Origin of the sequence: Morganella sp. HSTU-ASny43, assembly GCF_022819185.1 — a bacterium.
Taxonomy (GTDB): Bacteria; Pseudomonadota; Gammaproteobacteria; order Enterobacterales; family Enterobacteriaceae; genus Morganella; species Morganella morganii.
Genome location: NZ_WSPG01000007.1, coordinates 1 through 115,343 on the forward strand (window position 1 = coordinate 1; position 115,343 = coordinate 115,343).

Genomic DNA, 115,343 nt, shown 5'->3' on the forward strand with positions numbered 1-115,343 from the left:
TATTTATATATCTTACAAGAAAAATACCTAATCCAGTTAATTACCACCAGGCAGGATTTACGTTAATGTTATCAGGCCAAACACACTCTCATTCACCACAACAGACGCATGCGAGGTTAATATGCTGACACTGATACTGAGCACTTCCCTGTTTACATATGATATCTTTCCTCCCGGAGACCCGAAACTAACGCAGTCACCACAACCTGAAAAAGAATTGATAATATACCGGGAAAATACCTGCTCGCTGTCCAATCCATTTTGCTGAAATCTGATACCCGGCAGATAATATATTCATTCCTGATAAACTGAGGTAACTATGCTGACACTTTTATTAACCGGAACCTTATTATTCTCATCAGTGGATTCATTTGAGTCTTGTGATATCGTTGCACCGGAATACTGCCCGGTTATATGGGGCCATTAAAAAAATCGATCTTAAATGATGGCAGATATACACAAGTAACTTACTTTTATGAATCATGTTAAGGAGTCTTTATGCTGACACTTATTTTAAGTAGCTCACTTATGATTCACAGCTGTTTTCCAAAATATAATGCAGATGAAATACCACCAGACCTTTGGAAACCAGCAGAAATCCACTCTGTTTATGATAACTGCCCAAAGACTAAGGCTTATTGCAGCAAAATATAAAAATACAGCCGTATATTATTATCCCATACTAATGATGAGCAATCATTTTTACGCACATTAACCGTAAAGGGATAATGCGACGTTGATATACACCCACAAACTTTGCCGTTAACCCACGATGCTGTGGGTTAACGGTGAAAACTACCATATGTTCCTGACACTTCAGTCCCTCCCCTCGTGCCAGACAAAATGTATTTGTACAAGGCACGATGCTGAGTTAATATGATAAAAACACTTTTGTATGTTGTAACTAAAATGGTGATATATGCGATACGATGCAATGATTTCTCTCACCGACTGCTTTAATCAGCTGGAATCGGCACTGAATACATTATGCAAAGCTATCCGGCTGCACCCTTCCCGGACTGCTGAGGTTTACCAACTTCCTGAGATACTGAAAGGAGAGGAAAATAACACCGTCAACACCATTTCTGTCATTCCGGTCAGTGGCGAGGGTGCTGTTTCACTGGCACTGTCTCACTATCAGCGTTTGTTTATCTTCGATAATGATCAGGAAATCAGCAGCAAGTCTGCCATCCGGTTGCCTGGTGTACTGCTTATTACACTCTCCCCTGCACAACGAAAAATAATGCAGCAACAGCTTAATGAGGTTAACAGGCTGAAACAGCAACTGGCCTCAATCGTGACAGAAACCTCCGGTGTGGACAAAACACAGCGTTTTGAATTCGTACACAATCAGATAAAAGGATTGATTACACTCAATGCCTACCGGCAGATCCAGTCAGTCACCTCCCCTTCCTCAGTCCGGTTTGGCTGGGCCAATAAGCATATTATTCAGAAGGTGGATCGCGATACATTGTTATCTCAGTTGGAAGAACAATATCAGAACCCGCGCGCCATTCAGTCTCTGACGCGTGAAGAACGGCAGGTTTATCTGGCGAAAGAGATTTCCGCCTTAAAACAGGTGCCGGAAGACGCCATACTCAAAATCAAACGACCGGTAAAAGTACAGCCAATCGCCAGAGTCTGGTACAGCGAAGCGCAAAAGCAGGTGCAGTATGCCTGTGCATCGCCGCTGATTGTATTTTGTGATGAGAATGAGGAAAAACCGGTAACAGGCGTACTACCGGATTATGATGCGGAAAACATCAAAATCCGTCACAGACCGAAAGCAAAGAAATTAATTCCGGTGATATCACGACTGTATGTATATATGGAAGTAATGTAAAAACGGAGCCATCAGTGGCTCCGTTATCACGATTCCTGACTGCGGATTACTTCATGCTGCCGACCATATCTTCCGGACGTACCCATGCATCAAACTCAGCTTCTGTCAGATAACCTAACTTCATGGCAGAGGCTTTCAGGGTCAGACCTTCTTTATGGGCCTTTTTCGCAATTTCAGCGGCTTTGTCGTAACCGATGTGCGTATTCAGCGCCGTAACCAGCATCAGTGATTCATTCAGCAGTTGGCTGATCCGCTCGCGGTTCGGTTCGATTCCGACCGCACAGTGCTCATTAAAACTGCGCATACCATCAGCCAGCAGGCGGACAGATTGCAGGAAGTTGTGGATCACCATCGGACGGAACACGTTCAGTTCAAAATTACCCGATGCCCCGCCGATATTAACCGCCACATCATTACCCATTACCTGAGCACACAGCATCGTCATGGCTTCACATTGTGTCGGGTTCACTTTACCCGGCATGATAGAACTGCCCGGTTCGTTTTCCGGAATGGCAATTTCACCGATGCCGCAACGCGGACCGGATGCCAGCCAGCGGACATCATTGGCAATTTTCATCAGTGAGGCTGCCAGCCCTTTCAGTGCGCCATGGGCATGAACCAGTGCATCACAGGTAGCCAGCGCCTCAAATTTATTCGGTGCCGTCACAAACGGCTGACCGGAGAGTTCAGCAATTTTCTTCGCCACGCGAACAGCATATTCCGGATGAGTATTGAGACCGGTACCGACCGCAGTGCCCCCCAGTGCAAGCTCACTCAGATGCGGCAGGCTGTTTTCCAGATGTTTCAGGTTATATTGCAGCATTGCCGCCCAGCCGGAAATCTCCTGGCCCAGTGTCAGCGGTGTCGCATCCTGTAAGTGGGTACGGCCGATTTTCACGATATCACGGTAAGCTTCCGCTTTCGCGGCCAGAACACTGTGCAGGGATTTCAGCTCAGGGATCAGCTGTGTGCTGACCGCAATCACTGCAGCGACATGCATCGCTGTCGGGAACACGTCGTTAGAGCTCTGGCTTTTGTTCACATCATCATTCGGATGAACAATACGTTCGCCGCCGCGCTTCCCGCCGAGGATTTCACTGGCACGGTTTGCCAGCACCTCATTCATATTCATATTACTCTGTGTGCCGGAGCCGGTCTGCCAGATTGCCAGCGGAAACTCTTCCGGATGTTTACCGGCAAGCACTTCATCCGCTGCGGCGATCACCGCATCTGCCCGCTCTTTCGCCAGCAGTCCCAGATCACAGTTGACAGCTGCCGCTGCTTTTTTTGTAATGGCCAGCGCAGCAATCAGATCCGCAGGCATTTTTTCAACTGAAATACGGAAATGCTCTAAAGAGCGCTGGGTCTGAGCGCCCCATAATTTGTCCGCAGGAACATCGATAGGGCCCATTGAGTCTTTTTCAATACGCGTGGCTGCCATTAGTCTCTCCTTAGCACACAAAATAAAATGGATTTAAAATCCCGAAAGTTACAGATAGACTCTGAAAACGGGCCTATCTTGCCATACTTTCATTTCCGATTATGCGATCCGGGCGGAGTTATTGCTTTATTGTTACTATCTTATTGTTAACTGTTTAAAAAGAGAGCGTTGCTATGTTAAAAATGCAGAATCAGGTGCAATTCTATGATTGGGGAAGCCATACCGCGATGACAGAAATGTACGGTTACCCGAACCCTGACAAGCAGCCGATGGCCGAATTATGGATGGGCGCCCATCCGAAAGCCAGTTCGGTGGTGACAGACACCCGCGGCAACACCTGCTCTTTATATGATTTTATTGCCGGTGACCCGCAGTCCGCGCTCGGGGATGAAATTAACCGCCGTTTTCACCGGCTGCCGTTTCTGTTTAAAGTGCTGAGTGCTGCTCAGCCGCTGTCGGTACAGGTTCATCCGGATAAAGCCGCTGCAGAGGAAGGATTTGCCCGCGAAAACAACGCCGGGATCCCGCTGGATTCACCGGTTCGTAATTATAAGGATGATAACCATAAGCCGGAGCTGGTTTATGCCCTTACCCCATTCCGCGCAATGAATGCGTTCCGTCCGCTGGCCGATATTGCCGGACTGCTCAGTGAGGTCGCTCCGGCACATCCTGCCATTGAACGTTTTATTGCCTCGCCGTCAGAGGAGCATCTGTCTGTTCTGTTTACCCGTCTGCTCACCATGAGCGGAGACACCAAAGAGCGGGCAGTCGCTGTACTGAAATCCGCACTGAACAGCCGTCAGGGTGAACCGTGGGATACCATCCGTAAGATGACAGAGTTTTATCCTGACGATAATGGCCTTTTCACCCCGCTTCTGCTCAATGTTGTTGAATTAAAGCCCGGTGAGGCAATGTTCCTGTATGCCCGCACACCTCATGCGTATCTTGAAGGAACTGCGCTGGAAGTGATGGCTAACTCGGATAATGTGTTACGCGCCGGTCTGACACAAAAACATATTGATGTCGGTGAATTGCTGAATAACCTTGATTTTGTACCGAAACACGCAAAAAGTTTATTTATGCAGCCGGAACATATTAACAACACTGAAATTTTCCCGATTCCGGTTGATGATTTTTCTTTTTCGGTGATGAAATTGCATAATCAGGAAATGATTCTTGAGAATAACAGTGCTAATATTCTTTTTTGTGTGGAAGGTCATGCAGTTATCACTACGGAAACAGAACAATTAAGAGTTATCTCAGGTGAATCTGTTTTTCTTTCTGCTATAGAAAGAAAGTTTAAAATAGATGGTGAAGGAATCATTGCCCGCGTTTATAATGCTGTGTAAGTAACTTCTCTAATTTTCTCCGGGCAGTCCGCCATTGAACTGCCCGTTAATTTTGATACCGTGCGAAAACCTGCAAAATAAATCGCATATAAAGGATGGATTGATCTATGAAAAAGTCGTTAGTTGCTGTTGGCGTTATTGTCGCATTAGGCGCCGCATGGGGTGTAGCTTCATGGCAGACAGGTAAGAAAATTGAAGCAAACCTTGATGAGTATATCGCCAAAGCGAATAAAGCAATCAAGGACAACTACCCTGATGCACCTGTCACGCTGACCGCCAAAGATTTTTCACGCGGTATTTTCAGCTCTGATGTCAAACTGATCATCAAAGAAACGAAAAAAAGCGGTGATACCTCCGGCGAAGAACTTGTGATCCTCAATACTATCGATCACGGTCCGTTCCCGTTATCTCAGCTTAAGAGTATGGTGTTCTCGCCAAATATGGCTGCTATCCACTCTGAGCTGGAAAACAATGACATCACCAAACAAGCCTTCGAAATCACCGGCGGTAAATCCCCGGTTGCAACGGATACCCGTATCAGCTACGACCAGAGTTTCGATATTGATCTTGCTGTCAGCAAAATCAACTATAAGAAAGACGGTGAAGAGCTGGCATTCTCCGGTGCTGATCTGAACGTTAAATTCGACAAAGAATTCAAAAACGTCAAAGGTAAAGGCAGCAGCAATGAACTGACTTACCGTAAAGGCGATCGCGAAAGTATCGTGATGAAAGGCCTGTCATTTGACAGCGATGTTGCCAAATCCGGTGACAGCTACTTCTACCTGGGTGACCAGAATCTGAGCCTGAAAGAGTTAGCGGTCGTTAATTACAGCGATACCGTTTCTCTGAAAGATCTGAAACTGAACGGCACCTCCGGCAGTAAAGATAACAAACTGACTGCAGATGTTGATTACAGCCTGGGTTCACTGAGCTACCGTGATATCGATCTCGGCGCTATCAGCCTGAAAGGTTCTCTGAAAGATCTGGATGCCACTTCCGCGAATACGCTGATGGCATCTGTTGAAGAGTACACCAAACTGTCTGAGTCTATGTACACCGAAGATTTCGACGATGCGAAAATGGAAGCACTGGATGAGAAAATGAAATCCAATGCACTGGGTCTGTTCAAGTACAGCCCGTCCTTCGCTATCGCACCTCTGAGCTGGAAAAACAGCGGCGGTGAGTCAAAAGTTAACCTGAACGTGACCTTCAACGCACTGAACGAAGAGAGCTTTAAAGCACTGGAACACGCAGGCAGCTTTGAGAAAGTTCTGCCGGTTCTGGTGAAAGAGTTCGGGTTCAATATGGATCTGTCCAAACCGATGCTGACTGATTTCGTTGCAGTTGCCATGCAGTCACAGGGTATGGGCGCGAAAGAAGCCAAAGAACAGGGTGAACAGGGTGTTGCTCAGATGGCCAGCATGGGTGCCATGATGGAAATCGTGAAAGTGACCGATAAAGCGATCACCATGGATCTGAAATACAGCAACAACAACATCGATTTCAACGGTAAAAAATTCACCGTTGCTGAATTCCTGGAAAAATATGACCAGTACGGCGCACTGAGCGATAACAGCGGCGACGACGAAGGTTACGAGGAAGAAGCAATCGAAATGGATCCTAACGGTGATGTTACTGAAGACGTGACTATCGGTGAAGAACCGGCTGCTGACGTTGCGGCTCCTGCTGCTCAGTAATTTCACACTGTTATTATCTGTTGATCAGACAAAAGCCAGTCGTCAGACTGGCTTTTTATCATCTGAGGAATACCACAATGATTAACCGCTCACTTCCCCTGACCGACCTGCACCGCCATCTCGATGGTAATATCCGCCTGTCCACCATTCTGGATCTGGCCCGTCAGCACAATTTGCCGCTGCCCGCTTATGAGACTGAAACCCTGCGCCCGCATGTGCAGGTGATGAGCAATGAACCGGATCTGGTGCAGTTTCTGAGTAAGCTGGACTGGGGTGTTTCCGTGCTGGCAGACCTCGATGCCTGCCGCCGTGTGGCCGCTGAAAACGTGCAGGATGCCGTCAGTGCCGGGCTGGATTACGCCGAACTTCGCTTTTCCCCTTACTATATGGCGATGAAACACCATCTGCCCGTTGAAGGCGTGGTGGAAGCGGTACTGGATGGTGTGGCGTCCGAAGTCCGCAACAGCCCGGTACGGATTAATATGATTGGTATTCTGAGCCGGACATTCGGTACAGATGCCTGTCATGAAGAGCTGAATGCCCTGCTCGCTCACCATGAGCGGATTGTGGCACTGGATATTGCCGGTGATGAATCCGGTTATCCGGGCGATTTATTCACCGATCATTTCCGCAAAGCCCGTGACGTCAACTGGGCCATCACCGCCCATGCCGGAGAAGCCGCCGGCGCCGCCAGTATCTGGCAGGCTATCCGCAACCTGGGTGCACAGCGCATCGGTCACGGTGTGATGGCGATTGAAGACCCGGCGCTGATGGATTACCTGGCAGAGCACCGCATCGGTATGGAATCCTGCCTGACCTCGAATATTCAGACCAGCACCGTGCCGTCACTGGCCGCGCATCCGCTGAAACAGTTCCTGGCACACGGCATTGCCGCTACCATCAACACCGATGACCCGGCGGTTGAGGGTATTGAGATTGCCCATGAATACAATGTTGCTGCCCCGGCAGCCGGTCTGACACAGGCAGAAATTGAACAGGCTCAGATTAACGGGCTGGAAATAGCCTTTTTATCCGCAGAGGAAAAAGCGGCACTGAGAGAAATGGCAGCAAAACGCGGCCAGTAAGCGCCATTCCGGTAAAAAAAAGCCGTGGCATTCTTTGCCACGGCTTTTTTATGTCTTTTACCAGCACCCGGAAGCACCGCCACCACCACTGCTGCCGCCTCCGCCACCGGACGATCCGCTGCTTCCGGAACTACCGCCGGAACTGCTGCTGTAACTGCCACTATCAGAACCGGATGAATACCCGCCTCCTGTACCTGCTATGACACCGGTTAATTTCCGTATTTCCGCTTCCTGAGTAAGATATTCCGGAATTAATGTATATAACAAATAACAAATAAATAGTGAGCCAAATACATTAAGAAAAATGAGCATCATTATACTGATGAACAACGCATCAGGATCAGGATCTCCGTCTATCAGAACCCGTGTCATTATAAAAATCAGAACTGAATAAAATAATACGTTCACAGTATGGCCGAGCGGTGTCGGATAAATATACTTATACTGCAAAAATGCCGTCAGGCGTTTCTGCGCAAGGCGGATTATCCGTTCAGGCTGACGTTTTTTCTTGTTTTTGGATTTCGCGTATTCTTCTCTCAGATATTCAATATCGTTAAGAACCTGCTTTTCTATCCTTTTCTTACGGCGGGGAGAACCAATAAATAATGACCAGAGATACACCGTAATAAAGGTCAGAAGATAAATAATCGTCAGTCGTTTGAGTTTTAATGCTTCTGTTCCGGATGTCTCTGATTTGATATATTCCGGTTCATTTCCGCTGATAATATCAATGGCATCGGTCACACCCGCTTCAATTCCGGTAAAATAATGGCCTTTTTTAAATTCAGGGGTGATACGCTGACGGATAATACGGCCTGCGGAGACATCCGGCAGAATACCTTCCAGTCCATAGCCGACCTCAAAACGCAAATTACGGTCATTCACCGCCACGACCAGCAACAGTCCGTTATTCTGACCTTTGCGGCCGATCTTCCATGTATTAAACGCACGGTGCGCAAATGTCTCAATACTTTCTCCGCCGGTTGACGGCACAATAAACACCACGAACTGGCTGCCGTCATTGCGGCTCAGTTCATACTCAATGAGTTGCCGGTTAAGCTGTGTTAATTGAGAGCCGGTCAGAAGACCGGCGCTGTCAATAACCCGTTCCCGTTTCAGTTCCGGCAGAGCCTGCACATCCGCACGGGCAAAGAAACTGACAAAAAGAAGTATCAGGCATCCTGCCATAACCCTGCTCATAATTACTCCTGTGAATGTTCTTTCCCCTGCCGCGCATAGCGCGCCGCCATCACCGCACACACCATCAGCTGGATCTGATGAAACAGCATCAGCGGCAGCACCAGAATTCCCACCACGGCCGGCGGAAACATAACGTTTGCCATCGGCACGCCGTTTGCCAGGCTTTTCTTCGAACCACAGAATACAATGGTAATTTCATCGGCCTTATTAAAGCCGAGTGCCCGTGAGCCGTACACGTTGATCACCAGCACAATCGCCAGCAACCCGCACGACACCACCGCAATCTGCAGAATAGACATTGCATCAATCTTCTGCCAGATCCCCTCGGCAACCGCTTCGCTGAAAGCGACATACACCACCAGCAAAATAGAGGTGCGATCTGTTTTATTAATGATTTTTTTATTGCGATCCACCCACTTGCCAATCAGCGGACGGGAAAAATGACCGACCACAAACGGCAGCATCAGCTGCAATAAAATAGAGCGGATAGCACCCAGGGTATCCAGTTCATGCGCGCCCTGCGTTTCCATCATAAAACCGATAATGACCGGTGATAAGAACACACCAAGGATACTGGAGGCGGATGCACTGCAAATCGCCGCCGCCACATTTCCGCCCGCGACAGAGGTAAAGGCGATAGCCGATTGTACTGTCGCCGGTAAGGCACATAAGTATAAGAAACCCATGTAAATGGTCGGAGACATCCATTCCGGTACCAGGAACTGTAAACCCAGCCCCAGCAGCGGGAAGAGGATAAAAGTACTGGAGAACACCATCAGATGCAGACGCCAGTGCCCCATCCCTGTCACAATCGCTTCCCGAGAGAGTTTTGCGCCGTGGAAGAAGAACAATAACGCAATCGCGGCGGTGGTCAGATAGCGGAATCCGGTCGCCACACTGCCGGTTGCCGGAAAGAGTGACGCCAAAATAACAACCGTGATCATTATGACCAGGAACGGATCTAACCGCAGTTTCTGCCACCAGTTTGTCATGCGTTATTCACTTTTGTCTGCAATAAGAAGTAATGACTATTTGTTACAGTGTCACAGTCCGTCCGGTTTTATGCGATTCCATACCGGCCTCTATAATACGGATAACTTCTGCCCCTTCCTGCGCAGTCACCGGGTTCGGACCGTTATTGATAATCGCCTCTGCCACTTCCGCGTAATAGCGGCCATAGTGCCCGGCTTTGTTCGGATACGTTTCTGTGATCACTTCAATACCATCCGGTGACAGGCTCAGTTCCCCGTCGCGGCTGTCATGACCCCAGTTGACACCGACCGGCATCTGCCCTGCTTTCAGTGCATTTTCCTGCGGATCCAGTCCGTACTTCACATAGCTGCCTTTCATGCCGTGAACGATATACACCGGGGATTCCGCTGCCGCGACCGTGGTGGCATGCAGCACGACTTTGACATCCGGATAGTGCAGTTGCGCATGGAAATAATCCACCGCCTCAGAACCCGGACGGATCATCCCCAGGTCGGCAGTGATCGCCGTTGGTTTTCCGAAAAACTGCAGTGCCTGGTCAATCAGATGAGAACCCAGGTCATACCAGATACCACTGCCTAATGCAGCAGCTTCGCGCCAGCGCTTTTGCGGCTGCGGGCGGTAGCGGTCAAAATGGACTTCAAAATATTTGATAGCCCCGAGTTTTTTACTGTCAAACAGGGATTTGAGCGTCAGATACCCGGAGTCAAAACGGCGGTTATGATAAACAGACAGCACCAGTCCGGCGTCATCCGCCTGTTTTGCCAGGGTAAATGCCTCTTCCGATGTCAGGGTAAAGGGCTTATCCACCACCACATGTTTACCCGCAGCCAGCGCCATCCGCGCCAGCGGGAAATGGGTGTCATTCGGGGTCGGGATCACGACGAGGTCAATGGCCGGGTCAGCAAAAATATCTTCCGGTGTGGCGACAACCTGCACATCCGGATAATCCGCATGCACTTTGGCGGCATCACTGCTCGCGACTTTGGCCAGTTCCATATTGGCATTATTGACAATAAACGGCGCATGGAATGTTTTTCCGGCAAAACCGTACCCGATCAGGCCCACTTTCAGTATTTTCGTCATCACTCCCTCCGGGGGATTGTCATGTTAACGGATAAAAACATGCTTTCAGAATCTGTCATCCTCCTGAAAAGTACCACTAACTGATTCCGTGACGCAAATGCTGTGCCCGGTTTTCATCAGTTTTGCCGCTTTTTCATTCTGATACACACAGTTATCCGCGCTTTCACACAATCCCGATAACCCCGGATGCCCGGGGATTGCTATTATTCACCCCGCTTACCGGGTATCCCGGTTTTTTATGTGCTTTATTTGTATGTTTTTAAAGACTCGCTTTGGGCATTGTAATGGCTGACTACTTATTACTTTTTGTCGGGACGGTGCTGGTTAACAACTTCGTACTCGTCAAATTCTTAGGATTATGCCCCTTTATGGGGGTCTCCAAAAAACTGGAAACCGCGATTGGCATGGGGTTTGCCACCACATTTGTGATGACACTCGCCTCCGTCTGCTCGTGGCTGATGGATACCTTTATCCTGATCCCGCTGGATATTCTCTATCTGCGCACACTGAGCTTTATCCTGGTGATCGCCGTGGTGGTGCAGTTCACCGAAATGGTGGTGCGGAAAACCAGCCCGGCGCTCTACCGGCTGCTCGGGATCTTCCTGCCGTTGATCACCACCAACTGTGCGGTACTCGGTGTGGCGCTGCTGAACATAAACCTGTCGCATAATTTCCTGCAATCCGCCGTTTACGGCTTTGGTGCGGCAGCCGGTTTCTCCCTGGTGATGGTGCTGTTTGCCGCTATCCGTGAGCGGCTGGCAACGGCAGATGTGCCGGCGCCTTTCCGCGGGGCGTCTGTCGGGCTGGTCACGGCCGGTCTGATGTCTCTGGCCTTTATGGGCTTCAGTGGTCTGGTGAAATTCTGATGACAATGATTTGGATTGCCGTTGCCGTACTCAGCCTGCTGGGTCTGGCATTCGGTCTGATACTTGGTTACGCCTCCCGCCGCTTCAAAGTGGAGGAAGATCCCATTGTGGATAAAATTGATGACATTCTGCCGCAGAGTCAGTGCGGCCAGTGCGGTTTTCCCGGCTGCCGCCCGTATGCGGAATCTGTTGCCAATGGCGGCGCAATAAACCGCTGTGCCCCCGGCGGCGAGCAGGTGATGCTGAAACTGGCGGATATGCTGGGTGTGGATCCGCAGCCGCTCGACGGTGACGAGTCCGTACTCAATCCGGTGCGTAAAGTGGCCTTTATTCATGAAGACCAGTGCATCGGCTGCACCAAATGTATTCAGGCGTGCCCGGTGGATGCGATTATCGGTGCCACCCGCGCCATGCACACTGTGGTTGAAAATCTCTGCACCGGGTGTGATTTGTGTGTCGCACCCTGCCCGACAGATTGCATTGAGATGATCCCGGTCGCCGTCACCCCGCGTAACTGGAAGTGGGATTTAAACACCATTCCGGTCAGAAATATTCCGGCGGATACCGGCGGTACTCCTGTCAAACCTGTTCAGATTGAGGCGTCGTAAGTTTTATGTTCAATTTGCTCAACTTTCTGAAAAAAGACCGGGTATGGGATTTTGACGGCGGCATTCATCCGCCGGAAATGAAATTACAGTCCAGCCGGACACCGATGCGGGTGTGCCCGGTACCGGAAGAACTGATTATTCCGCTCCAGCAGCATATCGGGAACGAAGGCGATGTGCTGGTCAGCCCCGGCGACCATGTCCTGAAAGGTCAGCCGCTGACACGCGGAACCGGCCGCAGCCTGCCGGTGCACGCCTCATCATCCGGCACGGTGACTGCCGTGGAGCCTTGTGTGACCGCGCATCCGTCCGGGCTGACCGCGCCGTGCATCCGTATCCGGACTGACGGGCTGGATACCCCGTACCCGGCGGAAAAAACAACGGATTTTACCTCTCTTTCCAAAACAGAGCTGACTGACCGCATTCATCAGGCCGGGATTGCCGGTCTCGGCGGCGCAGGCTTCCCGACCGCCAGCAAGCTGAAAGGCGGCGGTGATCTTATCCGCACTCTGATTATCAATGCGGCGGAATGTGAGCCCTATATCACGGCGGATGACCGTCTGATGCAGGAACATGCCGGGGAAATTCTCACCGGTATCCGTATTCTGATGCACCTTCTTGAGCCGGAACAGGTGCTTATCGGCATTGAAGATAATAAACCGGAGGCGATTGCCGCACTGCGTGACGTTACTGCCGGGGAAAAACAGATTTTCGTGCGGGTGATCCCGACCAAGTACCCGTCCGGCGGCGCCAAACAGCTGACCAAAATTCTCACCGGCCGCGAAGTACCATCCGGCGGACGCTCTTCTGATATCGGCGTGCTGATGCAGAACGTCGGAACTGTGGTTGCCATCAAGCGCGCCATTACCGACGGCGAACCGCTGATCCAGCGCGTGGTAACAGTAACCGGCGAAGCGGTTGAATCACCGGGTAACTTCTGGACACGACTCGGTACGCCGGTCCGTTTCCTGTTGCAACAGGCCGGTTTCCGTCCTCAGCATGAACAAATGGTTGTGATGGGCGGCCCGCTGATGGGCTTTACACTGCCGGATCTCGATGTGCCGGTAGTAAAAATCTGTAACTGCATTCTTGCACCAACCACGAACGAGATGGAACCAGCTGCACCGGAAGAAGCCTGTATCCGCTGCAGTCACTGTGCGGATGCCTGTCCGGCCGGATTACTGCCGCAGCAGCTCTACTGGTTCAGTAAAGGTAATGAACACGAAAAAGCAGAACAGCACCATCTGTTTGACTGCATTGAATGCGGTGCCTGTGCCTGGGTCTGCCCGAGCAATATTCCGCTGGTGCAGTATTACCGTCAGGAAAAAGCACAGGTCATTGAGATCCGCGAAGAAGCCCAACGCGCCGCAGATGCCAAAATCCGCTTTGAAGCCAAACAGGCACGAATGGCACGGGAAAAAGAAGCCCGTGAAGCCCGCCATAAAAGCGCGGCTGTTCAGGTGGATGAGAAAGACAGTGCGGCTATCAGCGCCGCCCTTGCCCGCGTGAAAGCCAAAGACAGCAATGCAGGGATGACGATTTCTGTTAATCCGTCCGTTTTACCGGATAACAGCGCCGTGATTGCTGCCCGCGAAGTCCGTAAAGCACAGGCCCGCGCACGTCAGGCAGAAAAAGCGGCTCTCGCGGCTGAAACAACACAACCGGCGACAGAAGCAGACGCCGATCCGCGTAAAGCCGCAGTGGCTGCCGCCCTTGCCCGCGCCAAAGCGAAGAAAGTCGCTCAGGCTGCCGAAGCTCCGGCGGAAGCTGCTCAACCAGCCGCAGACGCAGAGACAGATCCGCGCAAAGCCGCTGTTGCTGCCGCCATTGCCCGTGCTAAAGCGAAAAAAGCCGCTCAGACTGCTGAAGCTCCGGCGGAAGCTGCTCAACCGGCAGCGGAAGCAGAGACAGATCCGCGCAAAGCTGCTGTTGCTGCCGCGATTGCCCGCGCCAAAGCGAAAAAAGCCGCTCAGGCCGCTGCACAACATTCTGAAGAAACCACTGATTAATGAAGCGAAATAAGCATGAAATTTAGGCCCGTTTCCTCAAACGCCCCGCACCGGCTGAAAATTGCGGGATCACCGTTTACGCATAACCGTGACAACACCTCCGCCATCATGCTGTGGGTGGTGATTGCCATGATCCCGGGAATTGCCGCGCAGCTCTGGTTTTTCGGCGCAGGTACCCTGTTTCAGATTCTGATTGCAGTTGTCACTGCGCTGGTCACCGAAAGTATTGCTGTCCGGCTGCGCAATCAGCCTGTGATGCCGTATCTGAAAGATAACTCTGCGCTGGTCACTGCAGTGCTGCTGGCTGTCAGTATTCCGCCGCTGGCGCCGTGGTGGATGATTGTTATCGGTACATTCTTTGCCGTGATTATTGCCAAGCACATATATGGCGGTCTCGGACAAAACCCGTTTAACCCGGCAATGGTCGGTTATGTGGTGCTGCTGATCTCCTTCCCGGTACAGATGACCAGTTGGCTGCCGCCGGAGAGTCTGCAAATCACCCCGGTTTCGCTCAGTGACAGTCTGCATGTGATTTTCACCGGGTTATCAGACGGTGGCCAGACACTGGAGCAGTTACGCGCCGGAGCGGATGGTATGAGCCAGGCGACTCCGCTCGACAGTTTCAAAACCGGTCTGCTGACCCGCGATATGTCCGAAATCCTGACACAACCCGTTTTACAGGGCTCTGTCGCCGGTATCGGCTGGCAGTGGGTGAATATCGGTTACCTGATCGGCGGCTGTATTCTGCTTAACCGTAAAGTGATTTCATGGCAGATCCCGGCCGCCATGCTGGTAACACTCGCGGTATTGTCAGTGATCGGATACCTGATTGATTCATCACACTTTACATCCCCGGTTATACAGCTGTTTTCCGGTGCCACCATGCTCGGGGCATTCTTTATCGCTACCGACCCGGTCACCGCTTCCACCACACCACGCGGCCGCCTGATATACGGGATACTGATCGGCCTTCTGCTGTGGATTATCCGTGTTTACGGCGGTTATCCGGATGCGGTGGCATTTGCCGTCCTGCTGGCCAATATCACCGTGCCGCTGATCGATACCTACACACAACCGCGTGTTTACGGGCACAAACGGGGGAATAAATGATTGCCACATTACGCCGTTACGGCCTGATCCTCGCCCTGTTTGCCGCCGGTACCACCGGGCTGAGCGGGTTTGTCTACACCCTGACAAAACCGGAAATTGATAAGCAGGCCGCCGCACAGCAAAAGGCACTGTTTGCCGAAATCCTGCCGGAATCGGTTTATAATAATGATGTGATTGCAGAGTGTTATCTGGTCACCGATCCTGCCCTGGGTAATGAACTGCCGCACCGGCTGTATGTTGCCCGCAAAGACGGCACACCTGTCGCCGCAGTGCTGGAGTCCACCGCACCGGACGGCTATTCCGGTAATATTCAGCTGCTGGTTGCGGCTGATTTTAACCGTACCGTGCTCGGCTCCCGCGTGACCGAACACAAAGAGACACCGGGGCTGGGTGATAAAATTGATACCCGGATTTCCGACTGGATCACCTCTCTGAGCGGCAAACACATTGAATCCGCTGATGACCCGCACTGGGCAGTGAAAAAAGACGGCGGGGATTTTGATCAGTTCACCGGTGCCACCATCACGCCGCGCGCAGTCGTCAATGCTGTCCGTGCAACAGCGGATTATATGCAGACACTGCCGCCGTTGCTGAACACCTTACCTCAATGCGGAGCAGAATAATGAGTCAGATTAAAGAGTTATTCGCCGACGGATTATGGAAAAACAACTCTGCCCTGGTTCAGGTACTGGGGCTGTGTCCGCTGCTGGCGGTTTCCTCCACGGTCACCAATGCGCTGGGTCTGGGACTGGCCACCACCCTGGTGCTGATTTGTACTAACGTGGCGGTTTCCGCACTGCGCCGCTGGATCCCGTCAGAAATCCGCATTCCTATTTATGTGATGCTGATTGCCTCCGTCGTGACTGCGGTTCAGTTACTGATTAACGCCTATGCTTTCGGCTTATATCAGTCGCTCGGTATCTTCATCCCGCTGATTGTGACCAACTGTATTGTCATCGGCCGTGCCGAAGCGTTTGCTGCCAAAAATGCCGTTTACCCTTCTGCGATTGACGGCCTGGCTATGGGGCTCGGTGCGACCGCCGCGCTGTTTGTGCTCGGTGCCATGCGTGAAATTCTCGGTAACGGCACTCTGTTTGACGGTGCGGATCTGCTGCTCGGTGACTGGGCCAAAGTGCTGCGCGTCGATGTGCTGCATCTTGACACCCCGTTCCTGCTGGCTATGCTGCCACCGGGTGCCTTTATCGGGCTTGGCTTAATGCTGGCAGGCAAGTATCTTATTGATGAGAAAATGAAAAAACGCAAAAATGCACCTGCCGCTCCGCAATATGAAACTGAAAAAGGATGCGGAAGCCATCTGGTCAAATAACTGTATAATTAAGCAGGCTCCTCTCCGGGAGGCTGCTTTTATCATGAATGAGCCAATGTCGTTATGAATAAAGAAAAACGTATTGAAATCCTGACCCGCCTGCGGGACAACAACCCGCAACCCACCACTGAACTGCTGTTTGATTCTCCGTTTGAATTACTGATCTCCGTCTTATTATCCGCCCAGGCGACAGATGTCAGTGTCAATAAAGCCACCCGTCCGCTGTATGCCGTTGCCAATACGCCGCAGGCCATTCTGGATCTGGGTGTGGACGGTGTGAAATCCTATATTAAAACCATCGGGTTATTTAATACCAAAGCAGAAAATGTGATTAAAACCTGCCGGATGCTGGTTGAGCTGCATAACGGCGAAGTGCCGGAAGACAGAGCTGCTCTTGAGGCGCTGCCGGGTGTGGGGCGCAAAACTGCCAATGTGGTGCTCAATACTGCGTTCGGCTGGCCGACCATTGCTGTTGATACCCATATTTTCCGTGTCTGTAACCGCACAAAATTTGCCCCCGGTAAAAATGTGGATGAGGTGGAACAAAAATTATTGCGGGTTGTTCCGGCAGAATTTAAAGTCGACTGCCACCATTGGTTTATACTGCACGGGCGTTATACCTGTGTTGCCCGCAAACCCCGCTGCGGTTCATGCATCATTGAGGATTTGTGTGAATTCAGCGAAAAAGTGTATCCGGAAGATTAATCTGCTGCGCTTTAAACAGAAATTGCCCTCTGTGCTTGCGGGCAGCGTAAATTCGCGTAAAAATAACCATAAATTTGCTCACCCAACCAGTACGGGAACCTATGTTTCAAGATAACCCGCTATTAGCTCAGCTAAAACAACAGCTCCACGATAAAACATTGCGTGTCGAAGGGATCGTAAAAAGTACCGATAAAGGCTACGGTTTCCTGGAAGTTGACGGACAAAAATCCTATTTTATTCCGCCGCCGCAGATGAAAAAAGTCATGCACGGCGACCGCGTCACCGCAGCTATTCACACGGTGAATAATAAAGATGTGGCTGAGCCTGAAGCGCTGATCACCCCGTTTCTGGACCGGTTTGTCGGCCGTGTGCAGCGCAAGGAAAATGATGACCGTCTCTGGATCATTCCTGATCATCCGCTGTTAAAAGATTCCATTCCCTGCCGTCCGGCAAAAGGCGTTGATCATGAGTTTCGTCAGGGTGACTGGGCAGTTGCGGAAATGCGCCGCCACCCGCTGAAAGGTGATCGCAGCTTCCACGCGGAAATCACCGGCTTTATCACCGATGCGGACGACCATTACGCGCCGTGGTGGGTGACACTGACCCGCCACCAGCACGCACTGAAAGAGCCGGAGCCGGTTGAGGTAACCATGGCGGATGATAATCTGCCGCGTACTGATCTGACCCATCTGGATTTTGTCACTATCGACAGCGCATCCACCGAAGATATGGATGATGCACTTTACATCACTACCGGTGATAACAATCAGCTTCAGCTGACTATCGCGATTGCGGACCCGACCAGCTACATCCCGGCCGGCAGCGAGCTGGACGCTATTGCCCATAAACGCGCATTTACCAACTATCTGCCGGGCTTTAATATCCCGATGCTGCCGCGTAACCTGTCTGATGACCTGTGCTCGCTGCATCCGCATGTGCGCCGCCCGGCACTGGTGTGTCAGGTCTCCGTTAATGAGGATGGCTCTCTGTCTGATGATGCCGTATTCTTCGCCGCCTGGGTTGAATCCAAAGCCAAGCTGGCTTACGACGATGTTTCCGACCTGCTGGAAGGTGTGGCTGACCGCGTGACGCCGGATGAAACTATCCGCCGTCAGATTTCCCTGTTGCAGGATATGTATCAGCGCCGCCATCACTGGCGTGAAACTCATGCGCTGGTCTTTAAAGATCGTCCTGATTACCGCTTTATCCTTGATGAAAACGGCGTAGTGACGGATATCGTGGCTGAACAGCGCCGCAGTGCCAACCGCATTGTGGAAGAAGCGATGATCACCGCCAATATCTGTGCCGCACAAGTGCTGGATAAAAAACTCGGCTTTGGTGTCTATAACGTGCACACCGGGCTGGATCCGCTGACCATCAGTCAGGCCGTTGCCCTGCTCGCCGAAAACGGTATTAACTTCAGCGCTGAAGAATTACTGACTCTCGACGGTTTCTGTCGTCTGCGCCGTGAACTGGATAATCAGCCGACACAGTTCCTCGACAGCCGTATCCGCCGCTTCCAGACCTTTGCCGAAGTCCGCATGGAAAAAGGCCCGCACTTTGGTCTGGGACTGGATGGCTATGCAACCTGGACATCCCCTATTCGTAAATACAGCGATATTGTGAACCACCGTCTGCTGAAAGCGATTATCGCCGGTCAGTCTGCGGAAAAACCAGCTGAAGCCCTGGCCGAGCACCTGGCAGAGCGCCGCCGTGCCAACCGTATGGCAGAGCGTGATGTCGGTGACTGGTTATATGCCCGTTATCTGCAGCCGTATGCCGGTACAGATACCCCGTTCCCGGCTGAGATCATTGATATCACCCGCGGTGGCGTGCGTGTCCGTCTGACAGACAACGGCGCGGTCGCCTTTATCCCCGGCACCTTTATTCACCCGGTCAAAGATGAGCTCCAGTGCAGCCAGGAAACCGGCTCAGTGCTGATTAAAGGTGAAGTACGTTACCGCCTCAATGACATCATTCCGGTGAAAATTGAGGAAGTTAAGATGGAAACCCGCAGTATTCTGGCCCGCCCACTCTGATCCGGAATCACTGACTGATAAGAACCGCCGTTTTGTATTAACGGCGGTTTTTTTATTCCTGCCACTCAGAACCCGCCGCTGTTCCTGTCATTAAATCCCGGACATTAATACCTTTATCAGCATTTAAATTTTATTTAAATCATGAGGATAGTAATTAGTAACGTGATTGCTATAGTGATGATAATCAGACATTCAGCGGGGAAATGAGATGAAGAAAATAGTAACGGCATTGCTTGTTGCTGGTGGCCTGCTGGCACTCAGCGGCTGTAAGAACCTGTCAGAGCAGGAGAAAGATACCGCAATTGGTGCTGAGTTAGGTGCTATCAGCGGCGCGATCCTGACGGATGGTTCCGGTCTGGGTACAGTGGGTGGTGCTGCCGTCGGCGGGATTATCGGCCACGAGGCCGGTCAGTGACAAAGGCGTCCGCAACGGACGCCTTATCTCTCTGTCAGCCGCCTGCCAGTTTGACTTTAAAGCCTTTCTCTTCCAGCAGTTGCTTCAGTAAATCGCGTTTATCACCCTGAATTTCAATTACACCATCTTTCAGCGCCCCGCCGCAGCCGCAGCGTTTTTTCAGATCTGCCGCCAGCTTGCTCAGTGCAGCATCATCCAAATCAATACCGGTGATCAGGCACACACCCTTACCTTTACGGCCGCTGGTCTGACGCTGAATACGGACAATACCGTCACCTTTCGGGCGTTCCGCTTTGACTTCCGGCTCATCAATACGGCCGGCATCTGTGGAATAAACCAGGCGTGAATTATTGTCCATCTTATAATACTCCCACTGAAGCATTAATCGCCTGTAATGCCGCCTGCGGGTTATCACTGCGGGTGATTGGCCGCCCGATAACCATGTAATCCACCCCGGCACTGACTGCCTGCGGTGGTGTCATGATACGCCGCTGGTCACCGGCATCACTGCCTTCAGGGCGGATCCCCGGCGTGACCAGTTTAAATTCCCGGCCCAGGGTCTCTTTCATCAGTTTCGCTTCATGAGCAGAACAGACCACACCATCCAGCCCGCAGTTCTGTGTTAATTTTGCCAGACGCAGCGCGTGCTCTGCCGGTGTGGCATCAATACCGGTTCCGGCCAGGTCGGATTGCTCCATGCTGGTCAGCACAGTTACCGCGATCAGCAGCGGCGCATCGTTACCGTACGGCAGCAGAATCTCTTTCGCTGCTGTCATCATACGTTCGCCGCCTGCCGCATGGACGTTAACCATCCACACACCCAGCTCAGCCGCTGCCCGAACCGCATGCGCCGCGGTATTCGGAATATCATGGAATTTCAGGTCAAGAAAGACCTCAAACCCGCGCTGCTGCAGTGCGCGGACACATTCCGGCCCGCAGAAGGTAAACAGCTCTTTACCGACTTTCAGACGGCACTGTGCCGGATCGATACGGTCGGCAAAAGCCAGCGCGTCATCCGGGTTGTCGTAATCGAGCGCAACAATAACAGGCGATGCGATATCTGCACGGCCTGTATGCGAAGAAAGAGATGTCATGAATGTATTACCTGTGGTTGGTGAATTAATACGGGTAAATAATTACGGGTAAATGTGACGTTGTCATTGTCCGTCCAGCCCTCTGATAGGCTTGATAGTATCCCATGACCGGCAGGACGGGCAGTGCCAGTACAGGGCGTGTGATGTAAATCCGCATTTGCCGCAGCGGTAATCCGGTTTTGTCCGGATTTGTTCGCCGACCATGTTACGCAGCAGGCCGAGACTCTCTTTGGCACGCCCTTCCTCCGCCTCTGACAGATAATATTCCATCAGACGGCAGAACAGACGCATGGTCGGATGGCGCTGCAACTGGCGGTTAACATAGGTGATCGCCATTTCCGGCCCTTCCTGCTGTTCAATAATATCCGCAAGATAGAGTTCGGCAATAGCGCCAATATTTTCATCCGAACAGTGCAGCAGGTATTCTGCCCATTCTGCCGGCTGATCAAGGTGCGTGTAGCAGGTTTCCAGCATTGGCAGTGTTTCACTGACCATTTCTTTATCCTGCTCAAACACCCGCTTGAGCACGGTAACGGCTTTGCTGTATTCCGCCCGTTCAATATGAATGCGCCCCTGCATAATCGACACCCGGGCACAGTTTTTATCCGCCCCCGCCGCTTTGGCAAGATACGCAAATGCCCCGTCAGTGTTATCGCTGCCCAGCGCCTGCAATGCCAGCTCACAATAGAAATTAGCGATATTCTCCCGCTGCCCGCTATCACCCTGTTTCAGCAGCTTTTCACCGATATCGATAGCTTTGCTCCAGTCACTGGTGGACTGATAGATCGATAACAGCGACTGGAGTGCACTTTGTCTGAAATCCGCCTCATCAATCAGCTGTAAAAACAGGACTTCCGCCCGGTCATAGACCCCGGCGGCCACATAATCGCGGCCCAGCTGTTGTGTGGCGAGGAGACGCTGGTCATAGGAGAGAGAGGCGCTTTCCATCAGCGACTGATGGATGCGGATGGCACGTTCCACTTCGCCGCGCGAACGGAACAGGTTGCCGAGTGTCAGGTGAGCTTCAAATGCAGAGCTGTCTTCTTTCAGCATGTCGAGGAACAAATCAACCGCTTTATCCTGCTGATCGGACAGCAAAAAGTTTACGCCTGCCACATAGTCGCGTGACAGGCGGTCAGCATGTTGTTGTTGATTCTGCTGCGCGCTGCGCCGCCCCATATACCAGCCGTATGCGGCAGCAATGGGCAACAGAAGAAACAACAGCTCAAGCATAATGCTTATTCCTTAGTGGTGTCCCGCAGTGCAACCGAACCGGAAGACTGCACCGTCTGGTCAGCTTCCAGACGTTTGATCCGGTGCCGGGCACGGGCCAGCGACAACCGCAGACGTAAATAAAACAGACCGCAGACAATCCAGCCCAGCACAAAACCGATACCGAACAGTACGGCCAGCAAGGTGGATACAGAATACTGTCCCTGCGCAATCAGATAATTAAATGTGACTACCTGATCGTTATTTGCGCCCAGTGTCACCGAAATGATGAAAACCACCAGTACAAGGATAAAAATCAGAAAATATTTCACCGGCGTTCCTATTATCAGGCTTGCATTCCGCGCCTGCTTCTTGCAGACGCACTAACCCCTTAAGTTACCATTTACCCCGGGGAGAATGAAAGTAATTTGTTGTGTTCCCGAGTTTTTTCCGCTTTTTTGCCGGTATCCGCACAGAATACCGGCAACGGGTTTCACGCGCCTTATAATAACATGATTTCAGGTCAGCGGCGGCGGTTGCACACCATTTTCCTTCTGTCTGTTAAGCCAGATAAAGAATATTCCGGCCAGGATTGCGTTAATAATCACAGACATAATGATATCTGACGGCCAGTGCATCCCCAGCGCCAGGCGGCTGTATTCCGCCAGAATGCCCCACAGCAGAATCACGCCCGCCAGCCCGCGGCGGCCCTGTGCGGTAAAAAACACAAAGAGTATCAGCGCCCACGCACTGGCAAACAGTGCATGACCGGATGGAAACGCATAACCGGTTTCACTTTTCCAGTGTTTCAGCAGCCAGCCGGGCACCTGATAATGATTTTTCACGGTATTTTCCAGCAGTTGTGCCCGTGCTTTCCGGGAAAGGTCATAGAACCCTTTTTCTGACACAATATGTTGCTGTGTCAGCCAGACCACATACGGGCGCGGCTCTTTAATGGTGTTTTTCATCGCCACTTTGATACCCTGTCCGGCAGCCACCACCACCAGGATCAGTGCTGCTGCACGCAGTGCCTGCTTTCTGCTGCCGCGAAACAAACGGACAAACAGAATACAAAAAATGAGTGATACGATAATGGCCAGCGGATATGCCGCGGTATCTGTCAGGTGCCACAGGCCGCGCAGCAGGTCATCATCACCTGATGGCTGCCAGCGCCAGCCGGTCAGTAATGTCACCAGCGGTACCAGCATCAGTAATATGACACCGGCGATAAAGGGTTTTGTCAGGTTTTTCATCCGGGTTGAATCATTCCGTTAAAAATAAATATTATTTTTGTCAAACTGATGTACTACTATGGTCATGTTCAGTTATTTGACCCGCAAATGGAATGTCAGTTTCATTTCCCGGGCAACGCAGATAATAACATCGCCAATACGATTATGTGCGTTTAAATAAAGATATTTATATCAATGAGTTAATAAATCATGAATAAAGAGTTGCAGTTAAAACGTGTCGCACAGGCAAAATTACCTACCCCGTTCGGGGAATTTTTGATGGTCGGATTTGAAGAAATTGCCACCGGTCACGATCACGTGGCTCTGGTGTTCGGGGACATCAGCGGTGATGAGCCGGTGTTATCCCGTGTCCATTCAGAATGTTTAACCGGTGACGCGCTGTTCAGCCTGCGCTGTGACTGTGGTTTCCAGCTGGAAGCTGCTCTGAAACAAATCTCGGAAGAAGGTCGTGGTGTATTACTGTATCACCGTCAGGAAGGCCGTAATATTGGCCTGCTGAATAAAATCCGCGCCTATGCATTACAGGATACCGGGCTGGATACTGTTGAAGCCAACCAGAAGCTGGGTTTTGCCCCGGATGAGCGCGATTTCACATTGTGCGCCGATATGTACAAACTGCTGGATGTGCACGCCATCCGCCTGCTGACCAATAACCCGGAAAAAGTCGAGATTCTGACCCAGGCCGGGATTAACATTACTGAACGCGTGCCGCTGATTGTCGGCCGTAATCCGGCTAATGCCCATTATCTGGATACCAAAGCGGAGAAAATGGGACACATGCTGTGCCAGTCTCCGGGCTGTAATCACTGATCCACCTGCAAAAGTCAGTAAAAACAGAAAAGCGCGGCAAATGCCGCGCTTTGTTTTTACCTGTCTGAATACGTTACGCCAGCATCTGCCGGATCACATAGCAGAGGATGCCGCCGTGGCGGTAATATTCCAGCTCCGTCTGTGTGTCGATACGGCACAGCGCATTCAGTTCAGTCACACGTCCGTCCGCATGTGTGATTTTCACCGGTACAATCTGTTTTGGTGTGACACTGTTCAGGCCGCCGACATCAATCAGTTCATCCCCGGTCAGCCCCAGCGTACGGCGATCGGTTCCCGCCGGAAACTCCAGCGGCAGGATCCCCATACCAATCAGGTTAGAACGGTGGATCCGCTCATAGGATTCCGTCAGCACCACTCTCACACCCAGAAGATTAGTGCCTTTCGCTGCCCAGTCACGGCTGGATCCGGAGCCGTACTCTTTTCCGGCTATCACCACCAGCGGTGTCCCTGATTCCTGATAACGCATTGCGGCATCAAAGATAGCCAGTGTTTCCCCGGACGGAATATGGCGGGTAAATCCGCCCTCCGTGCCCGGCACCATTTCATTGCGGATACGGATATTGGCAAACGTGCCGCGCACCATCACTTCATGGTTACCGCGCCGTGAGCCGTAGGAGTTAAAATCCGCCGGTTTCACGCCGTGTGCCTGTAAATAGCGCCCCGCCGGGCTGTCTGCTTTGATGTTCCCCGCCGGAGAGATATGGTCAGTGGTGACAGAATCACCGAGGATCGCCAGAATCCGCGCCTGTTTTACATCTTTGACCGGCGCCGGGGAAACCGGCATTCCCTCAAAATACGGCGGATGACGGATATAGGTGGAATCCGGCTGCCACTGGTAAGTCGGGGTATTTTCCACCGGCAGTGACTGCCACTGCTCATCACCGTCAAACACTGCCGAATACTCTTTGCGGAACATCTCTGTTTTCACTTTTTCCACTGCGGCAGCAATTGCGGCATTATCCGGCCAGATATCTTTTAACAGTACCGGCTTGCCCTGTTTGTCATAACCCAGCGGATCGGTTTCCAGATTACAGTGCAGATTGCCTGCCAGTGCATAAGCCACCACCAGCGGCGGAGAAGCCAGCCAGTTGGTTTTCACCAGCGGATGGATGCGCCCTTCAAAGTTGCGGTTGCCGGACAGCACGGCACCGACTGTCAGGTCATTCTCTTTGATGGCGGTTTCGATTTCCGCATCCAGCGGCCCGGAGTTGCCGATGCAGGTAGTACAACCATAACCGACAAGATTGAATCCCAGCTGATCCAGATACGGCGTGAATCCGGCGGCATTCAGGTAATCTGTCACCACTTTCGAACCGGGGGCCAGAGAGGTTTTCACCCACGGTTTTCGGGTCAGCCCTTTTTCAGCGGCATTTTTTGCCAGCAGACCGGCGGTCATCAGCACACCGGGGTTGGAGGTGTTGGTACAGGATGTGATAGCGGCAATCACCACGGCACCATCCTCAAGGGTAAAATCGTCGCCATGCAGAGAAACAGGCACTTTCGCCGCCGGGGACTTTTTGTTCAGTTCCAGATCAACCGCCGCCTGAAACGCGCCCGGTACCTGCGCCAGCACCACTCTGTCCTGCGGACGTTTCGGCCCGGCCAGACTGGTCTGCACATCCGCCAGATCCAGCGCCAGCCCGGAGGTAAAGCGCGGCTCATCCCCCTCGTGACGCCACAATCCCTGCGCTTTGCAGTACGTTTCCACCAGTGCGATTTCGTCATCACTACGCCCGGTCAGACGCATATAACTGAGTGTGACCTCATCCGCCGGGAAGAAACCACAGGTTGCACCGTATTCCGGTGCCATATTGGCAATCGTGGCGCGGTCAGCCAGCGGCAACTGCGCCAGACCGTCACCCCAGAATTCAACAAATTTGCCCACCACGCCGTGTTTGCGCAGCATTTGTGTCACAGTCAGTACCAGGTCAGTAGCGGTGATCCCTTCGCGCAGACGGCCGGTCAGTTTAAACCCGACCACATCCGGGATCAGCATTGACACCGGCTGTCCGAGCATCGCGGCTTCCGCTTCAATACCGCCCACGCCCCAGCCCAGCACGCCGAGGCCGTTAATCATGGTGGTGTGGGAATCTGTCCCGACCAGGGTATCCGGATAAGCATAGGTTTTACCGTCGCGGGTTTCATACCAGACTGATTTCCCGAGGTACTCGAGGTTGACCTGATGGCAGATCCCCGTTCCCGGCGGAACCACACGGAAGCGGTCAAAGGCCTGTTGTCCCCAGCGCAGAAAGCGGTAACGCTCGTTATTACGTGACATTTCAATGGCCACGTTATCAGCAAAAGCCTGCTCACTGGCATATTCATCCACCATCACCGAGTGGTCGATAACCAGATCGACCGGCGACAACGGATTGACCTTACTCTCTTCTCCGCCCAGCACGCGGATAGCCTGGCGCATCGCCGCCAGATCCACCACCGCCGGCACACCGGTAAAATCCTGCATCAGCACACGGGCGGGCCGGAAGGCAATTTCATGGTCAGCGGTGCCGGTTTTCTGCCAGTCGATCAGCGCCTGTAAATCGCGCACCTGTACGCTGTCGCCATCGAGATTACGCAACAGGTTTTCGGCCAGCACTTTCAGGGATTTGGGAAGTTTATCAAGATTGCCGAGCTGTTCCGCCAGGCGGGAGAGATGATAGATATGGTAGTGTTTTCCACCCGCTGTCAGCAGGGTTTCACACTGTTGCTTTAAGGTTAACGACATAACGCCTCCACACAGAGTGTACGGGTTAAACAGGTATCTTCCTTATTATTTTCATTATAAAGATACCATATTCCCGTAATCTTTGCGGGGGCAGCCACACAATTTGTTAATTCAATGTAACCAAAACTAACAATTTTGCAGGATAATTAATCCGGACTGTATTCTGTAATAACCCGGGTTCCCTGCCCGTCATTCTCAAATGAGATGGTATCCTGACCGCCGTTAAATAACTGCGTTACCGTCAGGTGATTATTGCCCCGCCATTTGTATTCCAGACTGACCGTATCACCATAATCTGTGAAAGACTGATCCGTGCCGGGTGTCAGTTTTTCCGTCAGATTCTTTGGCTCTCCGGTTGTGTTGCGGTAGATCCCGTAAGTTTGTACCAGATTGCTGCCTTTGTAGTAGCATTCATCCGTTGAATCATAGCTTTCCGGGTCACGCACGGTCTCTTTACAGACCGGTGCCGCCGGTACGGATGCAGATACAACCGCCGGCAACAGCCCGGCGGCAAGCAGGACAGCGCCTGTCAGTGCGGATAATTTACTCATCAGTTCCCCTGATAATAAGTATTCAGACAATCGGCAGCGGAATGTCTTTAAACATGGCTTCGATGTCTTCATTATTACGCAGCGCAATCGCTTTATCCACCACATCGCGCGTCAGATGCGGCGCGAAACGCCACATAAAATCATACATATAGGTTCTCAGGAAACTACCGCGCCGGAAACCGATTTTTGTGGTGCTGTAGCTGAATTTATCCCGCATATCGATACTGACGAGGTCTTTATCTGTCTCCGGATCGACCGCCATACTGGCAATAATCCCGATCCCGAGCCCGAGACGGACATAGGTTTTAATCACATCCGCATCTGTTGCGGTAAAGACGACTTTCGGTTTCAGCCCCTGTTTTTCAAAGGTGCTGTCCAGCTCGGAACGGCCGGTGAAACCGTGGGTATAGGTGACAATTTCATACTCCGCGATATCCGCGATAGTCAGGTCGCGCCGCTGCGCCAGCGGGTGATCACGGCGGACCACCACGGCCCGGTTCCACTGATAGCACGGCAGCATAATCAAATCGTTATACAGATGCAGGGCTTCTGTCGCGATGGCAAAATCGCTGTTGCCTTTGCAGACATCCTCGGCTATCTGTGTCGGTGTGCCCTGGTGCATATGCAGGGAAACATGCGGATAACGCTCAATAAAGCCTTTAATGACCGGCGGCAGTGCATAACGCGCCTGAGTATGGGTCGTGGCGATACTCAGGGTTCCCTGCTCCGGATACGTGTGCTCGCTGGCGACAGCCTTGATGGCATCTATTTTCGCCAGCACTTCACGGGAGATGCGGATAACAGATTCCCCGGCCGGTGTCACGTGGGTCAGATGTTTACCGCTGCGGGCAAAAATCTGCATTCCCAGCTCATCTTCCAGCATCCGGATCTGCTTACTGATACCGGGTTGTGATGTGTACAGCCCCTCGGCAGTCGAGGAGACATTCAGATTGTGATTAACCACTTCCACAATATAGCGCAGCTGCTGTAATTTCATCCGCTTATTCCTTTCCGTGCAGGTTCGGCATTGCTTACTCCTTTTTCATCTTTATTATTCCGAAAAAGAATAAGTGAGCAAATTGTTATAACGTTATTCTATTCAGTGACGATATAACAAAAAATGCACGGGCACCAGCCAAAAAATAACAGCTCAATGCCCTGATACTGCGCATTTCTCAGCAAAGCGCGGGAAATCACGGCTATTCCTTTCTTAGGCTATTTTATTTAATGCTTATAACAAAAAGCTATTAATCACTGTCTGCCGTACAATACACCGCCAGAACACTGTTTCCGGCATAAAAAAACCGGTCAGGGAAATCCTGACCGGTTTTTATTATTGTGACAACAGAACCCTATAACGACAGATTATTTGGCTTTCTCAACCCATTTGCCGTCGATATAGAATGCAGACCAGCCGGTGGCTTTGCCGTCTTTATCGGATGCCACATACTGCTGTTTGGTTTTGCGGCTCCAGCGGACAGTCGTCGGATTACCGTCCGGATCCGCCACCGGCGCTTCCGCCAGATAACGCATTTTCTCAGACAGACGATCTTTAAAGCGAACCAGTTCTGCTACCTGCGGTGCACGGGTTTCCCGTGATTTAGGGAAATTGTGCGCCGCCAGGAAGATACCGGCAGCACCATCACGCAGTACAAAGTACGCGTCTGATTTTTCGCACGGCAGTTCCGGTAACGGAACCGGATCTTCTTTCGGCGGAGCGACTTCACCGTTACGCAGAATTTTACGGGTGTTTTTACACTCGTCGTTGGTACAGCCCATGTACTTACCGAAACGCCCCATTTTCAGGTGCATCTCAGAGCCGCATTTCTCACATTCAACGACCGGGCCATCATACCCTTTAATGCGGAACTCACCTTCTTCGACTTCGTACCCTTCACATTCCGGGTTGTTACCGCAGACATGCAGTTTACGGCCGGTGTCGATCAGGTAGCTGTCCATCGCAGTGCCGCATTTCGGGCAGCGGCGGCGGGCACGCAGCGCATTGGTTTCCGCGTCATCCCCTTCAAGGATATTGAGGATTTCGTGTTCCGGAATCAGGTTGATGGTCTGCTTGCAGCGCTCTTTCGGCGGCAGAGCATAACCGGAACAGCCCAGGAATACCCCGGTGGATGCGGTACGGATCCCCATCGGGCGGGAACAGGTCGGACAGATGATCGAGGTAATGACCATCGGGTTCGTTCGCATACCGCCTTCTTCCGGCTCTTTGCCCGCGTTATCCAGCTGCTTGCTGAAATCAGCAAAGAATTCGTCCAGCACCGATTTCCACTTCGCTTCATTGTTGGCGATATGGTCGAGCTGATTTTCCATCCGTGCGGTAAAGTCGTAGTTCATCAGTTCCGCAAAGGTTTCTTCGAGACGATCGGTGACAATTTCACCCATTTTCTCAGCATAGAAACGGCGGTTTTCCACTTTCACATAACCGCGGTCCTGAATGGTGGAAATAATTGACGCATAGGTGGACGGACGACCGATACCGCGTTTTTCCAGCTCTTTAACCAGTGACGCCTCACTGAAACGCGCAGGCGGTTTAGTGAAGTGCTGTACCGGATCAATCGCTTCGCGCGTCATGACCGTGCCCGGCGCAATCGCAGGCAGCGTATTATCTTCATCATTCTTACGCAGTGCAGGCATCACTTTGGTCCAGCCGTCGAAACGCAGTGTGCGCCCTTTGGCTTTCAGTGTGAAATCACCCGCTTCTGCGGTCAGTGTGGTGGAATCGTATTTTGCCGGTGTCATCTGACACGCGACAAACTGACGCCAGATCAACTGATACAGGCGGCGCGCATCCGGCTCCATATCCTTGAGCATCTCTTCCGTTACAGCGATATCAGACGGACGGATAGCTTCGTGCGCTTCCTGGGAATTCTCTTTGTTGCTGTACAGATTCGGCGAGGCAGGCAGATACTTATCACCGAAATTCTCAGTGATATAGTCACGCGCCATTGTAATGGCATCCTGGCTCAGGTTGGTGGAATCGGTACGCATATAGGTGATGTGACCGGCTTCATAAAGACGCTGTGCCATCATCATGGTTTTCTTCACACCAAAGCTCAGGCGCGTGCTCGCGGCCTGCTGGAGTGTGGAGGTAATAAACGGTGCACCCGGCTTGCTGGAGGTCGGACGGTCTTCGCGGTCAGTAATTTTAAAGGTGGCAGCCTGTAACTTGCTGACAGCAGCATGTGCCTGTTTCTCATTGACCGCTTTAAAGGTTTTGCCGTTTTCCTGCACCACTTCCATGCGCAGCTGATCTTTTTTATCAGACAGCAGTGCGTGGATCTGCCAGTACTCTTCCGGTACAAACGCTTTGATTTCGCGCTCGCGCTCAACAATCAGACGCACCGCGACAGACTGCACACGACCGGCGGATAAACCACGGGCAATTTTCTTCCACAGTAGCGGAGACACCATGTAACCCACCACGCGATCCATAAAGCGGCGCGCCTGCTGGGCATTCACACGGTCAATATTCAGTTCGCCCGGCTGTTCAAACGCCTGACTTATCGCATTTTTGGTGATTTCATTAAATACAACCCGGCTGAAGCGGCTGTCATCACCGCCGATCACTTCCCGCAGGTGCCATGCAATGGCTTCCCCTTCGCGGTCAAGGTCCGTTGCGAGATAGATGTGTGATGCATCGGCGGCCAGGTGCTGTAATTCAGAAACAACCTTTTCTTTGCCCGGCAGAATCTGATAATCCGCTTCCCAGCCGTGGTACGGGTCAACACCCATCCGGCTGACCAGCGCTGTGCGTTCGTCTTTTTTAACTTTTTTCGTTTTATCGCCTGCAGCAGCGGGTTTACGGCTCGCTGAACCACTCGTCGGCAGATCCCGGATGTGACCGACGCTGGATTTCACCACGTAGTCTTTGCCGAGATACTTGTTAATCGTTTTGGCTTTTGCCGGGGACTCCACGATGACAAGAGCTTTACCCATAATTATCATTACCTAAATTTTCGGGGCGATTATAAAAACGCCAATTTTTGCGTTAAATACACTGCCTTTTATATTGAGGCACTTTCGTAATAGATCAACTCTTTTTATACTAATGCTTTGTTTCAACTCAAAACATCTGTCAGGAAATGATGTATTTTTAATATCGCCGTCACCGGAGTGTATTACGCAAATAGTCTTCCCGCCACGTTGCGGGGCTCTTGAAAAGTTCACACTCTACCTGATAAATAGTGATGCGCAACAAATTATTTTTCAAAGGAGTTCACAGAATGCAAAAAGAAACCATCGCCATCAGCAAACAAGAGCTGTTAGAAAAAGCCAATAAAATCATACAGGAACATGAAGATTTTCTGGAGGGTATGCAGGCTGATGATGTTGAACAGAAATCCGGCGTATTGGTTTTTAAAGGTGAATACTTTTTAGACGACCAGGGCCTGCCGACACTCAAAAGTGCGGCCGTCTTTAATATGTTTAAACATCTCGCTCACGTTCTGTCAGAACAATATCATCTGGCGGATTAACAGACGGATACCAGAATAGTCACCGGTCGGATAATAATAATCCGCAAAGAATAACGGCAGCCTGCGCTGCCGTTATTTATATTGAGACGGTTATTTCCCGACCGGGCCATTCCCGCGCTGCCACCAGCGGAGAATAAGGCGGTCAGCACTCATCATCACACTCTGGGTGATTTTATCAATAAGACGCTTACGGCGGAAATAACGCACCTGAATCACTTCATGGTCAGGAATTGCCGCGACAATTAAATCATCACTCACTGCCAGCTCATCAACCAGTCCCAGCTCTTTTGCCTGGGTGCCGTACCAGTGTTCACCGGTCGCCACTTTATCAATGTCCAGAGACGGACGGTTCTGAGAAACAAAGCTTTTGAACAGAACGTGCGTTTCATCCAGCTCCTGCTGGAATTTCTCACGGCCTTCATCGGTATTCTGCCCGATGAATGTCAGCGTGCGTTTATATTGACCGGCAGTATGCATTTCCACATCAATATCATTTTTCTTCAGCAGACGATGGATGTTAGGCACCTGTGCCACCACGCCAATCGAACCGACAATCGCAAACGGCGCGGCCACAATTTTATCCGCCACACACGCCATCATATAACCACCACTGGCCGCGACTTTATCAACCGCAATGGTAATACGGATATTTTTCTCACGCAGACGGGTCAGCTGAGCGGCTGCCAGACCATAGGCGTGAACCAGTCCGCCCGGACTTTCCAGACGCACCAGCACTTCATCCAGACCCGGCTCGGCCACGGACAGAATAATGGTGATTTCTTCACGCAGTGATTCCACCTCGTGCGCATCCAGGCTGCCTTTAAAGTCAATTACATAGATACAGGATTTGCGCAGACGGGTCTGACCGTTTTTGGCGTTGCTTTTGTCTTTTTTATCTTCGTTTTTTTGTTGTTTTTTAAACGCTTTATTCCAGACTTTCTGTTCTGCTTCGCTCATGCGGGCATGTTGCATTTCACGCTGTCTGTCGCGGTAGTTTTCACCCAGATCCGTCAGACGTAATTTACCCAGAGACTGCCCTTTACGGATGCTGAGCATGACAAAGAACACGACAATGGCAATGATTGCCAGAACAATAGTTACGGTTTCAGCAAGAAACAAACCGTATTGTGAGAGAAACTCCACCGGCACACCTTAATACTGTTAAATTGAATGGCACTATTTTAACTAAAAAATCTGATAAATGCTCAACTAGTTTTGTAACCCTTGATGGCAATCACGCCCTGAGGACGGTATGATAAAAACGGGTTCACACCCTGTCCGGGATGTGATACCCGTCCATTTGCTTTTCCGGAGTTATCACCATGCATAATAATGATGTATCCCGCTTTTCCCCGTCCTCCCCTGATGCACTGAAGAATAAAATCATCCTGATAACCGGTGCCGGTGACGGGATTGGCCGTGAAGCCGCCCTGACCTATGCCCGCTACGGTGCGGAACTGATCCTGACCGGCCGGACAGAATCCAAATTACAGGCCGTCCGTGATGAAATCACGCAGCGTTACGGGTCAGTGCCGCGTATTTATCATCAGGACTTACTGACACTGACAGAAGCGCAAAGCCGTCAGTTCGCTGCCGCGCTGGAACAGGAGATTCCGCGGCTGGATGGCGTACTGCACAACGCCGGTATTCTGGGCGTGGTCGCGCCGCTCACTGAGCAGCCGGTACAGTTATGGCAGGATGTAATGCAGGTGAATGTTAATGGTACCTTTATACTGACACAGGCACTGTTACCGCTCCTGCTGAAATCCCCGCAGAGTTCGCTGGTATTCACATCATCAAGTGTCGGCCGCGAAGGCCGTGCCGCATGGGGAGCCTATGCCGTCTCAAAATTTGCCACTGAAGGTATGATGCAGGTTCTGGCTGAGGAATATAAAGGCACAGGGCTGCGCGTCAGCTGCATTAATCCGGGCGGTACCCGCACGGCCATGCGCGCCGGCGCATTTCCGGATGAGGCATCAGAAAAACTGAAAACCCCGGCGGATATTATGCCGACCTATTTATATGTGATGTGTGATGACAGTGCCGGTAAAAACGGGATCAGCTATGATGCGCAGCCCGGACGCAAAGCCGGACCGGCGGAATAATTAAAGGCAGTAACGTCAGTGTGCCGGGGGCGTTTCATCCGTTTGCAGCGGTAAAACCCCGGCACCGAAAATTTCACCGGTTTCCTGCACAAACTCACTGAATCTCCGGCTCTCTTCTTTGTCAGTCTTATTCTCTTTATCGCTTTGCAGCAGTATCTGACGGTAACGATTAGCCATCCGCATCAGTACCGTGTGATAACGGCTGTATATTTCATATTTTTTTGTCACATCAGTCTGATGCCGGAACTCCGTCACAATATCAGTGATTTTCTCTGCATCCTCACGCAATTCCGCATCCTGAAACTGAATGTCATGCGGGCGGAAAGTATTACCGGTATCCGCATCCTGTTCCGGGGTGAGCACCGTATTATCCGGTAATAAACTGACACCGCGCGGATTGTATTCCAGGAACCGGCGGAATTCATTTTCATTCATACAGATTGTCATCATTCCTTTTTCTCCGGCAATAAATCTGTCCAGCACCGCTTTTATATCAGGTACATCGGAAGAGAACCGGCATTTAAACAGGTTATTATCGATAACGTCGGCATTACTGGTCCGCAACGGTCCCTGATAATAATGGCCGTCAAATTTAAATGTCTTTACCATGGAATTAAATTGCGGTGAATACAGCGTATCGCCGTCATGAATGGTATAGGAATAATAACGGGCACGGGAAGGATTGAGGATTCCGCCGCTGTTTCCGGGATAAGCCATAAAGGAAATCTGTTGTCCCTGCGGGGTTTCCAGCTTATTCAGACCGGATGGCAGATAAACAATGCCCTCCGCGTCATGTGCAAGGTGATAACTTTTTCCGTTTACCGTAAAAAACAGATCATCCCCGGTAATATTACTGTAGTAATACCGGCTCAGTTCAGGTGTGCCGGGCTGTGTTTCGTCATCACATCCGGGGAGCAGAAAGATGAGCGTTAACAGACCGCATCTGGTTATCGCAATAATCATCTCCTCGCAGATATATCTCTGTTTCCCGGTCATTCACCGGCGGGAAATACTGTTTTGATTATTTTAACCCACACTGCGGGTATTTGCATGACTCCTGTACAAAAAAACGCCCCGTGCGATGGCACAGGACGTTTATAAGAACAAATACAGGCTGAAATAACAGAAAATACCGGTTTTACGTAACCGGATTATTATTTACCGGTACGGCGTTTCTGTGTATTTCCGGTACCCTGACGGGTTGATGACGGACGCCCGGAATTACGTTTTGATGCGGTGGTGCCGACTTGTGAGTGACGTTTTACCGCACGGCGGATCTGATTGGCTTTGATCCGGCGTTTATCACTTTCCACAGAAACCTTGGTGGTGGTTTCCGCCGGCAGTCCCACCAGTTCGCGCAGGTAGTTGGTTTTTTCCAGGTTCAGTTCCACCCATCCGCCACGCGGCAGCGCTTTCGGCAGATCGATGTCGCCGTAACGGACACGGATCAGGCGGCTGACCTGCACACCGACCGCTTCCCACATCCGGCGGACTTCACGGTTACGACCTTCGGTCAGGGAGACATTAAACCACTGGTTGATACCTTCCCCGCCTTTGAATTTCAGCGAGCGGAATGAAGCCGGACCATCTTCCAGCTGAACACCTTTGAGCAGTTGATTGCGTTTGGCATCATCCACTTCACCGAAGACACGGACCGCATATTCACGCTCCACTTCACGGCTCGGGTGCATCAGGCGGTTTGCCAGTTCCCCGTCGGTGGTGAACAGCAGTAATCCGCTGGTATTCACATCCAGGCGACCGACGGCAATCCAGCGGGCTCCCTGAATACGCGGCAGACGATCAAAGACTGTCGGACGGCCGTCCGGGTCGTGGCGGGTACATAATTCCCCTTCCGGCTTGTAATACGCCAGAACACGACACGGGTTTTTCTGTGCATCTTTGATGCCTAAAATCCGGCCGTCGAGGCGGATTTTAGCATTCGTATTAACATCGATACGGTCACCCAGTGTGGCAGTTTTGCCGTCAATGGAGATACGGCCCGCTTCGATGTAACTTTCAATTTCGCGGCGTGAGCCATGCCCTGCATGCGCCAACACCTTTTGTAACTTTTCTGTTTTCTGGCTCATTGAGCACCCTCTGCTGTCGCCTTCACAGGCGTCATAAAAATCAACCGCAGCATTATACACAGGTTAATGCACGGCGCTAACGCATTTTACACATGTGACGCACACGGCGGTCACAGGAACGGCGTTACATCTCCGGTTCCTTCACGCACCACAACCGGCACGTCGTCAGTCAAATCGATAACCGTGGTCGGTTGCTGGCCGATATAACCGCCGTGGATCACCAGATCCACCTGCTTGCCCAGGGTATCGTTAATTTCTTCCGGATCAGATTCCGCAAAATCATTGCCCGGCAGGATCAGACTGGCTGACATCAGCGGTTCACCCATTGCAGCAAGTAAATCCATGGCAATCGGGTTTGCCGGAATACGCAGACCAATCGTTTTACGTTTTTCACTCATCAGACGGCGCGGCACTTCTTTGGTTGCCCGCAGAATAAAGGTGTAATTACCCGGTGTATTATTTTTGATTAAACGGAATACCGTGTTATCCACATGTGCATAGGTGGAGATATCCGATAAATCGCGGCACATCAGGGTAAAGTTATGATTACTGTCTATCTGACGCAGACGGCAGATCCGCTGTAACGCATCTTTATCTTCCAGGCGGCAGCCGATGGCATAGCCGGAATCGGTCGGGTAAATCACCACGCCGCCTTTGTTAAAAATCTCCACGCTCTGATTGATCAGGCGTGCCTGCGGGTTATCCGGATGGATATAAAACATCTGGCCCATGTTGTTTCCTCTGTTAATCCTTCAGTGACCAATCCTGCCAGATTGGTATTACATCACCCGGTAACCACAATTTACGGCCCAGTTCTATCCACGAACACGGCTGATGAAAATCGGATCCCTGGGAGGCTTTTAATCCGTATGTTATTGCGTATTGCGCCAGAGTCCGGCGCTCATCCGGAGCCTGCTGACACTGCGCCACTTCCATGCCATCCCCGCCGGCCTGTCTAAAGAAATCACACAGGCGCTTAAGCCACTTGGCGGATAAGCCATAGCGGCCGGGATGTGCCAGCACGGCCTGTCCGCCGGCGGCATGAATGGCCTGTACCGCGTCAGGGATATCACACCACTGCGGCGGCACATAACCGGTTTTGTTACGGGCGAGATAACGTTTGAACACTTTCGGAATCGTCGGTTCCACACCACGGGCGATCAACACCCGGGCGAAGTGTCCGCGCGTGACTTCACCGCCCTGCGCCAGCTCATTCGCCTCATCCCAGGTGCCTTCAATTCCGGCCTTTGCCAGCCGTTCACTGATAAGCATCCCGCGTGCCCGGCGCCGTTCTGACTGCTGCGCCAGTAATTCTGTCATTGCCGGATGGGTAATATCAATATTCAGCCCGACAATATGAATCTCATGATGTTCCCAAAGCGTTGATATTTCAACACCATTAATCACCGTCAGCGGTAAATTATTTGCCTGCTGATAATGATGTGCCGCCGGAAGTGCATCCGTGGTGTCGTGATCGGTAATTGCCAGCACGGTCACCTTTATCTCAACGGCTCTGTCCAGTAACTGCTCCGGTGTCAGCATGCCGTCTGACGCAGTGGTATGGCTGTGTAAATCATAGCACGACAGGTCAATACCTGTATTTTCCGGCTCCATCGCGTCTCCCTTCTGTTCTGACAATGCATTGCCAGAAGTGACTTCATAAAATTTCATCCGCATTTACGGGACGCACAGTATTCCACAAAAACCCTTGACACACCAACCACGATCTAGTTAACTAGTACATAGAACGAGTTATCTGTAATCACTGTTTATACCGAGGACATCCCATGAACATGCACAAACTGAACAATCGTTGGTGGCGCAATCTTTCCCGTCGGGCGGAATGGTTGTGCGTGCATGTCAGTTAACCGGCTGTACCAGAGCACAGTACCCGCCCCCGTGGCGGGTTTTTTTATGGCAAAAAATTCACATAGCAAGGTAATTATCATGGACAGCACGATTTTCACACAACACATCCGGACAGCTTATCCGGCTTATCAGCCCGACCCGGCGGCGGTATTCACCGCGCTTTGCGCACAGCGTCCTGCAACGCTGTTATTAGAATCCGCCGAAATCGCGTCCAGAGCAAATTTAAAAAGCATGCTGGTGCTGCACAGCGCACTGCGTATCCGCTGCACCGGACACACCGTCACCGCAGAAGCACTGACCGCCAACGGCGCTGCATTGCTGCCGGTATTGCAGGCAAGTCTGTCCGCCGGGACTATCAGCGGTAACACACTGACACTGCATTTCACTGCGCCGGCCGCCCATGCGGATGAAGATACCCGCCTGCGCGCCGCCTCGGTCTTTGATGTGCTCCGCACCCTGATGAACCTGCCGTCACAGGCAGATGACCGTCACGCGCTGTTCTGCGGCGGACTGTTCAGCTACGACCTGGTCGCGGCCTTTGAGGCACTGCCGCCGGTTGAGCGCACTAACAGCTGCCCGGATTACTGTTTTTATCTGGCGGAAACACTGCTCACCATCGACCACCAGCAGCAGACCAGTGAACTGGTTACCCTGACATTTACAGCGGATGCCGCAGAACAAACCCGCCTGACAGCACAGCATCAGCAGGTATTAACGACTCTGGCACAGCCGGTAACCGGTTCTGCGTCTGTCACACCGGTAGACATCAGCGTGACAACGTCACATTCGGATGCTGATTTCTGCACTATCGTGAATCAGTTAAAACAATCCATTGTTCAGGGTGATATCTTCCAGGTCGTGCCGTCACGCCGCTTTCAGTTACCGTGCCCATCCCCGATGGCCGCTTACCGCGAACTGAAAACCCGCAACCCGAGTCCTTACCTGTTCTTTATGCAGGATGCGGATTTCACTCTGTTCGGCGCATCACCGGAAAGCGCACTGAAATATGACCCGGCAACCCGTCAGATTGAAATCTACCCGATTGCGGGCACCCGTCCGCGCGGTCTGTCAGCAGACGGTTCGGTGGATGCGGATAAAGACAGCCGTCTGGAGCTTGATCTGCGTACGGATCAGAAAGAGCTGGCCGAACACTTCATGCTGGTCGATCTTGCCCGTAATGACCTCGCCCGTATCTGCCGTCCCGGCAGCCGTAGTGTGGCGGAACTGACCAAAGTGGATCGTTATGCGTTTGTGATGCACCTGGTGTCCCGCGTCACCGGTGAATTACGCGACGACCTCGATATTTTCCATGCTTATCAGGCGTGCATGAACATGGGCACCCTGACCGGCGCACCGAAAGTCCGTGCAATGGAACTGATTGCACAGGCCGAGAAAGTCCGTCGCGGCAGCTACGGCGGCGCGGTCGGCTATTTTCGCGGCGATACCACCTTCGATACCTGCATTGTGATCCGCTCTGCCTATGTCGAAAACGGCATTGCCACTGTGCAGGCCGGCGGCGGTGTGGTACTGGATTCCGACCCGCAGGCGGAAGCTGACGAAAACCGCAACAAAGCCCGCGCGGTGATCCGCGCCATCACCCGCGCCCATCATGCAGAGGAGACATTCTGATGGCTGATATTTTACTGCTCGATAATGTCGATTCCTTTACCTATAACCTGGCCGACCAGTTCCGTGCTCAGGGCCATCAGGTGGTGATTTACCGTAACCGGGTTCCGGCGGAGGTCATTCTGTCCGCGCTGGAAACCATGAAAAACCCGGTACTGGTGCTCTCTCCGGGACCGGGAAAACCGGCAGATGCCGGATGCCAGCCGGAAGTGCTGAGTCGTGTCAGAGGGCGTTACCCGGTGATTGGTATTTGTCTCGGTCATCAGGCGATTATTGAAGCCTACGGCGGCAAAGTCAGTCACGCCGGTGCTGTGCTCCACGGTAAAGCCAGCCAGTTGCACCACGATGAGCAATCTATGTTTTCCGGTCTGCCGAACCCGATGAAAGTGGCACGCTATCACTCACTGGCAGCGGAAATTATCCCGGAAGCCCTGACCGTGTGTGCCACCAGCGACAACATTGTGATGGCCGTCCGCCATGAGCAGGACAAAGTCTGCGGCTTACAGTTTCACCCCGAATCCGTTCTGACACCGGACGGTGCGGCCCTGCTGGCTAATACCCTTGCGTGGGCACAGGCATAACTCAACCTGAATAACAGATAAAAAAACAGATTAAGGAACAGAGAGATGCAAACATTATTTGAAAAACTTTACCGGGGTGAAACACTGACCCTGGCGGAAAGCCGGGAGTTATTTTCCGCGATTATCCGGGGAGAACTAAGTGAAACCCAGCTGGCGGCAGCGCTGATCAGCATGAAAATGCGCGGCGAGCAGCCGGATGAAATTGCCGGTGCCGCCCAGGCCTGTCTGAACAATGCCCGCGCCTTCCCGCGCCCGGACTATCGTTTCAGTGATATTGTCGGCACCGGCGGCGATGCTTCCGACAGTATCAATATCTCCACGGCCAGCGCCTTTGTGGCTGCGGCCTGCGGGATAAAAGTCGCCAAACACGGCAGCCGCAGTGTTTCGAGCAAAACCGGCTCTTCTGATTTACTGAATGCCTTCGGGATCGCGCTGGATACCCCGGCGGATGTGTCCCGCAGCGCACTGGATGATGTCGGCGTCTGCTTTCTGTTTGCCCCGCACTATCACGACGGCTTCCGTTTTGCCGCGCCGGTGCGTCAGCAGCTGAAAACCCGTACCTTATTTAATATCCTCGGGCCGCTGATCAACCCGGCCCGTCCGCCGGTCGCCCTGATCGGCGTATATAGCCCGGCACTGATCCGCCCTGTTGCTGAGACGCTGAAAGTCCTCGGCTACCAGCGTGCCGCCGTAGTACACAGCGGCGGAATGGATGAGGTTTCCCTGCACGCACCGACACAGGTTGCCGAATTGCATAACGGGGAGATCCGCGAATACCGCCTGACCACAGACGATTTCGGCCTGCCGGGTTATGACATGCAGGAATTGCGCGGCGGTACCCCGGAAGAAAACCGTCAGTTGCTGACCCGGTTATTACAGGGAGAAGGCACCGCAGCACAAAGTCACGCCGTGGCAGCCAATGTCGCCCTGCTGATGAAACTCAATGATAACGAAGACTTACAGGATAATGCTCAGCACGCGCTGGCAATGATCCGCAGTGGTAACGCCTTTGAGCGCGTCACCGCCCTGGCCGCGAGAGGATAAACCATGAAAGGCACCGTATTAGAACAGATTGTGAATGATAAACGTATCTCCCTGGTTGCGCGGAAGAAACAGGAGCCGCTGCTGAGTTTTGCGGATAATCTGCCGCTGAGTGACCGCGATTTTTATCAGGCTCTGCGCAGCGCGGAAACTGCGTTTATTCTGGAGTGCAAAAAAGCCTCTCCGTCGAAAGGGCTTATCCGTCAGGATTTTAATCTCAGTGAAATCGCCGCAGCCTATGCGCCGTATGCCACAGCAGTCTCTGTACTGACCGACGAGAAATATTTTCAGGGACAACATGACTATCTGCGGCAGGTGCGCGCGCTGATCACTCAGCCGGTGTTGTGCAAAGATTTCATTATTGATGCTTATCAGGTGTATCTCGCCCGCCACTATGGAGCAGACGCGATTCTGCTGATGCTCTCCGTCCTGAATGATGCGGATTATCACTCACTGGCGACCCTGGCTCATTCCCTCAATATGGGTGTGCTGACGGAAGTCAGTACGGAAGAAGAACTGTATCGCGCTATTGCCCTTGATGCACAGGTTATCGGTATCAATAACCGCGATCTGCGCGACCTCTCCATTGACCGCCGCCGGACAGCGGATTTTGCACCGCATATTCCGGCTGACCGCATTATTATCAGTGAATCCGGCATTACCACCCATCAGCACATCCGCGAATTGCGTCCCCATGCTGACGGATTCCTGATCGGCAGTGCCATTATGGCGCAGCCTGATCTGGACACAGCTATCCGCCGCCTGATTTACGGCGAACACAAAGTCTGCGGACTGACCCGTGCGGACGATGCCCGCGCCGCTTATGACGCCGGTGCCACCTTCGGCGGCCTGATTTTTGTCAGCAAATCGCCGCGTTATGTGGATGAAGTACAGGCAACGGAGGTGATGTGTGGTGCGCCGCTGGCGTACGTCGGCGTGTTCCGTAACCATGACCCCGCAGATATCGCTGCCATTGCCCGCCGTCTGAAACTGCATGCGGTTCAGTTACACGGTGATGAAAACGAGCACGATATCGCGCTGCTGCGTCTGCACCTTCCGGCAAAATGTGAGATCTGGAAAGCACTGGATATGTCGCACGGTGCGGATATCACCGTGCCGGACGGCGTGGTGCGGCTGGTGCTGGATAACGGCAAAGGCGGCACCGGGCAGACTTTCGACTGGCAGACTCTGCCCCCTTCACTGCCGGTGCCCTTTACCCTCGCGGGCGGGCTGAATGCGGAAAACTGTGTCTCCGCCGCCGCCTCCGGTGCTGCCGGGCTGGATTTTAACTCCGGCGCCGAATCCGCCCCCGGTATTAAAGATGCAGAAAAACTTCGTCAGATATTTAATCAATTACATCAGCAAGTTGCCTGACTACGACTGAAAAGAAAAAGGATCAGAAAACAATGAGTAAATTAAATCCCTATTTTGGTGAATTCGGCGGGCAGTTTGTGCCGCAGATTTTAATCCCGGCACTCGACCAGCTCGAAGATGCCTTTATTGCCGCTCAGGAAGACCCGGAATTTCAGCGTGAATTTACCGATCTGCTGCAAAACTATGCCGGACGCCCGACAGCCCTGACACTGTGCAAAAACCTGACTGCGGGCAGCAAAACCAAACTGTATCTGAAACGCGAAGATTTACTGCACGGCGGTGCGCATAAAACCAACCAGGTGCTCGGCCAGGCACTGCTGGCAAAACGGATGGGAAAAACGGAAATTATTGCCGAAACCGGAGCCGGTCAGCACGGCGTGGCGGCAGCACTGGCCAGTGCGCTGCTCGGCCTGAAATGCCGGGTGTATATGGGGGCAAAAGACGTGGAACGTCAGTCTCCGAATGTGTTCCGCATGCGGTTGATGGGCGCGGAAGTCATTCCGGTGCACAGCGGCTCCGCCACGCTGAAAGATGCCTGTAATGAGGCGCTGCGCGACTGGAGCGGCAATTATGACCGCGCCCACTATTTATTAGGCACCGCGGCAGGTCCGCATCCGTACCCGACCATTGTCCGCGAGTTCCAGCGTATGATCGGTGATGAGGCCCGCGCCCAGATCCTCGCCCGTGAAGGTCGTCTTCCGGATGCGGTGATCGCCTGTATCGGCGGCGGTTCAAACGCTATCGGCGCATTTGCCGGGTTTATTCCCGATGAATCCGTCGCCCTGATCGGCGTCGAACCGGCCGGACACGGTATTGAAACCGGTGAACACGGTGCGCCGCTCAAACATGGCCGCATCGGTATCTATTTCGGCATGAAATCACCGATGATGCAGACAGAAGACGGCCAAATCGAGGAATCTTACTCCATCTCCGCCGGTCTGGATTTCCCGTCTGTCGGGCCGCAGCACGCGTATCTGAATGCTATCGGCCGGGCGGATTATGTTTCCGCCACCGATGACGAGGCACTTGACGCCTTTAAAACCCTGAGCCGTCAGGAAGGGATTATCCCGGCACTGGAATCCTCCCATGCCCTGGCACACGCACTGAAAATGATCCGTGAAAATCCGGAGAAAGAACAAATTATTATCGTCAATATTTCCGGTCGCGGAGACAAAGATATTTTCACTGTTTATGACATTTTTAAAGCAAGAGGTGATTTCTGATGAGCCGGTATGAACAACTTTTTCAGCGTTTGCAGTCCCGTAATCAGGGTGCGTTTATCCCGTTTGTCACTCTGGGTGATCCGTCCGCTGAGGTTTCCCTGCAAATTATTGATGCACTGGTGGACGGTGGTGCCGACGCCCTGGAAATCGGTATTCCGTTTTCTGACCCGCTGGCAGACGGTCCGGTGATTCAGGATGCCAACCTTCGTGCCTTTGCGGCCGGTATGACCCCGGCACGCTGCTTTGAGCTGATTGCACAAATCCGTGCAAAATATCCGGAACTGCCGGTGGGATTGCTGATGTATGCCAACCTGGTTTTCCATAACGGTATCAGTCAGTTTTATGAAACAGCGGCAAAAGCCGGGGTGGATTCGGTGCTGATCGCCGATGTGCCGCTGCATGAGTCTCAGCCGTTCCGGGATGCCGCGCTGGCCAATAATATCGCACCGGTCTTTATCTGCCCGCCGGATGCGGATGATAAATTACTGGAAACACTGGCCGCCGCCGGAAAAGGCTATACCTATCTGCTCTCCCGCGCCGGGGTGACAGGAACAGAAAAGCGGGCTGAAAAGTCCCTGGCTGATCTGACGGCAAAACTGACCGCGCTGAATGCCGCACCGCCGGTTCAGGGATTCGGGATTTCTGAACCGGAACAGGTACAGGAATCACTGCGGAATGGTGCTGCAGGGGCGATTTCCGGCTCTGCTGTGGTAAAAATCATCGCCGCAAATCTGGATAATATACCGGTGATGTGTCAGAAACTGCGGGAATTTACGCAGAAAATGAAAAACGCAACGCAATTATAATTTTTCATTCCGCCCGCTGTTAACAGCGGGTTATTTTTTGTTGAGAAACATCCGGTTTTCATCAATACTGAAAAGGTCAGGCACACATTATTCTGCGATCCGTGCCGGTAATAAGGAGAACATAATGAAGTATATGAAACTGGTCACCTCATTTTTTGTTGTCATGTTTATGGCTTTCACCCTGTCCGCCTGTGCCCCGACTGCCACCAGTGAAGGTACCGGGGGGTATTTTGATGATTCCGTCATTACCACTAAAGTGAAAACAGCGTTACTGGGTGAGAAAGGCATTAAATCCACTCAAATCAGCGTGGAAACATTTAAAGGTAAAGTTCAGCTGAGCGGATTTGTCTCTTCAGAAAAAGAAGCGAACCTGGCGGTAAATACCGCGCGTAAAGTTCCGGGTGTGAAGGTTGTTATTAACTCAATGAAGTTGCGGTGACTCTGAATATCAGATTACCGGATAAAAAAACGGCGCAATAAGAATTGCGCCGTTTTTTATGGTACTGATAACGAGGATTATCAGAATTTGTAACCGACACCAAACATGAATACCCATGGATCCAGGTTAGTTTTGTAAGACTGGCTGGCACCACCGGCTTTGAAATCAACATCAGTTTTGATGTTCATCCACCAGAGGGAGGCGTTCAGCATCCAGTTCTGGTCTAATTCATAATCCAGACCTGCCTGTGCTGCCACACCCCATGAGCTGCTCATGCTCAGATCGCTTAAGCCTGCGCCTTTACCGGTATCGTTAAATCCTTCATCAAAGAAGAAGGTATAGTTAACACCCACACCTAAATACGGACGCAGTTTATCTTCCGGAGTACGGAAATAGTACTGTGCCATTAAGGTTGGCGGTAAATGTTTGGCAGAGGCAATTTCACCCGCAGCCGGAACAGAGATTTTATGCTCAAACGGCGTCGCTGCCAGTAATTCCACACCGATATTATCGGTGATCATATAACTGAAAGTTAAACCTAACTGAGTATTATTGTTCGCTTCAAAAGAACCGAAACCCAGAACATTATCAGAGCTGACGTTCGGACGTACAGTCGCAGTACCACCACGAACGATAAAATCACCGGCCTGGTGTGCCATTGAAACTGACGGTAAAACAGTTGCCAGTGCTAAACACACTGCAGAAAGCTTTTTCATTATCTATCCCATCCTAAAAAAAAGAAAAAAAACACAATAAGTACAGTTTGAAATATACAACCTTAAATCCAATTATGATCTAAGACAGATCACAACATTTAAATAAAAAACGCATTTTTCACAAAGATCTAAATTATTATTCCACGGTAGTATTTTCATTTATTGATTTATATCAAAAACATCCTTCGCTATTTTTAGCGCTATCATTATTTGTGTGCTTTATATCAATTTGTAAAATAAGATGCTTACTATTCAGCCGAATATTTTGTTTTATTATTGTTAATAATTTGTATGCTTTTAGTTCTCTGTTTCCGGATATTCCGTCTGATCACTGTATTTCTGCCGGATGAACAGGTTACAATCCCCGTCATACTGTTTTACAATTGCCTCAACGTTTTTATTTCATGCCTTACAGGAGTTGTTCCATGTCCATGCCGGTGCCGGTTCTTGCCCGCGACAGTCTTAATTTTTTCCGTAATCAGCTGTTGTCTGTCCTGATCATTTCGCTGCTCACCGCCGCTGTGACCGTCGGGCTCAATGTGCTCCTGACTTATAACTCCAACGGGCTGGCGCTTATCCGCGCCCTGGAAACCACTTACGCCACTGAAGGCTCCGGCGGCTTTCAGCGGGCGGTCGCCGCACTGACATCCGATGACCAGTGGCAAATGCTGAAAACCGGCCTCGGAACTATCTTCAGTTCCCTGCTGGGCAATGCCGTCTTTGTAACGTCCATGATTTTCCTGATCTTCAGTGCCTCACAGGGACAGCCGGTATCCGCGTTGCAGGCCATCACCGGCTCTGCAGGACGCATTCCACGCATGCTGGTGCTGCTGTTAATCTGCTCGCTGGTGATTGCCCTCGGGCTTGTTGCCATGTATCTGCCGGGATTAATTCTGGCTATGTTACTGGCGCTGGCACCGATCATTATGTTCACCGAAAAGAACAGCGTATTTACCGCCATTAAAATCAGCGGAAATATTGCCCTGAAAAATATCAGAACACTTCTGCCTGCTATTTTAATATGGTTTGCCCTGAAACAGGCATCCGTAGTGTTTCTTAGTAAACTTCCGATAGAAAATGAGCATATTTTGATGACCGTTATTCTGTTTATTAATAATGTCATCAGCGGACTGGTAATTATTTATCTGTTCCGGTTCTATCAGTTATTTACACAATCGCAATCTGCCAGCGACTATCAGTAAGGCCTGATAATGCGCACAGATAATGATATTGTCTTTTTTGTGCGCAATATGATGTGCAGACTGTTCAGGAAATAAAGGAATACGATTATGATCACTCTGCCCGTCACGCTTACTGTTCAGGATCTGGCTGACTATCAGACGTTCAGTTTCCGGCATTTTTATCAGGAGCCGGTCGGGTGGAGACGAATTCCTTATATTCTTATCTGGCTGATATTATGCGGAATGTTATTACTTATTTTCAGTACATTTTCGCCGCTGCCGGGCAAATTTGATATTTATTCTGTTTTTTACGGGCTGAGCTGCGGGTTTTTAGCACTACTGGTGTTTATTTACAGCCGTTTTGTCAAAAGCAGACGGGTTATGAAGCAGCTTTCTGTTCAGTCCGGACATTACCTCCTGCGCCAGGCAACGTTTGAACTGAATAATGACGGGATAAACCAGGTTTCTGCCCTTTACCATTCTTTTTTTGCCTGGGAATCGGTCATTGATTATGCCGAAAGCGCCACCGGGTTTTATCTTTACCACGGTAAATATGACGGTATTATTATTCCGCTGCGGGATATTCAGTCAGAGGCACAGAAGAAAGATATTTTGCACCTGCTGTCACAGAAAATAAGAAATGTGCAGATAAAAAATCAGGCCAATAAGATGGCCTGATTATCCGGTGTATCTGCGGTGGTGATTACTGTACTTTGCGTACCGCTTTTACATCCAGTTCGGTTTTATTCCACTCTTTGTCGATTTCCCCTTCGACCTCAATTTCATCCTGCGGCGTGACTTTCAGTCCGTCCCAGCGTTTCGGGGAAATTTCAGCACGGATAGTCCCGGTGCTGTCTTTAAATTCATAATGTTTGTTATCCAGCTGGCGGACAATCGTACCGCGCAGCACAACCGGTGCATCATCAGATAATTTCAGTGCATCCGCAACGGTCATTTTACGGGCATCAGGGCCGCTGAAACCGCCGTTTTGTGCCGCTGTGGTGGTTGTCACGGCTGTTGCACCGGGACCTTCAAAACCGCCGTTGGCTGCAAAAACGGAACCGGCTGATCCTGCCAGTAAAGTGGCAAGTAATGCGAGTGCAGGTAATTTTTTCATCATTTATCTCCTTTATGAGGAAGCGTCTTTGCTTCATGGACACTATTAAACCATTAAGTTCTTAACAGGATCTTAAGGGGATATCATTTTTGATTATATTTTTAATTTCAGAAAAAACAGGTGGTTATCCTGAGATATCTGAGTTAAAACTAGTATAGCGCTATTTATACGGATAAGAATTATGCGGATATTATTAATTGAAGATGACCGGTTGATTGGCGACGGGCTGAAAATCGGCCTAAGCAGGCTCGGCTTTACCCCTGACTGGTTTACCGATGGGCAAACCGGCCGGGAGGCGCTCTATGCCGCTCCTTATGATGCCGTGATCCTCGATCTCTCCCTGCCCGGCATGGACGGACTGGATATCCTGAAACAGTGGCGGTCAGAGGGGCGCGACGAACCGGTACTGATCCTGACCGCCCGTGATGCCCTTGAGCAGCGCGTCAGCGGCTTGCAACAGGGCGCAGATGATTATCTGTGCAAACCGTTTGCCCTGGCAGAAGTCGCGGCACGGTTACAGGCACTGATCCGCCGCCGCTACGGTCAGCTCTCTGAAAAACTGGTGCTCGGCGACGTGGAGATGGATCCGGTGGCGATGACCGTCACCCGCAACGGCGTACCGGTATCACTGAAAGGTAAAGAGCTGGCGCTGCTGGCACTGTTTCTGCGCAATCCGCAGAAAGTGCTGTCCCGCGCGATGATTGAAGAAAAATTGTATAACTGGGATGAAGATGTCTCCAGTAATGCCGTTGAGGTGCATATTCACCATCTGCGCCGCAAACTGGGGCGCGGATTTATCAAAACTATTCACGGTGTCGGTTATGTCGCGGGAAAAAATGATGAAGACATATAGTCTGCGCCTGCGGCTGGGCGGATTATTGCTGCTGCTCACCCTGCTGACCTGGGGTGTCGCCAGTGTGTTCGCCTGGATGCAGACCACAAAATCCATCAATGAATTATTCGATACACAACAAATGGCCTTTGCCAAACGTCTGTCAGTTTTGCCGTCCGGGCTCGAGTTCCCGCCGTCTGCGATACAGAAAACCAAAAAAATGCTCTCCGCCAACCGGGGAAAGCAGGATGACGATGCATTCGCTTTTGCTATTTTCAGTCCGTCGGGCGAGCGGGTGCTGGATGACGGCGAAAACGGCCGGAAAATTCCGTTCTCAGACAAGAAAAACGGGTTCCGGGACGGCTCGCTGACGGATGATAACGACCGCTGGCGCTTTGTGCAGCTGCCTTCCGCCGATGGCCGCTACATCATCGTGGTCGGCCAGGAGTGGGAATACCGCGAGGATATGGGGCTGACCATTATCACCGCTCAGGCGATCCCGTGGCTGGTGGCACTGCCGCTGATGCTGCTTCTGTTCCTGTGGCTGCTGACCCGCGCACTGACTCCGCTGCGCCTGCTGGCACGGCAGTTACAGCGCCGTAACCCGGCTGAGCTGACGCCGCTGGCCCCGCCGGTGCTGCCGAAAGAAGTCAGCCCGATGCTGGACGCCCTGAACGGATTATTTCTGCGTATCCGCGATCTGCGCGAGCGGGAAAGCCGCTTTACCTCTGATGCCGCTCATGAACTGCGCAGCCCGCTGGCCGCACTGAAAGTACAGACTGAAGTGATGCAGATTGCCGGGGATGACCCCGCCACCCGTGAACACGTGACCGCGAATCTGATCACCGGGATTGACCGCGCCACCCGCCTGGTGGATCAGTTACTGACCCTCTCACGGCTGGAATCACAGTCTCACCCGCAGGAATGTACAGAGCTGCGCTGGTCAACCATTATTAATGATGCCATTGCACAAACAGCTCCGGATGCGGCTGCACATCAGGTCAGCGTGATATCTGAGCTCGCCGCGCCTGAACTGACGATCCGCGGCGAACAGCTGCTGCTTACCGTCATGCTGCGCAATCTGCTGCATAATGCTATCCGCTACGGAAAAACCGGCGGCACCGTTCAGCTGACGCTGACACCGCAGCAGTTAGTGATTGAGGATGATGGTCCGGGCGTCAGTGATGCGATACTGGCCCGGCTGGGAGAACGTTTTTACCGGCCGCCGGGACAGGAAAAAACCGGCAGCGGTCTGGGATTGTCTATCGTGAAACGAATTGCGGAACTGCATCATATGACCATACAGTTCCGCCGCAGCCCGCAGGGCGGGTTTATCGCTGAAATCAGGTGGTGAGCGGTTTTTCCGCTCCTTCTGCCGCCTGTTCCATCGCCTCTTCTATCGCTTTGACACGGCTTTGCTGTTTGCTCTGAATCAGCCGGATAGCGAAATAGAGATCAGGCACAATAATCAAATCATCATCATTGCGTTTGATTTTATTTTCCGACACCCAGCGTGTCAGTTCGGTGCGCCGTCCCGCCAGGATCAGGGTAACGCCTTTGATTTTCAGCTCAGTCACCAGCTCATTCAGTGTGCTGAACACACTCATGTCATTATTGATAAAGCTGACGGTCGCATCCACCGCCACCCATCCGGGACGTTTCGGTGCGGTATTCACCACCTGTAACACCCGCTTTTTAAAGTACGCAACGTTGAAATAGGTCAGCGGCGAGTTAAAACGGTACATCAATAATCCGTCAACCTGACTAATATCCACGTTACTGTTGTTGATGGAATGGATCATCCCCTGCTCATCCACCCCCAGTAACTGGTCTGTCGGGCGGAAAACCGTGCGCAGGAACTGTACCAGTCCCAGCAGAACCGCAAACCCGATACCGTTGATCAGCCCCACCACCAGCACCGCCACCAGAGTAAACAGCGCCAGCGTGAAAGCCGATTTATTCCGTTTACGGAAAGAGAAAATCTGACGAATGCTGAACATCGACCAGGAGGAGTAAATCAGCACCACCCCGAGTGTCGCCAGCGGAATGTGTCCGAGGAAACCGGTCAGGAAAAACAGCACCAGTGCGATCAATCCGGCGGCGATCAGCGATACCATCTGTGTTTTACCACCGGTGGCATCGTTGACAGCTGTACGGCTGGTCGCGGCACTGACCGCGAACCCCTGGGATAACCCGGAAGCAATGTTGATATACCCCTGTGCCCGCAGTTCCTGATCCACATCGATGGCATAGCCGTTTTTCTCGGCAAAACTGCGCACCGTCATCATAAAGCTGACAATGCTGATCACCGCAAGGTTCAGTGACGGGATCACCAGTTCACGCAGCAGACCCGGGTCAAATGCCGGCATTTTGATATGCGGCAGCCCGTTACCGAGATTACCGACCACAGCAATCCCCATTGAGGCAAAATCCAGCTGCGCACTGACCAGTGTGGCAATCGTCATCACAATCAGCGGCCCCGGCCAGCTGCGGCGGACAGCCCGTAATAAAAACAGCGCCGCCAGGCTGGCAGCGGAGAGGATCAGCGTCGGCATATGCATAAGATGCAGATGCTCCGGCAGCGCCACCAGGCACTCAATCAGCTGGGACGGCAGTTCATCCAGCCCGAGCACATTACCTATCTGGCCGACAATAATCGTCACCGCCACGCCGTTGAGCAGCCCCTGTAAAATCGGCTGTGATAAAAAATCTGCGAATGCGGCGAGTTTGAAATGTCCGGCGATCAGACACCAGACACCCGTCATCAGCGTCATGATAATCGCCAGCTGCCACAGCGTATCCGGGTCACCTTTAGCCAGCGGAATAATCGCCGCCGCAATCACCGCACAGGTTGCCGCATCCGGCCCGACAATCAGCTGACGGGAGGAGCCGAACAGCGCATAAGTCACCATCGGCAGGATACAGGCGTAGAGACCGACAATCGCATTAATGCCCATCAGTCCCGTGTAAGCGATAGCCACCGGCAATGCCACGGCAGCAACAGAAAGCCCTGCGCGGATATCAAAGCGCAGGTTTTTGCGTTCATAGTGCAGAAAAACAGAAAGTCCCGGCATCCAGCGCAATAGTCGGTTCGACTGCATTATCGCCCCTTATAAAAATATCGTATTAAGATGTACAATTTAATTTTACTGCTAATAGTTAAACTGATTTATAACCGAACGCGGATAAAGAAGATAGTCAGACCGCGTCTTATGGTAAAATATTGCAAAATCAATTGTAATATATTTTTTTTCTTTAAAAATAAGTGACTGGATGCCACGTGCTTAAAATAAATTTAAATTTCGGACAGACTCAATTATGAAGCAACTACTCGACTTTATCCCCCTGGTTATCTTTTTTGCCATATATAAAACCGTGGATATCTATTACGCCTCCGGTGCCCTGATTGCCGCCTCTGCGATGGCGCTGGCTGTCCGCTGGTTCATGTATAAACATCTGGAGAAATCTGCCGTTATCACCTTTGTGATTGTGGCCATCTTCGGCACCCTGACCATCGTTTTCCATGATCCGCAGTTTATCAAATGGAAAGTGACCATTATTTATGCGCTGTTTGCTCTCGTGTTACTGGGCGGCCAGTTTATCTTCGGTAAGCCGCTGATTCAGAAAATGCTGGGCAAAGAACTGACCCTGCCGCCACAGGTCTGGCAGCGTCTGAATCTCGCCTGGGCTCTTTTCTTTATCGTCTGCGCGGCCGTGAACGTGTATGTCGCGTTCTGGTTATCCATGGATACCTGGATGAACTTCAAAGTGTTTGGTCTGACCGCTGTAACACTGGTATTTACCGTTGCCAGTGTGGTATATATTTACCGTCATCTGCCACGGGAAGAAGAAAAATAATAAAATCAACCGGATATCGGTTTGTTTCCGCCGGTATCCTTTTTCGTTAAACGGATGTAAGTGTTTCTCATGACTCAACAACAATGTTTACCTAACGGGGAACTGGTGCTGCGCACCTTAACCATGCCGACAGACACCAATGCCAACGGGGATATCTTCGGCGGCTGGCTGATGTCGCAAATGGATATCGGCGGCGCTATTCTGGCAAAGGAGATTGCACTCGGCCGCGTGGTGACCGTCCGCGTGGACGGCATTACCTTTCTGCGCTCTGTCGCGGTCGGTGATGTGGTCTGCTGTTATGCGCGCTGCCTGAAAACCGGGAATTCATCCATGACAGTCAAAGTTGAGGTCTGGGTGAAAAAAGTGGCTACCGATCCTATCGGTGACCGTTACCGGGCAACAGAAGCTGTCTTCAGTTATGTTGCGGTGGATGCGGATAACCGTCCCCGCCCGCTGCCCGACGGAAAACGTCATTTTCAGTTAGACAGCAGTAACAGTGATTTAAAATAATGCGTTTCATACCGGCCACTCTTCTGAGTGGCCGTTTTGTCTGCCGGAATAAACCACAGGTTCCCCGCGACACCGGCGTCCGGTAATAGTATCATTGCCGCAAACCTCTCTTTTTATTTAATCCGGAATTTTCATCGTGACCTCATTTGCTGAACTTAATGCACTTCCCGCAGAACAAATTACCAACCTGAATGAACTGGGTTATCTGACCATGACCCCGGTTCAGGCCGCCGCATTACCGGCCATTCTCGCGGGTAAAGATGTCCGTGCGCAGGCCAAAACCGGCAGCGGGAAAACCGCCGCATTCGGCCTGGGGCTGTTACAGCATATCGATGCCGGACACTTTATGACCCAGGCGCTTGTTCTGTGCCCGACCCGCGAACTGGCGGATCAGGTCGCCGGTGAACTGCGCCGCCTGGCGCGTTATCTGCCGAATATCAAAATTCTGACCTTATGCGGCGGTGTGCCGTTTGGTGCCCAGCGCGATTCACTGATCCACCCGCCGCATATTATTGTGGCCACCCCGGGCCGCCTGATTGACCATCTGAACAAAGACACGCTGCACCTTGATGCTATCCGCACACTGGTGCTGGATGAAGCTGACCGTATGCTGGATATGGGCTTTGCTGACGATATTACTGAAATCCTCTCCCGTACCCCGGAAGAACGTCAGACTCTGCTGTTTTCCGCCACCTGGCCGGATGAGATTGCAGCTGTCAGCCGCCGTTTTCAGCGCGATCCGCAAACCATCGAAATCAACAGCACCGACGAACTTCCTGCGGTTGAGCAGCAGTTTTATGAAGTTTCACGGCGTGGCAAAACTGAACTGTTACAGAAATTACTGAGCCGCGAACAACCGGCATCCTGCGTGGTATTCTGCAACACCAAGAAAGATTGCCAGGATGTGTATGAAGCCCTGGAAGGCAGCGGACAGAGTGTTTTAGTGCTGCACGGTGATATGGAACAACGCGAGCGCGACCAGACCCTGATCCGCTTTGCCAACGGCAGCAGCCGTGTGCTGGTTGCCACCGATGTGGCGTCACGCGGGCTCGATATCAAAGCCCTTGAGCTGGTGATCAACTATGAACTGGCGTGGGATCCGGAAGTGCACGTTCACCGCATCGGCCGTACCGCCCGTGCCGGTGAAAGCGGACTGGCGATCAGCCTGTGTGCACCGGAAGAAGCGGTCCGGGCAAACGCACTGGAAGAGATGCTGCATATGAAACTGAACTGGCAGCCAATCCCTGCCGGGCTGCGTATCACCCCGCTGGATGCGGCAATGGCGACACTGTGTATTGACGGCGGCAAAAAAGCCAAAATCCGTCCGGGGGACATTCTCGGCGCCATGACCGGTGATATGGGGCTGAACGGCGAAGATATCGGCAAAATCGTGATCCACCCGATGCATGCTTATGTCGCGGTGCGTCAGGGTATCGCGCAGCAGGCCCGTAAACTGCTTCAGCAGGGTAAAATCAAAGGGAAACCTGTCAGAGTCAGATTGCTGAAATAATTACAAAGGACAGCATTTCCCGTCAGCGGATGACATCTCTGTTTTATATCCGGCCGGCCTTTTCAGGCCGGCTTTATTCCACCTGCATCTCAGTATTCTGCTGAGGCATTTTCTGTTAAAGGGTCTTTGTATGGCAGCGCTGTTTAATGCTTTAGTCTCTGATTCAGTTATTTTATTTGTCGTTATCTTTATTTTATCTGTCGGCTCGGCCTATGCCGGAAAATACCTGTTCAAAAAACGTCATGGGAAAACCGAATTAGCAGATGATGAAACCAAAATTGTTCTCGGTGCCGTATTATCCCTGCTCGGCTTATTAATCGGCTTTTTACTGACGATCTCTATCGGCGGCTATAATAACCGCGAACAGATGGAAGAAAACGAAGCTATTGCTATCGGTAATGCATTCCAGCGGGCACAATTACTGTCTCCGGAAAATAACCTGCGGGCAAATACTCTGCTTAACACGTATATTGACGCACGTATTGATTTTTTTAACGGCGGCTCACAGGCAAAAAATGAAAAATGGCGGGATATCTCCCTTGAGGCTCAGTCCTCTCTCTGGAAGATCGCTGCATCTGAAGCCCGCACGGCCCCGAATCCGGTGATTGCCTCCGTACTGACCGCATTCAGTGATCTCTATGTGTCCGAAGAAAAAACCATGGCCAGCTGGCGCTATCAGATCCCGGGAGCCGCCTGGGTATTACTGATTTTATTTGCCGTCAGTGCCAATGTGCTGATCGGGTATAATATCCGCGGACTGCGCGGCAGCAATATTATGATTTTAATTCTGCCGCTGCTGACAACCATGGCTCTGTTTATGATTGCGGAAATTGATATTCCGGGTGAAGGGGTTATTCATGTAGTACCGGATAATCTGGTGAATTTACGCGCTGATCTTTTCCCAGCAGAATAAGACAGAAACAAAAAACCCGGCATTTTTATGTGCCGGGCTTTCTTTTTTTATCGGATCACTGAATAGAGGTTTTACCGTCGATCCGGAAAATAATGGTGGTCGTCATGCCTTTCTTCGGCTTTTTCTCGTAACGCCATTTACGCATTGCATTACGGACTTCACGTTCAAACATATTTTTCGGTGATGCTTCGATAATATCGATATTCTGAATACGGCCATCGGTATCGACATCAAATCTGACCCGCACCTTCCCTTCTTTACCGAGGCTGCGTGCCCGTGCCGGATAGACCGGATCAGCACGGTTCAGGGCTTTCGGGTCACCACCGCCAACATCACTTTGTCCGGCAGAAGCCACATTTCCGACCGGGCCTGCAGGGGCTTTCTGCACATTCTGCTGACCTTCCGGCGTACCACTGAACAGCGGTTTATCGGAGACCGGTGCTTTGGTTTCAACCGGTTTTACGGCTGGTTTCTCAACTTTTTTCTCTTTTTTCGGTTTTGGTTTTGGTTTTGGTTTTTTCTCAACCGGTTTCTTTTCCACCGGTTTTTCAATAACCGGCTTCACGACCGGCTCAGGTTCAGGCTCGGGTTCCGGCTCTGTTTCGGGTTCCGGTTCAGGCTGAGGTTCAGCCACAGCTGCTGCCGGTGCCGGCGCAAACGCTGCCATCTCCACCATCAGCACTTTAGGTTCGTCCTCAACCTCCTTATTCATGTTGTAGTAAATCGCTGCGGCCACAGAGGCATGCAGACAAAGAGAAATGAGAATTGGCCAGCTGATCCAGCGAAAAATAGGCATAGTCGATACAATCTTATAAGCAGCTAATAATGACAATGGTCACTAGTGTAAATGCAAATAGCAATCAATTTCAATACGAAAGACACAACCATTGTCACTTATCGTGCTGATGGTCACTTCTTAGTGGCTTAATTCAGCCTGAGCAAACAGCAGCGAACGGCGTTGTCTCGCGATATCCAGCTTGCGCAGAGCAAAAATCCGGATGTTCCGCCGGGACTGACTTTCCAGCCAGCGACGACGACGACGGGTTGCCTGCCGTAACATACGCCAACGTGCAACTTCCGGTCTGCTGTGTCTCATAACTAAACCCTTTTTTAGACTGTGTGAAAAAATAAGCTAATAATAAGGGCAATTATTATAAACTGCCTGACACAATAACCAACCGCTTTCCCGCAATATCTGCAAACACCGGCAGAAAAAAGTGGTTAAACTGACTTAAATCACAAATACAGCAGCATTACAGAAAGCTTTCTGATACATTTTCCGGTGGAGTATCAATCAGATCCTGAGCCTGTTTTGTCTGCAAACCTTATTCTTAGAGAAAGATAATACCTATGTCGACATTTTATACGCTGTTATATTGGCTGAGTATTCTTTTCTACTGGCTGCTGGTCGCCGGTATCTCTGTCCGCGTAATGTACAAACGCCGCCCGGTAACATCTACCATGACCTGGTTACTGATCATCTATATTCTGCCGTTTATCGGAATTATTGCGTATCTCGCCTTCGGTGAACTCCATCTCGGCCGCCGCCGGGTTGAGCAGGCAAAAGGAATGTGGCCGTCTGTCTCCGGCTGGGTTGAAAATCTGCGTCAGTCAAAACACATTTTCGCTACGGAAAACAGTACCCAGGCTGCTCCGCTGTTTCAGCTGATTGAGCACCGCCAGGGAATTCCCGGGGTAAAAGGTAACCAGATTCAGTTGTTTACCACCTGCGAGGACTCATTACGCCAGATTGTCAAAGATATCGATAATGCTAAACACAGCATTGATATGGTGTTTTACATCTGGAAACCGGGCGGTGATGTGGACAATGTCACCAATGCCCTGCTCGCCGCCGCCAAGCGGGGCGTAAAATGCCGGATTATGGTGGACTCCGCCGGCAGCTGGCACTTCTTCCGCCATGATTATCCGGAGATGATGCGCAATGCCGGGATCGAGTTTGTCGAAGCTCTGCCGGTAAACATTCTGCGCTTCGCCCTGCGCCGGATGGATTTGCGTCAGCACCGGAAAATCGTCACTATCGATAACTATATTTCCTACACCGGCAGTATGAATATGGTGGATCCGCGCTACTTTAAACAGGACGCCGGTGTCGGTGAATGGGTTGATATCCTTGTTCGTATGGAAGGCCCTGTCACCACCCTGTTCGGTATTATCTATGCACTGGACTGGGAAATGGAGCGCGGAGAGCGCCTGTTACCGCCGCCGCCGGACGATATTGAAATGCCGTTTGAAAAAGACAGCGGTCATACCGTCAATATTGTGGCTTCCGGTCCGGGTTACCCTGAAGAGCTGATCCAGCAATCCCTGATGACGGCTATTTTTGCCGCACAGGAGCGTCTGACCTTCACCACGCCGTATTTTGTTCCGAGCGATGACCTGATGCATGCCATCTGCACCGCTGCCATGCGTGGCGTGCGTGTTGCAATTGTGATGCCGCGCCTCAATGACTCATTCCTCGTCCGCTGGGCAAGCCGCGCGTTTTATACTGAACTGCTGGAAGCCGGTGTGGAAATCTATCTGTTCGAGGATGGTCTGCTGCACACGAAAAGTGTCCTCGTGGATGACCAGCTCAGTATGGTCGGTTCCGTAAACCTGGATATGCGCAGCCTGTGGCTCAACTTTGAAATCACCGCCGTTATCGATGATGAAAGTTTTGCCGGTGACCTGAATATTGTCCAGAATGACTATATTTCACGCGCAACCCGCCTCGATTACACTGAATGGGAAAAACGTCCGCTGACCAACCGTGTTCTTGAGCGGTTATGTTATTTCTTCAGTCCTCTGCTGTGATAAACTGACTTTCTTTATTATCCCCGCCGGTATAAAACGGCGGGGGATCACCGGAATGTAACCTGACCTATGAGTACCTCTCTTCCCCGTCGCCTCAGCGAGCAGGAAACGATTGAAATGGCCTATGACCTGTTTCTGGAACAGGCAATGGATAACCTTGACCCGGCAGACGTCCTGCTGTTTAACCTTCAGTTTGAAGAGATCGGCGGTGCTGAAATTGTACCAACCGGCAGTGACTGGTCAGAGTTTGCACCTTTTCTGGCACAAAACCCGGAATGTGCCGAAGTGGTTATCGGCCTGGCTCCGGATGAAAATGCAGATATCGATCAGATTTTTGCCCGTGTGCTGATTTCCCGGCATTTTACCGGCTCACCGGAATACGCTGTCCGCTGGCGGGAATAATCTCCCCGCCGGTCACGCGGTCAGCAGCGGCATTTTTCACGCCGGGCGATTAATGACCTTGTGATAATGTCAATTTCAGCGGAATCCTCTGCAGCCCCTGCACGTAATGCAAGATTCCATTTGCTGATAATTTTTGCATTTTCTGCCATCTCAGAATGTGCAGCCAACCGCCCTTGTGCCATCAGCCAGGACGCGACCGCAGCCCAGTCCCATAACGGGGATTGCCCGCGCAGCCGCTGCACCGGCCCCGGAAAGGTGCCCGGGCCGCGCGCACCATCTTTGAGCAACGCGATTGCCTGACGTGACATACCAGTCAGTTCCGCAATATCACTCAGGCCGACAAGAGCAGAATCCACCGATTCCACCCGTGCATTCACACCGGCTGACTCCGCATCTTCCACCGCCGTACGGATTGCACAATCCAGAGACGGTGCTTCCCGGTCAAATTCCAGATAGACTGATTTACCGTAAAAACAGAGTAATGCATCATCACAACCGCCTGCAAATAAGGCATCCTCCAGGTTCTCTGTATCTGCTGTCACACCGGACAGCGTCAGCGTAAAATTATACAGTGCCATCGTTTCCCCCTTTCCTGCTGCCCGTTTTCACTGACAGGCATCCACTTTTCGTCTGATCTGCTTTGCATGGTTTTCCGGATTCCGTGGTGTTGACCAGACGCTCATCTGATGCTGCCGGTGCTCATCATTCGGTGACCCGCACCGTAACCGGCAGAATGCATGCGAGGAATTCCCCGGCGCAATCCATACCCATCCCTGTAACAGTGCATATTCAATCGCGGACTGAATATGTTTATCCGGATGTTTCTTCATTTCCTGTACCTACTGTAGTTTATATGTTGACGTTCGTCAACACTCCGATATTAACACACCTGAAAAACCGGCTGTGCTTTTTAATAACGGAATCAGTAAGCTGCCTGCAAGGCCGCGAAGTACGCTCTGTCAGATTTTGCGGCTGGTGCGGAAAAGCAGGATGCGGAGATGAAAAAAAAGCGCCCGTACCGGGCGCTCTGTCGCAAAAATAAGATTAACGGCTTTACCGTATTTACAGCGGATCAACCTTCAGGCAGGAAACTGCATGGCGGAAACTGCCTTCCAGCAGCGGCCGGGTTCTTGCGCATTCACTGTCCGCCAGCGGGCAGCGGGTGCGGAAGACACAACCGGACGGCGGATTAATCGGTGACGGCAGTTCCCCTTCCAGCAGCTGAATTGTTTTATTCTGCTCTTTGTCCGGATCCGGCACCGGCACCGCAGACATCAGCGCTTTGGTGTACGGATGCAGCGGGTTATGATACACCTCGTCATACGTACCGAGTTCCACTGCGTGGCCGAGATACATCACCAGCACACGGTCAGAAATGTGTTTCACCACCGCCAGGTCATGAGCGATAAAAATAAGGGACAATCCCATCTCCCGCTGTAATTCCTTCAGCAGGTTCACCACCTGAGCCTGAATAGACACATCCAGCGCTGAAACCGGCTCATCACAGATAACCAGTTTCGGCTCGAGGATAAGCGCGCGGGCGATACCGATACGCTGACACTGTCCGCCGGAAAACTCATGCGGATAGCGGTTCACCAGGTTTGGCAGCAGCCCGACTTTCATCATCATGGCTTTGACTTTGTCTGTCACTTCCGTCTTACTCATTGACGGATAATAGGTGCGCAGCGGCTCCGCAATAATATCGCCGATAGTCATACGCGGGTTAAGTGATGCCAGCGGATCCTGGAAAATCATCTGGATGTCATTGCGGACATTGTGCCAGTCTTTTTCACTCATACCGCACAGGTCTTTGCCCAGCCAGGTTACCCGGCCGGCCGTGGATTTCACCAGGCCGATAATCGCGCGGGCAAACGTGGATTTCCCGCAGCCGGACTCCCCGACCACACCGAGTGTTTCCCCTTCATACAGACGGACAGTCACACCATCCACCGCTTTCAGGCTTTTTGCCGGCTGCCAGAACCATTGTTTGTTATCTCTGATGGAAAAATGGACTTTTAAATCTTCAATTTCCAGCAGAACCGGACGTTCTGAATGTGTCATTATGCCAACTCCTCTGCAGTTCTGAAGCAGGCACGCAAACGGCCCTGAGAAAATGCCTGTAACGGCGGCTCATGCCGCGCACACTCGTCTGTCGCATACTGGCAGCGCGGGCGGAACGGACAGCCTGCCGGGAGACGCAGGAGGTTCGGCGGGTTGCCGGGTATCGTGGCGAGCTCACTGTCTTCCTGCCCGTCAAGGCGCGGAACCGCTTTAAGCAGCCCGATAGAGTACGGATGCGACGGATGGTAGAACACATCACGGGCCGTGCCGTATTCCATGGTACGTCCGGCATACATCACCAACACCTTATCGCAGATACCGGCGACTACACCCAGGTCATGGGTGATCATAATAATCGCCGTATTGAACTCATTCTTCAGCTCATTGAGCAGCGTCATGATTTGCGCCTGCACCGTCACATCCAGTGCCGTGGTCGGTTCATCCGCAATCAGCAGCTTCGGCTTGCACAGCAGCGCCATCGCAATCATAACGCGCTGGCGCATCCCGCCGGAGAACTCATGAGGATACATATTCATCCGTTTGCGGGCTTCCGGCATTTTCACCGCGTCCAGCATCCGGATAGATTCCTCAAAAGCATCGTGAGAACTCAGACCTTTATGCAGCATCAGCACTTCCGTCAGCTGTTTGCTGACTTTCATGTACGGATTGAGCGAGGTCATCGGATCCTGGAAGATCATCGAAATCTCTTCCGCCCGCATTTTGTTCAGCGCTTTCTCTTTCAGATTAAGAATTTCACGCCCGTTGAACACCGCAGAGCCGCTGACCACACCATTGCGGGCCAGCAGTCCCATCAGCGCAAACGCCGTCTGTGATTTCCCGGAGCCGGATTCACCGACAATCCCGAGTGTCTCACCCGCCGCCAGCGAAAAATTAAGTTTGTTTACGGCGGTGACATCGCCGTCCGGCGTTTTGAATGTCACGTTCAGGTCGTTAACCTGTAATAACTGAGTCATTGGCGGCCTCCTCAGCGATCTTTCGGGTCAAGGGCATCACGCAGCCCGTCACCGATAAAGTTGAAACAAAACAGAGTCACCACCAGGAATGCTGCCGGGAACATCAGTAACCAGGGCGAAACTTCCATTGAGTTAGCACCGTCATTGAGCAGCGCGCCCCAGCTGCTTAACGGCTCCTGTGTACCCAGCCCGAGGAAGCTGAGGAAGGATTCAAACAGGATCATACTCGGCACCAGCAGTGAGGCGTAAACCACCACCACACCCAGCACGTTCGGGACAATATGACGCAGAATGATATTGCGGGTCGGCACACCACAGACCTTCGCCGCCTCAATAAATTCTTTGCTCTTCAGGCTCAGTGTCTGGCCGCGCACGATACGCGCCATATCCAGCCAGGAAACCATGCCGATAGCCACGAAAATCAGAAAAATATTCTGACCAAAGAAGGTCACCAGCAGGATAACAAAGAACATAAACGGGAAGGAGTTGAGGATTTCCAGCACGCGCATCATGACCGAGTCAGTTTTGCCGCCGACATAGCCGGACATCGCGCCGTACAGTGTTCCCACCAGCACAGCGACCAGCGCTGCCGCCAGTCCCACCATCAGCGAGATACGCCCGCCGATAGCCACACGCACCAGCAGATCACGGCCGGAGGAGTCGGTACCAAAATAGTGGCCGCTCTCCGTATCCGGTGCTGCGGACATCATGCCCCAGTCGGTATCGTCATAGGCGAACTCCGACAGCATCGGCATAAAAATCACAAACAGGGTAATTAAAAACAACAGACACAGACTGGTGATCGCGGCTTTGTTATGCATAAAGCGGCGGCGGGCATCCGCCCACAGGCTGCGTCCTTCGACATCAAGCTGCTCCGTGAAATTTTCCAGAGCTTCGCGGTTTTTTTCATTCGGTAACATAGCGTGCTCCGGGACTAATAACGGATTTTCGGATCGATAACGGCATACAGCACGTCAACGATACAGTTAAAGGCGATGGTCAGTGTGCCGACCAGGATGGTCAGACTCAGCACCAGAGAGTAATCGCGGTTCAGCGCGCCGTTGACAAATAACTGCCCCACGCCCGGTAAACCGAAAATCGTCTCAATCACCATTGAACCCGTGATAATCCCCACAAATGCCGGTCCCATATAAGAGACCACCGGTAACAGTGCCGGGCGCAGTGCATGCCGCCAGACAATCTTACGCATCGGCAGACCTTTCGCCCGTGCGGTACGGATAAAGTTGGAGTGCATCACCTCAATCATGGAACTGCGCATAATACGGGAGATACTGGCGATATAGGCCAGTGACAGCGCGATCATCGGCAGAATGATATTGCTGAGCTGCCCGCCGTTCCAGCCGCCGCCCGGCAGCCAGTGCAGATGGATGGCAAAGATAAGAACCAGCAGCGGCGCCACCACAAAGCTGGGAATAACCACCCCGGTCATGGCAAAGCCCATGACGGTATAGTCCCATTTGGTGTTCTGGTTCAGTGCCGCTATCACACCGGCACTCACCCCGACAATCAGCGCCAGCACAAACGCCGCCAGCCCGAGTTTTGCGGAGACCGGAAACGCGGAGGCGACCAGGTCATTCACCGAGTAATCTTTATATTTAAAGGAAGGCCCGAAGTCCCCCTTTGATAACTGAACTAAATAATCAAAATACTGAACGTGAATCGGATCATTAAGATGGTACTTGGCTTCAATATTCGCCATCACTTCCGGCGGCAATTTACGCTCACCGGTAAATGGACTGCCCGGAGCCAGACGCATCATAAAGAAAGAGATAGTAATTAACACAAAAAGCGTCGGGATCGCCTCGAGTATACGGCGAAGAATAAACTTAAACATTGCCCGTTCCTATACAGTACCCGCTTCCGGGGGTACACACTACACAGGCCGCCCTTCGCAGGGCGGCCAACCGTCGGTATTATTTTTTAATCATATATAAGTTTTTGGTGTGGAAGTGATCCAGCGGATCTTTTCCGGTATAGCCACCTACATACGGTTTCACTAAACGGGTACTGACATAGTAATAGACCGGCACGATGGCAGAGTCTTTATCCAGCCGGGCTTCCGCCTGCTGATAGATCTGCGCACGTTCCGCATCGGTTTTCACCTGAAGGGATTGTTTCATCAGCTTATCAAACTCCGCACTCTTATAATGCGGGGTGTTGGTGCTGCTGTAAGAAAGAACCATATTCAGGAATGAAGACGGTTCGTTATAATCCGCACACCATGCGGCACGGGCAACATCATAAGTCCCCTGATGGCGGGTATCGAGGAAGGTTTTCCATTCCTGGTTAACCAGCTGAACTTCTGCACCGAGGTTTTTCTTCCAGATAGACGATGCGGCGATCGCCATTTTCTTGTGCAGATCAGATGTGTTATACAGCAGGTTAAATTTCAGTGGTTTATCTTTGGTAAACCCGGCTTCTTCCAGCAGTTTGCGCGCTTTTTCGTTACGCTGCTCCTGCGTCATATTCGCGAACCACTCAGGCTCTTTGGCTGACATACCATCCGCAAACGGTGGTGTGAAACCAAATGCCGGGGTATCACCCTGTGCTTTGACTTTGTTGACCATAATGTCGCGGTCAAGGCTCAGTTTCAGGGCTTCACGGACTTTCGGGTTATCAAACGGCGCTTTTTCGTTATTGATTTCGTAGTAATAGGTACACATATACGGCGAAATGCGCAGTTCGTCAGGAATTTCTTTTTTCAGTTTCTGGAACAGTTCAATCGGCAGGTTGTTATAGGTCATGTCGATTTCACCGCTGCGGTAGCGGTTAACATCAGTAACTTCAGAGGAAATCGGCAGGAAACGGACATTATTAATAACGGTTTTTTCGTTATCCCAGTATTTCGGGTTGCGGGTCAGTTCGATTTTTTCGTTAACCACCCAGTCTTTCAGGGTGTATGCGCCGTTGCTGACATAATTGCCCGGCTGAGTCCACTTATCACCGAATTTCTCGACAGTGGCCGGATGCACCGGAGACATGGAGTTATGCGCCAGCAGTTTCGGAATATACGGCACTTCTTCAGAGAGGGTCAGTTCAAGGGTTTTATCATCCAGCGCTTTGATGCCCAGCTCTTCCGGCTTTTTCTTCCCGGCGATAACATCATCAATATTCACCACGTGAGCATACTGGAGATAACTGGCATACGGTGATGCGGTATTCGGATCAGCCAGACGGCGCCAGCTGTAAACGAAGTCCTGTGCGGTGACCGGGTCGCCGTTGGACCATTTTGCATCTTCGCGGATTTTAAACGTCCAGACTTTAAAATCTTTATTTTCCCAGGAGATTGCCGAGCCCGGCAGAATTTCACCACTTGGTCCTTCCAGGGTAATACCTTCCATCAGGTCACGGATAATATTCGCTTCCGGTACCCCTTCCACTTTATGCGGATCCAGTGACTGCGGCTCAGAGCCGTTATTGCGGATTAAATCCTGTTTATCTGCCAGCTGAACACCGGCCGGTACATCCGCAGCAAACGCCTGTGTACCAATACCCATCCCCATTGCTGCTACCACACTGAGTGCCAGCAGTGTTTTTTTCGTTGAATTAACCATCTTACATAAACTCCCCATTGACGAATGTGTTTTGCGTTTGTTGCGTTTTTATCAGGTGCTTTTCGTTTTAACTTCCGCACCTTCATTTTTTTCGCACTCTGTGAGTGCAAATTTTTTATTATTAATGTGTTTCTACCATATATAAGCGCTTAATATCCATATAATCAAGCGGGTCATTGCCGGTAATTCCGCCGACTGATGGTTTTATCAGCCGGACACTCACGCGATAATAAACAGGAATTAATGCAGAGTCCTGATCTAACTGAGTTTCTGCCTCCTGGTAAGCGGATTGACGTGTTTTTTCATCCGTTGCCAGCAAAGCACGCTGCATTGCACTGTCAAATGCAATATTCCGGTAGAAACTGGTGTTATTACTGCTGTCTGACAGAAAAATGTTCAGAAACGAGGATGGCTCATTGTAATCCGCGCACCAGGTCGCCCGGGCTACCTGATAATTTCCTTCATGGCGATTCTGATTGGAGGTTTTCCATTCCTGGTTTTTCAGCACCACTTTCGCGCCGATATTTTTCTGCCACATGGAGGCGGCGGCAATTGCCTGCTGTTTATTCTGATCGGACGTGTTATAGAGCAATTCAAAGGTCAGCGGATTTTTTTCGCTGTAACCGGCTTCTTCCAGCAGTTTGCGCCCTTTTTCATTGCGCTGTTCCTGAGTCAGGGATGCCCATTCCGGTGTGGTGAAATGCCCGCCGTTAATATAATGCGGGGTAAAACCGTAAGCGGGAATTTGTCCCTGTCCCATGATTTTATGAGTGATAATGTCGCGATCCAGCCCCAGTTTAACGGCTTCGCGTACTTTCGGGTCGGTAAACGGTGCCGCGGTATTATTTATTTCATAATAGAATGTGCATAAATACGGGGAAATCTGAACCTGCGCCGGAATATCTTTTTTCATTTTGGCGAACAGAACCGGCGGCACCGAACTGTTGGTGACATCTATTTCACCGGCGCGATAGCGGTTAATATCACTGGTTTCTGACTGGAGCGGCAGGAATGTCGCCTGTTCAATCACGGTATCTTTATCATTCCAGTATTTCGGGTTGCGTTTAAGCACCAGCCGTTCATTCACATTCCAGGCAGACAGGGTATATGCGCCGTTACCGGTAAATTTTCCGGCGGATGTCCATTTATCACCAAATTGTTCAATCGCCCCTTTCGGTACCGGCTTCAGTGCGGTATGGCTCAGCATATCCGGGAAATACGGCACCGGCTGAGTCAGCTGAACCTGAAAGGTTCTGTCATCAACCGCTTTGACGCCGAGACTTTCCGGCGGTTTTTTACCGCTGATAATGTCATCCACATTTTCGACATAGGCATAATGCAGATAGCTGCCGTAAGGTGATGCGGTTTTCGGGTCAGTCAGCCGCCGCCAGCTGTAGACAAAATCCTGTGCGGTCACCGGCGAGCCGTCACTCCACTTAGCATCCGGCCGCAGCGTGAATGTCCAGATGCGGTTATCCGGGGACGACCAGCTCTCTGCCACCCCGGGCACGATATGACCATCACCGTCAGTGGAAACCAGCCCTTCCAGCAGATTAAGAATAATGTTGGATTCCGGCACGCCTTCCACTTTATGCGGATCAAGTGATACCGGTTCAGTACCGTTATTGATAACAATAACCTGTTTTTCCGCCAGCTTTGTTCCCGGCGGAACCTGTGCCGCCCATGCGGAATAAGAGAGTGCACTCAGCAGCAGCGCCTGCGTGAGGGAAACAGCAATAGTGTGTTTTTTCATCTTCCGTCCCTTCTGAATAACACCTGTTAAATGAACAACGTGATTAAAAAATCGCAAATGCTTTATTTATAAGTGCCGTCAGCGACGGGATCAGCCTGTTTTTCGGTGCTGTTTTCCGGCCTGATGTGCATTTTCCGGGGCAGTGATTGTTTTTATCTGCAAACAGTGCCGTTCTGCCGCTGAAATAAAACATTAACCCAAGACTGCTTATGATCCGGCTGTTTTGCTCAGCCCGGATAAAAAAGTAAACATTTAATTAACAAAAAGCAATTTTTCCAGATAAAAACCCTGCCTCTATCACAGTTTTAACTGATTAAATATTAACAACCACTTAAAAAACAACTGTAAATAAAAAGAGTAAAGTGAAAAATTTCACTGAAATATCAATCTGGTGAGCACCGGAAATAATGGATTGACAGCAAATATAGTTTCTGTTGTTTATTTAACCACCTTTATCTGTTATACCCGTTTATTACTGAACGGTACGGGTTACGGTATCCGCCCATACAGCGCCATTTTTAGTGTTATTTTTTATGGGCTGATAACCCGTTGTTATATTACAGCTGTTTTTCCGCTTTTTTTGCCGGTGAAATCTCCCGGTCAGCAATTTCAGACTATGATTAATTTTGGCTATAACGAAAAGTTATAAACAAGCACGTAACAGACTTTGCAAAACAGCGCCGTTTTTTTTAACGTGTCAGTATTACAAAAAATCAATAACACCGCGTTTCAGGGGAAATATATGAAAAAAACATATCCGGCAGCGTCACTGGCTCTGCTCTTTTCCGTCTCCGCATTTGCCGCCACACCACCGAATACCTTAATTGTTGTCCAGAGCCTGGATGATATTGTCAGTCTGGATCCGGCAGAAAGTAATGAACTGTCCAGTATCCAGACCGTTCCCAGCTTATATCAGCGCCTGGTACAGCCGAACCGTGATAATCCGGAGCAGCTTGACGCTATCCTGCTGGAAGACTGGCAGGCCGATGCCACCAATAAAACCCTGACCGTCCGGATTAAAGAGAATGCAAAATTTGCCTCCGGCAACCCGGTACGCCCGGAAGATATTATCTTCTCTTACCAGCGCGCTGTGGTCATGAATAAATCGCCTGCGTTTATTCTCAATATTCTTGGCTGGAATAAAGAGAATATCGCGCAGCAGTTTGAAAAAACCGGCGACCGCACCCTGAAAATAAAATGGAGTGCGGATATCAGCCCGGATGTGGCACTGAATCTGTTGTCCACCCCGATAGCCTCAGTGGTGGACGAAAAACTGGTGACACCGAATATTAAAAATAATGACTTCGGTAATGCCTGGCTGAAAATGCATTCTGCCGGCAGCGGTGCTTATTCCCTGAAGGTCTATCAGCCAAACCAGGCGATTGTGATGGCCGCTAACCCGCATGTCTCCACCGGCGAGGCGAAAATCCCGTCCATTATTATTAAAAACGTGCCGGATCCGGCTTCCCGCCGTCTGCTGATTCAGCAGGGTGATGCGGATATTGCCCGTGAACTGGGTGCAGACCAGACTGCGGCACTGAAAAACAGCGCCGGGGTACGGGTGGAAAATATTCCGTCCGCCGAGCAGGATTATATGGCGTTCAACACCGGCAACAGCGCCAATCCGCTGCTGAAAAACCCGGCATTGTGGGAAGCGGCCCGTTATCTGGTGGATTATGAAGGCATTACCCGCGATCTACTGAAAGGCCAGTATTTTATTCATCAGAGCTTCCTGCCGGTCGGTTTACCGGGCGCGCTGGAAAATAACCCGTATAAATTTGATCCGGCCAAAGCCAAAGAGATTCTGGCAAACGCCGGGATTAAAGATGCCCATTTCACCCTCGATGTGGAAAACAAGCCACCGTATATCACTATCGCTCAGTCACTTCAGGCCAGTTTTGCTCAGGGCGGTATCAAAGTGGAATTATTACCGGCGGCGGGCAGCCAGGTCTATTCCCGTGTACGGGCACGCCAGCATCAGGCGGCCATTCGTTTCTGGATCCCGGACTATTTTGATGCCCATTCCAATGCCAGCGCCTTCGCCTTTAATGACGGCAAGAGCAGCACTGTTGCGTGGCTGAACGGCTGGGATATTCCTCAGTTATCACAAACCACGCTGAAAGCGGTCGCTGAGCCGGATAAAGCCAAACGTGCGCAAATGTATACCGCCATGCAGGAAGAATTACAGCGCAGTTCTCCGTATGTCTTTATGGCACAGGGACAAAACCAGGTGGTACTGCGTGACAATGTGAAAGGCTATCAGCAGGGACTGAACGCTGACATGGTGTATTACGACAGAGTCACCAAATAATCTGCTGATTTTCCGGTTATCACCCCGTCAGTATCGCTGACGGGGTTTGTGTGTTTTGTTTTTATTCAGGAACTGCTGTATGTCCGATATTTCCCCTGCCGGAACACTGTTTCGCCATACGCTGCGTGTGACGCTTCAGGGTATTTTTACCCTTGCGCTGACACTGCTCGGATTACTGGTGATCACCTTTGCATTGTCGGCACTCTCACCGGTTGACCGGGTATTACAGATTGTCGGCGATCACGCCAGCCATGAGACCTATGAGCAGGTACGGCTGGAGCTGGGGCTCGATCAACCCGTCTATATTCAGTTCTGGCATTATGCAGAGCGTCTGCTGCACGGCGATCTCGGCATGGCTTCCTCTATGGGACAGCCGGTGCTCGACGGCGTGCTGACCACCCTGCCCGCGACCATTGAACTGGCGACGCTCTCACTGTTGATCGGCGCTTCGCTCGGCATTCTCTGCGGCGTGTTATGCGCCCGTTATGCCGGAACACCATTTGATTTTATCATCCGCACCCTGACACTCCTCGGCAACTCAGTACCGGTTTTCTGGCTGGGACTGCTGATGCTGCTGCTGTTCTACGCCACGCTGCAATGGAGCCCCGGCCCGGGGCGGCTGGATGATATCTACCAGTATACCGTCGAGGCGAAAACCGGTTTTGTGCTGATCGACACCTGGTTGTCCGATGACCCCAGCGCATTTACCAATGCGGTGGCACACCTGATCCTGCCGGTGTCGTTACTGGCCTATTTTTGCCTGGCGGGGATCACCCGGCTGACGCGCGCCGCCTGTCTGAGTGAAATGAATAAAGAGTATGTCACGCTGGCCCGCGCCAAAGGCAATACCGACATGCAGGTACTGTTCCGTCATGTGCTGCCGAATATCCGGGGGACGCTGATCACAGTGATTGCCCTTGCCTATACAGGGATGCTGGAGGGCGCGGTACTGACCGAAACGGTCTTTTCCTGGCCCGGCATCGGCCGTTACCTGACCGCCGCCTTATTTGCCGGGGATACCACCGCCGTAATGGGCGGGACCCTGGTGATCGGTATCTGCTTTATCTTTATTAATAACGTGACAGATATGATTGTGCGTTTAACGGATCCGCGGGTGAAATCATGACATTACTGCCGAAAATCCGCCGTTCCCCGTCCGCGCTGACGGGCACCCTGATTATTCTGTTTCTGCTGCTGGTGGCGTTGTTTGCGCCGTGGCTCGCCCCTTATGACCCGGTACTGCAAAACCCGGCACAACGCCTGCTGGCACCGGATGCTCAACACTGGCTCGGAACGGACAGCTACGGACGTGATGTGCTCTCCCGCCTGATCTACGGCACCCGCCCGATGTTTGGTCTGGTTGCACTGGTCGCAGCAATCACCCTGCCCGCCGGGTTATTGATCGGCATTCTGGCCGGATTTTACGGCCGCTGGGTGGAAACGATTCTGATGCGCTTTACCGATATTGTCATGTCGATGCCGCGCCTGATCCTCGCGTTTGCCTTTGTTGCTATTCTCGGCCCGGGGCTGATTAACGGCGCACTGGCTCTCGCCCTGACCTCGTGGCCCGCCTATGCCCGCCAGGCACGCAGTGAAATCCGCCATCTGCGCAACAGTGATTATCTGGCCAGTGCGGAAATGCTGGGGATCCGTGGTCTGCGTCTGCTGTGGGGACACATTCTGCCGCTCTGTCTGCCGTCAGCTATTGTCCGGTTGGCACTGGATCTCGCCACCATTATCCTGGCGGCCGCCGGTCTGGGTTTCCTCGGGCTGGGCGCACAACCGCCGATGGCGGAATGGGGAGCCATGATTGCTGATGGTATGCAGGTTATTTTTGACCAGTGGTGGATAGCCGCCGTTCCCGGCGCGGCCATTCTGATTGCCGGTATGGCATTCAATCTTCTGGGTGATGGTTTACGGGATATTATGGAGCCGCAACATGACTGAGCCGCTTATTTGTGTCCGTAATTTGTGTGTGGATTACCCCCGCGCACAAGTGGTGAAAAATATCTCCTTTACCCTGGGGCAGGAGCGGCTGGCGCTGGTCGGGGAATCCGGTTCCGGCAAATCCATGACCGCCAGAGCGTTGATGGGCCTGGTGCGCAAACCGGGGATTGTCAGTGCGGATACACTGACATTCGGTCAGACCTCCCTGCTGTCTCTGCGGGAAAAACAGTGGGCGGCACTGCGCGGCAATGACATTGCCATGATCATGCAGGATCCGCGCTATGCGCTGAATCCGGTCAGAAATCTGTATCAGCAGATTGAAGAATCCCTGCTGCGTCATCAGACACTGAACAAATCTGATCGCCGCGACCGTGTTTTTGAAATGGCCCGTGCCGCCGGGTTATCAGAACAGGCGCTCTCCCGCTATCCGGGACAACTTTCCGGTGGTATGGGACAGCGTGCCATGATTGCGATTGGCCTGATCAACAACCCTTCGGTCTTAATTGCCGACGAGCCGACCTCCGCCCTGGATGCCCGGCTGCGCCACCAGATTCTGGAGCTGATTGTCAGCCAGTGTGAGGAGCGCCGGATGGGGCTTCTGCTGATAAGCCACGATTTGCCGCTGGTAGCGGCCCATTGTCAGCGCGTGATGGTGATGTATCAGGGTCAGCAGGTGGATGAACTGCCCGCCGCACAACTGCCGCAGGCAACACATCCTTACACCCGCACATTATGGACCTGCCGCCCGGATGCACAGACTTACGGCACCGATTTGCCGGTATTGGATCGCACCGCCCTGCAGGCGTTACTGACTCAGGAGACACATCATGCCGGAAAATAATTCAGCGCCGATTATTGAAGTTAATAATCTTTCCGTCAGCTTCGGACAGCGGCAGGTGGTTTGTCAGGCCGGTTTTCATCTCAATGCCGGAGAGACGTTCAGTCTTATCGGTGAGTCCGGCTGTGGAAAATCCACCATTTTGCGGGTGATCGCCGGATTACAGCGGGAATGGCTGGGCGGCGTGCAACTGCTGTCACAGCATATCCACCCCGGCCAGCGTTATCAGGGGGCTTTGCGCCGCAATGTGCAGATGGTCTTTCAGGATCCTTATGCGTCTCTGCATCCGTTCCATACTATTCACCGGGCGCTTTCCGAACCATTACGCATTCACCGCGAAAATGACATCGGCAACCGGGTGGCAGAGGCCATTGTATCTGTCGGGCTGCCGCCGGATGTGGCACAGCGTTATCCGCATCAGCTCTCCGGCGGACAGCGCCAGCGCATTGCTATTGCCCGTGCCCTGATGCTGCGCCCACAAATCCTGTTACTCGATGAACCAACATCCGCACTTGATATGTCTGTGCAGGCGGAAATTCTCAATCTGCTTAATCATCTGAAAACCGCCCACGGCATGACCTATCTGCTGGTCAGTCACGATGCGGATGTGGTGGCGCATATGTCAGACCGGGCGGCATTTATGGCGAACGGGAAAATTGAACGGGAATTTGATCGCGCCGCCCTGCTGCGCGGCGACCACCGGATGGAGAACTAAGAGATATAAAAACGGGGCCGATGGCCCCGTTCTGATAATAATGAACTACGTGATTATGACAATAATCCCGGGAAACTCATTTTCATGCCGGTAATGATCAGCTCAATACCTAATGACATCAGCATCAGACCCATAATACGGGTCACTACGTTGATGCCGGTTTGTCCGAGGTATTTTACCCACAGTCCCGCGGAGCGGAACAACAGCCAGCAGCAGAACGCGAATACGATGCTGGTCAGCGCCAGTCCGAAAAAGTTCTGCCAGCCCTGCCAGCGGGCACTCCAGACCACACAGGAACTGATAGCCCCCGGCCCCGCCATCAGCGGCAGCGCCAGCGGCACCACACCGATATTGTCGCGGATAGCCGTTTCCGACTGCTCCTGTTTGTTCTGCTTATCTTCCCCCAGCTTACCGCTGATCATGGACATGGCGATGAGGACAATCAGTGTCCCCCCCGCTATCCGGAAAGATTCGATGGAAATACCGAACATAATGAGGATCTTATCGCCGACCAGAAGTGATGTGCACAAAATCACGGCCACCGAAAAGTTCGCAATCATGTTGGTCTTATTGCGCACTGCGGCAGTCTGATAATTTGTCATGCTCATAAAGACCGGCAAAATACCGACCGGGTTGACTAAGGCAAATAAGCCGACAAAAAATTTTAAATAACCGGAAAAATCCAGCAAAGTGTTGCCCACAAAGGATCCTCAACCTGATGATAATACAGTGATAGCCTGCTGATAATAACAGCAGGCTATCGCCTGGGGGTTGTAATAATTATAAATGTGATTATTAACACAGACATCATACCGTTGAATGTGCAGGAAAAGGAATTGCTTTACGCAGAATATTTTCTGCTTCCGGCTGATTCGATACAGTTATATCGCCTTACTTCTGCCTGAATTTCAGACAATCATCAGTTCTTCTGTGAAATTGAAACCCGATACCATTCCCGTCACTCCGTATTGTTCCCGTTTTGACTCATGCTGAATGGTGTCAGCTTGATACATTTGTGATTTAGATCACTTTAATATTTCCCCTGAATGTTAAGCTGCTTTCATTATAGTTGAATCGATTCAACTATAATGTGAACAGAAAGACCTGACGGGCTTTTTAAGCAAATCAGCGGGCATATCTGCATTATGTTACCGGCAAAATCGATTTAGTTACCGGAAGATATCACCGCTATAATCAAATTGTATCAATCCGCTGATTTGCTTAAAAAGTTTAACAATTTATCAGGAGTGATCTGTATGGCCGTAACGAACGTTACCGAACTCAATGAATTAGTTGTCCGCGTGAAGAAAGCTCAGCGCGAGTTTGCCGGTTTCTCCCAGGAACAGGTGGATGCTATCTTCCGGGCCGCGGCACTCGCCGCAGCAGATGCCCGTATCCCGCTGGCAAAACTGGCGGTTGAAGAGTCCGGCATGGGTATTATTGAAGATAAAGTGATCAAAAACCATTTTGCTTCTGAATATATCTATAACGCCTACCGCGATGAGAAAACCTGCGGCATCTTATCGGAAGACCCGACCTTCGGCACCATCACCATCGCAGAACCTATCGGTATTATCTGCGGTATCGTCCCGACCACTAACCCGACCTCCACCGCAATTTTTAAAGCGCTGATCAGCCTGAAAACCCGTAACGGGATCATTTTCTCCCCGCATCCGCGTGCGAAAAAAGCCACCAACAGAGCAGCAGAGATTGTCCTCAACGCGGCTGTTGCCGCCGGTGCCCCGAAAGATATTATCGGCTGGATCGACGAGCCGTCAGTGGAATTGTCCAATGCCCTGATGCATCACGCTGATACCAACCTGATCCTCGCCACCGGCGGGCCGGGCATGGTGAAAGCCGCCTACAGTTCCGGTAAACCGGCCATTGGTGTGGGCGCGGGTAACACCCCTGTCGTAATTGATGAAACCGCTGATATCAAACGCGCGGTGGCCTCTATTCTGATGTCAAAAACCTTCGATAACGGCGTGATTTGTGCCTCTGAGCAATCGGTTATCGTAGTGGATGATGTGTATGAGCAGGTCAAAGAACGTTTTGAAACCCACGGCGGTTATATTCTGAAAGGCAAAGAGCTGAAAGCCGTTCAGGACATCATTCTGCTCAACGGCGGACTGAATGCGAAAATTGTCGGTCAGTCTGCGGTGAAAATTGCTGAAATGGCCGGTATCGAAGTACCTGCCTGGACCAAAATTCTTATCGGTGCGGTCTCCGTAGTGGATGAATCCGAGCCGTTTGCACACGAAAAACTCTCCCCGCTGTTAGCCATGTACCGCGGCAAAGATTTTGAAGACGCGGTGATCAAAGCGGAAAAACTGGTGGAAATGGGCGGGATCGGCCACACCTCCTGCTTATATACCGATCAGGACAACCAGCCGGAGCGCGTGAAATTCTTCGGTGAGAAGATGAAAACCGCACGTATCCTGATTAACACCCCGGCATCACAGGGTGGGATCGGCGACCTGTATAACTTCAAACTGTCTCCGTCACTGACACTGGGTTGCGGCTCCTGGGGTGGTAACTCCATTTCCGAAAACGTCGGACCGAAACATCTGATCAACACCAAAACCGTGGCAAAACGAGCTGAAAATATGTTGTGGCATAAACTTCCGAAATCTATCTATTTCCGCCGTGGTTCTCTGCCGGTTGCCCTGGAAGAGATCGCCGGTGACGGTGCAAAACGCGCCTTTATCGTGACTGACGGCTATCTGTTCAATAACGGCTATGTGGATGAAGTCACCCGTGTGCTGAAATCCTACGGTATGGAAGTGGAAATTTTCTTTGAAGTGGAAGCTGACCCGACACTTTCTGTGGTCCGCAAAGGCGCAGAGCAAATGAACAGCTTCAAACCGGACGTGATTATTGCCCTCGGCGGCGGCTCCCCGATGGATGCAGCCAAAATTATGTGGGTGATGTATGAGCATCCGGAAACCCATTTTGAGGAACTGGCACTGCGCTTTATGGATATCCGTAAACGTATCTATAAGTTCCCGAAAATGGGCGTGAAAGCAAAAATGGTTGCTATCACCACCACATCCGGTACCGGTTCTGAAGTGACTCCGTTTGCAGTTGTGACAGATGATACCACCGGCCAGAAATACCCGCTGGCGGACTATGCGCTGACCCCGGATATGGCGATTGTTGATGCCAACCTGGTGATGAACATGCCGAAATCCCTCACCGCGTTCGGCGGGCTGGATGCGGTCACTCACGCACTGGAAGCGTATGTATCCGTGCTGGCAAACGAATTCTCTGACGGCCAGGCATTACAGGCGCTGAAACTGCTGAAAGAGTTTTTACCGGCCAGCTATCACGAAGGTGCGAAGAACCCGGTTGCCCGTGAACGCGTACATAATGCCGCGACTATCGCCGGTATCGCGTTTGCCAACGCCTTCCTCGGGGTATGTCACTCCATGGCGCACAAACTGGGCTCTGAGTTCCATATTCCGCACGGTCTGGCTAATGCCCTGCTCATCTGTAACGTCATCCGTTATAACGCTACCGATAACCCGACCAAACAGACTGCGTTCAGCCAGTATGACCGTCCGCAGGCGCGCCGCCGTTACGCGGAGATTGCTGACCATCTGCAACTGAGTGCTGCCGGTGACCGTACCGCGCAGAAGATTGAAAAACTGCTGATCTGGCTGGATGAAATCAAAGCATCTCTGGGGATCCCGAAATCCATCCGTGAAGCCGGTGTGCCGGAAGCCGAATTCCTGGCAAAACTGGATAAACTGTCCGAAGATGCCTTTGATGACCAGTGTACCGGTGCAAACCCGCGTTATCCGCTGATTGCAGAATTAAAACAAATCATGCTGGATACCTATTACGGACGCACCTATGACGAATCTGTTCCTGTTGCGGCGCCAAAACCGATTGCCAAACGGAATGCTAAGAAATAATCATCAATCCGGCAAATAATAACCATAAAGCCCTCCCCGGAGGGCTTTTTTATATCCGTCTCATAATAATTATTAAATAATTGTCTTTGTATTAACAGCTGTTCACTTTTGATCATGTTTTCCGGAACAGCCGGTTTTTAATATTTCACTTAATACCCGTTACAAAACTGTGGTAACTCCCGGGGGTATTCACCGGTATTTTATCCCTGCTGACTCAAATACCGCCTCATCACTTTCCCTGCAGAAACCGTTCCGGTGTTTTTTGATATCCGGCGCAATCCGCAGCGGATATAAAAAAGCCGGACAATGACGCCCGGCACTTTTTGTATAACAGAGAGGCTTCCCTGATTTATGACCGATATTCTGCTGCTTTTACTTCGCGTATCGCTTCATTGTAATGTTTGCGGCAGACGGATACATATTTTTCATTACCGCCGATGTCAATTTGTGCACCATCTGACATAACCCGCCCCTGTCCGTCGTAACGTAAAACACGGCTGGCTTTTCGTCCGCAATAACAAATAGTTTTTAATTCAACTAATTTATCCGCCCAGGCTAATAAATAATGGCTGCCGCTGAATAACTCACCTTTAAAGTCTGTGCGTAACCCGTAACACAGAACCGGGATATCAATATCGTCGACGATACAGCAGAGCTGTTCCACCTGTGCTTTGGTCAGGAACTGGCATTCATCGATTAATACGCAGTGTACGGGTGTCTGCTGATGTTCACGGATAATAACCGAGCTGACGTCCGTCTCAGGGCCAAAGACCCGTGCATCGGCGCTCAGGCCGATACGTGAGGTGACTTTGCTCTGCTCATAGCGGTTGTCTATCTCTGCGGTAAATATCAGCGTGCGCATGCCGCGTTCATTGTAGTTATAGGATGACTGCAGTAACGCTGTCGATTTTCCCGCATTCATTGCGGAGTAATAAAAATAAAGCTGAGCCACCGGCTCTCTCCCCTTACACATTCAAGATCCGGGACAATACTAACACATTAGTGTTAAAAACAGCGCAATCTGTATTTCACACATGCCGTGATCGCATGCACAATATCCTGAGTTCATCGCACACGTAAATTCACACAGGTCATGGTTACATACCGGATATTCACTGTTGTTATCAGGTATCCTTCGCTTTATCCTGTTTTTCATTATACCGGGAGCGAAGAATAACGTTTCTTTACATAAGATAAGGTTAAATATAATTTGTATTCCCTACCACATTTATGAACAATTTTTATGAAGATGCTGAACATCAACGCATTTTCACCCCGTCCCCTTATCAAATTTAAACGAAAAGCCAAAAAGACCCTTATTATTCCTCAGAAATAATTGCTTTTAAAAAAAATGTGTTTTAACCTTACTCCGAAATTTGCTATTGCAGATTTTTAAATAGCAATCTATTATTATCTATACACCAGCCAACATTTAATTTGAGACCAGGATTATGAGTGAATCTTTGAAGCCATTTAATAATATCCGTACTCTTCGCGCTCAGGCGAGAGAATCCAGCTTAGAAGTTTTAGAAGAAATTCTGGAAAAGCTGACTTCTGTTGTTGAAGAACGCCGTCTGGAAGAATCCCAGGCTCAGGCTAAAGAAGAAGAGCGCACCCGTAAATTAGAAGAATTCCGTCAGCTGCTTGAAAAGCAGAATATCAACCCGGAAGAATTAATTCAGTCTATGGGTACAGGCAAAACAGCCCGCAAATCCAAGCGTGCTCAGCGCCCTGCCAAATACGAATATATCGATGAAAACGGTGAAAGCAAAACCTGGACCGGCCAGGGCCGTACACCAGCTGTGATCAAACAAGCTATCGATAACGAAGGTAAATCTCTGAACGATTTCTTAATCAAGTAAGTGATAATATCTGCCGGAAAAGCCCTTCTCTGAAGGGCTTTTTTATATCTGCCGGTCAGACGGACAGCAAAAAGGAGGCTTTCGCCTCCTTTTTATACTTATAACCGTTGCTGTTATTTATTTTTTTCCGTGATAAAACGACATATACCAGTCAACAAACTGCTGTACGCCGTAATTAACCGGCGTATCCGGTGAGAAACCAATCGTTTTATACAATTCGGAGGAGTCTGCACAAGTGGATAACACATCACCATCCTGCATATCCATATAGTGTTTGTCAGCTTTAATATCCAGCGCCGTTTCAATCGCCTGAATAAAATCACCCAGCCGGGTCGGCTGACCGTTACCGACATTATAAATTTTGTACGGCGCAGAGCTGGCTGACTTCAGCCCTTCTTCCACCGTCCAGTCATTATTTACCGCCGGAACCACATCCACCAGACGCACCACCGCTTCCGCAATATCACCGACATAGGTGAAATCGCGCACCATATTGCCGTGGTTATACACATCGATCGGTTTTCCGTCCAGCATGGCTTTCACAAACTTAAATAACGCCATATCCGGACGACCCCACGGGCCGTAGACGGTGAAGAACCGCAGACCGGTTGTCGGCAGATGATAAAGATGTGAATAACTGTGTGACATTAATTCATTGGCTTTTTTCGTTGCCGCATACAACGACACCGGATGGTCCACATCATCCTCAACAGAGAACGGCTGTTTGCGGTTCAGACCGTATACAGAACTTGAGGAGGAGTAGATCAGATGCCCGACGTTATGATGACGGCACCCTTCCAGAATATTCATATGCCCCAGAATATTCGCGTCAATATACGCCATCGGGTTCTGGATGGAGTAACGCACGCCCGGCTGTGCCGCCAGGTGGATCACCCGCTCAAATTTCTGTGCGGCGAACAGCTCACTGACAGCCGCTTTCTCCGACAAATCCATTTTAAAAAACTGAAATTGCGGATGCGGTAATAACAGATCAAGACGGGCCTGTTTGAGATTCACATCATAATAGTCATTCAGGTTGTCAGCACCGACAACCTCGTGCCCCTGCTCAAGCAGGCGCTGCGAGACATGATAACCAATAAAACCAGCCGCGCCGGTTACAAGTATTTTCATATTCAGACTCAGATTACCGGATTAATGGAAGCACCACGGCCTATACCATAATAGATAAAGCCGCGATTTTCTAAACGTTCCGGGTCATAAAGGTTACGTCCGTCAAAAATAACCGGGGTTTTCAGTCCTGCTTTGATAGCATCGAAGTCCGGCGCACGGAAACTCTGCCACTCAGTACAGATAACCAGTGCATCCGCATTATGCAGTGCCGCTTCTTTGGTACCCATCAGCGCCAGGTCATCACGCAGCCCGAAAATACGCTGCGCTTCCTGCATCGCTTCCGGGTCATACGCCTGAACTTTGGCACCGGCGGCCCATAATTCCTGTAACAGGATACGACTGGAGGCTTCACGCATATCATCGGTATTCGGTTTAAAAGACAGGCCCCAGACCGCGAAGGTTTTACCTTCCAGGTTTTCACCGAAATGACGTTTGATAAAGGACGGCAGTTTGTATTTCTGCTGTTCGTTCACTTCTTCCACCGCACGCAGAATGCGCGGGGTAAAGCCGATATGTTCCGCGGTGCGGATCAGCGCCTGCACGTCTTTCGGGAAGCAGGAACCGCCGTAGCCGCAGCCCGGATAAATAAAGTGATAACCGATACGGGAGTCAGAACCGATACCCTGGCGCACATTCTCAATATCCGCGCCCAGCATTTCCGCCAGGTTGGAGATCTCATTCATAAAGCTGATTTTTGTCGCCAGCATGCAGTTTGCCGCGTATTTGGTCAGCTCCGCACTGCGGATATCCATCACAATCATGCGGTCGTGATTACGGTTAAACGGCTCATACAGTTCGCGGATAATATCGATAACACGATCATTATCACAGCCGATAACAATGCGCTCAGGACGCATGCAGTCAGCAACCGCCGCCCCTTCCTTCAGGAATTCAGGGTTGGACACCACGTCATAGGCAATATCCGCGCCGCGTTCAGCCAGTGTGGCTTTAATCGTGGCGTTAACTTTATCCGCGGTACCGACCGGAACGGTGGATTTATCGATAACCACTTTGTAGTCCTGCATATGCTGTGCAATAGTACGGGCAACCGCGGTGACATATTGCAGATCCGCAGAGCCGTCTTCATCCGGCGGTGTACCGACCGCGATGAATTGCAGTGTGCCGTGTGCCACACCCAGTGCCGCATCCGTGGTGAAGCTTAAACGGCCTTCTTCATAGTTTTTCTTCACCAGCGGGGTCAGGCCCGGTTCAAAAATCGGGATCACACCATTTTTCAGGTTTTCCACTTTTTTTGCATCAACATCGACACACATGACATCATGGCCGACTTCCGCCAGTACAGTCGCCTGCACCAGACCGACATATCCGATTCCAAATACGGTTACTTTCATAGTTCACCTATTGCAACAATTATTAATTCTGTAATGTTTTCAGCCAGTCTGAGAATTCACGGCCCAGGTGCTTATGACGCATGCTGTACTCGACAAAGGCTTTCATATAGCCCATTTTGTCGCCGCAGTCATGGCTGCGGCCTACCAGACGGTACGCCTCCACCGGATTTTTTTCAATCAGCATGGCGATAGCGTCAGTCAGCTGGATCTCATCACCGGCCCCCGGGGCAGTTTTCCCCAGCAGCGGCCAGATATCCTGGGAAAGCACATAACGCCCGACGATAGACATATTCGACGGTGCTTTAGCCGGTTCCGGTTTTTCCACCACGGCAAACATCGGTTTGCTTTCACCGGCGGCCAGGCTTTCACCGTGGCAATCCACCACGCCGTAATTTGCCACCATTTCCTGCGGAACCGGATCGACCATTACCTGGCTTGCACCGTGTTCTTCATAACGCGCGATCATTTCTCTGAGGTTGAATTTCGTCAGGTCAGTGCTGTATTCGTCAATAATCACATCCGGCAATACCACGGCGAAAGGCTCATCACCAATCATTGGTCTGGCGCATAATACGGCGTGACCAAGTCCTTTGGCGATCCCCTGACGGGTCTGCATGATAGTAACGTGACGCGGGCAGATTGACTGAACTTCATCCAGCAACTGACGTTTTACACGTTTTTCCAGGATGGCTTCCAGTTCAAAGCTGGTATCGAAATGGTTTTCAATGGAGTTTTTTGATGAGTGGGTCACTAAAATAATTTCAGTGATCCCCGCCGCGATACATTCATTCACCACATACTGAATAAGCGGTTTATCCACCAGCGGCAGCATTTCTTTCGGAATCGCTTTTGTGGCCGGCAGCATACGTGTTCCTAATCCTGCAACCGGGATCACAGCCTTGTGTACTTTATTTTTCTGCACTGACATACATCATCCTCAATGCGCATAAACAGAATAAATACGCGATTTATAAAAAATAATGAGACTGAGTATACCAGCTAATTTTCCGGGATAAATACTCTGTGCCGCGTAAATGCGGTTTACTGTTAAGAGATGTTTAATATCTGAACGGGTTGGTAAAGTCCGGTAATTATCCCTGATGCGGTCCGGGGGTCAGGCTTAATTTAATCTGACTGCTGCTGTTCCAGATCCGGCATTGCAGATGGCGGCTGAATTCACTTATCTGACTGGAATAAACAGAAGAGAGTGTCCCCAGCGGAATACCCCGGTTAACGCGGATCACATGATTGTCAGAGCGTAATTCCGCACTGATACCGGCACTGGACAATAACACCGACTTACGCCGGGTGTGATAATACCCCAGCAGCAGCGGCAGCTGTCCCGGAATACCTGCGTCCTGTAATAACCGGTTCAGCTTATTTAAGATGGCGGTCATGCTCGGTAATTTCCGGTGGTGATTATGAATATAGCGTTTTAGCAGATCGTTAAAGATGACGCGGATTAACATCGCCATCAGCGGGCCGTTGCCGGTATTCTGACTGATATCGAGACAATAAAACGCCACTTCATTATCAGAAAATTCTGCCACATCAAATACCAGCCCCGCCCGGCAGCTATCAGATAATTGCGCATAGCGGATCTGATAATTGGCCAGCACCTGGCTCGGCGGCGGATTCAGCTGTTTTAATAAACGTAAAACATCATCCACATTATGTTGTAACTGAGCCCAGATCCCGGAGAGATCATTATTTTCCAGCACCCCCGGTGAGAAAAATGACGGATACAGGTGGGACAAACATAATTTTTTCACTTCTTCCAGCCTGTTCAGGGGTTTTAACAACACATCTTTTGCCCCGAGACGCAGCACTTCATCGATATCCGACATTTTTTGTGTCGCAGAGATAACAATCACCGGAATGGCCGGTAAATCCGACTGTGACCGGGCAATAAATTCCGCGCCGGTCATCACCGGCATATTGAGGTCACAGAAAATCAGTTCCGGCTGAAAGCCCTGTTCTATACATTCCCATGCGCGCGCACCGTCACCGGCAGATAACACCGTGGCACCGAGAAGGCGCAGATAGGATGACAGCGCCATATTGAATGCCGGGTCGTCATCGATGACTAACAATCGTTTTCCGTCCAGTGCCTGCTTCATCGCATCCCCTTTCTGCCCGGCCTCACAACCCAGCGTGCCCGGAACACCGGGAATGCCGCTGCTCCCGCACTGCTGCTGAGATTAAGGATAGCGTGTGATCGCTATTTCCGGTAGCATCTGAGCTCTGTTCCTTACGATTATTTACCCTGAACACATTATTTGATAATTATGTCTCATTTTACAGATACCGATCCCTGCCCGTGCGGCAGCGGGGATACTTTTGCACAGTGTTGCCAGCCTTATCTTTCCGGTGCGCAGTCCGCCCCCGATGCGCGGGCACTGATGCGTTCGCGTTACAGTGCGTTTGTCACCCATAATGCTGATCATCTGATCCGGACATGGTATCCGCCGGCACGCGCGGAAGCACTGCGGACAGAACTGACCGCTGGGTTCGGTGAAACAGAATGGCTGGGACTGAATGTCATTGATTTTCAGCCCGGCACCGCGCCGGACGAGGCTTTCGTTGAATTTTGTGCTTGCTTTATTGATAAAAAGTCCGAAGATAAACAATTCATTCACGAACGTTCCCGTTTTCGCCTGACTGACGGTGGCTGGATGTACCTCGACCGCGTAAAACCACAGACCGGCCGTAATGATCCCTGCCCCTGCGGCTCCGGAAAAAAATATAAAAAATGCTGTGCCTGACACCGGACAGGCACCTTCTGTAAACAAACATCACCGACATCAGTTATTAAGGATCCACACCTTCCATGCAACACCTGACGAGCCAGAAAAAAATTCTGCGAACCATTTGCCCTGACGCAAAAGGTCTTATCGCCAAGATCACCAATATTTGTTACAAGCATCAGCTCAATATTGTCCAGAACAATGAATTCGTTGATCACCGTACCGGCCGCTTTTTTATGCGCACCGAGCTGGAAGGGATTTTTAACGATGAAACCCTGCTGGCCGACCTGGATGATGCCCTGCCGAAAGGCTCCACACGCGAATTAACCACCGCCGGACGCCGCCGCATTGTCATTATGGTGACCAAAGAAGCACACTGCCTCGGCGATATCCTGATGAAAAGCGCCTACGGCGGTCTGGATGTTGAAATTGCAGCGGTTATCGGCAACCACGATCTGCTGTCTCATCTGGTCACACAGTTTGGTATTCCGTTCCATCATATCAGCCACGACGGACTGACCCGTGAGCAGCATGATATGCAGATCATTCAGCAGATTGATCAGTATCAGCCGGATTACGTCGTGCTGGCGAAATACATGCGTGTGCTGACCCCGGCATTTGTGCAGCACTATCCGAACCAGATTATCAACATCCACCACTCCTTCCTGCCGGCCTTTATCGGCGCACGGCCTTATCATCAGGCATATGAGCGCGGCGTGAAGATTATCGGTGCCACCGCGCACTATGTGAATGATAACCTCGACGAAGGTCCCATCATTCACCAGAGCGTGATTAACGTCGACCACACTTACAGCGCCGATGATATGGTCATGGCCGGTCGTGACGTGGAAAAAAATGTGCTCAGCCATGCCCTGGGGCGTGTTCTGACACAACGGGTATTCGTTTACGGTAACCGTACAGTCATTTTATAACGGCTTAATTGCCTGAAGTTGCACGGTTAACGTGCACTTCGGGCAAAAAAACAACGACCACACATTTTTTCTCTTTTTTTACTTTACAGCGTCCGCATATTTGCTATTATGCAGCCCGTCCCAAGGCAACAGCTGAACGGACAGACAATTTGATTTTTGGTGGGATACCCAAGCGGCCAAAGGGAGCAGACTGTAAATCTGCCGTCACAGACTTCGAAGGTTCGAATCCTTCTCCCACCACCATCTCTCTTCTCTCCTGTTATTTCATATTCTCAATACAATCCATTATTTTGTTCAGCACACTCGCGTGTGATTTCGATTTGTACAGATAACAATGATTTTCCGCCTCACTCTGCGATAACGGCAGAAAAATCAGCTCATCGCTGTACGGCAGCGTTTTCGGGTGTTCGTCAATAAAGCAGAGATAATCTCCGTCAATCAGCAGATGCAGATAACTGTTCACATTATCGATCAGATGCACATGTTCATGTTTGCTCTGCTCACCGTGCTGCAGCAATAATGTTTTGAGTAACGGGCTTTCATATAATAACGGCTCACATAACCAGACACAGGAGGATAATAATGTCTGTAAATTGTTATCACAGTCCTGAAACAGTGAACGACGGCAGCAAATTCCGATTTGTCCCTGCGGTAAGTGGCGCAGCAGCCTAAAACGTTCGCTGATAACCTGCTCTGACGACAGTATCAGCGTATTGCCCTCGAAATCATTTATTTCATCAATACAATCATAGTGGAAACGAAATATATTAATTTGTATACCTGCTTTGAATGCCGTCCGGTACAGTGCAGCAATATATTTACTTTTCCCCCAGTCATAAAATATATTCACCTTATTACATATCGTTCCACTGATATGTTTTTTGGTGATTTCTTTTTCCTGCATATAAAGATCCTTAAGATCATTGTACAACTCCATTCCTTCCCGCGTCAGGCTCATACCAAATTTTTCGCGTTTAAATAAACGCTTACCCAGCGAGATCTCAAAGTCCTTGATAGACTTCGCCACCGGCGGGGTTGTCCTGTTCATCACTTTTGCTGCCTTGCTGAGTGAGCCGTATTCAACAACGGCCATAAAGGCTTCTAACTTCCTTGAAAAAAACATAATATCGATTCCTGTGCTGTAGTAAATAATCAGTTAAATAATTACTTATTGATATGTAACGACTTTATTTCTGGTGTTTTTTTCTTACACAAAGAGTTTAAATACGATTTTTATTAAAATTTATACAATAACAATAATGCAATGTTATATTTTTATTATTCTGTTTTATTAAATTTCATTTTAAAGATTAATACATAAACACTAAAATCTTCCTTCCGATTTTTATCACACCCATTTCATTTCACTGTACAGAAGAAAGAATAATCATTATTAATGCTGATTATTTTGTCAATTAAAATTAAGATATATTAACCCCTGCCGGGTGTGCCGGTTTTTATTATTCTGCCGGCGGGTTACTTTTTTTCTGCGATCTGTTACTCTTTTGTTGTTAACTCATCAACCGGTTGGAATTCTATGAAGTTTGTCTCTTTTAACATTAACGGGTTAAGAGCCCGGCCTCACCAGCTGGAAGCGATTATCGCACAGCATCAGCCTGATGTTATCGGCCTCCAGGAAACCAAAGTCCATGACGAGATGTTCCCGCTCGATGACCTGAAACACCTCGGCTACCACATTTTTTATCACGGTCAGAAATCCCATTACGGCGTCGCCCTGCTGACCAAAGCAGAGCCGCTTGCCGTGCGCAAAGGCTTCGCCGGGGATGATGAAGATGCCCAGCGCCGTCTGATTATGGCGGATATTGATACCCCGGCCGGGGTACTGACAGTGATTAACGGTTATTTCCCCCAGGGAGAGAGCCGCGACCACCCGCTGAAATTCCCGGCGAAAACCAAATTTTATCAGGACTTACAGGACTACCTGTCCGGGCGCTCCAACCAGGATCCGATTGTTATTATGGGTGATATGAATATCAGCCCGCAGGATATTGATATCGGAATTGGTGACGCCAACCGCAAACGCTGGCTGAAGACCGGCAAATGCTCTTTCCTGCCGGAAGAGCGCGAGTGGATGGATCGCCTGCTCAGCTGGGGACTGACTGACACTTACCGCGCGATGTATCCGGATGCAGACGACCGTTTCTCGTGGTTCGATTACCGTTCACGCGGCTTTGATGACAACCGGGGACTGCGGATTGACCTGATTCTGGCAAGCAACTCGCTGGCACCACGCTGTACCGCCACCGGCATTGATTATGAAATCCGTGGTATGGAAAAACCCTCTGACCACGCGCCAATCTGGGCTGAATTTGATTTAACCCGCTGATAAAAAAATGTCCCGCAGTGCGGGACATTTTTTATTCTTCTTCCTGTAGCGGCGCTTTTTTTCCGCCGGTCTTCCCTTTGCCCTTCGCAGCGGTTTTACCTTTGCCTTTCGCGCCGGCCTTCTTCGCCTGCGGCGGTGGTGGTAAATCACGGAAAGCACGGACATTCCGGTTCTGCCGGGCCTGGTTTATCAGCCCGGTCAGTGTTTCAGACAACGGCACCATAAAATCCTGATAACGATACTGTTTTTCACTGATTTGTGTCAGTGTGGATTCCCAGTGCGCCGTCATATCCGGTAAGGTGGCCATTTCGGGCAGAACATGAATCAGTGCGCGCCCTGCCGGGGACGAATGAATATTCCGCCCTTTTTTGTACAAAAACTCGCGGCGGAACAGCAGTTCGATAATCCCGGCGCGGGTCGCTTCAGTGCCCAGTCCGTCAGTTTCGCGCAGTACTTTTTTCAGCGCCTTATCTTTCACAAACCGGGCAATCCCGGTCATTGCTGACAGCAGCGTGGCATCGGTAAAGGGTCTCGGCGGCTGAGTCTGACGCTCCACCACTTCACCGCGCTCACACAGGAGTTCATCCCCTTTGGTCAGCACCGGCAGCGGTGTACCTTCGTTTTCCTCGTCACGCTCTTTGGCACCCAGCATGGTCCGCCAGCCTGCCTGAGAAAGGAAACGCGCCTTTGCCACAAATTTGCCGTTGGCGATATCCAGCTCAATCACGCATTTGCGGTATTGTGCATCCGGCATAAACTGCATCAGATACTGACGCGCGATCAGCTCGTAGATATTGGCTTCATTCTCACTGAGCGACACGGAGACCGATTTGGCGGTCGGAATGATGGCGTGGTGCGCATCGACCTTTTTGTCGTCCCAGCAGCGGTTACGCTGCGAATCATCGAGGTTATCCTGCGGCAGCAGATGCGGGGTATGCACAGAAATCGCATTGAACACACTGTGACGCCCGGCAAAATGCTCTTCCGGCAGATGACGGCTGTCCGAACGGGGATAGGTAATCAGTTTGTGGGTTTCATACAGACGCTGACAGATATCCAGCACTGCCTGGGCGCTCAGCCCGTAGCGTTTGGCAGCCTCAATCTGTAACGCAGACAGTGAAAACGGCAGCGGCGCGATTTCATTTTCCGTTTTATCCTGAAAATCGGTCACAAAGGCCGGTTTACCGGTGATGCGGCTGACCACATGCTCCGCCAGCGGCCGGTGAGTCAGGCGTCCTTCGTCATCCTGATAATCCTGGCACGCCTCGCTCGGCACCCACATTGCCGTAAAACGTTCGTCCGCCGGGGTAACAATATGTGCCCGTACCTCAAAGAAATCGCGCGGCACAAAGTTTTCAATTTCCTCATCACGCCGCACCACCAGCCCGAGCACCGGGGTCTGCACCCGGCCGACCGAAAGCACACCGTTATACCCCGCATTACGGCCGAGAATAGTGTAAGCGCGTGTCATATTGATGCCGTAGAGCCAGTCTGCCCGTGCCCGTGCCAGTGCCGAAACACACAGCGGGATAAAATCACGGTTAAGACGCATTTTATCCACTGCCCGGGTTACCGCCTGCGGGTTAAGGTCATTGACCAGACAGCGCTGCACCTGCTGACGTTTTTCCGGCGCGAGCTCCAGGAAATCCAGTACCTCATCCACCAGCAACTGCCCTTCGCGATCGGGGTCTCCGGCGTGGATAACTTCCGTTGCGGAACTGAGCAGCGTACCGATGGTGCGCAGTTGTTTCGCCACCGCGTCGCGGGGTCTGAGGATCCATTTTTGCGGGATAATCGGCAGATCAGCCAGGTTCCAGCGGGCATAACGCGGATCATACGCATCCGGCTCTGCCTGTTCCAGCAGATGGCCGACACACCAGGTCACACAGTCATTCTGACCACAGCGGATAAAGCCGTCCCCCCGCTGGTGCGGTTTGGGTAATACATCCGCAATCGCACGGGCGAGGCTGGGCTTTTCGGCAATAAACAAACGCATGTTTATGCGGTGACTTCAATCAGTGCACGGGATGCGTCCGGCTCAGTCAGTTCACCGACCGGGCTTAATGTCAGGCCGTATTTGCGGGCAACTGCCTCCACTTCCTCACGCGCCGCCGGATCAACCGCCAGCAGCAGGCCGCCGGATGTCTGCGGATCACACAGCAGTTTGCGCTGAACGTCGGTCATTTCACCGATAAGGTGGCCGTAGCTGTCAAAGTTACGCTGTGTGCCGCCCGGGCAGCAACCCTGTGCAATATAGTCATACACACCAGGCAGTACCGGAACAGAATCGGTGTGGATTACGGCCTGTAACCCGGAACCCTGACAAATTTCACTCAGGTGGCCGAGCAGACCGAAGCCGGTCACGTCGGTCATAGCTTTTACGCCGTCGATTTCAGAGAAGTCCGCACCCGGTTTATTGAGCTGACACATGGTGTCACGCGCCAGATTTTTATGTTCCGGACGCAGTTTGCTCTGTTTTTCAGCCGTAGTCAGAATGCCGATACCCAGCGGTTTGGTCAGCAGCAGCTGACAACCGGCTTTTGCACGGTTATTTTGTTTAATTTTATCTGTCGGGACAATACCGGTGACCGCCAGGCCGAAAATCGGCTCAGGCGCATCAATAGAGTGGCCGCCCGCCAGTGAAATACCGGCATCGCGGCAGACAGCTCGTCCGCCCTCAATCACCTGTTGTGCAATTTCCGGAGCAAGTTTGGCGACCGGCCAGCCGAGGATCGCAATAGCCATAATCGGCTTGCCGCCCATAGCATAAATATCACTGATGGCGTTGGTGGCCGCGATACGGCCGAAATCATACGGGTCATCCACAATCGGCATAAAGAAATCGGTGGTGCTGATGATGCCGGTACCATTACCGATATCATACACCGCCGCATCATCACGGGATTCATTGCCGACCAGCAGATTAGGATCGATAAATTTTGCCTGCTCACTGTGCAGGATGGTGTCGAGCACTTTCGGGGAAATTTTACAGCCGCAACCTGCGCCGTGACTGTATTGCGTTAAACGCACCGCTTCTGACATGATAGTCTCCTTGTTAACGTCAATCCGCTCAGAAATACGTGACAAACGGTGTCAGATCCGGTGCCGCCACTTTGGCAGGCGCTTTCAGTGCCGGAGTGCCGAGATACAGAAAGCCGACAATTTTATCGTGCTCCTCACATCCCAGACCTTCCCGTACCACCGGGTCCTTTGTCCACGAACCGGTGCGCCAGATCCCGCCGAAGCCCTGAGCCACAGCAGCCATCTGCATCGCATGAACCGAACAACCTGCCGCTGCAACCTGCTCCCATTCAGGAACTTTATGTTCCGGCTTCACTTTCGCGATAACCGTGATAATCAGCGGTGCGCGTAATGGCGCATTGCGGGCTTTCTCTTCCACTTCCGGCCCGAGCCCGGCTGTTTTTGCCGCTTTTTCGAGCAACTGACTGAATTTGATGATGCCGTCATCCTGCATCACGATAAAATGCCAGGGCTGTAACGCGCCATGATCCGGCGCACGCATCCCGGCATTGAGAATATTTTTTAATGCTTCGCCTTCGGGCGCAGGTGTGGTCAGACGAGAAGCAGAACGGCGATTGAGTAGTAATGTCAGTGCATCCATCGGTTTTCCCCTTTTTTAGTCGCTAATAAGCTACCACTTTTTTCACTATTTTTAAGGATAGATTGCTTAACTGCCTATATTTTCCGCAATGTGTCGTTTTCAGGCTGACAAATCCGCACATCCTCTTTACGATAGCAGGACATCTTTGTCTTTGGAGCCGTCATGCATACTTTATGGACTATCATTGCCGGAATATTTAAATGGAGCTGGCGTTTACTGAATTTTGTGCGTCAGCTTGTCGCCAATGTCCTTTTTATCATCATACTGCTGTTAGCCGCCGGGGCCTATGCACTGCTGAGTGAGCAGGATACTCAGACCAGCCGTGAACCCGGAGCATTATATGTAAATCTTTCCGGCGTTGTCGTCGATCAGCTGACCCGTAACAGTCCGCTGGAAAGTCTCTCTCTCCAATTGCTTGGCGCGTCTTCCGGTCAGTTACAGGAAAACTCCCTGTTTGATGTGGTGGAAACTATCCGTACCGCCGCCACCGACCCGGATATTACCGGAATGATCCTGAAGCTGGATGATTTCGTTGGTGCTGACCAGCCGTCACTTCAGTATATCGGCAAAACCATCACGGAATTCCGCAAACAGGGTAAGCGGGTCTATGCCGTCAGCGGCAATTATAATCAGGCTCAATACTACCTGGCATCCTATGCAGACAAGATATATATGCCGCCGCAGGGCAGCGTCGGTATCTACGGCTTCGCCACCAATACGCTGTATTATAACGAATTGCTGGAAATGCTGAAGGTGAAAACCCATATCTTCCGCGTCGGTACCTATAAATCAGCGGTTGAGCCGATGCTGCGCAATGATATGTCACCGGAAGCCCGCGAATCCACACAGCGTTTTATCAGTGTGCTGTGGGATAACTATCTCACCAGTCTCGCGGAAAACCGCAAAACCGGTAAGAACACCATTTTCCCGGGCGCACAGCAGATGCTGGCTCTGATGAAAACGGCAAAAGGTGATAATGCCGCTTATGCCGTCACGCAAAAACTGGTTGATGAGATTATGCCGGCTAACGTGTTTGAATCCGAAATGACCAAAACTTTCGGCTGGGATAAGAAAAACAACACAATCAATGCGATTCCGTTTACCGAGTACGCCAAAAACATGAACATCGGCGTGCCGCAGGGCAAGACCACCGGTAACATCGCCGTGGTTGTGGTTCAGGGTGCTATCGTTGACGGTCCCGATGCCCCGGGCATGGCCGGCAGTGATACTATTGCCGCACAACTCCGCGAAGCCCGTCTGGATCCGGAAGTGAAAGCGCTGGTACTGCGGGTGAACAGCCCGGGCGGCAGTGTGACGGCATCGGAGCAGATCCGTGCGGAAGTCGCGGCACTGAAACAGAGCGGCAAGGCCGTGGTGGTTTCCATGGGCGGCGTGGCAGCTTCCGGCGGTTACTGGGTCTCAACACCGGCAAACTACATTGTTGCCTCACCGAGCACCATTACCGGCTCCATCGGTATTTTCGGCGTAGTCACCACGTTTGAGGACTCGCTGAGCGAAATCGGCGTGCACACTGACGGCGTGTCCACCTCGCCGCTGGCCGATGCCACCGTAACCAAAGCACTGACACCGGAATTCTCAGAGCTGATGCAGCTCTATATTGAAAGCGGCTACAGCAATTTTATTAATCTCGTTGCCAAATCCCGTCACAAGACGCCGGAGGAAGTGGATAAAATTGCGCAGGGTCGTGTTTGGGTCGGTTCAGATGCCAAAGCTAACGGTCTGGTCGACAAACTCGGTGATTTTGATGACGCGGTTGCCAAAGCCGCAGAGCTGGCCTCTGTTGAGCATCCGGTACTGAACTGGATGCAGCCGGAAATGACATTCATTGACAGACTGCTTGCGGAAACGGCCGGTAATGTGAAGGTGACACTGCCGTCATCATTGCAGGGACTGATCCCGGCACCGGTCGGCGCACAGCTGACACAACAGGCATCCTTTATGAAAATGCTGACGGATCCGCAGTACCGTTATGCATTCTGCTTAAATTGCACCAATATTCAGTAAGTTTTCTTCTCAGCTGACAAAAGCCTGTTCGTGACGAACAGGCTTTTTTTTATTTCTGAAGCCCCTATAATTTCCTTCCCTGTACTCATTGTTAAGAGCAGTAACATGCAAAAGAAATCCATTTATGTGGTCTATACCGGCGGGACTATCGGTATGCAGCACTCGGCGCAGGGCTATATCCCTGTTTCCGGCCACCTTCAGCGCCAGGTTGCCAAAATGCCGGAGTTCTTCCGTCCGGAGATGCCGGATTTCACCATCACCGAGCACCAGCCGCTGATTGACTCTTCCGATATGACACCGGATGACTGGCAGTGTATCGCGGATGATATCAAAGCCCAGTATGACCACTATGATGGTTTCGTTATCCTGCATGGTACGGATACCATGGCGTTCACCGCATCAGCGCTCTCCTTTATGTTTGAGAACCTGACCAAGCCGGTCATTGTGACAGGGTCACAAATCCCGCTTGAGGCACTGCGCTCAGATGGCCAGATCAATCTGCTTAATGCCCTTTATCTGGCGGCGAATTATCCGGTCAATGAAGTGGGATTATTCTTCAATAACCGCTTATACCGGGGCAACCGCACCGTCAAAGCACATGCTGACGGTTTTGCGGCCTTTACCTCCCCGAACTACCCGCCGCTGATGGAAGCCGGGATTAATATCCGCAATCTCAATACTCACCCGCTGCCGCAGAGCACCGCACCTTTCACGCTGCATAACATCACCCCGCAGCCTATCGGCGTGGTAACCGTGTATCCGGGCTTGTCGGTGGATGTGGTGAACAACATTCTGCAGCAGCCGGTCAAAGCACTGATTATCCGCTCTTACGGTGTCGGTAATGCACCGCAGCAACCGAAACTGCTCACCGCATTGCGGGAGGCCACAGAGCGCGGCATCATTGTGATCAATCTGACACAGTGTATTTCAGGACGCGTCAATATGGGCGGCTATGCCACCGGTCATGCACTGGCAGAAGCCGGCGTGATCAGCGGCTTTGATATGACCTTCGAGGCAGCGCTGACCAAACTGCATTATCTGCTCAGCCAGGATTACACCAGCGATGAGATCCGCATTCTGATGCAGCAGGATCTGCGCGGCGAGCTGAGCTATAACGACAACTAAGGAGTCTGCAATGAAACCGGCACTGCTTCTGGTGGATATTCAGAATGATTTTTGTCAGGGCGGCAGCCTGGCTGTCCGCGACAGTGATGCGGTGATCCGCACAGCGAACCGGATGATAGCCCGTTGTCAGCAACAGAATATCCCGGTGATCGCCAGTCAGGACTGGCATCCGGCTGAGCATCTGAGCTTTGCCGTCAATTCCGGGACAGTGATTGGTGAATGCGGCGAACTGAACGGACTGCCCCAAGTCTGGTGGCCGGTGCATTGTGTGCAGAACACACCGGGGGCGGATTTTCATCCTGACCTGAATAAACAGGCTATCAGCCATATTATTTATAAGGGTGAAAACCAGGCCACGGACAGTTACAGCGCGTTTTATGATAACGATCACCGGGAGCCGACCGCCCTGCTGCAACTGCTGGCAGAACTGAAGATCACGCATCTCGCTGTTCTGGGAATTGCCACCGATTACTGCGTTAAATTTACGGTGCTGGATGCCCTGGCGGAAGGATTTGCCGTCACTGTGATCACAGACGGCTGCCGGGGTGTTAATTTACAGCCGGATGACAGCCTCACCGCATTTGCGGAGATGGAGAACGCCGGTGCGCGGTTGCAGACAGCGGCTCAGTTCTGCGGCGAGAAAGAATAGCAAATGTCATGACGGGACAGTAAACACTGTCCCGTTTTACACTCAGTCCTGCGGTTTCAGTGTGGCCAGATGCGTATCGGTAAACAGCGCTTTCAGCTCCTGCTTACTTTTCAGGCTGATTTCCCCGTCAGTCCCCACCGTCATATGTGCCGGATCCGCGTTATGGCGGGACTGCCATAGCATCACCAGCTGCAGACTGCTGCTTTTCTGAGATTCCGTCAGTGGTACACCATCGGCCCATTTACCCAGTTCGACGGCTGTCACCAGACGCCCGTAGACTTCCGGCGTCATGGCGGACAATAAATCATCAATTTCCATACAACTCCTTCCCCGAAAGCATCTGATTTTACCTTTTGATCACATCAGAAGCTGAATCGTTTTTTCTATCGTTATATAAATGTTAAATTTCAATATAACCAAACTAACCGTTTGTTATTGCTTTTGTTTTTTCATCTTCAAAACTCAGTGATGCTGAGTTAATACAATAACGCTGCCCTGTTGGCGCAGGCCCGTCAGGAAAAACATGTCCCAGATGCGCATCACAATGGCCGCAACGGGTCTCAATACGATGCATGCCATGAGAGGTATCGTCAATATACCGGACTGCACTTTTGCTGACCGGCTCATAAAAACTCGGCCAGCCGCAGCCGGCATCAAACTTGGTATCCGAATAAAAAAGCGGAGAACCACAACAAATACAACGGTATACCCCCTGTTTCTCATTATAGAGCAGGCGGCCGGTAAACGGGTGCTCAGTTCCCGCTTCCTGTGTGACATAGCGCTGAATCTCTGTCAGCTCAGCGGGTGTATCCCGCTTTTTATCAGTCCCGGACATAGCTGAATCCTTATCATTATTGTGCAGGGTCAGTCAGAATACAGAATAACAAAAAATTAACATCAAATGACCGGATGTTATTCTAAACTTGTCATGTCAGCATTGACACCACTTATTTGTGACATGTTTCACATTTATGCCCCATACACGCTGTCTTTATTCCGCTAAGTCCCGATAATAGCGGCGACAAATTTACTGAAAGTGGCGATTTGTTGAGCAGATTAAATGTTAAATGACATTAATTGACACGATTCCGCTTGACGGCTGGCAAGGTTTTGGTAACTTTAGTAGCAACTTTAATTCACTAACAAATAGCTGGTGGTAATACTATGACTATCAAAGTAGGTATTAATGGTTTTGGTCGTATCGGCCGTATTGTATTCCGTGCTGCACAAGAGCGTTCAGATATCGAAATCGTTGCAATCAACGACCTGCTCGATGCAGATTACATGGCATACATGCTGAAGTACGACTCAACTCACGGTCGTTTTAACGGTACCGTTGAAGTGAAAGATGGCCATCTGGTTGTTAATGGTAAAACTATCCGCGTTACCTCCGAACGTGACCCTGCGAACCTGAAGTGGAACGAAGCCGGTGTTGATGTTGTTGCTGAAGCAACCGGTCTGTTCCTGACTGACGAAACTGCACGCAAACACATCCAGGCAGGCGCGAAGAAAGTCGTTCTGACCGGTCCTTCCAAAGATGCGACCCCGATGTTTGTTATGGGTGTTAACCACAAAGATTACGCGGGCCAGGAAATCGTTTCTAACGCATCCTGTACCACTAACTGCCTGGCACCACTGGCAAAAGTCATCAACGACAAATTCGGTATCGTTGAAGGTCTGATGACCACTGTTCACGCAACCACTGCCACCCAGAAAACTGTTGACGGTCCTTCACACAAAGACTGGCGCGGCGGCCGCGGTGCATCCCAGAACATCATCCCGTCTTCTACCGGCGCAGCAAAAGCAGTGGGCAAAGTTATCCCTGCACTGAACGGTAAACTGACCGGTATGTCTTTCCGTGTTCCTACGCCTAACGTCTCTGTTGTTGACCTGACAGTCCGTCTGGAAAAAGCAGCAACTTACGCTGAAATCTGTGAAGCTATCAAAGCGGCAGCAGCAGGCGAGCTGAAAGGCGTAATGGGTTACACCGAAGATGACGTGGTTTCCACTGACTTCAATGGCGAAGTACTGACTTCTGTGTTCGATGCCAAAGCCGGTATCGCACTGAACGACAACTTTGTGAAACTGGTTTCCTGGTATGACAACGAAACCGGTTATTCTCATAAAGTTCTGGATCTGATTGCACACATCTCCAAATAAGTCTGCACTCTGTTATCCTCACAAAGAGCCGCTTTTGCGGCTCTTTTGTTTTGTGGTAAACAGTCGTAAAGTAGAAAGTAAATGTCCTGTTTTTATTACAAAAGGGTAAATTATGATTGAGCGCCTTCTTGCGTTACCGGTTACCAGTCCGATCACCCCTTCGCTGTCCCAGCGTCAGATGGGGGATTTGCCGGTTATTGTGATCGACCATCCGAAAGTCCGTGCTGCGGTCAGTTTTCAGGGAGCACAGGTGCTGGCATGGCAACCGGCCGGTTCAGAACAGCCGGGATTATGGCTCAGTGAAAACAGTGCATTTACCCCGGGTGTGGCCATCCGCGGCGGGATCCCGATCTGCTGGCCGTGGTTCGGCCCGGTGCAGGCGCCTTCCCACGGTTTTGCCCGTATTATGCAGTGGGAGTTCACGGCTCATAATGAAAATGAAGAGGGTGTATTTCTGACCTTTACCCTGCGTGACAGTGCTGAAACCCGCAAATTGTGGCCGCACGAGTTCACACTGATCGCCCGCATCCGCCTGGGAGACACCTGTGAGGTTGAGCTGGAAGCTTACGGGCAGTATCAGGCAACCGCTGCACTGCATACCTATTTTACCGTCGGCGATATTGCACAGGTCAGTATCAGCGGGCTGGGGCAGCATCTGCTGGATAATCTGTCACAGCGTGAAGAATATACGGAAGAGACAAAGCTGGTTTTCAACGGCCGTACCGACCGCATCTATACCGAGCCGGAGCAATCCACCTATATCCACGATAAGAAATTAAAACGTCATATTGAAGTGGTGCACTTTCATCACAGCGATGTGGTGTGCTGGAACCCCGGTGCAGCATTGTCCGCTTCAATGGCCGATATGCCGGATGACGGTTATAAAACAATGGTGTGTGCCGAAAGTGCGCGGATTAACCGTCCTATGGCACCGCAGGGCGATAAACCGTCCCATCTCTCTGTACGTATCAGTCTGAACCCGAAAATCGGCTGACGGGCTGCACAGGAACACATAAGGCCGGTGAATGATTACCGGCTTTCATATACCGTTGTCAGCAGCGGCGAATCAAACATAGCCACCGGCGAAATCACCGTTTCATCCAGCGGAACTGCCTTTCCGTACCGTTCTTTCATCTTTGCCTGTACTTCCGGCGAGGATAAATCAAATTCCCGTAATGTCTGTAACTGACCGACCTCTGTATTCAGGGCATTTTTATAGATTTTCCAGACCAGTTCCGAACAATAAATCCGCTCATCATCCCATGAAAATGTCAGGTCATAAGGCCGGGACTGATACCGGATCGCTTCACGGTACAATGCCTGCTGCTGTGATGCACTCAGTTGATTTTTCAGGCGTTTCACCACGTAATGGTTACCGGTGCCGCGCGCAATCCACTGTTTCAGCGGTGTAAAGCGGACTGTTTTTGCCGCCTCATACACATACGGCTTACCGTCACGCAGCAGAATAATCCCCATATGGCTGTAGACCGACCCTGTCGCTTTTTGTATAGCGATGCTCTGAGAGGAGCGCGAGGTATGGAAAATAATATCGCCCTGCTGCGGCTGCCACGCGTACACGGCGGAGGTAAAAAAACAGAGCAACAGCAGACAATGACGCAACACACTGATCACAAGAGCCCTCCGGCATGGTTAACAGCCATAAAAAAACTGCACCGGACACAGGTCGGGTGCAGTTCTGTTATACCACTGAATTATCAGAAAGTATAAGTCACACCAGTCCACAGGATAGAGGTGTGTTTTTTATCCACCATCGGGCTGTCTTTGGCCTCACTTGGTAACAGGTCGATACGGCCCATCGCGAATGCAGACCAGTTTTCATCAAACTGATAATGACCGGACACCTCAACATACGGTGTCCAGCTGCTGCCCGGACGGTATTCATCCAGACCGCTGCGGCGGGATTCAGCAGCAGTGATCCCGTATTCATAACGGTTCTGTTTTTCGCTGGACCAGATCACACCCACGCCCGGCTGGACAGACCATTTGTCGCCCTCAAACCCGTAAAGGTAAGCGGCATCAAAACGCATACCGTCACTTTTACCCAGGATATCCCCGGAGAAGTTGGTACGCAGTGTTCCCCACTCTTCATGATGGCGGTAGCTCAGCCCGGCCATGGCAGTATCGCGGCGGTTATCGAGCTTGCGCATACGGGAATCTTTATTATCTTTGGCACGGTATGCCTGCGGATAGTAGAACAGGTCAACAGACAGCTGATCTTTTTTGTCATTCCACAGATAATAACCGGTCGCTAAGGTATGAAAATAAAAGTTTTTACCTTCATAGTTAACCATCGGAACCGGCATAAATTTATCAGATGTTTTTGTGCCGCGGTATGCCTGCTCCTGATAGAGTACGGAAGCACCGACAGACCATTTTCCGTCATCTGCAAAGGCAGAGGCTGACATGACAGTTAACATACTGAGACTGAGCAGGCCGGTTAATTTCTTATGCATTATCATTTCCTGAGTTAAATTCATGTACAAATTATCGCAACAAATGTTTGCGGGGCGCATATATTACGGTGAATGATAATTCAGCGATGATAAAAATTACAAATATTTACTGTGCTAAATCGTGCCACCGGTTTCAGTTAAGTAATGTCATTGCCGCGATAAGTGCCTGACCTGCCGCTATTCCGCCATCTCCACATGGCAACTGACGGGGTTCCCGCACCTGTCTGTGGCTTAATCTGTCCTTAATAATACGGCGCAGCAACCGGTTATTAAACACGCCGCCGGAGAGCACGATGGTATCCGTATTTTTCCGGGTTGCTGTATCATCCGCCAGCCCGGCAACCGTATTTGCCAGCAGTACATGAAAACGGAATGCTCTTTCCGGTATTGTCTGAGTATCATCCGCCAGCATCTGCCAGAGCGGACGTAAATTAATAGTGTTATCCGCAGTCAGCGGCAGTGTTTCACCGGTAATAAGCTCATTCTGGTTGTGACACTGTAACGCGCAATTTTCCAGCGCACAGGCGGCTTCCCCTTCCCAGCTTATCTGATCTGCGGTTAATCCGAGCGCACAGGCCACTGCATCAAACAAACGCCCGCAGGATGATGCTTTCGGGGCATTGATACCCTGCTCAATGGCTTTAATCAGTAATGATACATTCTTCCCGGCAAGCCGCGATGCCAGTGGTGAAGACGGCCACAAACCGGCGTGATACAGATGAGCCAGCAGGTTACGCCACGGCTGCACCGCCGCTTTGTCGCCCCCCGGCAAACTCACGGCCGGTAACCCGCCGGTACGGGTCATATGACGGTAATCACCCGCCAGGATTTCACCGCCCCATAGTGTGTTATCCGCGCCGTATCCGAGGCCGTCCAGTGCTATCCCTACGACTTCACCATCTTCCTGACGCCAGCCATGTTCTGCCAGACAGGCTGCAATATGCGCGTGATGATGATAAACCGGCATGAACGGCACCTGATGCGCCTGTGCCAGTGCCATCCCCATCTGATGACTGATATAGCCGGGATGCGCATCCCCGGCGATAACCTGTGGTTTGAACTGATAAATCCGCTCAAACAGTTTCAGCGAAGCCTCCAGTTGCCCCTGTACGGAGAGATCAGCCAAATCCCCGAGATGCGGCCCGGTAATCAGCTGCTGATGATGCAGCAGGCAGAAGGTGTTTTTCAGGTCACCACCCAGTGCCAGAACTGCCGGCGGATTTTTGCCGGTCACTGTGCTGACATCGATAGCATCCGGCACATAACCGCGCGCGCGCCGCAGCACCTGAATATCACCGGACTGATAGCGGACAAGGGAATCATCCGCCCGCTGAATAATTTCGCGGTTATGTAACAAAAAAGCATCGGCAATGGAACTGAGCTGCTCAAATGCCGCTGCGTGATCCAGCGCCGGAGTATGGCCTGATGCATTCCCGGAGGTCATAATCAGCGGGCGCTGAATATCATGCAGCAACAGGTGCTGTAACGGATTAGACGGCAGCATAATGCCGGTTTCACACAATCCCGGTGCGACCAGCGGAGACAATGCGGCGATTACTTCCGGTTCATCTGTCAGCACAATCGGTGCGGCAGGGCTTTTCAGCAGGGTAATCAGGCCGGGATCCGGCTTCCTGCCTGTGCATTCCGCCAGCCAGTCAACGGACGGTATCATCACCGCAAATGGCTTGGCAGGCCGGTGTTTGCGGGCTCTCAGTACGGCCACAGCGTCACTGTTTTGTGCATCAGCCACCAGGTGAAAGCCACCCAGTCCCTGCATCGCCAGAATTTTGCCGTCTTTCAGCAAACGGACTGCGGCTGACAGAGCATCATCAAAGCGGGCGGTAATCTGCTGCTGCGGATCCGTCAGCCAGATATGCGGTCCGCAATCCGGACAGGCATTCGGCTGAGCATGGAAGCGGCGATCTGCCGGGTCACGGTATTCATGCTGACACACCGGACAAAACGGAAAAACCGACATCGCGGTATTCGGACGATCATACGGCATTCCCCTGATAATGGTGAAACGGGGCCCGCAGTGTGTGCAGTTAATAAAAGGATAACGGTAACGGCGGTTGCCGGGGGCAAACAATTCACTCAGACAAACATCACAGGTTGCTGCGTCCGGGATAATTTCGGTATCCATTTCCCCCTGTCCGCTGGCGGTGATGGTAAATGCCGCCGGACACTGTTCAAAGGTATAATGCTGCTGCCCGATATGGTCGATTCGCGCCAGCGGCGGGCATTGTGCCTGTAACCGGCTGATAAAACCGGCGATATCCGCTTCTGCCGGAAGGTGGATAAGCACCCCTTCACTGTCATTGCTGACATCACCGCACAATCCCATCTGATGGGCTATCTGCCAGACAGCCGGACGAAACCCGACTCCCTGAACTTTTCCCTTCACCCGGATTTCCACACCCGCCTGCATAACGCACTCCTGCCTGATTTCAACCGGAACAGTTTACTGCGCACAGAGTGGCCGGGTATTTATCAGGATCATAAAAACAGCCGGAAAGACGTATAATTACCCGGCAGTGATCACCGGTACCCGCCGTGCCAGCGCTGTCAGCAGTTCGTAGCCGATAGTCCCGGCATATTGTGCGACATCATCCGCCGGAAGATTCGCGCCCCACAATTCAACCGGTGTACCGATATCCGCCTCCGGACAGCGGGTGATATCAACTGTCAGCATATCCATGGAGATCCGTCCCGCCAGCGGGCAGCGCTGTCCGGCAATCCAGACCGGTGTGCCGTCCGGTGCATGGCGCGGATAACCATCCGCATAACCACAGGCAATGGTGGCAATCCGCATCGGTGCCGCGGCGGTAAAACGACTGCCATAACCCACGGTTTCACCGGCTTCAATATCATGAACAGCAATAATTTCACTGCGGAGAGTCATCGCCGGTTTCAGGCCGAACTCTGCAATATCCGCACTGTTGCCGCTGGGTGAAACACCATAGAGGATGATACCGCAGCGCACTTCATCCGCGCGGGTGTCCGGTTCCCACATGGCCGCTGCGGAATTTGCCAGACACTGCGGTAAGTTCAGAGAACTGAACAGTGCAATGCGCGACATCTGTTTATGAATACCGGCAGTTAAATCCGCATCCGCAAAATGGCTCATCAGTGTGATAGTGCCGACCTGTGGTAATACTGTCAGACGCTGGAGTGCATTCAGGTACGCCGCCGGAGAAAAACCCAATCGGTTCATGCCGCTGTTCAGTTTCAGATACACATTCAGCGGATGAATAAATGAAGCTTCCTCTATCGCTTTAATCTGCCACTCGCTGTGTACAGATGTTGACAGTTGATAACGGTCAATCAGTGACAGATCTTCTGGCTGAAAAAATCCCTCCAGCAGCAAAACCGGCTTTTGCCAGCCCAGTTCACGAACCTTCACTGCCTCACTGAAATCCAGCAGCGCAATGCCCTCCGCCTGCGCCAGTGCCGGAAAAATCCGTTCAATGCCATGTCCGTATGCATCCGCTTTTACCACTGCCCATACCCGGGACGGGCTGACCCGCTCTTTTACCCGGGCCAGATTATAGCGGACAGCTTCACTGTCAATCACAGCCTGTATCGGACGAGGCATAAAATTACCGCTCCTTATTTTGTTGGTTATGCGGTATGTAACTGCTGCGGGATCACCAGCCGGGTTCTGAACCCGTTCAGATAACGGGATACTGCCAGATCATCCGCCCGGATTGCCGGTTTATCGCCGGACATAATATCGGCAAGCAACTGCCCGCTGCCGCAGGCCATTGTCCAGCCGAGGGTGCCGTGGCCGGTATTGAGGAACAGATTACTGTACGCAGTCGGCCCGACAATCGGGGTGCCGTCCGGTGTCATCGGGCGCAGACCGGTCCAGAAAGTGGCTTTGCTGATATCCCCGCCGCCGCCGTAAAGATCCTGCACCACCATTTTCAGTGTTTCGCAGCGCCGTCTGACAATATCAAGGTTAAAACCAACCACTTCTGCCATGCCGCCGACACGGATACGCTGGTCAAAACGGGTCACCGCAATTTTGTAGGTTTCATCCAGTACCGTGGATGCAGGAGCACGGCTTTCGTCAATAATCGGCATGGTCAGAGAATAACCTTTCAGCGGATACACCGGGATAGCGATATGGCCGTGCAGTAATTTTGTCGAGTATGACCCCAGCGCCACCACATACTGGTCACCGGTGATCACTTCCTCGTCGCAAATCACCCCGCTGACACGATCACCGCTGAATTGCAGGCGATGTATATTGACACCGAAGCGGAATTTCACTCCGGCCTGCTCCGCCATTTCTGCCAGCCTTTTGGTGAACAAATTACAGTCCCCGGTTTCATCATTCGGCAGTTGCAGGCCACCCGCCAGTTTATGTTCCGCATGGGCCAGCGCCGGTTCTGCCTCATGCAGTTCACCGGCACTCAGCAGGCGGTACGCCACGCCTTCCTGTTTCAGAACTGCAATATCATTGGCTGCGTTATCCAGCTGTTTTTGTGTGCGGAATAGTTGCAGTGTGCCACCCTGACGCCCCTCATACTGTATTCCGGTTTCTGCGCGTAATGCTTTCATGCAGTCACGGCTGTATTCCGCAATCCGTACCATACGGCTTTTATTCATGACGTAATAATCAGCGCCGCAATTGCGCAGCATCTGCCACATCCAGCGCAGCTGGAACAGCGAACCATCCGGCCTGATGGCCAGCGGTGCATGTTTTTCAAACATCCATTTCACGGCTTTCAGCGGAATACCCGGAGCACCCCACGGCGTGGCATAACCGGGAGAGATTTGCCCGGCATTACCGAAGCTGGTTTCTTCCGCCGCCGCCGGCTGCCTGTCGATAACAGTCACATCGTGCCCTTTCTGCGCGAGATACCAGGCTGTTGTGACACCGATAACACCACTTCCCAGGATGACAATGTTCATGTTGCCGCCTTGTTATTTATTTCACATTAGCATCAGCATAATATTTCAGAAACATTTTGCCAACATAGCGGAATCCCCTCACGTCATATTAAGTCTGTTTCTTTGCTGCCTGTCACAAAACAGTATTTTTTTTAATCACTGATATAATTAATTAAATTATCCTTTTATCCGAAAATGGTTTTATTATCTTGTAATATAAGCATTTGTTAAATAGTATGCAGTCTATCTGTCGCAGGCACCGCTGCGAACTCATCGCGAAACGCAACCGGACACCCGTCTTTGTTGCCGATGACACCAGACTGAATAAATAATCCGTATATTTACGTTACGCCGGTTATTTATCAGAAAACCCCTCTTCTTTTTTATGCCTTCCGGCATATTTTCCGGTAATAACGATGAATATTAAAAACCAACGTAAAAACATCACCCTCTTACCCGACGGCCGCCGCTTCAGTTGGTATGACTCCGGCCCTGAGACCGGTATTCCGGTTGTGTTCTGTACTGGTGCAGGCATGAGTGGCTCTGCCGGCTTCGGTATTCCTTACCTGGCAGACAATAATATCCGGCTGATCACACCGGATCGCCCCGGGCTCGGTAATTCTTCTCCCGATGCCGGAAAATCACCGGAATCCTTTGCCGCTGATGTCACTTTTCTGATGCAGTCGCTGGGTTACACCCGGTTCAGAGCAGCCGGATTCTCTCAGGGTGCGGTTTATGCCATGGCACTGGCCTATTATGCGCAAGTTTCCGCGCTGGCACTGATTTCCGGGCAGGATCAGTTCGATTACCCGCCAACCCGGGCGCTGTTATCTGCTGATATCATTGATATGCAGAAGAACGCACGGACTCAGCCTGACGGGTTTACCTCATGGGTACGGGAAAATATCACCGCAGACTGGCTGATGAGTTTCATTCTGAACTACAGCGGGGAAACAGACCTGGCAGTTTATCAGGCGGCAGATTTTTTACCCGCTTACCGGCAGTGTATGACAGAGGCATTTTCTCAGGGAAATGAAGGCTATACACAGGATCTGCTGATTGCCATGCAGGAATGGGGATTTACACCGGAGCAAATTACCTGTCCGGTGTCACTGTGGTACGGGGAAAAGGACACCAGTACCGTGCACTCCCCGGATGGCGGCAAAATCCTGGCGGGACGCTTTCCCCGCGCGGAGCATCATCTGTTTGCGGAAGAAGGTGGCTCCCTGCTCTGGACACAGTCACAGGCGATATTACAGGCACTGGCCCGCGCATAACAAAAAACCGGCTCAGCGCCGGTTTTTCATCATATACAGTCTGTGTTACTGCGGATTCAGATCCTGTGCAATGCCGCTCTGCATGGTCTGCCAGATAGTACCGCTCTCTTTGCCGTAGCTGCGGACACAATCCAGCACTTTATCATAGGCTTTTTCGCGGCACAGGCCGGTCAGCTGCTGATAAAAATTCCGCGCCAGTTTACGGGCTTCCGGGCTTGCGAAATAGAAGCGGCCGACACGGGTGTACAACCCTTTCAGACCGTTGAGGATCAGACCGTAAATCGGGTTACCAGAGGCAAATGCCAGGCCGCGGAACACGTCATAATCATACTGGCTGAACGCATCGGAATTATCATCCGGTTCATTTTCCTGACTGAGAATTTCCAGTGATTTTTCCGGATTATTGCGAAACGCAGTACGGATAAAAATAGAGGCAATATTGGTCCTGGCTGCCAGCAGGTTCTCAATCAGTTTCGGCGCGCTTTCGTGATCGAGACGGGCAATGGTTTCCAGGATGTTCAGTCCGGATGTTTCCCAGAAATTATTAATTTTTGTCGGTTTACCGTGCTGAATCGTCAGCCAGCCATCTCTGGCAAGGCGTTGTAACACTTCACGCAGGGTTGTCCGGGTCACACCAATCAGTTCAGATAACTCACGCTCTGCGGGTAAAATGGATCCCGGCGGAAAGCGGTTATTCCAGATACTTTCAATAATATACTCTTCTGCAAACCCCGCAGGGCTCTGCGCCTTGATGACCATAGGTGACTTCGTCCAAAACAATTAACCTTCCAATTATCCGGATGATAACAGAATGTGACGCTGCGATATAGCAATCAGCTTGCGAAAGAGTGAATCCGGTCATAAATCACAATGGTACAACCTGTGACCATCAGTTGATTTAAATTCTTAATAAATTCAGAATACCGGCGTAGTATAAAGCACTGTAGTTATACGCGGATCATCTTTTCACCCCCTGCGGAGGACACACAGCAACAATGGAAATATCAATGCGGCAGGCCTTCCTGAAGAACTTCATGGGTCACTCCCCTGACTGGTATAAGCTTGCTATTATTCTTTTTTTAATTATAAATCCGGTTGTTTACTTCTTTATTGACCCTTTTACAGCCGGCTGGCTGCTGGTCATTGAGTTTATTTTCACCCTTGCGATGGCGCTGAAATGCTATCCGCTGCAACCCGGCGGCCTGCTGGCGATTGAGGCGGTACTGATCGGCATGACATCGCCGGCGCAAATCAGCCATGAGATTGTGAATAACCTTGAGGTTATCCTGCTGCTGATCTTTATGGTTGCCGGTATTTACTTTATGAAGCAGCTGCTGCTGTTTCTGTTTACCAAACTGCTCCTGTCTATCCGTTCCAAACGCGCGCTTTCTCTTGCTTTCTGTCTGGCAAGTGCCTTTTTATCCGCGTTTCTGGATGCACTGACGGTGATGGCCGTGGTGATCAGTGTGTCTGTCGGGTTTTATGCGATTTATCATCAGTATGCCTCTTCCGGAAAAGAAACGGTGACGCTCAGTGATGATGAATTTATCGACAGCACCGAAAAGCGCCAGACACTCGACCAGTTCCGCGCCTTTCTGCGCAGCCTGATGATGCATGCCGGTATCGGTACTGCTCTCGGCGGCGTGATGACCATGGTCGGTGAACCGCAGAACCTGATTATTGCCAAACATGCCGGATGGGATTTCGTGAATTTCTTCCTGCGCATGGCGCCGGTAACAATTCCGGTATTTGTCTGTGGTCTGCTGGTCTGCTACCTGGTGGAACGGTTTAAACTGTTCGGTTACGGTGCGGAACTGCCGGAGCGGGTAAGAGCCGTACTGGAGGATAATGCACAAAAATCTGCAGCACGCCGGACAAAACAGGAAAAAATGCAGCTGATTGTTCAGGGCCTTATCGGTATCTGGCTGATTACTGCGCTGGCTCTGCATCTCGCCGAAGTCGGACTTATCGGTTTATCAGTGATTATTCTGGCGACGGCATTCTGCGGGATCACGGAAGAACATGCTCTCGGTGAGGCTTTCGAAGAAGCACTGCCGTTTACCGCACTGCTGACTGTGTTTTTCTCCGTCGTTGCGGTAATTGTTGACCAGAAATTATTCACACCGTTTATCCAGTTCGTTCTCAGTTCGGATCCGTCGTCGCAGTTGTCGCTGTTCTACCTGTTCAACGGCCTGCTTTCGGCGGTCTCTGATAACGTCTTTGTCGGCACGGTCTATATCAATGAGGCAATGACGGCGATGAAAGCCGGACTGGTATCCTATACACAGTATGAATATCTGGCCGTTGCTATCAATACCGGGACAAACCTGCCGTCAGTGGCGACACCAAACGGCCAGGCGGCATTCCTGTTCCTGCTGACGTCCGCACTGGCACCGCTGATCCGGCTTTCCTACGGAAAAATGGTGATCATGGCGCTGCCTTATACCATCGTGATGACACTGGTCGGTTTCTTCGGTGTTGAATTATGGCTGGTGCCGGTTTCAGAATGGATGGCTGCCAATGGTGTAATTACACTGCCGTAACCACCTTTTTACACTGCACTAACCGGAATAACAGTGTTATTCCGGTTTTTTTGTTTCTGCCCGCCGTAAATGCGGAAAAGGGGTGCGTTGCTGTATTTTTTATCGTACAGTCGCTGCGTTAGTTAATCTGTTTCTTATTAATCGGATAACCCGGATACAATTATGCTGACTTATCTTTATGAGTGTTCGCGGGGCCGCAGTGCATGGTTTTTACTGATGATCTCCGCACTGGCACTCGACGGTATCGCCCTGTTCTTTCAGCACGGAATGGGATTACAGCCGTGTGTGATGTGTATTTATGAACGTATTGCCGTTCTGGGCATTGCCTTTGCCGGATTCCTGGGCTGGATAGCGCCGCGCAGCGCCATTATCCGCTGGCTGGCTATTGTCCTGTGGATTTACAGCGGGATTGCCGGATTACAGCTGTCATGGGAACACACCATGATCCAGCTCTACCCGTCTCCGTTCAATACCTGTGATTTCTTTGTGAATTTCCCGGAATGGCTGCCGCTCAATACCTGGCTGCCGTCAGTGTTTGAAGCATCCGGTGACTGTGCCGTTCAGCAGTGGGTATTCCTGAAACTGGATATGCCGCAGTGGCTTATCGGTATCTTTGCTGTATATCTGCTGATCAGTGCGCTGGTATTATTATCCCAGTTCATTCACCGCAAACAGCCGCGTCGCCTGTTCTGATCTTACCCAATCAATAACAGCCGCGTTATCATAACGCGGCTGTTCAGAGCATCTCTCACAATACCGATCCGCAACTTCCGGAAAGCAGTGACTGCTGACTGCAGCGTTTGCCGTTGGCAAACTGACACCCCGGTGTCTGTGCGCCGTTCAGCTCGCGGATAAGTGACGGCGTTCCGCCTGCATAGCTGCAGCTGGCACGGGCATCTTCGGTTAAATCAATTAACGGTTGCTGATAGCGCGGGATCTGTTTCTGCTGCACCGTATCCGGTGAACTGCTGCAACCCGCAGCAAAAGCCGCTGCCGCAACAATAACACTGCACAATACCCGCCCCGGACGGCGGAGAAATGGAACTGATATCATGATTATGGCCTCATAGCTGCGGATGCAGCTCAGTGAACACTGCTTTTCGAGAATAAATTTATCACTAATACACCCGCAATAATGAGAGCCATCCCGATAACTGCGGGTAAATCCAGTTTCTGGTGATAGATAAAATAAGCGGCGGCAGAGACAATCACAATCCCCATTCCGGACCAGATAGCATACGCTATCCCCAGCGGCATCATCCGCACCACCTGAGACAGTGCCCAGAACGACACACAATAACCGATAACCACCACGACCGACGGTATCAGCCGGGTAAAACCGTCCGCCGCCCGTAACATTGAGGTCGCCACCACTTCTGCGCCCACGGCCAGCGTCAGCCACAATAAACCATTCATAAATCACCCGTTCATATCTTTATCACTCAGTAAGGCGGATATTATAAAGAAATCAGAAAAAAAATCCCGCAGCGAAACGGTGCGGGATATGATTAATTTATGACGGATTATGCGAGGTAATACGGCTCTCCGCTTTCGGCCTTTGTATAAACAAGGCCCGGTAACGGCTGAAAACAAACAGTGAGATAAGCACACCCGCCACAGCAAACACCGCCCCGGCATAACCTATCTGTTCCATTCCCATATGAATAATCACCTGATTACCAAGCAGCGCCCCGCCGCCGATACCGATATTAAAAATGCCCGAATAAACAGACATCGCCAGATCGGTGGCATCCGGTGACAAATCGATCACTTTGACCTGTAATCCCAGCGCGGTACACATCATACCGATCCCCCAGACAACCCCGAGGATAATCAGCGCGGTATCGGTCACGCGGCTGGTCATCAGCAGCATCAGGCATACCGTCAGTAGTGTTATCGCAGCAGGCAGAAACAGCAGCGGCAGCCGGGTGTTGTAACGGCTGAAAATCACACTGCCGATAATCCCCGCAGCCCCGAAAATCAGCAGAAACAGCGTGGCGAAATCCTGTGACTTCCCGGCAACGGTCTGCACAAACGGCTCAATATAGTTATAAGCAGTGAAATGCCCGGTTACCACAATCGCGGTCAGCACAAAAATCCCCACTAACGCCGGTCGTCTGAACAAAACCGGAATACTTTTCAGGGAGCCGGAATGCTCACTCGGCAGCAGCGGAAGAAAACGCGCCATTGCCGCCATGGTAATCAACGCCAGACCGCCGATACAGAAGAACGTCATCCGCCAGCCGACCCACTGCCCGATAACACGGCCAATCGGCAGCCCCAACACGGTTGCCAGCGCCGTACCGGTCGCCAGCAACCCTAGTGCCTGAGATTTTTTACCGGGAGGAGCCACCCTGACAGCCAGCGATGCGGTGATCGACCAGAACACCGCATGTGCCAGTGCGACACCGATCCGGCTGACCACCAGCACATCAAAACGCTGCGCCAGCCCGGACACTATGTGGCTTATCACAAATACGGTAAACAACCAGAGCAGCAATTTGCGCCGCTCAATACGCGCCGTCAGCAGCATCAGCGGCAGCGACGTCAGCGCCACCACCCAGGCATAAATGGTGATCATCAGTCCGGTCTCTGCGGGTTGCATCGAAAAACCCGCCGAGATATCACTCAGCAGTGCAACCGGAATAAATTCAGTGGTATTAAATACAAATGCCGCCACCGCAAGTACCATTACCCGCAGCCAGGCCTGATTTCGTGACAGGGTTTCAGTCATTATGGTCCCCCGTAAAGAAAAGCTGTATCGATACAGCTTTTGAGCAGAAAAGTGTGACCATGGTAACACATGTGGTTTTCACGGGAAACGAGGGAACAGAAGCAAATGCCCGGCATCAGCGCCGGGCAAACGCATTATAACGCGCGTTTTGACTGTTCCGGGATGGCATCAAAAATCGCTTTTAACTGTGCTTTTTTCAGTGTCGGCCCGACAATACGGACACGGCGGCTGTTTGCCGGATGATAGCTAAGAATATAAGAGTCCGTGGAAAACGAGACCATTAACGCCTTCAGCCCCTTCACTTCCTGCAGGGAGAAATGGCCGCCGTCAAACGGCATTGCGACCACTTTACCGACCGCGATTTTGGATGTCAGTTTATCGCCGTACACTTTAATCACCGGGAACTGCGCGATATAGACATATACCGTGAGACCCAGTGCGGCAGCCACACCCGGCATCCGTGTCTGAAATAAATACGCCAGTGCGATATAAAGCACAATAACCACAAAGAATGTAATGACACAGGTGATAATTCTGCGTTTCTGATCAACCTGATATACCGTTTCTGCTGAACTCATAACCCATCCTGTTACTGAATTTCCACTGCTGGAAAATAAAAAAATCTCAAGGCCGGACAGAATAACGAAAATACCGGCGATTGACAGTAACATTCCGGGAAAAAATCATTCCTGCGTACTCTGCGGAAATCCCGGAAACCGGGGATTTACAATCCGGCATTTATTTGACACCATTGCCGCAGTTCATTTCCCCTGAGGATGTCTGCCGACATGATTTAATTGCCTGAATCCCATTGCTGTATCATCCGCATTTTTACTAATGCGCTGTTTTGATATCGGGCAGGCAGCTATCCTCGTCATCATTTTCTTTTTTATCCGGCATATCCGCCTGCCCCTGTTTATTCAGGAGCTTTTGTATGTCCGTACAATGCCATTTTTCTCACTTATCAGTGACATTTAACGATATTCCGCTGTTTGACAACATCAGCGGCACATTAACCCGTCAGGTTCAGGGGTTGACCGGTCATAACGGGCGCGGTAAATCCGTGCTGATGTCGCTGCTCGCGCAGCAGCGGCAACCGGCCTCCGGTACGATCAGCTGGCAGGTGCCGTTTTATTATGTGCCGCAGCTGACCCGCCTTTCCGGTATCACACTGGCGGATGCTCTCGGAACCGCAGAAATTCTGGCCGCACTGCGCCGCACAGAGGACGGCACCGCCACCGCAGAGGATTATGATTTTCTGGCGGATAAATGGGATATGCCACGACAACAACAATCCCTGCTGGAAAGTGCGCAGCTGGCGCATCTCCCGGCGGACACCCTCTGCACAAGTCTGAGCGGCGGTGAGCAAACCCGGCTGGCACTCTGCCGTGCCTTTTTACAGCCGTGTGCCTTCCTGTTACTGGACGAACCCGGAAACCATCTGGATGCCGCCGGACGCCGCTGGCTCGGTGAGCAACTGCGGAATCATCCGGCCGGCGCACTGGTGATCAGCCACGAGCGCCGCTTGCTCGACACCATGCAGCGGATTTTTGAACTCACTCCATCTGCTCTGGAAGAGTACGGCGGCAATTACACCCATTATGCCGAGCAGAAAGCCTTTCAGCTCAGCGCATTACAGAGTGAGGAGAAGCAGTTACAGTCACAGCTGAACAGAGAAAAAACGGAGTTACAGCGCACACTGGAAAAGAAAGCACAGCGCCGCCGTCAGGGCGAGAAAGTCCGTTCATCCGGCTCCTCCTCTGCCCTGCTGCTGGATATGAAAAAGAACAAAGCGGAGAAGCAGCAATCAAAAATAACCGGCCGTCATGACCGTGTTATGACTCAGCTTGACAGCCAGCGCCGGGAAGTAAATGAGAAAATACAGCATATCACCCCGCAGATGCTGGCCTTTAATTATACCGGCGAGCAAAAACGGGTGCGGATCAATACCCGTGATCTGATTTTGCCGTCCGGCACACAAGAGCCTCTGTCACTGACCATTTCCGGTGGTGAACACTGGCATATTGCCGGGCGCAACGGCTGCGGAAAATCCACATTACTGAAAGTACTGGCGGGCCTGCTCACGGCAAAATCCGGGGAGTACTCCCTGCACGGCCGTCTGCGATATCTGGATCAGCACCTGGCGCTGCTGAATAAAGCCCTGCCGGTCACAGAAGCACTGTGCGAGTTTGATCCGGCCATTCCGGCACAAACCTGGCGCACCCATCTGGGTGCATTGCGGATCCGGGGTGATAAGGGGTTAATTCCGCTGTCACAGTTAAGCGGCGGTGAACAACTGAAAGTCACATTGCTGGCATTAACATTATCCGAACCTTTGCCGGATATTTTATTACTGGATGAGCCGGATAACCACCTGGATCTCGATTCCCGGTTATTACTGGAAAATGTACTGCGCAGTTATAAAGGGGCATTATTACTGGTCAGTCATGATGAGGCATTTACTGAAAATTGTGCCATTACCCATACACTGGCATTATCCTGAAAAAGAATACGGCGGTAATCCCGCCGTATTACTACAGTTTACAGATATTCACGATAACATAACGTGCCGCGTTAATATTATGCTTTGCCGCATCGGCGGCAGCGGCATTATTAAACAGCGCGATAAAACGTTCCGCTTCCGTTCTGCTGATATCGGTATTAATAGCCACATGGCTGCGGAATAATACCGAGCCGGTTAACCCCAGACCTTCATAACACAATATATTTATCCATATCCTTCTGAATTCCCTGCAATGATAACTATTTACTATCATAGTGTGTATTACCGGCCGGGGTTATCAGTATTTCCTTAAACTGACAGCCAGTGCTGTTATTTTAACGCCCGCCCTTCTTTGGCACCCAACGGGGTATGAAGTTGTGACGGCACGAATACACCGGTGCTGTCATTACGTCCCTGCAATAATACTTTGGCGTCTTTCTGACCATGCTCTTTCACTGCCTTTTTTGATAACTGCCCGATAATGGTATCCGGTGAACGCAGGCGGTTAATAATCAGCACCACCTCCGTATCCGGGAAGTCAGACATCATATTCTGGTCGCCTTCACTGTCACCGGCGACTAATAACGGCCCTTTACCGGCATATTTATCCTGAATAAACTTGCGGATAGTCTCTGTTTTCCCTTTACCCTGAGTCTGCGGATAAACCGGATCCAGCTCGGATGTCAGTTTGTTATCTTTGGTGCGCAGTAAATGCATGGCAAATACCTGTGACTCCGGTACAGAATACGGTGGTTGTGTGACAATCGATTTAATCACTTCCAGGTTCGACGCGGAAATCACATAGACATCAATACCGGATTTTTGCAGCACCTGATACAAGTCCTGCATTTCCGGTACCAGACGGAAACCATTATGCCAGTCAATTTCAACAATACCCGCCTGTCCCGGTAACGATTCAGGGCTTTCCCATACCACACCTTCAACCGGCTCTGATTTCTGCCATTCAATGGTCTTGGCGGTAATATCCGCAACCTGCTCTGGTGTCATATTCATAAATAAATAGGTGACCCACGGATAGGAAACCGCATGATCAAATGTGCCGCCGATTGCCGCATATAAATAACGCATTTTGGTGATGAAATTCTGATAATGCGGCGACTTTTTGATTTCAGACAGTGGCTTATCACCCTTCAGGCCATCATAGTTGTCATACAGCCACTGGTAGCTTTCCAGAATATCGGCGCCGACCTTCTCAATATTGACCGGTTTACCGTTTTTATTGTTGAACTCAGCGGAAAAATTACCAGCCGGAATATCTTTGAAAATAACGGATTTCAGTTCCTGCGGTGTCATGGCAAATAACAGATGCTCAAGCTGATAAATCAACACCGCTTCTTCAATATCCAGAAATGCCGTGGTGTTATCAAAGTCAAACACCGCATAATAGGTATGTACCGGTGACTGTTTTACTTTGGCGATCATGGCATCCAGGCGCTGTTTATTAAAACTGTCCCACTGCCCCTGTTGTAATACCGCTATTTCTGTCACAGCCTGCGGTGCTGCGGCAGCATTCAGGGAAACAGTCTCAGCCTGTGCCGTCATATTCAGTGATAACATACCAACAGCCAGTGCAATTGCACTGTAACGATTAATAAATTTCATTGATAATCCCCTTTGAAATAAAAAAACTAATAAAAGGGATACCACAGGCTATTTTTTTGCTGTATCAAAAATCAGCAACGGCTGACATTAAGCGAAACTGATCACATTCTTTTACCGGGGCTGTTCCGCCTGTTACGTGATATTATCAGGCCAGTCACAAACCGGTTATTTACAGCGGATAAATTCATGAGTAATCACTTTGATGGTAAATACGAAGCGGAAATAAAATATCGCCTGGCTGATCATAGCGCTTTTTTGTCGCAATTAAGCACAATGCATGCCGAGCCTTTTGTGGTAAATAACGAAGAAACAGACTGGTT

At 51.3% G+C, this 115,343-nt stretch carries 106 protein-coding genes, 1 tRNA gene and 1 pseudogene (1 of these 108 running past the window's edge); 53 read left to right on the forward strand and 55 right to left on the reverse strand.

Annotation, left to right across the window (positions count from 1 at the left end; genetic code table 11):
- Positions 1–919 precede the first annotated feature (919 nt).
- Positions 920–1,843, forward strand: a complete 924-nt coding sequence (tus, locus tag GN208_RS05175) for a DNA replication terminus site-binding protein (protein ID WP_032099173.1) — start codon at positions 920–922, stop codon at positions 1,841–1,843.
- 46 nt (positions 1,844–1,889) lie between these two features.
- On the opposite strand, the gene fumC is transcribed toward tus, so the two are convergent.
- Positions 1,890–3,284, reverse strand: coding sequence for a class II fumarate hydratase (gene fumC / locus GN208_RS05180; RefSeq protein ID WP_004238382.1), 1,395 nt, complete (start codon positions 3,282–3,284; stop codon positions 1,890–1,892).
- Positions 3,285–3,457: 173 nt separating this feature from the next.
- Here fumC and manA point away from each other — a divergent pair, with 173 nt between their 5' ends.
- The 3 genes from manA (at position 3,458) to add (ending at position 7,415) form a co-directional block, all read left to right on the forward strand.
- Positions 3,458–4,633: a mannose-6-phosphate isomerase gene (gene manA, locus GN208_RS05185; protein WP_004238381.1), complete on the forward strand. Its 1,176-nt coding sequence runs from the start codon at positions 3,458–3,460 to the stop codon at positions 4,631–4,633.
- A 107-nt stretch (positions 4,634–4,740) separates the two neighbouring features.
- The gene (locus tag GN208_RS05190; protein ID WP_004238380.1) at positions 4,741–6,330 is read left to right on the forward strand and encodes a YdgA family protein; all 1,590 of its coding nucleotides are present in this window, start codon (positions 4,741–4,743) and stop codon (positions 6,328–6,330) included.
- A 77-nt stretch (positions 6,331–6,407) separates the two neighbouring features.
- A complete protein-coding gene (gene add, locus GN208_RS05195; protein ID WP_004238379.1) occupies positions 6,408–7,415 on the forward strand; it encodes an adenosine deaminase in 1,008 nt (335 codons plus the stop codon).
- Between the two features lie 57 nt (positions 7,416–7,472).
- On the opposite strand, the gene GN208_RS05200 is transcribed toward add, so the two are convergent.
- Genes GN208_RS05200 through GN208_RS05210 form a run of 3 tightly spaced genes read right to left on the reverse strand, consistent with a single transcriptional unit; the run spans position 7,473 to position 10,691 of the window.
- The gene (locus GN208_RS05200; RefSeq protein ID WP_015422726.1) at positions 7,473–8,615 is read right to left on the reverse strand and encodes a TPM domain-containing protein; all 1,143 of its coding nucleotides are present in this window, start codon (positions 8,613–8,615) and stop codon (positions 7,473–7,475) included.
- Positions 8,616–8,617: 2 nt separating this feature from the next.
- Entirely contained in the window at positions 8,618–9,607 is a 990-nt protein-coding gene (locus GN208_RS05205; protein ID WP_004238377.1) for a bile acid:sodium symporter family protein, read from the reverse strand.
- Positions 9,608–9,650: 43 nt separating this feature from the next.
- On the reverse strand, positions 9,651–10,691 hold the full coding sequence (locus GN208_RS05210; RefSeq protein ID WP_004238376.1) for an oxidoreductase: 1,041 nt from the start codon (positions 10,689–10,691) through the stop codon (positions 9,651–9,653).
- A gap of 284 nt (positions 10,692–10,975) precedes the next feature.
- Between GN208_RS05210 and rsxA the strand changes: the two genes are divergently transcribed.
- The 9 genes from rsxA (at position 10,976) to GN208_RS05255 (ending at position 19,767) form a co-directional block, all read left to right on the forward strand.
- On the forward strand, positions 10,976–11,557 hold the full coding sequence (rsxA, locus tag GN208_RS05215) for an electron transport complex subunit RsxA (protein ID WP_015422727.1): 582 nt from the start codon (positions 10,976–10,978) through the stop codon (positions 11,555–11,557).
- Entirely contained in the window at positions 11,557–12,165 is a 609-nt protein-coding gene (gene rsxB / locus GN208_RS05220; RefSeq protein WP_004239234.1) for an electron transport complex subunit RsxB, read from the forward strand. The genes rsxA and rsxB overlap by 1 nt, the downstream gene beginning before the upstream one ends.
- A gap of 5 nt (positions 12,166–12,170) precedes the next feature.
- Complete coding sequence (gene rsxC, locus GN208_RS05225) at positions 12,171–14,171, forward strand: electron transport complex subunit RsxC (RefSeq protein WP_243828308.1); 2,001 nt, start codon at positions 12,171–12,173, stop codon at positions 14,169–14,171.
- Positions 14,172–14,186: 15 nt separating this feature from the next.
- Positions 14,187–15,281, forward strand: coding sequence for an electron transport complex subunit RsxD (rsxD, locus tag GN208_RS05230; protein ID WP_004238123.1), 1,095 nt, complete (start codon positions 14,187–14,189; stop codon positions 15,279–15,281).
- Positions 15,278–15,904, forward strand: a complete 627-nt coding sequence (gene rsxG / locus GN208_RS05235) for an electron transport complex subunit RsxG (RefSeq protein WP_004238124.1) — start codon at positions 15,278–15,280, stop codon at positions 15,902–15,904. The genes rsxD and rsxG overlap by 4 nt, the downstream gene beginning before the upstream one ends.
- Positions 15,904–16,608: an electron transport complex subunit E gene (locus GN208_RS05240; protein ID WP_004238126.1), complete on the forward strand. Its 705-nt coding sequence runs from the start codon at positions 15,904–15,906 to the stop codon at positions 16,606–16,608. The genes rsxG and GN208_RS05240 overlap by 1 nt, the downstream gene beginning before the upstream one ends.
- Before the next feature lie 63 nt (positions 16,609–16,671).
- Positions 16,672–17,313, forward strand: coding sequence for an endonuclease III (gene nth / locus GN208_RS05245; protein ID WP_004238127.1), 642 nt, complete (start codon positions 16,672–16,674; stop codon positions 17,311–17,313).
- Positions 17,314–17,414: 101 nt separating this feature from the next.
- The gene (locus GN208_RS05250) at positions 17,415–19,352 is read left to right on the forward strand and encodes an exoribonuclease II (RefSeq protein ID WP_015422729.1); all 1,938 of its coding nucleotides are present in this window, start codon (positions 17,415–17,417) and stop codon (positions 19,350–19,352) included.
- A gap of 208 nt (positions 19,353–19,560) precedes the next feature.
- On the forward strand, positions 19,561–19,767 hold the full coding sequence (locus tag GN208_RS05255; RefSeq protein WP_004238129.1) for a glycine zipper 2TM domain-containing protein: 207 nt from the start codon (positions 19,561–19,563) through the stop codon (positions 19,765–19,767).
- 34 nt (positions 19,768–19,801) lie between these two features.
- Here the strand turns inward: GN208_RS05255 and yciH are convergent, their stop codons facing one another.
- The 5 genes from yciH to GN208_RS05280 all read right to left on the reverse strand — a co-directional run bounded on the left by yciH (position 19,802) and on the right by GN208_RS05280 (position 23,326).
- Positions 19,802–20,125 (reverse strand): stress response translation initiation inhibitor YciH, encoded by a 324-nt coding sequence (yciH, locus tag GN208_RS05260; protein WP_004238130.1) that lies wholly within the window; start codon positions 20,123–20,125, stop codon positions 19,802–19,804.
- 1 nt (position 20,126) lies between these two features.
- Positions 20,127–20,861 (reverse strand): orotidine-5'-phosphate decarboxylase, encoded by a 735-nt coding sequence (gene pyrF / locus GN208_RS05265; protein WP_004238131.1) that lies wholly within the window; start codon positions 20,859–20,861, stop codon positions 20,127–20,129.
- Between the two features lie 63 nt (positions 20,862–20,924).
- Complete coding sequence (gene lapB / locus GN208_RS05270; protein WP_004238133.1) at positions 20,925–22,094, reverse strand: lipopolysaccharide assembly protein LapB; 1,170 nt, start codon at positions 22,092–22,094, stop codon at positions 20,925–20,927.
- 5 nt (positions 22,095–22,099) lie between these two features.
- Positions 22,100–22,405: a LapA family protein gene (locus GN208_RS05275; protein ID WP_015422730.1), complete on the reverse strand. Its 306-nt coding sequence runs from the start codon at positions 22,403–22,405 to the stop codon at positions 22,100–22,102.
- A gap of 186 nt (positions 22,406–22,591) precedes the next feature.
- A complete protein-coding gene (locus GN208_RS05280; RefSeq protein ID WP_004238135.1) occupies positions 22,592–23,326 on the reverse strand; it encodes a phosphatase PAP2 family protein in 735 nt (244 codons plus the stop codon).
- Positions 23,327–23,527: 201 nt separating this feature from the next.
- Between GN208_RS05280 and ribA the strand changes: the two genes are divergently transcribed.
- Positions 23,528–24,136, forward strand: a complete 609-nt coding sequence (gene ribA / locus GN208_RS05285) for a GTP cyclohydrolase II (protein WP_024473150.1) — start codon at positions 23,528–23,530, stop codon at positions 24,134–24,136.
- Positions 24,137–24,209: 73 nt separating this feature from the next.
- Here the strand turns inward: ribA and acnA are convergent, their stop codons facing one another.
- The 4 genes from acnA to topA all read right to left on the reverse strand — a co-directional run bounded on the left by acnA (position 24,210) and on the right by topA (position 31,387).
- Positions 24,210–26,882, reverse strand: a complete 2,673-nt coding sequence (gene acnA / locus GN208_RS05290; protein ID WP_004238137.1) for an aconitate hydratase AcnA — start codon at positions 26,880–26,882, stop codon at positions 24,210–24,212.
- Between the two features lie 146 nt (positions 26,883–27,028).
- Positions 27,029–27,433, reverse strand: a complete 405-nt coding sequence (locus GN208_RS05295) for a hypothetical protein (RefSeq protein WP_004239223.1) — start codon at positions 27,431–27,433, stop codon at positions 27,029–27,031.
- A gap of 22 nt (positions 27,434–27,455) precedes the next feature.
- Positions 27,456–28,430, reverse strand: a complete 975-nt coding sequence (gene cysB / locus GN208_RS05300; RefSeq protein ID WP_004238139.1) for an HTH-type transcriptional regulator CysB — start codon at positions 28,428–28,430, stop codon at positions 27,456–27,458.
- A 368-nt stretch (positions 28,431–28,798) separates the two neighbouring features.
- Complete coding sequence (topA, locus tag GN208_RS05305) at positions 28,799–31,387, reverse strand: type I DNA topoisomerase (protein WP_004239222.1); 2,589 nt, start codon at positions 31,385–31,387, stop codon at positions 28,799–28,801.
- Between the two features lie 287 nt (positions 31,388–31,674).
- On the opposite strand from topA, the gene GN208_RS05310 reads away from it, so the two are divergent.
- A complete protein-coding gene (locus tag GN208_RS05310; protein WP_015422731.1) occupies positions 31,675–31,926 on the forward strand; it encodes a YciN family protein in 252 nt (83 codons plus the stop codon).
- A gap of 90 nt (positions 31,927–32,016) precedes the next feature.
- On the opposite strand, the gene sohB is transcribed toward GN208_RS05310, so the two are convergent.
- Positions 32,017–33,069: a protease SohB gene (sohB, locus tag GN208_RS05315; protein ID WP_004239219.1), complete on the reverse strand. Its 1,053-nt coding sequence runs from the start codon at positions 33,067–33,069 to the stop codon at positions 32,017–32,019.
- 179 nt (positions 33,070–33,248) lie between these two features.
- On the opposite strand from sohB, the gene GN208_RS05320 reads away from it, so the two are divergent.
- On the forward strand, positions 33,249–34,031 hold the full coding sequence (locus tag GN208_RS05320) for a YciK family oxidoreductase (RefSeq protein WP_004238143.1): 783 nt from the start codon (positions 33,249–33,251) through the stop codon (positions 34,029–34,031).
- A 15-nt stretch (positions 34,032–34,046) separates the two neighbouring features.
- On the opposite strand, the gene GN208_RS05325 is transcribed toward GN208_RS05320, so the two are convergent.
- From GN208_RS05325 to GN208_RS05340, 4 genes are all read right to left on the reverse strand, one after another.
- The gene (locus tag GN208_RS05325; protein WP_004238145.1) at positions 34,047–34,994 is read right to left on the reverse strand and encodes a hypothetical protein; all 948 of its coding nucleotides are present in this window, start codon (positions 34,992–34,994) and stop codon (positions 34,047–34,049) included.
- Between the two features lie 191 nt (positions 34,995–35,185).
- Positions 35,186–36,118: a 23S rRNA pseudouridine(2605) synthase RluB gene (rluB, locus tag GN208_RS05330; protein ID WP_004238146.1), complete on the reverse strand. Its 933-nt coding sequence runs from the start codon at positions 36,116–36,118 to the stop codon at positions 35,186–35,188.
- Positions 36,119–36,228: 110 nt separating this feature from the next.
- Entirely contained in the window at positions 36,229–36,849 is a 621-nt protein-coding gene (locus GN208_RS05335; RefSeq protein ID WP_004238147.1) for an L-threonylcarbamoyladenylate synthase, read from the reverse strand.
- A gap of 13 nt (positions 36,850–36,862) precedes the next feature.
- Positions 36,863–37,732 carry a PHP domain-containing protein gene (locus tag GN208_RS05340; RefSeq protein WP_015422733.1) on the reverse strand — a complete coding sequence of 290 codons (870 nt, stop codon included), beginning with the start codon at positions 37,730–37,732 and terminating at the stop codon, positions 36,863–36,865.
- Positions 37,733–38,065: 333 nt separating this feature from the next.
- Here GN208_RS05340 and GN208_RS05345 point away from each other — a divergent pair, with 333 nt between their 5' ends.
- The 6 genes and pseudogenes from GN208_RS05345 to GN208_RS05370 all read left to right on the forward strand — a co-directional run bounded on the left by GN208_RS05345 (position 38,066) and on the right by GN208_RS05370 (position 45,077).
- Positions 38,066–39,616: an anthranilate synthase component 1 gene (locus tag GN208_RS05345; RefSeq protein WP_004238149.1), complete on the forward strand. Its 1,551-nt coding sequence runs from the start codon at positions 38,066–38,068 to the stop codon at positions 39,614–39,616.
- Positions 39,616–41,238 (forward strand): annotated as a pseudogene (gene trpD, locus GN208_RS05350) (bifunctional anthranilate synthase glutamate amidotransferase component TrpG/anthranilate phosphoribosyltransferase TrpD). The gene GN208_RS05345 and the pseudogene trpD overlap by 1 nt, the downstream one beginning before the upstream one ends.
- A 3-nt stretch (positions 41,239–41,241) precedes the next feature.
- On the forward strand, positions 41,242–42,609 hold the full coding sequence (gene trpCF / locus GN208_RS05355) for a bifunctional indole-3-glycerol-phosphate synthase TrpC/phosphoribosylanthranilate isomerase TrpF (RefSeq protein ID WP_004238153.1): 1,368 nt from the start codon (positions 41,242–41,244) through the stop codon (positions 42,607–42,609).
- Between the two features lie 32 nt (positions 42,610–42,641).
- Positions 42,642–43,832: a tryptophan synthase subunit beta gene (gene trpB, locus GN208_RS05360; RefSeq protein ID WP_004238154.1), complete on the forward strand. Its 1,191-nt coding sequence runs from the start codon at positions 42,642–42,644 to the stop codon at positions 43,830–43,832.
- Positions 43,832–44,638 carry a tryptophan synthase subunit alpha gene (gene trpA, locus GN208_RS05365; RefSeq protein WP_004238155.1) on the forward strand — a complete coding sequence of 269 codons (807 nt, stop codon included), beginning with the start codon at positions 43,832–43,834 and terminating at the stop codon, positions 44,636–44,638. Before trpB ends, trpA begins: the two co-directional genes overlap by 1 nt.
- A 124-nt stretch (positions 44,639–44,762) precedes the next feature.
- The gene (locus GN208_RS05370) at positions 44,763–45,077 is read left to right on the forward strand and encodes a BON domain-containing protein (RefSeq protein WP_004239204.1); all 315 of its coding nucleotides are present in this window, start codon (positions 44,763–44,765) and stop codon (positions 45,075–45,077) included.
- Between the two features lie 80 nt (positions 45,078–45,157).
- Here GN208_RS05370 and ompW read toward each other — a convergent pair whose 3' ends face one another.
- Positions 45,158–45,793 carry an outer membrane protein OmpW gene (ompW, locus tag GN208_RS05375; RefSeq protein ID WP_004238157.1) on the reverse strand — a complete coding sequence of 212 codons (636 nt, stop codon included), beginning with the start codon at positions 45,791–45,793 and terminating at the stop codon, positions 45,158–45,160.
- A gap of 425 nt (positions 45,794–46,218) precedes the next feature.
- Between ompW and GN208_RS05380 the strand changes: the two genes are divergently transcribed.
- Together GN208_RS05380 and GN208_RS05385 are read left to right on the forward strand one after the other, a co-directional pair.
- Positions 46,219–46,995 carry a YciC family protein gene (locus GN208_RS05380; RefSeq protein WP_004238158.1) on the forward strand — a complete coding sequence of 259 codons (777 nt, stop codon included), beginning with the start codon at positions 46,219–46,221 and terminating at the stop codon, positions 46,993–46,995.
- Positions 46,996–47,082: 87 nt separating this feature from the next.
- Entirely contained in the window at positions 47,083–47,652 is a 570-nt protein-coding gene (locus tag GN208_RS05385) for a YcxB family protein (protein WP_004238159.1), read from the forward strand.
- A 25-nt stretch (positions 47,653–47,677) separates the two neighbouring features.
- On the opposite strand, the gene GN208_RS05390 is transcribed toward GN208_RS05385, so the two are convergent.
- On the reverse strand, positions 47,678–48,094 hold the full coding sequence (locus GN208_RS05390) for a NirD/YgiW/YdeI family stress tolerance protein (protein ID WP_004238160.1): 417 nt from the start codon (positions 48,092–48,094) through the stop codon (positions 47,678–47,680).
- Between the two features lie 178 nt (positions 48,095–48,272).
- Between GN208_RS05390 and qseB the strand changes: the two genes are divergently transcribed.
- Together qseB and qseC are read left to right on the forward strand one after the other, a co-directional pair.
- Complete coding sequence (gene qseB, locus GN208_RS05395) at positions 48,273–48,944, forward strand: quorum sensing response regulator transcription factor QseB (protein WP_004238161.1); 672 nt, start codon at positions 48,273–48,275, stop codon at positions 48,942–48,944.
- Positions 48,931–50,277, forward strand: coding sequence for a quorum sensing histidine kinase QseC (gene qseC / locus GN208_RS05400; protein WP_004238162.1), 1,347 nt, complete (start codon positions 48,931–48,933; stop codon positions 50,275–50,277). Before qseB ends, qseC begins: the two co-directional genes overlap by 14 nt.
- On the opposite strand, the gene GN208_RS05405 is transcribed toward qseC, so the two are convergent.
- A complete protein-coding gene (locus tag GN208_RS05405) occupies positions 50,267–52,024 on the reverse strand; it encodes a SulP family inorganic anion transporter (RefSeq protein ID WP_015422735.1) in 1,758 nt (585 codons plus the stop codon). The genes qseC and GN208_RS05405 overlap by 11 nt on opposite strands.
- A gap of 217 nt (positions 52,025–52,241) precedes the next feature.
- On the opposite strand from GN208_RS05405, the gene GN208_RS05410 reads away from it, so the two are divergent.
- From GN208_RS05410 to GN208_RS05425, 4 genes are all read left to right on the forward strand, one after another.
- Entirely contained in the window at positions 52,242–52,781 is a 540-nt protein-coding gene (locus GN208_RS05410; protein WP_004238165.1) for a septation protein A, read from the forward strand.
- Between the two features lie 69 nt (positions 52,782–52,850).
- On the forward strand, positions 52,851–53,291 hold the full coding sequence (gene yciA / locus GN208_RS05415; RefSeq protein WP_004238167.1) for an acyl-CoA thioester hydrolase YciA: 441 nt from the start codon (positions 52,851–52,853) through the stop codon (positions 53,289–53,291).
- Between the two features lie 136 nt (positions 53,292–53,427).
- Positions 53,428–54,801 (forward strand): ATP-dependent RNA helicase DbpA, encoded by a 1,374-nt coding sequence (dbpA, locus tag GN208_RS05420; RefSeq protein ID WP_015422736.1) that lies wholly within the window; start codon positions 53,428–53,430, stop codon positions 54,799–54,801.
- 130 nt (positions 54,802–54,931) lie between these two features.
- On the forward strand, positions 54,932–55,714 hold the full coding sequence (locus GN208_RS05425) for a hypothetical protein (RefSeq protein ID WP_243828309.1): 783 nt from the start codon (positions 54,932–54,934) through the stop codon (positions 55,712–55,714).
- A 55-nt stretch (positions 55,715–55,769) separates the two neighbouring features.
- Here GN208_RS05425 and GN208_RS05430 read toward each other — a convergent pair whose 3' ends face one another.
- Positions 55,770–56,510: a TonB family protein gene (locus GN208_RS05430; protein ID WP_004238170.1), complete on the reverse strand. Its 741-nt coding sequence runs from the start codon at positions 56,508–56,510 to the stop codon at positions 55,770–55,772.
- 120 nt (positions 56,511–56,630) lie between these two features.
- Entirely contained in the window at positions 56,631–56,810 is a 180-nt protein-coding gene (locus GN208_RS05435) for a YciY family protein (RefSeq protein WP_015422737.1), read from the reverse strand.
- 254 nt (positions 56,811–57,064) lie between these two features.
- Here GN208_RS05435 and cls point away from each other — a divergent pair, with 254 nt between their 5' ends.
- Positions 57,065–58,525: a cardiolipin synthase gene (gene cls / locus GN208_RS05440; RefSeq protein WP_004238173.1), complete on the forward strand. Its 1,461-nt coding sequence runs from the start codon at positions 57,065–57,067 to the stop codon at positions 58,523–58,525.
- Positions 58,526–58,594: 69 nt separating this feature from the next.
- On the forward strand, positions 58,595–58,927 hold the full coding sequence (locus GN208_RS05445) for an HI1450 family dsDNA-mimic protein (protein ID WP_032098125.1): 333 nt from the start codon (positions 58,595–58,597) through the stop codon (positions 58,925–58,927).
- A 20-nt stretch (positions 58,928–58,947) separates the two neighbouring features.
- Here the strand turns inward: GN208_RS05445 and GN208_RS05450 are convergent, their stop codons facing one another.
- The 8 genes from GN208_RS05450 to GN208_RS05485 all read right to left on the reverse strand — a co-directional run bounded on the left by GN208_RS05450 (position 58,948) and on the right by GN208_RS05485 (position 67,290).
- Positions 58,948–59,505, reverse strand: a complete 558-nt coding sequence (locus tag GN208_RS05450; protein ID WP_004238175.1) for a hypothetical protein — start codon at positions 59,503–59,505, stop codon at positions 58,948–58,950.
- Positions 59,506–59,532: 27 nt separating this feature from the next.
- Positions 59,533–59,757 (reverse strand): hypothetical protein, encoded by a 225-nt coding sequence (locus GN208_RS05455; RefSeq protein WP_004238176.1) that lies wholly within the window; start codon positions 59,755–59,757, stop codon positions 59,533–59,535.
- Positions 59,758–59,989: 232 nt separating this feature from the next.
- Entirely contained in the window at positions 59,990–60,988 is a 999-nt protein-coding gene (gene oppF / locus GN208_RS05460; RefSeq protein WP_004238177.1) for a murein tripeptide/oligopeptide ABC transporter ATP binding protein OppF, read from the reverse strand.
- A complete protein-coding gene (locus tag GN208_RS05465; protein WP_004238178.1) occupies positions 60,988–61,962 on the reverse strand; it encodes an ABC transporter ATP-binding protein in 975 nt (324 codons plus the stop codon). The genes oppF and GN208_RS05465 overlap by 1 nt, the downstream gene beginning before the upstream one ends.
- 11 nt (positions 61,963–61,973) lie before the next feature.
- On the reverse strand, positions 61,974–62,882 hold the full coding sequence (oppC, locus tag GN208_RS05470; RefSeq protein WP_004238179.1) for an oligopeptide ABC transporter permease OppC: 909 nt from the start codon (positions 62,880–62,882) through the stop codon (positions 61,974–61,976).
- A 14-nt stretch (positions 62,883–62,896) separates the two neighbouring features.
- Positions 62,897–63,817 carry an oligopeptide ABC transporter permease OppB gene (gene oppB, locus GN208_RS05475; RefSeq protein ID WP_004238180.1) on the reverse strand — a complete coding sequence of 307 codons (921 nt, stop codon included), beginning with the start codon at positions 63,815–63,817 and terminating at the stop codon, positions 62,897–62,899.
- Between the two features lie 79 nt (positions 63,818–63,896).
- Positions 63,897–65,537 (reverse strand): oligopeptide ABC transporter substrate-binding protein OppA, encoded by a 1,641-nt coding sequence (gene oppA / locus GN208_RS05480; protein ID WP_004238181.1) that lies wholly within the window; start codon positions 65,535–65,537, stop codon positions 63,897–63,899.
- A gap of 121 nt (positions 65,538–65,658) precedes the next feature.
- Positions 65,659–67,290 carry an ABC transporter substrate-binding protein gene (locus tag GN208_RS05485; RefSeq protein ID WP_004238182.1) on the reverse strand — a complete coding sequence of 544 codons (1,632 nt, stop codon included), beginning with the start codon at positions 67,288–67,290 and terminating at the stop codon, positions 65,659–65,661.
- Positions 67,291–68,032: 742 nt separating this feature from the next.
- Here GN208_RS05485 and GN208_RS05490 point away from each other — a divergent pair.
- The 5 genes from GN208_RS05490 to GN208_RS05510 all read left to right on the forward strand — a co-directional run bounded on the left by GN208_RS05490 (position 68,033) and on the right by GN208_RS05510 (position 73,101).
- On the forward strand, positions 68,033–69,601 hold the full coding sequence (locus tag GN208_RS05490) for an ABC transporter substrate-binding protein (RefSeq protein WP_015422738.1): 1,569 nt from the start codon (positions 68,033–68,035) through the stop codon (positions 69,599–69,601).
- Between the two features lie 79 nt (positions 69,602–69,680).
- Complete coding sequence (locus GN208_RS05495) at positions 69,681–70,727, forward strand: ABC transporter permease (protein ID WP_243828310.1); 1,047 nt, start codon at positions 69,681–69,683, stop codon at positions 70,725–70,727.
- Entirely contained in the window at positions 70,724–71,548 is an 825-nt protein-coding gene (locus GN208_RS05500) for an ABC transporter permease (protein ID WP_004238189.1), read from the forward strand. Before GN208_RS05495 ends, GN208_RS05500 begins: the two co-directional genes overlap by 4 nt.
- Positions 71,541–72,389: an ABC transporter ATP-binding protein gene (locus tag GN208_RS05505; protein ID WP_015422739.1), complete on the forward strand. Its 849-nt coding sequence runs from the start codon at positions 71,541–71,543 to the stop codon at positions 72,387–72,389. Before GN208_RS05500 ends, GN208_RS05505 begins: the two co-directional genes overlap by 8 nt.
- Positions 72,376–73,101, forward strand: coding sequence for an ABC transporter ATP-binding protein (locus tag GN208_RS05510; protein ID WP_004238191.1), 726 nt, complete (start codon positions 72,376–72,378; stop codon positions 73,099–73,101). Before GN208_RS05505 ends, GN208_RS05510 begins: the two co-directional genes overlap by 14 nt.
- Positions 73,102–73,154: 53 nt before the next feature.
- Here GN208_RS05510 and GN208_RS05515 read toward each other — a convergent pair whose 3' ends face one another.
- The gene (locus tag GN208_RS05515; protein WP_004239175.1) at positions 73,155–73,802 is read right to left on the reverse strand and encodes a YchE family NAAT transporter; all 648 of its coding nucleotides are present in this window, start codon (positions 73,800–73,802) and stop codon (positions 73,155–73,157) included.
- Positions 73,803–74,357: 555 nt separating this feature from the next.
- Between GN208_RS05515 and adhE the strand changes: the two genes are divergently transcribed.
- Positions 74,358–77,018 carry a bifunctional acetaldehyde-CoA/alcohol dehydrogenase gene (gene adhE / locus GN208_RS05520; protein ID WP_004238193.1) on the forward strand — a complete coding sequence of 887 codons (2,661 nt, stop codon included), beginning with the start codon at positions 74,358–74,360 and terminating at the stop codon, positions 77,016–77,018.
- A gap of 349 nt (positions 77,019–77,367) precedes the next feature.
- Here adhE and GN208_RS05525 read toward each other — a convergent pair whose 3' ends face one another.
- The gene (locus tag GN208_RS05525) at positions 77,368–77,970 is read right to left on the reverse strand and encodes a thymidine kinase (protein WP_004239170.1); all 603 of its coding nucleotides are present in this window, start codon (positions 77,968–77,970) and stop codon (positions 77,368–77,370) included.
- A gap of 499 nt (positions 77,971–78,469) precedes the next feature.
- On the opposite strand from GN208_RS05525, the gene GN208_RS05530 reads away from it, so the two are divergent.
- Positions 78,470–78,880: an H-NS family nucleoid-associated regulatory protein gene (locus GN208_RS05530; protein ID WP_004238195.1), complete on the forward strand. Its 411-nt coding sequence runs from the start codon at positions 78,470–78,472 to the stop codon at positions 78,878–78,880.
- Positions 78,881–78,997: 117 nt separating this feature from the next.
- Here GN208_RS05530 and GN208_RS05535 read toward each other — a convergent pair whose 3' ends face one another.
- From GN208_RS05535 to rssB, 4 genes are all read right to left on the reverse strand, one after another.
- Complete coding sequence (locus tag GN208_RS05535) at positions 78,998–80,011, reverse strand: NAD-dependent epimerase (protein ID WP_004238196.1); 1,014 nt, start codon at positions 80,009–80,011, stop codon at positions 78,998–79,000.
- A gap of 8 nt (positions 80,012–80,019) precedes the next feature.
- Positions 80,020–81,363, reverse strand: coding sequence for a UDP-glucose/GDP-mannose dehydrogenase family protein (locus GN208_RS05540; RefSeq protein ID WP_004238197.1), 1,344 nt, complete (start codon positions 81,361–81,363; stop codon positions 80,020–80,022).
- A gap of 22 nt (positions 81,364–81,385) precedes the next feature.
- On the reverse strand, positions 81,386–82,291 hold the full coding sequence (gene galU, locus GN208_RS05545; RefSeq protein WP_015422740.1) for a UTP--glucose-1-phosphate uridylyltransferase GalU: 906 nt from the start codon (positions 82,289–82,291) through the stop codon (positions 81,386–81,388).
- A 163-nt stretch (positions 82,292–82,454) separates the two neighbouring features.
- Positions 82,455–83,483 (reverse strand): two-component system response regulator RssB, encoded by a 1,029-nt coding sequence (gene rssB, locus GN208_RS05550; RefSeq protein WP_004238202.1) that lies wholly within the window; start codon positions 83,481–83,483, stop codon positions 82,455–82,457.
- A gap of 168 nt (positions 83,484–83,651) precedes the next feature.
- On the opposite strand from rssB, the gene GN208_RS05555 reads away from it, so the two are divergent.
- From GN208_RS05555 to GN208_RS05565, 3 genes are all read left to right on the forward strand, one after another.
- Entirely contained in the window at positions 83,652–84,128 is a 477-nt protein-coding gene (locus GN208_RS05555) for a YchJ family metal-binding protein (protein WP_243828311.1), read from the forward strand.
- A 65-nt stretch (positions 84,129–84,193) separates the two neighbouring features.
- Entirely contained in the window at positions 84,194–85,042 is an 849-nt protein-coding gene (gene purU / locus GN208_RS05560; RefSeq protein WP_004238205.1) for a formyltetrahydrofolate deformylase, read from the forward strand.
- A 158-nt stretch (positions 85,043–85,200) separates the two neighbouring features.
- Positions 85,201–85,285, forward strand: a tRNA-Tyr gene (locus GN208_RS05565).
- A 16-nt stretch (positions 85,286–85,301) separates the two neighbouring features.
- On the opposite strand, the gene GN208_RS05570 is transcribed toward GN208_RS05565, so the two are convergent.
- On the reverse strand, positions 85,302–86,165 hold the full coding sequence (locus GN208_RS05570) for a LysR family transcriptional regulator (protein WP_046024533.1): 864 nt from the start codon (positions 86,163–86,165) through the stop codon (positions 85,302–85,304).
- 414 nt (positions 86,166–86,579) lie between these two features.
- Between GN208_RS05570 and xthA the strand changes: the two genes are divergently transcribed.
- Positions 86,580–87,389, forward strand: coding sequence for an exodeoxyribonuclease III (gene xthA, locus GN208_RS05575; protein WP_004235548.1), 810 nt, complete (start codon positions 86,580–86,582; stop codon positions 87,387–87,389).
- Positions 87,390–87,420: 31 nt separating this feature from the next.
- Here xthA and GN208_RS05580 read toward each other — a convergent pair whose 3' ends face one another.
- From GN208_RS05580 to GN208_RS05590, 3 genes are read right to left on the reverse strand one after another with little or no spacing between them, the layout of a single operon-like run.
- Positions 87,421–89,385, reverse strand: a complete 1,965-nt coding sequence (locus tag GN208_RS05580) for a DNA topoisomerase III (protein ID WP_004235547.1) — start codon at positions 89,383–89,385, stop codon at positions 87,421–87,423.
- Between the two features lie 2 nt (positions 89,386–89,387).
- Positions 89,388–90,434 (reverse strand): selenide, water dikinase SelD, encoded by a 1,047-nt coding sequence (gene selD, locus GN208_RS05585; protein WP_073970166.1) that lies wholly within the window; start codon positions 90,432–90,434, stop codon positions 89,388–89,390.
- A gap of 25 nt (positions 90,435–90,459) precedes the next feature.
- Positions 90,460–91,011 (reverse strand): NAD(P)H nitroreductase, encoded by a 552-nt coding sequence (locus GN208_RS05590; protein ID WP_004235545.1) that lies wholly within the window; start codon positions 91,009–91,011, stop codon positions 90,460–90,462.
- Between the two features lie 162 nt (positions 91,012–91,173).
- Between GN208_RS05590 and sppA the strand changes: the two genes are divergently transcribed.
- From sppA to pncA, 3 genes are all read left to right on the forward strand, one after another.
- Complete coding sequence (gene sppA / locus GN208_RS05595) at positions 91,174–93,036, forward strand: signal peptide peptidase SppA (RefSeq protein ID WP_004235544.1); 1,863 nt, start codon at positions 91,174–91,176, stop codon at positions 93,034–93,036.
- Between the two features lie 105 nt (positions 93,037–93,141).
- Positions 93,142–94,161: an asparaginase gene (gene ansA / locus GN208_RS05600; RefSeq protein WP_004235543.1), complete on the forward strand. Its 1,020-nt coding sequence runs from the start codon at positions 93,142–93,144 to the stop codon at positions 94,159–94,161.
- A gap of 10 nt (positions 94,162–94,171) precedes the next feature.
- The gene (gene pncA, locus GN208_RS05605; RefSeq protein WP_004235542.1) at positions 94,172–94,810 is read left to right on the forward strand and encodes a bifunctional nicotinamidase/pyrazinamidase; all 639 of its coding nucleotides are present in this window, start codon (positions 94,172–94,174) and stop codon (positions 94,808–94,810) included.
- A 42-nt stretch (positions 94,811–94,852) separates the two neighbouring features.
- Here the strand turns inward: pncA and GN208_RS05610 are convergent, their stop codons facing one another.
- Together GN208_RS05610 and msrB are read right to left on the reverse strand one after the other, a co-directional pair.
- Positions 94,853–95,128, reverse strand: coding sequence for a DUF1315 family protein (locus GN208_RS05610; RefSeq protein WP_004235541.1), 276 nt, complete (start codon positions 95,126–95,128; stop codon positions 94,853–94,855).
- Between the two features lie 103 nt (positions 95,129–95,231).
- Positions 95,232–95,645 (reverse strand): peptide-methionine (R)-S-oxide reductase MsrB, encoded by a 414-nt coding sequence (gene msrB, locus GN208_RS05615; protein WP_004235540.1) that lies wholly within the window; start codon positions 95,643–95,645, stop codon positions 95,232–95,234.
- Between the two features lie 329 nt (positions 95,646–95,974).
- Between msrB and gapA the strand changes: the two genes are divergently transcribed.
- Both gapA and GN208_RS05625 read left to right on the forward strand, forming a co-directional pair.
- Positions 95,975–96,970: a glyceraldehyde-3-phosphate dehydrogenase gene (gene gapA / locus GN208_RS05620; protein ID WP_004235539.1), complete on the forward strand. Its 996-nt coding sequence runs from the start codon at positions 95,975–95,977 to the stop codon at positions 96,968–96,970.
- Positions 96,971–97,082: 112 nt separating this feature from the next.
- Positions 97,083–97,964 carry a D-hexose-6-phosphate mutarotase gene (locus GN208_RS05625; RefSeq protein WP_243828312.1) on the forward strand — a complete coding sequence of 294 codons (882 nt, stop codon included), beginning with the start codon at positions 97,083–97,085 and terminating at the stop codon, positions 97,962–97,964.
- A 35-nt stretch (positions 97,965–97,999) separates the two neighbouring features.
- Here the strand turns inward: GN208_RS05625 and GN208_RS05630 are convergent, their stop codons facing one another.
- From GN208_RS05630 to GN208_RS05650, 5 genes are all read right to left on the reverse strand, one after another.
- Positions 98,000–98,590, reverse strand: coding sequence for a YiiX family permuted papain-like enzyme (locus GN208_RS05630; protein ID WP_046024638.1), 591 nt, complete (start codon positions 98,588–98,590; stop codon positions 98,000–98,002).
- A gap of 95 nt (positions 98,591–98,685) precedes the next feature.
- Complete coding sequence (locus GN208_RS05635) at positions 98,686–99,444, reverse strand: MipA/OmpV family protein (RefSeq protein WP_015422743.1); 759 nt, start codon at positions 99,442–99,444, stop codon at positions 98,686–98,688.
- A gap of 133 nt (positions 99,445–99,577) precedes the next feature.
- Positions 99,578–101,872: a carbamoyltransferase HypF gene (gene hypF, locus GN208_RS05640; protein WP_004235535.1), complete on the reverse strand. Its 2,295-nt coding sequence runs from the start codon at positions 101,870–101,872 to the stop codon at positions 99,578–99,580.
- 96 nt (positions 101,873–101,968) lie between these two features.
- Complete coding sequence (gene alr, locus GN208_RS05645; protein WP_004235534.1) at positions 101,969–103,039, reverse strand: alanine racemase; 1,071 nt, start codon at positions 103,037–103,039, stop codon at positions 101,969–101,971.
- A 26-nt stretch (positions 103,040–103,065) separates the two neighbouring features.
- Positions 103,066–104,364 carry a D-amino acid dehydrogenase gene (locus GN208_RS05650; RefSeq protein ID WP_004235533.1) on the reverse strand — a complete coding sequence of 433 codons (1,299 nt, stop codon included), beginning with the start codon at positions 104,362–104,364 and terminating at the stop codon, positions 103,066–103,068.
- A 395-nt stretch (positions 104,365–104,759) separates the two neighbouring features.
- On the opposite strand from GN208_RS05650, the gene GN208_RS05655 reads away from it, so the two are divergent.
- Positions 104,760–105,620, forward strand: a complete 861-nt coding sequence (locus GN208_RS05655) for an alpha/beta hydrolase (RefSeq protein ID WP_004235532.1) — start codon at positions 104,760–104,762, stop codon at positions 105,618–105,620.
- 45 nt (positions 105,621–105,665) lie between these two features.
- On the opposite strand, the gene fadR is transcribed toward GN208_RS05655, so the two are convergent.
- Positions 105,666–106,379 (reverse strand): fatty acid metabolism transcriptional regulator FadR, encoded by a 714-nt coding sequence (fadR, locus tag GN208_RS05660; protein WP_004235531.1) that lies wholly within the window; start codon positions 106,377–106,379, stop codon positions 105,666–105,668.
- Positions 106,380–106,615: 236 nt separating this feature from the next.
- On the opposite strand from fadR, the gene nhaB reads away from it, so the two are divergent.
- Both nhaB and dsbB read left to right on the forward strand, forming a co-directional pair.
- Entirely contained in the window at positions 106,616–108,163 is a 1,548-nt protein-coding gene (gene nhaB / locus GN208_RS05665; protein WP_243828313.1) for a sodium/proton antiporter NhaB, read from the forward strand.
- A 162-nt stretch (positions 108,164–108,325) separates the two neighbouring features.
- Positions 108,326–108,856 carry a disulfide bond formation protein DsbB gene (dsbB, locus tag GN208_RS05670; RefSeq protein ID WP_004235529.1) on the forward strand — a complete coding sequence of 177 codons (531 nt, stop codon included), beginning with the start codon at positions 108,326–108,328 and terminating at the stop codon, positions 108,854–108,856.
- 55 nt (positions 108,857–108,911) lie between these two features.
- Here the strand turns inward: dsbB and GN208_RS05675 are convergent, their stop codons facing one another.
- The 4 genes from GN208_RS05675 to GN208_RS05690 form a co-directional block, all read right to left on the reverse strand.
- Positions 108,912–109,217: a DUF333 domain-containing protein gene (locus GN208_RS05675; protein ID WP_004235528.1), complete on the reverse strand. Its 306-nt coding sequence runs from the start codon at positions 109,215–109,217 to the stop codon at positions 108,912–108,914.
- Between the two features lie 29 nt (positions 109,218–109,246).
- Positions 109,247–109,579, reverse strand: coding sequence for an SMR family transporter (locus GN208_RS05680; protein WP_004235527.1), 333 nt, complete (start codon positions 109,577–109,579; stop codon positions 109,247–109,249).
- 97 nt (positions 109,580–109,676) lie between these two features.
- The gene (locus GN208_RS05685) at positions 109,677–110,897 is read right to left on the reverse strand and encodes a sugar transporter (protein WP_004235526.1); all 1,221 of its coding nucleotides are present in this window, start codon (positions 110,895–110,897) and stop codon (positions 109,677–109,679) included.
- A 134-nt stretch (positions 110,898–111,031) separates the two neighbouring features.
- A complete protein-coding gene (locus GN208_RS05690) occupies positions 111,032–111,475 on the reverse strand; it encodes a hypothetical protein (protein WP_015422745.1) in 444 nt (147 codons plus the stop codon).
- Between the two features lie 356 nt (positions 111,476–111,831).
- On the opposite strand from GN208_RS05690, the gene GN208_RS05695 reads away from it, so the two are divergent.
- Positions 111,832–113,400, forward strand: coding sequence for an ATP-binding cassette domain-containing protein (locus GN208_RS05695; protein WP_004235524.1), 1,569 nt, complete (start codon positions 111,832–111,834; stop codon positions 113,398–113,400).
- 31 nt (positions 113,401–113,431) lie between these two features.
- Here GN208_RS05695 and GN208_RS05700 read toward each other — a convergent pair whose 3' ends face one another.
- The gene (locus GN208_RS05700) at positions 113,432–113,620 is read right to left on the reverse strand and encodes a hypothetical protein (RefSeq protein WP_004235523.1); all 189 of its coding nucleotides are present in this window, start codon (positions 113,618–113,620) and stop codon (positions 113,432–113,434) included.
- Between the two features lie 110 nt (positions 113,621–113,730).
- Positions 113,731–115,023 (reverse strand): phosphoserine phosphatase, encoded by a 1,293-nt coding sequence (locus GN208_RS05705; protein ID WP_004235521.1) that lies wholly within the window; start codon positions 115,021–115,023, stop codon positions 113,731–113,733.
- A 186-nt stretch (positions 115,024–115,209) separates the two neighbouring features.
- Between GN208_RS05705 and GN208_RS05710 the strand changes: the two genes are divergently transcribed.
- Positions 115,210–115,343, forward strand: the 5' portion of a protein-coding gene (locus GN208_RS05710) for a class IV adenylate cyclase (RefSeq protein WP_004235520.1). Its footprint extends 433 nt past the window's final position; only the first 134 of its 567 coding nucleotides appear in the window; it begins with the start codon at positions 115,210–115,212; its stop codon lies beyond the right edge, outside the window.

Coding starts and splice junctions, on each gene's coding strand:
- GN208_RS05320 (WP_004238143.1), top strand. CDS start 33,249: ATGCATAATAATGATGTATCCCGCTTTTCCCCGTCCTCCCCTGATGCA.
- GN208_RS05405 (WP_015422735.1), bottom strand. CDS start 52,024: ATGCAGTCGAACCGACTATTGCGCTGGATGCCGGGACTTTCTGTTTTT.
- GN208_RS05390 (WP_004238160.1), bottom strand. CDS start 48,094: ATGATGAAAAAATTACCTGCACTCGCATTACTTGCCACTTTACTGGCA.
- GN208_RS05295 (WP_004239223.1), bottom strand. CDS start 27,433: ATGAGTAAATTATCCGCACTGACAGGCGCTGTCCTGCTTGCCGCCGGG.
- rsxD (WP_004238123.1), top strand. CDS start 14,187: ATGAAATTTAGGCCCGTTTCCTCAAACGCCCCGCACCGGCTGAAAATT.
- GN208_RS05455 (WP_004238176.1), bottom strand. CDS start 59,757: ATGAAGAAACATCCGGATAAACATATTCAGTCCGCGATTGAATATGCA.
- GN208_RS05505 (WP_015422739.1), top strand. CDS start 71,541: ATGACTGAGCCGCTTATTTGTGTCCGTAATTTGTGTGTGGATTACCCC.
- oppC (WP_004238179.1), bottom strand. CDS start 62,882: ATGTTACCGAATGAAAAAAACCGCGAAGCTCTGGAAAATTTCACGGAG.
- GN208_RS05610 (WP_004235541.1), bottom strand. CDS start 95,128: ATGGAAATTGATGATTTATTGTCCGCCATGACGCCGGAAGTCTACGGG.
- GN208_RS05635 (WP_015422743.1), bottom strand. CDS start 99,444: ATGCATAAGAAATTAACCGGCCTGCTCAGTCTCAGTATGTTAACTGTC.
- GN208_RS05655 (WP_004235532.1), top strand. CDS start 104,760: ATGAATATTAAAAACCAACGTAAAAACATCACCCTCTTACCCGACGGC.
- adhE (WP_004238193.1), top strand. CDS start 74,358: ATGGCCGTAACGAACGTTACCGAACTCAATGAATTAGTTGTCCGCGTG.
- rsxC (WP_243828308.1), top strand. CDS start 12,171: ATGTTCAATTTGCTCAACTTTCTGAAAAAAGACCGGGTATGGGATTTT.
- alr (WP_004235534.1), bottom strand. CDS start 103,039: ATGCCTCGTCCGATACAGGCTGTGATTGACAGTGAAGCTGTCCGCTAT.
- GN208_RS05370 (WP_004239204.1), top strand. CDS start 44,763: ATGAAGTATATGAAACTGGTCACCTCATTTTTTGTTGTCATGTTTATG.
- GN208_RS05685 (WP_004235526.1), bottom strand. CDS start 110,897: ATGACTGAAACCCTGTCACGAAATCAGGCCTGGCTGCGGGTAATGGTA.
- nth (WP_004238127.1), top strand. CDS start 16,672: ATGAATAAAGAAAAACGTATTGAAATCCTGACCCGCCTGCGGGACAAC.
- hypF (WP_004235535.1), bottom strand. CDS start 101,872: ATGCAGGCGGGTGTGGAAATCCGGGTGAAGGGAAAAGTTCAGGGAGTC.
- GN208_RS05445 (WP_032098125.1), top strand. CDS start 58,595: ATGAGTACCTCTCTTCCCCGTCGCCTCAGCGAGCAGGAAACGATTGAA.
- GN208_RS05255 (WP_004238129.1), top strand. CDS start 19,561: ATGAAGAAAATAGTAACGGCATTGCTTGTTGCTGGTGGCCTGCTGGCA.
- GN208_RS05210 (WP_004238376.1), bottom strand. CDS start 10,691: ATGACGAAAATACTGAAAGTGGGCCTGATCGGGTACGGTTTTGCCGGA.
- GN208_RS05200 (WP_015422726.1), bottom strand. CDS start 8,615: ATGAGCAGGGTTATGGCAGGATGCCTGATACTTCTTTTTGTCAGTTTC.
- GN208_RS05435 (WP_015422737.1), bottom strand. CDS start 56,810: ATGAGACACAGCAGACCGGAAGTTGCACGTTGGCGTATGTTACGGCAG.
- tus (WP_032099173.1), top strand. CDS start 920: ATGCGATACGATGCAATGATTTCTCTCACCGACTGCTTTAATCAGCTG.
- trpB (WP_004238154.1), top strand. CDS start 42,642: ATGAGTAAATTAAATCCCTATTTTGGTGAATTCGGCGGGCAGTTTGTG.
- xthA (WP_004235548.1), top strand. CDS start 86,580: ATGAAGTTTGTCTCTTTTAACATTAACGGGTTAAGAGCCCGGCCTCAC.
- oppB (WP_004238180.1), bottom strand. CDS start 63,817: ATGTTTAAGTTTATTCTTCGCCGTATACTCGAGGCGATCCCGACGCTT.
- GN208_RS05380 (WP_004238158.1), top strand. CDS start 46,219: ATGTCCATGCCGGTGCCGGTTCTTGCCCGCGACAGTCTTAATTTTTTC.
- GN208_RS05555 (WP_243828311.1), top strand. CDS start 83,652: ATGTCTCATTTTACAGATACCGATCCCTGCCCGTGCGGCAGCGGGGAT.
- GN208_RS05500 (WP_004238189.1), top strand. CDS start 70,724: ATGACATTACTGCCGAAAATCCGCCGTTCCCCGTCCGCGCTGACGGGC.
- ansA (WP_004235543.1), top strand. CDS start 93,142: ATGCAAAAGAAATCCATTTATGTGGTCTATACCGGCGGGACTATCGGT.
- GN208_RS05310 (WP_015422731.1), top strand. CDS start 31,675: ATGCAAAAAGAAACCATCGCCATCAGCAAACAAGAGCTGTTAGAAAAA.
- purU (WP_004238205.1), top strand. CDS start 84,194: ATGCAACACCTGACGAGCCAGAAAAAAATTCTGCGAACCATTTGCCCT.
- lapB (WP_004238133.1), bottom strand. CDS start 22,094: ATGCTTGAGCTGTTGTTTCTTCTGTTGCCCATTGCTGCCGCATACGGC.
- rssB (WP_004238202.1), bottom strand. CDS start 83,483: ATGAAGCAGGCACTGGACGGAAAACGATTGTTAGTCATCGATGACGAC.
- GN208_RS05385 (WP_004238159.1), top strand. CDS start 47,083: ATGATCACTCTGCCCGTCACGCTTACTGTTCAGGATCTGGCTGACTAT.
- qseB (WP_004238161.1), top strand. CDS start 48,273: ATGCGGATATTATTAATTGAAGATGACCGGTTGATTGGCGACGGGCTG.
- manA (WP_004238381.1), top strand. CDS start 3,458: ATGTTAAAAATGCAGAATCAGGTGCAATTCTATGATTGGGGAAGCCAT.
- GN208_RS05495 (WP_243828310.1), top strand. CDS start 69,681: ATGTCCGATATTTCCCCTGCCGGAACACTGTTTCGCCATACGCTGCGT.
- fumC (WP_004238382.1), bottom strand. CDS start 3,284: ATGGCAGCCACGCGTATTGAAAAAGACTCAATGGGCCCTATCGATGTT.
- GN208_RS05425 (WP_243828309.1), top strand. CDS start 54,932: ATGGCAGCGCTGTTTAATGCTTTAGTCTCTGATTCAGTTATTTTATTT.
- qseC (WP_004238162.1), top strand. CDS start 48,931: ATGAAGACATATAGTCTGCGCCTGCGGCTGGGCGGATTATTGCTGCTG.
- pncA (WP_004235542.1), top strand. CDS start 94,172: ATGAAACCGGCACTGCTTCTGGTGGATATTCAGAATGATTTTTGTCAG.
- oppA (WP_004238181.1), bottom strand. CDS start 65,537: ATGGTTAATTCAACGAAAAAAACACTGCTGGCACTCAGTGTGGTAGCA.
- GN208_RS05345 (WP_004238149.1), top strand. CDS start 38,066: ATGGACAGCACGATTTTCACACAACACATCCGGACAGCTTATCCGGCT.
- sppA (WP_004235544.1), top strand. CDS start 91,174: ATGCATACTTTATGGACTATCATTGCCGGAATATTTAAATGGAGCTGG.
- ompW (WP_004238157.1), bottom strand. CDS start 45,793: ATGAAAAAGCTTTCTGCAGTGTGTTTAGCACTGGCAACTGTTTTACCG.
- trpCF (WP_004238153.1), top strand. CDS start 41,242: ATGAAAGGCACCGTATTAGAACAGATTGTGAATGATAAACGTATCTCC.
- GN208_RS05240 (WP_004238126.1), top strand. CDS start 15,904: ATGAGTCAGATTAAAGAGTTATTCGCCGACGGATTATGGAAAAACAAC.
- GN208_RS05250 (WP_015422729.1), top strand. CDS start 17,415: ATGTTTCAAGATAACCCGCTATTAGCTCAGCTAAAACAACAGCTCCAC.
- GN208_RS05650 (WP_004235533.1), bottom strand. CDS start 104,364: ATGAACATTGTCATCCTGGGAAGTGGTGTTATCGGTGTCACAACAGCC.
- fadR (WP_004235531.1), bottom strand. CDS start 106,379: ATGGTCATCAAGGCGCAGAGCCCTGCGGGGTTTGCAGAAGAGTATATT.
- GN208_RS05280 (WP_004238135.1), bottom strand. CDS start 23,326: ATGAAAAACCTGACAAAACCCTTTATCGCCGGTGTCATATTACTGATG.
- oppF (WP_004238177.1), bottom strand. CDS start 60,988: ATGACACATTCAGAACGTCCGGTTCTGCTGGAAATTGAAGATTTAAAA.
- GN208_RS05485 (WP_004238182.1), bottom strand. CDS start 67,290: ATGAAAAAACACACTATTGCTGTTTCCCTCACGCAGGCGCTGCTGCTG.
- GN208_RS05340 (WP_015422733.1), bottom strand. CDS start 37,732: ATGGAGCCGGAAAATACAGGTATTGACCTGTCGTGCTATGATTTACAC.
- GN208_RS05625 (WP_243828312.1), top strand. CDS start 97,083: ATGATTGAGCGCCTTCTTGCGTTACCGGTTACCAGTCCGATCACCCCT.
- GN208_RS05410 (WP_004238165.1), top strand. CDS start 52,242: ATGAAGCAACTACTCGACTTTATCCCCCTGGTTATCTTTTTTGCCATA.
- GN208_RS05325 (WP_004238145.1), bottom strand. CDS start 34,994: ATGATTATTGCGATAACCAGATGCGGTCTGTTAACGCTCATCTTTCTG.
- rsxB (WP_004239234.1), top strand. CDS start 11,557: ATGACAATGATTTGGATTGCCGTTGCCGTACTCAGCCTGCTGGGTCTG.
- gapA (WP_004235539.1), top strand. CDS start 95,975: ATGACTATCAAAGTAGGTATTAATGGTTTTGGTCGTATCGGCCGTATT.
- GN208_RS05465 (WP_004238178.1), bottom strand. CDS start 61,962: ATGACTCAGTTATTACAGGTTAACGACCTGAACGTGACATTCAAAACG.
- GN208_RS05530 (WP_004238195.1), top strand. CDS start 78,470: ATGAGTGAATCTTTGAAGCCATTTAATAATATCCGTACTCTTCGCGCT.
- yciA (WP_004238167.1), top strand. CDS start 52,851: ATGACTCAACAACAATGTTTACCTAACGGGGAACTGGTGCTGCGCACC.
- pyrF (WP_004238131.1), bottom strand. CDS start 20,861: ATGACATCTCTTTCTTCGCATACAGGCCGTGCAGATATCGCATCGCCT.
- GN208_RS05450 (WP_004238175.1), bottom strand. CDS start 59,505: ATGGCACTGTATAATTTTACGCTGACGCTGTCCGGTGTGACAGCAGAT.
- acnA (WP_004238137.1), bottom strand. CDS start 26,882: ATGTCGTTAACCTTAAAGCAACAGTGTGAAACCCTGCTGACAGCGGGT.
- GN208_RS05335 (WP_004238147.1), bottom strand. CDS start 36,849: ATGGGCCAGATGTTTTATATCCATCCGGATAACCCGCAGGCACGCCTG.
- rluB (WP_004238146.1), bottom strand. CDS start 36,118: ATGAGCCAGAAAACAGAAAAGTTACAAAAGGTGTTGGCGCATGCAGGG.
- topA (WP_004239222.1), bottom strand. CDS start 31,387: ATGGGTAAAGCTCTTGTCATCGTGGAGTCCCCGGCAAAAGCCAAAACG.
- GN208_RS05205 (WP_004238377.1), bottom strand. CDS start 9,607: ATGACAAACTGGTGGCAGAAACTGCGGTTAGATCCGTTCCTGGTCATA.
- yciH (WP_004238130.1), bottom strand. CDS start 20,125: ATGGACAATAATTCACGCCTGGTTTATTCCACAGATGCCGGCCGTATT.
- GN208_RS05675 (WP_004235528.1), bottom strand. CDS start 109,217: ATGATATCAGTTCCATTTCTCCGCCGTCCGGGGCGGGTATTGTGCAGT.
- add (WP_004238379.1), top strand. CDS start 6,408: ATGATTAACCGCTCACTTCCCCTGACCGACCTGCACCGCCATCTCGAT.
- rsxG (WP_004238124.1), top strand. CDS start 15,278: ATGATTGCCACATTACGCCGTTACGGCCTGATCCTCGCCCTGTTTGCC.
- GN208_RS05190 (WP_004238380.1), top strand. CDS start 4,741: ATGAAAAAGTCGTTAGTTGCTGTTGGCGTTATTGTCGCATTAGGCGCC.
- galU (WP_015422740.1), bottom strand. CDS start 82,291: ATGTCAGTGCAGAAAAATAAAGTACACAAGGCTGTGATCCCGGTTGCA.
- GN208_RS05535 (WP_004238196.1), bottom strand. CDS start 80,011: ATGAAAATACTTGTAACCGGCGCGGCTGGTTTTATTGGTTATCATGTC.
- GN208_RS05430 (WP_004238170.1), bottom strand. CDS start 56,510: ATGCCTATTTTTCGCTGGATCAGCTGGCCAATTCTCATTTCTCTTTGT.
- msrB (WP_004235540.1), bottom strand. CDS start 95,645: ATGTCCGGGACTGATAAAAAGCGGGATACACCCGCTGAGCTGACAGAG.
- GN208_RS05510 (WP_004238191.1), top strand. CDS start 72,376: ATGCCGGAAAATAATTCAGCGCCGATTATTGAAGTTAATAATCTTTCC.
- rsxA (WP_015422727.1), top strand. CDS start 10,976: ATGGCTGACTACTTATTACTTTTTGTCGGGACGGTGCTGGTTAACAAC.
- dsbB (WP_004235529.1), top strand. CDS start 108,326: ATGCTGACTTATCTTTATGAGTGTTCGCGGGGCCGCAGTGCATGGTTT.
- trpA (WP_004238155.1), top strand. CDS start 43,832: ATGAGCCGGTATGAACAACTTTTTCAGCGTTTGCAGTCCCGTAATCAG.
- GN208_RS05490 (WP_015422738.1), top strand. CDS start 68,033: ATGAAAAAAACATATCCGGCAGCGTCACTGGCTCTGCTCTTTTCCGTC.
- GN208_RS05690 (WP_015422745.1), bottom strand. CDS start 111,475: ATGAGTTCAGCAGAAACGGTATATCAGGTTGATCAGAAACGCAGAATT.
- GN208_RS05540 (WP_004238197.1), bottom strand. CDS start 81,363: ATGAAAGTAACCGTATTTGGAATCGGATATGTCGGTCTGGTGCAGGCG.
- GN208_RS05580 (WP_004235547.1), bottom strand. CDS start 89,385: ATGCGTTTGTTTATTGCCGAAAAGCCCAGCCTCGCCCGTGCGATTGCG.
- GN208_RS05705 (WP_004235521.1), bottom strand. CDS start 115,023: ATGAAATTTATTAATCGTTACAGTGCAATTGCACTGGCTGTTGGTATG.
- cls (WP_004238173.1), top strand. CDS start 57,065: ATGTCGACATTTTATACGCTGTTATATTGGCTGAGTATTCTTTTCTAC.
- GN208_RS05695 (WP_004235524.1), top strand. CDS start 111,832: ATGTCCGTACAATGCCATTTTTCTCACTTATCAGTGACATTTAACGAT.
- GN208_RS05590 (WP_004235545.1), bottom strand. CDS start 91,011: ATGGATGCACTGACATTACTACTCAATCGCCGTTCTGCTTCTCGTCTG.
- nhaB (WP_243828313.1), top strand. CDS start 106,616: ATGGAAATATCAATGCGGCAGGCCTTCCTGAAGAACTTCATGGGTCAC.
- cysB (WP_004238139.1), bottom strand. CDS start 28,430: ATGAAATTACAGCAGCTGCGCTATATTGTGGAAGTGGTTAATCACAAT.
- GN208_RS05570 (WP_046024533.1), bottom strand. CDS start 86,165: ATGTTTTTTTCAAGGAAGTTAGAAGCCTTTATGGCCGTTGTTGAATAC.
- GN208_RS05680 (WP_004235527.1), bottom strand. CDS start 109,579: ATGAATGGTTTATTGTGGCTGACGCTGGCCGTGGGCGCAGAAGTGGTG.